Here is an 89,962-nt window from a genome sequence, read left to right as displayed (position 1 = left end):
ACTTTGTATTCGTCGTTGAAAACATTGTATCACAAGGAGTTAATATGACCCTTTTTGTTTATCCTTTTCTTTTACACAATTATATGGACTTAATCGATATCACCGCGCTCCGGTCGATTTCATCCCCTTTCCGGTTGATATCCACGCACTCCGGTTGATACATCCGCGCGCTCCTCTGCTTCTTCGATGGTTGGTCCCTCCAGTCGGTCGGCGCCGGATGCCAGTTTTATCCTTATCAGCAATGATTCTGCACATATAAAAATCCCCGAATAACGGCTTCTGCAGCTCTCATTATTCAGGGATCATCCGTCGATTTGCGAAAAATCCTCCTAAAATCAAAAAGGGGTCACAACACGTTTACACCGATCACATCACTTATTTTTATCTCAATTTCATCTTCCAATGCCAAGCGATTATTAAGCACGTCAATCATTAATAACTTCCCTTCTACTTTTTTATAATCATGATCAGCAAAATAAGTGATTTCTACCGTTAAGTCATTGTGCAGTGCACATTGCAACATGGTATCCATTTCTACCTTTTGCTGTTCATCTAAAATTGGCTTCTCCTTGTATTCATCCTGCCTGAACACCTCTTTCAGCATCTCCACGTGCTCGGGCAGCATCAAAGAAGTCCATTTTTTCGTCCCTCGGTCTTTTAAACTCATTTATGCTCCAACTCCTCTATGGTGTTTTGGCCGTCCCGCAGATAGAATATAATCCCGTTTAAATGTTCTTACCTTTTTGCGCCAATAACAATAAGCAACAATCGAATCTTCATTTATACGTATCACTCGAATGCAACGCTCTGTCAGACGATTACTACGATCCATATAAAAGATCCTAATTTTTTCTTTGCGCTGCAAGGAACGATGAAGGATAAAATGCATTAGCAGGACCACCTTTTCGATCATTTGTTCCCATTATAGAACAAAGAACAAACGTTCGCAAGTGGGAGTGGATGGAAAATCTACAAGGGAGCCTGTCCCCTGTTACAGAGCAAGGGTGTTGCTCGAGTTTGGCTCTTAGTCGCGCGAGTTTTTAATTTATTGCGCGAGCTTCATCCAATATCGCTCGCATTCTATTCCTTATTGCGCGTGTGCAGCACTTTATTGCTCGACTTCCTTGCAAGGTTGCTCGAGTTCATCTTTTATTGTTTATCAAAGTATCCTTTCCCTACTTTCAAACCAAAAACCCGCTTATCCTTCTTCCGATAAGCGGGCTTCCGGTCCATTCTTATTCATTACTCGTTGTATCATTCATGTCATTGGAATGATTTTTATTGGATAATAGCGTTTTTACTTCTGTTAAGGTCTGATACATTTTAAACATGATAATTAAGAGTTCACAATAAATTCGGACAAAAAGTGGGCCAACAACGAGCATAAGCAGCCCCATGAAAATATTTACAGGGTCACCATAATAGGACATGCCTTCTGCAATCGTAAATACGGAACCAATAACGACGAAAGCAACACCAATCCAAAAAACAATTTTAATAATTGTCGGTGTAATCATTTTATCGAATTTGACAAAATTCTTGAATTTTTCTTCCATTACCCTATCCCTCCCAACTAATTGTCTATCACTATCATAAAAAAAGTATCATTGCTTTTTATCCCTTCCGTTCACAAAAGGAAATGTCATATATTATGTATGCTATCGCTCAAAACCTGGCTGTCCTTATTCATTACTCGTTGTATCATTCATGTCATTGGAAAGATTTTTATTGGATAATAGCGTTTTTACTTCTATTAAAGTCTCATACATTTTAAACATGATAATTAAGAGTTCACAATAAATTCGCACCAAAAGCGGACCGAGAACAATCATAACCAACCCTAAAAGGATTTGACTCGGATGGCCGTAATAGGACATTCCTTGTACAATCGAAGCGATCGCACCAATAAGAGACAAAGCAACACCAATCCAAAAAACAATTTTAATAATTGTCGGTGTAATCATTTTGTCAAACTTGATAAATTTCTCCACTTCTTTCCCCCCCATCTACTCCTATAGTAAAAAAGATGTGATATCTTTTTTACACCGCCATTAACAAAATAGGAAAAATATTCCTATAACGGTTTTTATGTATGCTATTTTACGACAAAAACCTCCATCTCGCAATGAGACTTATGTCCTTGTTTTCATGCTTTTAAGCCCCATTTCATTATACGAAAACAACCTGCAAATTATTCTGTTTTTTTTCAAAGAGCAATCCACAGCTTACCCCACCCTCGCCTTCCGTTCACATGTATGGTATTCTTACAATTGAAAATAATATAAACTTTAACCACAAGGTGGCTAAGTATGGCACTAGACTATAATAATTCAATCCCTCTTTATGTCCAATTGAAACAAAGAATTGAACAGAACATTTTAGATGGCAGCTACATCGAAAAGATTCCGAGTGAGCGAGAAATTATGGATGAATTTTATGTAAGCAGGAGCACCGTCAGACAAGCAATAACGGAATTAGTAAGCGAAGGCGTGCTTGATAAAAGACCCGGTAGAGGAACTTTTATTTCGATGAAGCCGATAGAGGATTGGCTTGGAAATTTAAGCAGTACCAGTGAGACGATTCAAAGAATGGGAATGGAACCTGGTGCAAAGCTAATTCAGTCAGAAGTTGTCGAATTGCCCGCGCCTCTTAAAAAAATCACCGGAATAACGAAAGCGTTTCATTTTAAACGAGTTCGCTACGCAGATCAAACACCAATGGGGATTGAAAACCATTATTATCCTATTCATTTAGGGAAAAAGATCCGTACCTATGATTTAAATAAGGTTACATTATATGACTTGCTTGAGCTGCAGCTTGGAATTCATACCTTTGAAGCGGATCAGATCATTAAAGCAGGGAATGCAACGAAGGAAGATGCATCCTTATTAGGTATTTCCCCCGGTGAAAGCATGTTGATCGCTAACCGTAAACTAGTCGATGTCCATGGTAAATTTGTAGAATTTGAACATGCTTTTTACCGGGCAGACATGTATTCATTTAAAATTAAACTATCACGCAAACATAACTAGACCTTTCAAACATCGCGTTTGAAGGTCTTTTTTATGGCTAAAACCCCCACATTCCCCACTGGTACGAACATTATGATCATGTTGTATTGCTAAAGATGCATCCTTTAAAATAAAAAATACCGTTTTATCTGAATAGTCCGTTTTTGTAATAAATGGAGTCTTCACGAGATGTTATGTCGAATCCGTTTGGAAAGGTGTGAAACAATTGAATTGGTATATTGCTTGGATCGTCGTATTTTTAGTCGCTATTTTAGGTGTTGGTCTGTATTATTCCCGGAAGATAGAGACGGCAGATGATTATACGATGGCTAATTTCAGTCTGGGGTTCTTTCCTATTTGCGGAAGTATTATTGCAACTGCACTAGGTTCTGCGGCAGTTATTGGTGCTTCCGGTAAGGGATTTCATATCGGCATATCCTGGATGATAACAAGTGTTCCCACTGTTTTTTTCTCCATCCTCGTTGCTGTACTTCTTGGGGCCACGATACGAAAGCTTAAATTGTACACATTGCCGGATTTATTTGTCCGCCGGTTTGGAAAAGCAGCTGGAATTATACCGTCACTTATTATTAGTGTCCTTTATATGACACCAACTTTTGGTATGCAAATTGTTGGCATGGGGGCTATTTTAACGACGATTGTCGATATTCCTCTCCCTGCAGCAATGCTGCTTGGCTTTGTCATATCTGTCGCCTTTACGTTATTAGGCGGACTTCCAAGTGTTGCTTGGACGGATGCTGTGCAATCCGTGTTAATTCTTGCAGGGCTCATCATTATGTTTGTGATGGGACTTCGTTATGTTGGTGGCGTAGATACAGTCATCGAAAATACACCAGCAGAATTTTTTCGTCTATCCGCAATGAATACGACAGAAATGCTGAACTACATGCTCATATTTGGACCATTCTACTTAGTATGGCAAACATCATGGCAGCGCATCTCAGCTGCTAAAACAGAAAAAATAGCGGTGCACGCGGTCTCGACAGGATTTATTTTAACACTCCTTGTTGGCGTATTTGCCATTGGCATTGGCATCATCGCACGGCAAGCCATCCCATTAAATACAGACCCGGATCTTGTATATACGGAATTTCTTGAGGCTGTTTTCCCTCCTGCTATTGGCGGATTCTTTATGGTATCCCTTTTTGCTGCTGTATTAACAGGAGCTACGTCATTTTTATTAAGTGGTGCAATGAATATGTCAAAAGATATTTATCAAGGATGGATTGCACCGGACGCAAGCAGTGAAAAAGTATTGAAAGTATCACGACTTTCCGTCGCAGGTATGGCGCTTGGCGGCTTATTAATCGCCCTTCTAATCACAGACGTCATTGCGATCTATTCGATTGCCTTGTCTCTTTCTGCCATAACGATGGTCATGCCCGTTCTTGCAGCTATGTTTTGGAGGAAAGCAACAAAAACAGGTGTTATTTCAAGTGTTATCGGTTCCTTCATTTTAGCTGTGATCTGGAATCTTTTAGGAAAGCCATTTGGAATACATGAAATTCTTCCCGGACTAATCGTTTCCTTTTTAATCCTTGTTATCGTCAGTCTCCGTACGAGCCATTCAGCTGACGAACAAGTGACAGCTTACTACTTTTCCATGAAAGAAGAGAAGGATCCTGTAGACGAAGAAGAAAGCTTATTAAACAACAGAAGGAAGGTTTTATAATGACGAAAATTGATGTATTATTCACCAATGCAAATGTATTAACACTAGACAAAAATAACAGCCGGTCCAGATCTGTGGCAGTTTCAAATGGGAAAATTTTCGGTATATGGAATGAACCGGAACCACCAAGCAATGTTTTACATACCACCGAGCAAACAAAGGTGATTGATTTAAAAGGGGCAACCTTAATGCCCGGTTTCATCGATACGCACAACCATATTTTAATGTACGGACTCCTGCGTGATCAGGTCAATTGTAGCACGCCCCCTAACGAATCCATCGCAAATATCACCGAAGCAATTGGTCAAAAAACAGAAGAAACACCAGCCGGAGAATGGATCCGGGGCTACGGATTTGATGATACCCTGATTGATGAAAAACGGCATATTACACGCGATGACTTAGATGCAGTATCCCCGAATCATCCCGTTATGATCAGTCATATATCCGGTCACTTAGCAGCAGTCAACTCACTTGCTTTACAATATGCCGGGTTAGATGACAAAGCACCTGATCCCGTATCCGGCGGACATTTTGGCAGGGATCAGAAAGGAAGCTTAAATGGCGTGCTTTATGAACCCGGAGCGATGGAACCTGTTTACAATGTACTCCCGCAAAAAACAGTTGAACAAATGACAGCGGATTTGAAAAACGTATCCAACGAATATGTTGCCCAAGGAATCACAACGAATTCAGATGCGAAAGTAAGTAGTCTTGATGAATTAGAAGTACATCTCAGAGCAGCTCAAACCGGTGCTAACCCTATGCGCGCAAGGTTAATGATCAGCAATGACCTGCTAAGGCAAGAAGGTCCTTTCGGCAATTATACCGCCGCACAATTAGATCGTATGATCAGCGAACAATCCAATGGAAATGCCCGCCTTGACAGTGCAAAAATGTTTCAAGATGGCTCCATTCAAGGCTTAACCGGCGCATTAAGAGAACCCTATTATCAGCACCCTGACATTGACGGCGATTTGATCCATGAACAAGAATCTTTTCAAGAAGAAGTGCTCGATTTGCACCGTAGAGGATTTCGCGTCACCACGCACGGAAACGGTGACCGTGCCATTGGTTCCATTCTCGCTGCATATGAATATGCGTTAGAAAAGTTTCCGATGCGTGATCACAGACACCGGATTGAGCATGTCCAAACCGGTCAACCAGAAGACTTGAAGAAAATGGCTAAACTCCAAGTAGCTGGTTCATTTTTCATCAATCACGTCTATTACTGGGGAGACAGACACGAGCAAATTTTCTTAGGACCAGAGCGCGCACGGCGCATCAGCCCTTTAGCAGAAGCTGCTCAGCATAATTTATTATTCACCCTGCACTCCGATTGCCCTGTTACACCAATATCCCCATTATTTTCCGTCTGGTCCGCAGTCAATCGCACAACAAGAAACGGAAAATTACTCGGACCTGAGCAGCGAATTGATGTTGTCACCGCATTAAAAGCAATGACAATCTATGGTGCTGCATTGAACTTTGAAGAAGAACACACCGGCAGTATTGAAATAGGAAAACAAGCTGACTTCACCATACTCGAAGCAGATCCTACAACTGTACATCCGGATGAAATAAAAGACATCACCATCCAAGCAACTTTTATCAACGGCCAGTCCGTTTACGAAAACAAAAACCTTATCACAAGCTAAAAACCGTACCAACGAAGGCAATCTTTTCGATGTGGAAAAGATTGCTCTTTTTGATTGAGCCTATTTCCGATGTACCGGATTAACAGGATCGGTCGATATTTCTACTACTCCGGTTGATACACTCACGTTCCAGGCGATACTTCCACTCCTCCGGTTGATATACTCTCACTCCGGTCGATACTTCCGCTCCTCCGGTTGATACTCTCACGTTCCGGGCGATACTTCCGCTCCTCCGGTTGATACTCTCACGTTCCGGGCGATACTTCCACTTCTCCGGTTGATATACTCACGTTACAGGCGATACTTCCACTTCTCCGGTTGATATTTAAAGAGGGTGGAGAGATGAAAGTCCAAAAAGTAATTGTGGAAGAAAAACCATATCCGTTATACATACTGCTAGATAAAAAATTTAGGGCTTGTCAACTAAAGTGTGTAAGTTGCTCTAAATACTTTAACACACGATCTTTCAAGCGGTCATGAACGAGCAGCTGGTTCATCACCATCTCCCAGTTTTGGATATGGCCACCTTCCCATTCATTTTCGAGTTCTTGCACCCGTAAAAACAATACTTTTAGAAGAGTGTTCTCGTTAGGGTATGTGTTAAAATAAACTTAAGAAGTATAATTACGAGATCGATTTTGAACGATCGGGCCATTCAGTGGTATAAAAGCTATTGTGAAAATGTTTTCTGATCATTTCATTAACGAATTAAACCGCAAGAATCAAAAAGAATTGATCGCCCCTTTTTAGTATGCTGAATACTAAAAAGGGAGTGAAATTATGAACAATAAATCCATTGGATTACTTCAGGGAATTGCATTATATATAGCAGCCATTTTAGGGTCAGGCGTCCTCTTTTTATCAGGTGTAACGGCATCGATGGCGGGTCCAGCATCGATTTTGTCATGGCTTATCGTTATTTTAATTAGTTTTCCACTTGCCTACTCTTTTGCAAGCTTGGCTGGGAAATATCCAGATGTCGGCGGTGCAGCAACTTTTGTTAGAAAATCTTTTGGATATCATCTTGGTAATATTGTTGGATGGTTTTATTTTGTAACCGCAGCTGTTGGACAGACAATTGTATCCATGACTGGTGCTTTTTATGTTGGTGATGCGTTTGAATTATCACCTTTTATAACAACTACAATTGCCGTATTGATTTTGGTGACCGCGGGTGTTTCAAACTATTATGGTGTAAAAGTCAGTGGTAAAGTCGCATTGATTTTAAGTGCTATGCTACTTGTACTTTTACTGTCAGCAGTATTTGTGTCATTACCTAACATACAATGGGGGAATTTTACTCCGCTTATTCCAAATGGATGGTTTTCCATTGGAAGTACTGTAACAGTTATATTTTGGGCATTTTTCGGTTGGGAGGCTATCTGTAATTTAGCCAATAATTTTAGGAAACCGGACAAAGATATTGTCAAAGGGTCTATTATTAGCGCGGTAATAATTGGCGTACTATTTTTGGCATTAAGTTTGGTCACCATTGGTACAGGCACGTATGGTAGTGAGGAAAGCAATCTATCTCCTATCGGAATTATAATGGGGGATGCAGTAGGTGTCGGCGCTAAATATGTAACAGCTATTTTAGCCTTAATCATTTGCACTGGAACTTCGAATGCATTTGTGGCCAGTCTCACGCAATTAGGATATTCATTAAGCAGAGATGGGGCTTTTCCCAAAAACCTTTCAAAGCTACATACAACAACCCAAATTCCGAGAAGGATGGTATTGTTTATAATCTGCTTTTCAGTAGCAGGGGTTTTCATAGTAAATGGTTTATCTTTGGCGTTCGATGATATTTTGTTTATCCCAACGTCCCTCGGAATTTTAGTCTATATAATATCAATGGCAGCAGGGGTGAAGTTGTTTAAGAGGAGCACACTGCCATGGTGGGCATCATTAATCGCTTTTATTTCATGTTTGTTGGTAATTCCTTTTTTCCAGTTATATATATTTGTCCCGATTATTATCATGGTCTTATATGTAATTTATATGGTTTTGGATAAGAACATTTTTGCCTACAAAGAAAAGGTGAAATCTGATGAAGAATAAAGATATCAATAATATTTCTAAAGACATTATGTGGAAAGCAACAGTATTATGTGATTCAGCTTATGATGGGATATTTTTTTATGCGGTAAAAACAACAGGTATTTTTTGCCGACCGTCTTGCAAATCAAGGGTTCCAAATAGTGATAATGTATCCTTTTTTTCTAATGCAACGGAGGCGCAAAAGGCAGGATATCGTCCTTGTAAGAGGTGTCGACCCGATTTGAAATCAGTGACTACTTATGACCCATTCAAATTAGTTGTAAAAGAAACGATGGAGTTCATCGAAGATAATTATGGGCAAACTATACTTTTGGATGAACTAGCAACCGTAGTGGGAATTAGCGGTTTTCATTTAAATCGCCTTTTTAAAGAACGAACCGGGTATACACCACGCTTGCATCTCGAAAAGGTCAGAATTAATAAGGCCAAGGAGCTTCTTTTAACAACCACCTTAAACAGCACTGAAGTTGGTTATCAGATCGGATATCAAAGTATATCCAGCTTTTATAACGCATTCAAACGGAATACTGGACTTTCACCATATCAATTTCGGGTCAACATGACAGCTAACCATCAATAATTTTCCTATTCTGATCAATATTCACTAAAACTAAACCGAAGGAGATACGGATATGATCTTTTATGATGAATGCAATACAATCATCGGTTGTTTGCGATTTGTTTTCAAAGAGGATGGTTTACTCGAACAAGTCTTACTGAACGATGACCGTTGGCATGCTTTGGTTACTAAGCACAAGATAAAACGAAATCACGAGATTGGAAACCCTATTTGTCAACAATTTCAGGAGTATATTCATGGGGATCGCAAACAAATTGATGTCCCGTTTGAACTAACAGGGACACCATTCCAAAAGCAAACATGGGCAGCATTAAGAAGCATTCCCTATGGAGAAATACGATCTTATTCTGAAATAGCTACTTTTATTGGGAAACCTAAAGCGACTCGTGCAGTTGGCCATGCTAACGCTATTAATCCACTGCCTATACTTATTCCTTGTCATCGTGTAATAGGGAAAAATAAAAAACTGACTGGCTATGCCGGGGGAACGGATAAGAAGAAACAGTTACTGTTAATTGAAGGCGTTATGATTTATTAGCAAATAAAAGCTTACTACTATCAATCGCCTGTCTACGGCAATCGGAAGCGATTGTTGCAGATCAAAAGCCTAATTCCTCGATAAAATATAAGAGGATTTAGTTTTTTATTTGTGGTGCATTCTTATTCACTGTAACCAATTGTCATCTAACAATTACATTGTGTATTGATGTAAATGGATTTTTAGTAGTTTACTCTTGATAAAATCCTACTCCCAATCCGGACGATACTTCCACTCCTCCGGTTGATACTCTCACGTTCCGGACGATACTTCCGCTCCTCCGGTTGATATACTCACGTTACGGACGATATTTCCGCCCCTCCGGTTGATACTCTCACGTTCCGGACGATACTTCCACTCCTCCGGTTGATATACTCACGTTCCGGACGATATTTCCGCCCCTCCGGTTGATTCCCTCCCACTCCAGGCGATATTCGCACATTTCCAGTTGATACACACAGCCACACAGCCCCTCGGTCCCACGAACGCTGCACGTCTACTTTCCTCCATCCAATCCTTTCCTAAATCAATTATCTTACAATTCCGTCATGTACTTTACTTCAATTTTGACAGCATGTATTATATAATTATAAATTATTATTTTTTTAAAAACATATGTTATAGGTTATTGGTTATTCTAATAGTATATAGTAGATGGAGGAGAAAACGATGATTAAGGTAATCACCTATGGAACATTTGATCTAATTCATAGTGGGCATATTAATTTGCTGCGCCGTGCCAAAGAAATGGGCGATTACTTAATCGTTGGGCTATCTACGGATAAATTTAATACATTAAAAAACAAAAGAGCCTATCATACATTCGAAAATCGCAAAATAATTCTTGAATCGATTCGCTACGTTGATCAAGTGATTCCTGAGGTAACATGGGACCAAAAAATGGATGATGTCATCAAACATCACATCGATATCTTCGTCATGGGAGATGACTGGAAAGGGAAATTTGACTTTTTAAAAGATTATTGTGAAGTTATTTATTTACCAAGAACCATTGGTGTATCCACGACAAAGATTAAACAGGATCTGCACCGAGTCAGGGATCGCTAAAATCAGCGACAATTTTCACCACGGTTTTCTTTTTCCACGATGAGAATCTGCACGAGTTCAGGTAATTTCTACTAAATCACAGATAGTATTTTCCACTTCACAAAAATTATTCCTGCATTTTTTTCCTTAGATTACAATAATTACTTACAAAATTGTAATAATTTTTTAATGTACTTATCACGCAGTTCATAGTAAAATGAAAGATGGTCGTAATATTTTTCGGGTGTACTGTTTAATATTCGACTTTATTCCCAATGCAAGTTCGACAAATTTTTTTTGGATTCATATAGATTAAGGAATCAACTAATTTTAAGGAGTTTTAAGTATGAAAAGGAACGACAATCCTCAAACTCGGGTGACGCGAAATAAACCGAAAAAGAAATTACGTAAAGGGCGAGTTTTTACCTTGATTTTGATTTTAGCCTTTCTTTCCGTTGCGAGCTATGCAACTTATCTTTACGTCAAAGCAGATTCTGCTCTCTCCGGTTCCTATGAAGACAATGGAAGAGAAAAATCTGATCTTCGGGAAACAATCGTCGATCCAAAATTCGATAACGTCTCCATTCTCCTCATGGGAGTGGATGAAAATAAGAAAAGAGACAATGCTGGCAGTGCACGAACCGATACATTGATGCTGGCCACATTAAATAAAGATGAAAAAAGTGTAAAAATCGTCAGCATACCGCGGGATACATTGGTTTACCTCCCAGAAGTCGGCTATGAGACTAAAATTAACCATGCACATGCCTTCGGTGGCTCAAAGGCAACGATGAACGCTGTTGAAAGTCTGCTCGATGTACCCGTTGACTATTATGTCAAAGTGAATTTCGAAGCTTTTGTTGAAGTGGTGGACTCATTAAACGGAATTGAAGTCGAAGTTCCGTACGAATTCAAAGAATCGAATTCCAAAGACAAGCGAGACTCCATTCACCTGAAGAAAGGGTTGCAAACACTGAACGGTGAAGAAGCACTCGCATTAGCCCGAACCAGAAAGTTAGACAATGATATTGAACGTGGAAAGCGTCAGCAAGACATTGTCAAGGCTGCTATTAAGAAAGCAACATCCATCAGTTCCGTACTAAAATACGATAATATGATCGATGCGGTTGGGGACAATATGAAAACGAATCTGACTTTTGATGAAATGAAAAGCCTTGTCGCCTATGGTACAAGCAAGGATGACTTAGATATCGAAACATTGCAGCTGGAGGGCACGGATTACCAGCCTTCAGGTACCTATTACTGGAAAGTGGATGACGCTGCACTTGCGGAAACACAAAGCAAATTAAAACAACATCTCGAACTAGAAGATACAAATCCGAACACAGAAGATCCTAATCAAAGTCCAGAGCAAGACCCGAACCAGGATCCAAATCAATATCCGGAACAAAACCCAGAGCAAGACCCATACCAGGACCCTAATCAAAACCAGGATCCAGAACAATCCAATGAACGGCCATACAATGAATATCCGGATCCGCCAGCAAATGATTCACTCGATGAAGAATATCAATACTAAAACAAAAAAAGGTTGCTAATCTATGAAACTAAGATTAGCAACTTTTTCTTTTTCTATTTATTCTACTTTCCTATTATCTCCTGTCATTCTGCGGATTCCATTTAACAGGGGCTTACGATTATAGGTAGTAATTCCGGCAATTTCTGCGATAAGCTGAATACCTAATATAATCACGCCAAGTAAAAACAGGGACGTTAGTAGTCTAGCACTGTTAAATACAATCGCCATTCCGCCAAAGAATATACTAAACACATAGATAATTAAGACAGATGCGCGATGAGAATACCCCATGTTGATCAACTGATAGTGAATGTGTTTCTTATCTGGTGTTGCAATTCCTTGATTATTAATTGCCCGTCGAATAATGGCAAAAATCGTATCAAAAATCGGAATCGCGATCACAATGAGCGGTACGAGAAAACTAAAGAAAGCAACGTTCTTAAATAAACCCAGCATAGAAACAATCGCGATCGAATACCCTAGAAAAAGCGCCCCGGTATCTCCCATAAAAATCTTGGAAGGATAAAAATTGTGATACAGGAAACCAAAGCAACTTCCTACTAGAATAACACATAAATACACGACGAGTAATCGATGATCGATGAACCCCATCACGAGAATACTCGTTAGACCAATTGCAGAAACACCTGCTGCCAGGCCATCTAAACCATCGATGAGATTAATCGCATTAGCAGCGGCAACAATCCAAAAGATCGTCATCGCAATGCCAAAATAGCCCAAATGCACGGTTCCTAAAAACGGAAGCGTCAGCTTTTCAATAATGAGTCCCGAAGAAACGACAACTATTGCAGCTGCAGTTTGGCCAGCGAGTTTGTAGATCGCTTTAAACTCAAATATGTCATCCAGCATTCCGGTAATAAGCATGATACACGCACCTAGAACGATGGCATTTAATTGTGGATGCATTGGCTGCAGGTAAAGAAATCCCGCTACGACACCAATAAAAATGGCCAGTCCACCCATACTCGGTTTCAAACCTTTATGCATTTTTCGATTATTCGGTTTATCAACGACATTCCATTTTTTTGCTAATTTAATGATAACTGGAGTAACAAGTAATGTTGTTGCACAAGAAATGATAAATGCGATGACCAACTCACTTATATTCCACATATATACACCTCTAGCTAACGTAACTGTATCGTATTTTAATGGTTCTACTCTATTCTATCAATTTCTATGCTAAAAGTATATCATTCTATGAATAATATCCTGTCTTTGTCTTTCACGTGAAAAAACGCTCCGGCTCCCCATCAACAGGGGATAGATCCGGGTTTCCCTATTGATTATTTTTTATAGATTGGTACTTCTAAATATAATATATATGAGTCCAGTTGTCGATAAATGTTGTATAATCGCTTAATTTGTCCGAAAAACCAATCTTTATCAATCGTGTTTTGGGACTTCGCATTTTCTTTTCCAATTACATTCGCAAGGTTCCAGCGCATGGAATATAAAGTACGCTGCCCATTTACAAAATACATTCCCTTTATATATGGTGCTCCACCTATAATGGATTTTTCCAGCGTATCCCAGCCTTCATCAAATGCCTTCTTAGCTCTGCAGGATAATGAATGATCCGATTCGTCCGTGATCCCGTAAATATTATAAACCCACTTCTTTGTTTTCGCTGTTTCCCCTGGAACCGTTACTTTGATGCCGTCCTTGTCTTTTTCAACATACGTGATATGCCCAGATCGATCAACCGGTATTCCATATGCTGCTCCAGCTGATCCTCTTTCTACTTCTAACGTTGCATGGGAGACTAATAGAATTTCATTAATGCCATGTTCTCGTCCAGCATCAATAAAAGCTTGCTCCTTATCTTTTAGGATATCAAATCCTTTTAAATAATTATGCAGTACCTCATTCGTAACGACCCTTGGTCTGGATAAATCGAGTAATTGAAATTTATCCTTGTCATCTTTCAATAAATTAGCAGGGTCAAAATAAGTTTCTACGTCTTTATAATCCCGAATAGCAATGATTTTCTCCTTCAATTGAGCAGTGCTTTCATCTTTCATATGCATTTTTATTGCTTCTTCAAACGTTACATTGTAATGCTGATAGGTCAATTTTTCTTGGTATCTGGCAATTTGGTCTAGTTTCTTAAACGTATATTTATCCGCGATGCCACTTACAGGTAAACCATAATCCCTTTGAAATTGTTCAAGCTTCCGTTGTGTCAGGCTGCCAAATTTATTGGTAATTGGCAGTCTTCCATACCCAAGCGATACCAAATTTTCCTTCAAATACTTCACGTCTTCATGCCGTCCACCATTTTGCAGCGGACTGAGCAATATTTCATCCATTTTATACAGCGTGTCTGCATTTACCTGACCTGTTACAGAAAGTTCATAGAATGCCTGGAACTCTTTGATGCGGTCAATGGTATACGCTCCCAGTTTACTTGATATTTCGATGCCGCCGAAGCCAATTTGATTTAAGGCATTTTTAAGACGTTTAATCCCTGGATGTTTATCCTCTGCATAGTTAATAGCAGCAGCAAGAGCCTCATATAACTTAAATCGTGTGACATCATCCATGATTCCACTGATTGGCAGTCCATGTTTTCGCTGAAATTTTTTCACTTTTCGTTTCATGCGACCCCCAAATTTGTTCGATATACTGACCTTGCCAAATCCTAAGTTATTTAAATGCTCTTTTAGGATAGGAAGATCCCTGTGCCGTTTTCCTTCACGCAGTGGACTATTCAGTATTTCATCAATCTTTTTTAGTGTGTCGACATTCACCTGTCCTGTTACTGGCAGCTCATAAAATGACTGAAATTCTTTTATGCGATCTACTGCATAGGGCCCTAATTTATCAGAAACCATAATTCCACTAAATCCAATTCGATTTAAATCTTTTTTTAACTTTTTAATACTTGCAAGTTTGATTTCCGGATCATTAATCATGACATGAAATATTTTATTTATCTTGATGACTGTCGAATTATCGATGATTCCGGTGATAGGTAAGCCTTGATCTTTTTGAAATTCCTTTACCCGCTCTTTTGTAAGTGGACCAAAGTTCGGTGTGATTGCGATCGTTCCATATCCTATCCAATTCAGCATTATTTTTAATGGAATCAAGTTATCGTGCTGTTCATGAGGCTGAATCGGACTTGCCAAAAGTCCATCTACCTTTATTTTCTTGTCGTTTATCTTCGCGATATAACTTTCCTCTTTTTGTTGTTCCCCTGCATGATTCTCAACGTCCGCATCTAATTCTGCGGTATGACTTGAATTTGCTAGCTTAGGTTCCAACAGATTCTACCCCCTCATGACATATCATTGTCGTTTTCACTTTGTTTTTTACAAGAAATCAATAAAGTATTTCCTTAGTCTTACATGCAACATCGATCCAATTAAAAACAAAATCAACGTAACCATCCAAAAATAGGCCGTCACACCTGGCTCCTCTATAAAATGCCAACCGACTCCGAAAAATCCAGCCCGGTACCCATCAATTAAATACGTTAATGGATTAAGTCTGACAATTGCTGTAATGATTGCAGTTGCGATGGACCCATCCTGTTTAATATTGGAAACATCCCATAAAATTGGGGATATATAGATTCCAATCCGCATCGTTGACGTTAAGAGCTTATGAACATCCCGAACCAATGCAGATAAAGTCGATAAGATTAATGCAAGTGCATAGGTGAAAATATACGTAGCAATTGCAAAATACGGGATTTGCAAATAATAGATATTAATCGGATAGCCTCCGAATTGTAAAATAACAATAATAATGGCGACTAATCCGGCGTGTACCATAAATCGTGCGCAAATCACATAATTTGGTATAATACTCATCGGAAAATTCATTTTCGAAACGATCTTTAAACGGGAAAAAATCGACTTAGACCCATTTGTTGTGGATTGGCTAAAGAACAGCCATACCATATATCCTGCCATAAGCCAGTATAAAAATGGAACCACCATATCCCCAACTGGGACGTCTGCTCTTTGCCTGATACCAACCCCGAATACAAGCCAATAAATCATGATAAGTATCGCTGGTGTGATAAGCTCCCAGGCCATCCCTAAGTAATTATTTTTATTGGCACTTTTCATTTCAAATAAGGCCATTTTACGTATTAAATACATATTGTTTATCTGTTCTTGAATTACCTTAATGACTGATTTCATTGTATTTCCTCACATATCTCATCTCTTTACAATCACTAGATCTTCAACCTGATCATTGCGCAAAGAAAATAGAAAGTCATAGACAGAACCATGGTATAAAAGATTATTTTTATCCTCTAGATGTGGTTCGCCGAGTTGTTCCGTAACATCCTCTTTTAGCACCGTATGGTGAACAGGGATGGAGATTTCTTGCTTGTCTTCGTCACTTCCGGAAAATACCTCTTCCGGCTCATTTCCTTCTGAGATTTCTTCTAATACAGGATGTGAACCGATTGTGGCTTGCATTTGACCCGCAATCGCTGCATCATCAGATTCCCCAGAAATCTCTTCCAGCAGATCACTGCTAATCCAACCTTCTTTATCAGCATGTACTCCGGCAATTTTCAACCAGTGAATCGCTTCTCCTTCATCTTCTTCCTTATTTTCTATTTGATAGATTTCACCGAAATTCGCAAAAGCACTTGCTTCACTATCAAGGTCCGGTTCCGTACGAATATGTGCACTGGAAACGGTCACATATTGAATTTCTTGCTCATTCTCTTCCCGTTCTTCCTCCGCTTCAGGCGCAGCTGTTTCCTTTTGCACAGGCTCTGGCTCTGGCTCTTCCTCTATCACTGCCTCTGATTGTGCAGCTTCCTCTTGGAAAAATCCTTCCCAAGGTTTAGCAAGATAGATCGCGGTACCTACTGCCACAAAAAGGAGCAGGAGCAACGTAATAAACACATTGGAAGAGAGAAATGAAAATTTCCTTTTATAATTATCGGCTCTTGAAGCTTTATTACGGGGGAGCAGTAACACTGGATCGCGTATTGCATCCTTCTCGTCCTTATTCTCTTCTTGCTCCAGCTTGCTTCGTTTCTCCATCACACGTTGTCTAAAATTCCTCTTTTCCTCATCGGATAGAGCTTTAAATTGTTTTAGGAATTTGCGATACTGAGGTAAAACTTCAATTCTTTTTCCATATGCCCTTACTTCCCCAGCTTCGAGCCATAAGACTTTATTACAAAATTTCCTTACTTGCTGGAGGGAATGACTGACAAAGAAAATCGTTTTCCCCTTCTCCTTAAATTCATTCATTTTGTCATAGCACTTCTGCTTAAACGTCTGGTCTCCAACAGATAAAGCCTCATCAATAACAAGTACGTCTGGGTCGATATTGACAGATATAGCAAAACCTAAACGCGATTTCATCCCGCTGGAATAATTTTTAACAGGCTGATCAATGAAATTGCCAATATCCGCAAATTCAATCACTTGAGGCATCAGCGCTTCAATTTCTTTCTTTGTAAAGCCGAGCATCAAACATTTATATTCAATATTATCGCGACCCGTTAATTCCTTATCTAGTCCGGAAGCAATGGCTATAATGGAAACCTGACCGTTGACAGTAATCTCACCCGTCGTTGGTGGTGCGACACCGGAAATCAGATTGGATAACGTGGATTTCCCTGCCCCATTAACTCCCACCACACCAATGACATCACCCGGATCAGCGGTAAAAGATATATGTTTAACTGCATAAAAATCCTCTCCATATCGGTTAGGTGCGAACACACCCTTTAATCGATCGGAGGAATCCTTATACATTTTATATTTCTTTGTTACATTATGAAAAACTACAGAATGATTCATCATTTATCTCCATCTATTAAAAAACAATTTCATCAAAATATTAAACGATAATTCTATCTATATTACTATAACAAATTTATAGAGTAGAATCGACAAGAAATTATAAAATCTACGGATGCACAAACAAGTCTAGCCCCTATAGGAACTAGACTTGCCTTCTATAAATATCGAACAATGTTAAATTTTAGTAATGGATTATCCAGCTTGTTGTACATATTCTTAATTTGGGTCACTTGCTTGACAGCCCATCCAATATCTGTCGCATATTGCGGATATCCTGGATTTGCTGGATTCCAGCGCATTTTATAGAGCGTATTTTGATAATATTGATTGTGAAGATAGCTGCTGCCAATGAATTTGGCACCGCCTCTTATCGCTGCCTCAGGGGAGAACCACCCTTCCTTGTAGGCAGTAAACGCTCCTAATCGTTTTGGATCACTGTCAGCTGCGCCAATACCAAACATATTGTACGTTGTCTTTATGCTGGTTAGGCGATGTTTATTGCTTGAATTAACTAATTCGAGATGACCAGAATTATTTTTTCCTACCTTTATTCCATTTGCTAGATTCGAAGATCCATTTCCTGTCTCAAGAAGCGCATGGGAAATAAGATAGATTTCATTGACAGAATGACGGTTACCTCCATCGATAAATGCTTGTCCTAAACCTTGGAGGACACCTTTTCCTCGCAATACATTATTTAAGGAACGCGCTGAAACATGCGCACTCTCCGTTAAATCTAAATGTTGAAAGGTGTCATTATTCGTTGGATCCAAATAAAACTTAACATCTGCACGTGTCGGATTTCTCCACGTATTATAGCTGATTTTATGCCACTGACTTCCCTTATTTATAATATGAACGACCGACCCTTTAGGTAACGTTCCGTAAATATGGCTACCAGTGCTGGAAGAAGCACGAACATTCAAGTTTGCTGTTGTTCTGGCAACACCATTGCTGATAGTGACATAGTTAGCTGAAATATAAGCTGGCTTGTTTCTATATTGATCTGTTTGCTGCAATTGATTCATTTGAATATCCAGTGCACGCTCCAGCGAAATATCGTATTTAGAATACGTAACTTTCTCTCGCGTTTCCATGGCCTTATCAATTGCTGCAAGTGTTTCTTCATCTGCAACCCCAGTTACAGGAAGATCATAATCCCGTTGAAATTGCTTTATGCGTTTTTCGGTAAATGATCCATAGTAATTCGTTACCTTAATACCGCCATAACCGATTTGATTCAATTTCTTTTTAAGCGAGATTGTGTCTTTATGGCGTTTTCCCTTGCTCAATGGATTTGGCAAAAGACTCTCGATCTTAGATAACGTGGCTTTATTCGCTGCTCCAGTTACCGTTAAACCGTAGTACTTCTGGAACTGCTTGATTCGTTTTTCCGTGAAAGACCCATAATAGTTCGTTTTCCTAATACCACCATAACCAATTTTATCTAAGTCTTTCTTTAAGCCGATTGTGTCTTTATGACGCTTCCCTTTGCTCAACGGGTTTGGTAATAGACTTTTGATCTTGGATAACGTGGCTTTGTTCGCCGCTCCAGTTACTGTTAAACCGTAATACTTCTGGAATTGCTTGATTCGTTTTTCCGTAAATGATCCATAATAATTCGTTTTCCTAATACCACCATAACCGATTTTATCTAAGTCTTTCTTTAAGCCGATCGTATCCTTATGACGCTTCCCTTTGCTTAATGGATTTGGCAAAAGGCTCTTGATTTTCGATAACGTGGCTTTGTTCGCCGCTCCAGTTACTGTTAAACCGTAATATTTCTGGAACTGCTTTACGCGTTTTTCGGTGAAAGAACCGTAATAGTTCGTTTTCCTAATACCACCATAACCAATTTTATCTAAGTCTTTCTTTAGACCGATCGTATCCTTATGACGCTTCCCTTTACTTAATGGGTTTGGTAATAGACTTTTGATCTTGGATAACGTCGCTTTGTTCGCCGCTCCAGTTACTGTTAAACCGTAGTACTTTTGGAACTGCTTGATTCGTTTTTCCGTGAAAGACCCATAATAGTTCGTTTTCCTAATACCACCATAACCAATTTTATCTAAGTCTTTCTTTAAGCCGATTGTGTCTTTATGACGCTTCCCTTTGCTTAATGGGTTCGGCAAAAGGCTCTTGATCTTAGATAACGTCGCTTTGTTCGCCGCTCCAGTTACTGTTAAGCCATAGTACTTCTGGAACTGCTTGATTCGTTTTTCCGTGAAAGAACCGTAATAGTTCGTTTTCCTAATACCACCATAACCAATTTTATCTAAGTCTTTCTTTAAGCCGATCGTATCCTTATGACGCTTCCCTTTGCTCAATGGATTTGGCAAAAGGCTCTCGATCTTAGATAACGTGGCTTTATTTGCTGCTCCAGTTACTGTTAAACCGTAGTACTTTTGGAACTGCTTGATTCGTTTTTCCGTGAAAGACCCATAATAATTCGTTTTCCTAATACCACCATAACCGATTTTATCTAAGTCTTTCTTTAGATCAATAACCCTTGAATCCCTTACTCCCTTTTTTAAAACAGAAGATTTGGGACTACTACGTGCAAAAAACTGTATTCTGTCTTTCTTTACGGATTCCTCAGAACTTTTCAATGAATTTTCCTGATCCGCTTCAGATGCTTCAGGATTCTCTTCTTCGTCTGATTTCTTATCTTGTGATGAATTTAGTTGTTCCTTTTCATCTGTTTCCTGATCTTCCGACTTATTGGAACCCTCGTCCGTTTCTGAATCCACATCTTCATCCAATACGGGCTCCTCATTCTTATCTAATTCCTCTTCCCCATCCAATATTGGCTCCTCAGAAGCTTCAGAGTTTTCCTCTTGATCCAATTCGCCTTCTTCTGAGGTGTTAGACTGCTCTTCTTTGTCTAATTCCTCAGCCGTTTGAGTGTCTCCTTCTTCTTCCGACACTTCAGATTCACTTTCGGATAATTTATCCTCTTCTGATGCTTCCGGTTCATCCTCAGGGGACTCACTCTCTTCCGATGTTTCAGATCCATCCTCAGATGACTCAGATTCTCCTAGATTTTCAGGACTTTCTTCAGAAACTTCCTCATCATCTATTTCAATTTCATCTGGGGAATCAATGTTTTCTTCAGGTACTTCACCGGCTTCCGAATCAGATTCCTCTTTTTCTTCACTTTCTTCGGATTCCTCTGTGTCGGCTTCTTGTCGAAGAACAGATAGCATCTCTTCTATTTTCACCAATGTTTCTTCATCAGCGGTGCCTGTCTCAGTCAAACCATGATCTGCTTGAAATTGTGTAACAGCAAGCTCTGTCTCGTTATCATAAGTTGGAGATGGATCTTCCGAGAAGTGTCCGTAGTCTAAATTTGTTAAATCTTTTTTTAGCTGAACTATATGATCCCCGTGATCGCCAATGTGGTATTTAAGTTGTTGTTCATTTTCATCTGACACGGCATCTTGTTGGTCCTCTCCATCTTCCTCCTTCCCTTCGTTCTTTGCATCCTCATTCTTCATAATATCTGATTCTTCATTTTCAATTTCTATTGGGGCGTCTTCTTCTATGTATGCATTTTCTGCTGCTAGTACAGATGAACTTATATAAAAAAAGGAAAAGAATACTGCCAATAGAATCAAAGACTTTCTTACCATTTCTTTACTACCATCTCCTTTATTCCCTCTATAATTCTATTCTATTATCGGTTACTTATGTACTGATTTCAATAGATTTTGTCACATTTGGGATATATATCTAAAAAATTTATAATGAATAAAACTTTACAAAATTGAAAGGATACAGATTATACGTTTGAATAGTATAAACGGTTTAAATAAGCAGCAAGATTTAACGCTGATACTATAGATTAGAAGACGATTAAGTTGAAAGAAGATGAAAATAGCATTAAAAGTATGGGAACAATATTTCACTTGTGTTCGAACCTTTTGGATAGAGAAAAACACCCTTTATCATAGGCTAGGGCTATGATAATATAAAAAAGAAGATGCTAGACGCTCATTTAGATAATAATTTCATTCGTTCGATTACAGAAAAATTGTGTTTATGAGTTCAGAATAAAATCCGTGCTAACTATAGCTATTCGGAGGAAGGGAAACCCAAAAAAGGAAGGTATGCCATAGCCTTCCTATGTTTCCTATTCTTTAAATATATTGATATTTTAGTCTATATTAGATTTTTCATTATATATTTGTAATATTCCGCCCTTAGCATGGCAACTTCTGACTTAAGGGATGCAGTTGCCGGTCCATCATTCACTTCAAATAAGTATAATTTTCCGCTTTTATCAATACCTATATCCATCCCCAATGACATGATATGTGTACCTCTTAATTCTTCTACCATATAAGGTAAAGTTACTGCTAATTTGTTTAAATTATCATTTATTTTTTCCCAATCATCACCAAAGTTCGCTTTTAAAAAAGGTTTAGGGTCGCTTATTCCTCCACCCTGATTTACGTTTGAAATCACTTTTTGTCCAATACCGATTCTTATATAGTTTTTTGCACTCTCCCATTTCCCTTTTCCGTTTTTTTCAACATGTATTCTACAGTCGAATGGATCCCCTTGCAATGTTCTAGAAGATATATATTTTTGTAATATATACCTTTTGTCTATTATATTTTCTTTAGAGAAATTTTTAAATTCCTCAAGAGATAGTGCTTTCTTTTCTGTCTGATGACCAAGTATATAATTTTCCTTTTCCTGATTTAATATATAGACACCCCTTCCGCGTATTCCACTCGACGGTTTCAAAACAATAGTTGAATGTTTATCTAAAAACTCTTGGACATCGTTAAAATTTTGGACTCTACGCGTAGGTATTACAAGATGTGCAAATTCATTCTCACCTAATAATTTTTCTTGTAACTTTTCTTTACTAAGAACATTTGAACGATTATCAGATAAAAACGTTTTATTTCTCAAAAATCGCATGATTTCTCTATTTTTTCTTTTAAAGCAGTAAGGTGCTATATCAATAAATGGGGGTATGTCAACCTTTACAGTTACCCAAGTACTGTTTATATACATTTTTCCTTCAACCCTACCTGATTCAATATCTACATCACGTGGACGTAGATATATAAGATCCATTCCTTGATATTTGCATAACATGGCCGTCAACTTAGCCAAAGCAGTCGGGTTTTTAAAGTTTGTCATGAAGCCAATTATCATATTAATTATCCCTCTATATTATTTAGGTTTCGTATTTATAAGCAACAATATGCTTTACTGTTACGGAAGGCCGTATACTGTCTAATAATTATGATTCCTTGCTTTCAAATTCTTAAATATACTCTAACTTACTCTTATCTTAATTTTTTACTTTTGTTTTCCCTTTTAATAAACCTCCTATTACACGCACAGGTTCTGTAACGCGCCAACTAGTACTATTTCTGATAGATGAAAGTTTATCCTTATAGGAATCTCTTTCCATCCTTAGCTCTTCTTGCATTTTTTTAGCATTTTCAAGCTTTGTTTGTGTCTCCTTAAGCTCTGTTAGTAATTCATTAATATATTTCTTGTCAACTTCTTTCTTTTTCTTCGTTATATTATCTTTTATCTCAAAGCCCATTTTAATTTCTTTTGTCCAATCAGAAGATTTTACATCAGAAACTTTGGATTTTTTGGAACCTTTTTTGCATACTCTCTTAAACTTATCCACTTTTTCCTTTTCATGACTTGCAACGACGACTACTACGTTACCATTTTTTAAATTTTTAGTATACCCATGAAGCTCTCGTTTAGTAGCCTGTCGTCTAATCCAATTACGATATCCTACGTTTTGAACTTCTCCTGTTACAATATATTTTTTAGCATAGAGAGGGGGCTGAGGTAATGATTTTACTTCTACATAATTTGTATAATTCTGTTTTAAAGTATTAACGATATCAACAAAATCAAAATACATGTTTGTATGGTTTGAAGACTTCCCCTTTGTTTCTGGAAAGTAAAAGTCCATTAAAAACGATGCTATACTTCTCGGTTGACCTTCAGTAGGGAACATATGCATGGAAATATTTGCAGATGCGTTAACCTCTAATACAACAGCCTCTTCACCATCGAACAGCATATCAATACTTCCATGTATAATATTTGGGAGAGCATTGAGTGTATCAATAGCTAATTGCTTAACATGTTCAGGGACCGTATCTGTAATATCATATAAATCAACACCTTGAGTTAAAGTACTCTTATTCTTTACCATTATCGTTTTTCCATTTTCTAAAATACTGCTCAATTTATAATTGTTTTTCCGTAGAACATCTTTTAGTTCTTTATCAATTTTAATTGGCCTAGCGGCAAGATAAGGATTATCTTTTCGTGATTCATTTTTTTCGTTAATTAATTTTTCAATTGAACTTTCTCCATCACCTGTTACTTTTGGAGGCTCTCTTCTAAGAGCAGCAACAGCAACATTATTCACTACATACACACGGATATCTGCTCCTTCAAAATATCTTTCTAAAATAACATTTGAGTATCCTAACTGTCCTCTCACATACTTAAGGGCATCAGTTAACTCTGAATCATTCTTTAGGTTAAGCATAACCCCTTTACTCAGGGAGCCATACGTAGGTTTTATAATGACAGGATAACCTATTTCACGGGCCAATTTAATAATGTCTACATCGGAATGAGTTTTATCAAATTCTTTACTTGGTAAAATATTAACATTACCTTTTTCTAGATAATCCTTCGTCTTTTGTTTACTTTGAGCTATCCTTACCGCCTCATTCGATACCATGTCCCCTCTTGATTGATTAAAATAGTGTATTTTATCTTTCGACTGTAAGGAGTAATTTCTACCCATTAATTTTTTACCTTGTGTGTGTATGTCAGAATACTGATTAATATCACTATAATACTTTAATGTTAAACCTCTCCGCCATCCTTCAAGTCCAATTAAAAATGTACATAAGTTAAAACCTTTAATACCTTCTACCATCTTCGGAGTTAATGTATTTGGAAATTGTGATGTCATAGTAACACGCTCTTTCTTTTTATGAGGTTTTATACAGTTTTTCCTCCATAAAATATTTATAGTACTCTGTTCTTAACATTGCTGCTTGCGCTCTAAGCGGTTTGGTTGTCGGGGCGCTATTTGTTTCAAAAAGGTAAAGGCTTCCATCCTTTTCAATACCTACATCCATACCCAAAGACATAATATGAGTACCCCTTAACTGTTCTATTTTTTTTGGTAATGTTACTGCTAATTTATTGAGATTTTCAAATATTTTTTCCCAATCATCTCCAAAATTTGCTTTTAGAAACGGTTTAGGATCACTAATTCCCCCGCCCTGATTTACGTTCGACACTACTTTTTGGCCTATTCCAATTCGAATAAAATTACGTGCACTAACCCATTCCCCTTTACCATTTTTTTCAGCATGTACCCTGCAATCAAACGGGTCACCTTGATTCGTTCTGGAAGTGACATATTTTTGCAATATATATCGTTTATCCTTAATAAATTGGTCAAAAAAGGAAATTAATTCTTGATAGGATAGATTTTTCTCCTCTTTTTGGTGACCAAGAATATAGCTGTCGTTATCTTCCTTTGTTAAAATATAAACTCCCTTACCACGTTCTCCACCCATTGGTTTTATAACAATTATGGAATATTTATTTAAAAACTTTTCGACGCTACTGAAACTATTCTCGGTTTTAATCGTTGGAATTACGAGATGTGCAAATTCATCGTCTTTCTGCAGTGATTTTTGTAGGTTTTCTTTACTAATGTAATTCTTACCTTTATCAGATAAAAATGTATTATTTCTCAAATATCTTATAATTGGTTTATTTTTTGCCTTGAAACAGTAAGGCGAGATATCAACATACTTTGGAATACCTGTTTCAACACTAATCCATTTGCTATTAATATACATTTTTCCTTTGACCATATGTTTTTCTATATTTACATCCCCAGGTCGTATATAAATAAGGTCCATTCCCTGGCTCTTACATAACATAGCTGTAAGTTTAGCCATTTCAGTTGGATTTCTGAAATTTCTCATAAAACCTATAATCATTTTTTCTTCCTTTCCTTAAAAAATACTATTTTTCAGTCTTTCATTATGTTATCCTTATGTGCTGCAGTATATTTTCTTTTAGACAATATTACGTATAGTTCTTGTATATTCTACAATATTCTCAATCCTTTTGTCGATATATCCCGATAAAAAAAGATGAGATTACATTAAGTAACCCATCTTATTTTTCCCTTTTATTATCTATAACCATTTCAAATCCAATTTTTAACGGATTATCTATCTTCCATTGTTGCTGCAATACATCGTCAACTCTAGATTTCTTTGATCCTTTGTAGCAGAGCTCCACAAATTCATCAACATCTTTCTGGTTTGTACTAGCAACAACTATTTCTACTTTATTATCCTCCAACTTCTGGGAATATCCACTTAAATTCCTTTTAAGTGCTTGTCTTCGTATCCAATTCATATAACCTACATTTTGGACTTTACCAGAGGCCGTATACTTTTTAGCATATATATATCCTGATGGTGATTTTGGAACTTCTATTACTTCTGCCGCCCATGTTTTAAGAGGTCCAATGATACTATTAAAATCAAAATAGAAATAACTTCTTTTGATCCTAACTGTTTCAGGAAAATAATAATCAATCATTGCCTCAGGGATATCCCTCGGCTTGCCGCTCAATGGGAACATATGAAATGCAATCTCTGCAGTGGCATTAGCTTCTAAAACAACACCCTTCTTTTTCGAAGTTGGATCAACGATAATATCCACGCCTGCATGTGGTATAGAAGGAAGTGCCTTCAAAGCATCAACAGCAAGTTGCTTTATTTCATCTGATAATTGATCAGTTGCATCTATCGGATCTCCACCTGATGACAAATTACTCTTTTCACGCAAAAACACTTGGTCATCTTTTGGCGGAATACTATCTTTATCATAACCTGCTTTTTTTAACATATGAAGCACTTCATAATCAACTTTAATTGGTTTTGGAGCTAAGTAAGGATTCTTTCTTCTTTCTTTGTTTTTCTGTTTAATTAATGAGGTAATCGAGCTTTCCCCATCACCGATTACATTTGCAGGTATTCTATTAGTTGCTCCTACTACTTTATCGCCAACCACATAAATACGATACTCATTTCCATGGTAATGCTTTTCTACCGCAAATTCAGTATATTTAAACCTTGAGCGATAATCTGTTATAGCATTTCTCAATTCATCTTTGTTTTGTATATTTGTATAAACTCCCTTGCCCATGCTACCTTTTATAGGTTTTATTACAACAGGGAAACCAACGTCTGATGCATAACGAATAACATTTTCATCATCTACATTAAAAACTTTACCCATAGGTGTAGGGATTCCTTTTTTTTCCAAAATATCTTTTGTTTTTTCTTTATCCTGACAAATCCTTACAGTCTTATTGGCTACTTTATCGCCTCTAGATCTAAAAAAATAATGAACTTGGGAATCCGAGCTTAGCGAAAAGAATTTTCCCTGTGTACTACTGTTTAATCTATCAAGCTTGCATACTTCAGTTTCATCTTTATACCATTTAAGTTCTAAACCTCTACGCCAACCTTCTAATGCTATTAAATAAGCATCTAATTTAAATCCAGTTATATCGGATACAACTTTTTTTGTGAGATGAGGAAACAGTTTTACATTTGTTTGATTCATACTAATTCTCCTTTTTTAGTATAAGGGGGGAAACTTTATTTTATTAACGCTTTATAAATGTACTAAACTTACGCATAGGCTCTGTAATTCTCCAACTCCTACTTTTTTTTATAGCTTCGAACCTCTTCTTATAAAAATCTCTTTCTTTTTTTACCTTTTTGAGATCAATTTTAGTCATTTTTAATTCGTCTGAACCATTATATCGTTTTTTTACTGATGAGGTTTTTTTTTTGCTCTTTGACTTAGATGAAGGGTTCTTCATTCTAACTGGAAAATACCCGTCAACTGAAACGTTTGGTGTATTGTCTTCATTTGCAGGCCGAACCTTATTTTTATTAGACACTGTATTTTTAACTGGCTTGTTTGCAACCGTATTTGTTTTTGTGACAGAGGCCTTAGTAGGTTCATCGTCTAGAATTTCAAACCCTACTTTAACAGGTGATTTACGACTTTTTTCAACTACATTTGTGACTTTAGCTCTTTTAGAAGATTTTTTGGTTATAAAATTTCGGAACTTCTCGATTGATTTTTTAGAACCTGCAACAACAACCACACTTTTGTCATTTTCTAAATGTTTGATATACCCATTTAATTTTAAAGATCTTGCTTGTTTACGAACCCATTTTTCATAATTAACGCCTTTGATGTTTCCTGATACAATAAAACGAGTTGCAGTTAAAGTCCCAGATGGAATATCTGGTATTGTTATTTCTTTTGCATATCCGGATTGAAAAGCATCGAATACACTTTTAAAATCGAAATAAAATTTTGGTTGGTTATCATCATTATTTGTAACCGTTTCTGGAAAATAATAATCTATAATAGCCTTTGGAATATCACGCGCTTTTCCCTTCCATGGATACAGATGTGCTGTAATATGTGGCCTAGAATTCACTTCTAGAATAACTCCAGTGTTCTCCTCTTTATTAACCATAATATCAACACCACATTGAACTAATCCAGGAATTGCATTTGAAGCTTTGATTGCAATATTTTTGATTTCATCGGTTAATTCATCTGTAACATCAACAGAATCTCCACCCGCAGAAACATTATTTTTTGTTTTTAAAAATACCTGCTCACCATTTCTCGGTATACTCTCTAAAGTATAGCCTTTTGATCGAAGGATACTGTGTAGTTCTTTATCTACTTTTATTATACGCTTATGAAGCGCAGGCGTACTATTTCTCTCTTGATTCTTTTTTTTCATTAAATATCTAATAGAATTTTTCCCATCCCCAATTATATTAGCTGGGATCTTTTTAAATCCCCCTATAACCTTATCGTCTATTACATATAAGCGATAATCTTCACCCGTGAAATGTTTTTCTACAATTAACTTAGAATAATTCAAGTCATATTTTACATATGACAAAGCCTCTTTAAACTCTTCCTCATTTTTTATGTTAGCTATAACTCCATTACCACCAGTCCCATCAGATGGCTTAAGTACCACTGGGTACCCTAATCTTTTGGAATACTGAATAATTGATTCATCAGAGCTTTCCTCCCCAAATGTTTCTCCTTTTGGAGTAGGTACCCCTGCATCTAAAAGGGCCTTTTTCGTCAAATCTTTATTAACACATATTTTTATTGCTTTCCTCGGAACTATATCTCCTCTGGTGACAGAAAATTTACGTTCTTTTCCTTTATATGTTAGAGAATAATCAATTTCAGATCTCCTTTGATTATTATTAATAAACTTTAATGTTAAGCCCCTTCTCCAACCTTCTAGAGCAATACTATACATACTCACTGTATAGCCAAATGCTTCTGGTGGCACAGAATTTTTAAGACTTGGGAGCCAATTATCCTTAAATTCTTGCATGATAAACACCCTTTTCACTTTTTATTTAATAAAAGCCTTAATAATTAAGATATATCCAAATTGGGAATCCATTTTCGCATATGACTTATCATTCGATTATAAACTTCTTTGGAATCAAAATTGCCCATATGTGTCTTTATTATCTTCTGATTCTTTACAACATCTTCCAACAGATGTAACTTATATGTTCCTTTTTCTGTACTATCCACATACGTTAACTTAAATGTTGGATTATCAATTTTTAATAAAGAGTTTTTCTCCGGTGATGGTTTTTCAATATCAATCGTCATATGTGCACCTATTTGTCGATAAATTCCCTTTTGCCCAGAAAAGAAATTGCCTAGGGAATATATACAAAAAGTATCTTTACCTCTTGAATTAAGTATATACGCTGGTGGCTGTAGTACATGAGGATGGTGTCCCAAAATCACATCAGCACCTGCATCTGATAAAGTGTTTGAGATCTCTAACTGATCCGATGTAGGAAGCATTTGATATTCTTTACCATAATGAATAGACAAAATAATAACATCTGCTAGATCTCGACTTTTAATTTTTTGTATTCTTTTTCTAATTTTTCCAACCTTAGCACCTTCAAAACTATCTACAAGGTATTCTTTACCTTTAGGTATCTTTACACCAGCCATTCTTTTTGTATAAGATAAGAAACAAATTCTTAATCCATTTTTGTGAAATATCCGTAGTGTCTCCTGATCTTCTTTTGAGTTATAAGCACCTACATACGGAATACCTATTTTATTCCAATTTTCAATTGATCTTAATATCCCTTCTTCTCCTTTATCCAGTACATGATTATTTGCTATTGTAGCAATATCAACATTAAATTCCTTGAGTGTTTTCGTGATTTCTACTGGACTATTAAAATGAGGAAAATCGGATAATCCGAGTTCTACTCCACCTATAAGAGATTCCTGGTTAACAACTGTTAAATGATCTTTATTAAATAGTGGCTTTGCTTCAGCCATTAATTCTGAAAAATCGTATCCACCATCATCGGTTTTTGCTTTATTATATAATCGGGTGTGCAACAAGATATCACCGGTTGCAGCCAAAGTTACTTTTCTGCTCTTATTTTCTACCATTTTTTATCTCCTTATCTATGTATAAAAACCTACGACACTTAGGTCATAAGTTACTTATTTTTCGCTACCTTATTCTTCCGTCTAACCTCAAACCCTATACAAACCTGGTTTTCCCAGAGATATTCCTGGACATCTTCCACTTTCGCTCTAGCAGGTCCTTTATAACAAACTTCTTTAAAGTTATCCACCGCTTCTTTATCTTCACTACCAACGACAACAACAACTTTTCCGTTTTTTAGGTTACGCGTATACCCATTTAGATGATGCTTTAAAGCCTGTCGTCTCACCCAATTTCGATAGCCTACTTTTTGAACCTTTCCTGATATCACATATCGTTTCGCATATAATTTGCCTTTTGGAGCATCAGGGATAACGGCTTCTTGCACAATTTTACTAACGAATAGTTCTCTTATTTTTTTATAGTCAAAGAAAATTTGTGTACGATCTTGTGCCATGCCTTTCGTTTCCGGAAAATAGTAGTCAATGATTCCTTCGGGGACATTACGGGATTCTCCGTGTAATGGGAAGACATGCATTCCTATGTCAGCAGTTGCATTTATTTCAATAACCGTTGGATGATTATTCGAAACGATAACATCCACACCTGCGTGCTCCAAACCAGGGATTGCTTTAACTGCCTGAATGGCGATGTTTTTCACCTCTGGCGATATCTCATCCGTTACGTCTATTGGTTCTCCACCGGCAGCGATATTACTTTGGCCCTTCAAATATACAAGTTCATTCAATTCTGGGATGCCTTGCAGGATATGGCCTTGTTTTTTAATAGATTGAAACAAGTCTTGATCAAACGCGATGGTTTTCTTTGAAAGATATGGGTTTTCTTTTCTTTGATTATTCTTTTCTTCCACTAGTTTTTCAATCGAACTTTCCCCGTCGCCTACGACAAATGCTGGCAATCGTTTTGTTGCCGCAAGTACCTTATCGCCCGCAACATAGATACGATAATCAACGCCATCTACAAAACGTTCAACCAGGACATCCGGATAGCTTAATTCACTACGGACATAACGAATGCTGTCTTTTAGTTCTGTTTCATTTTGAATATTGGTGACAACACCTTTGCCGAGACTTCCACATATCGGCTTGATGACGAGTGGAAAGCCGAGGTCCATCCCATACTTCAAAATGGCTTCATCATTATCTTCTTCTGTAAAACCTTTACTTTCAGGTGTGTTTACATTCGATTGATGAAGATATTTTTTCGTCTCTTCTTTACTTGTCGTAAGACTCACTGCTTCGTTCATTACTTTTTCTCCTCGTGAACGGTAGAAAAAGTGTTTTTTATCATCTGATTGCAGTGAAAAAGTTTTCCCAAGTGGTTGAGATCCAATAATTTTAAGATCGGTAACCACTTCAGGATCAAAATACCACTTCAATGTCAGGCCGCGTCTCCATCCCTCTAAGGCTATTAGGTAAGCATCGATATTAAACCCTTTGACACCAGTCATCATTTGTTTGGATAGCCAGTTCGGATAAACATATGTCATTCCTTTCCCCTCCTTCAAACATGGTCCGATCGATTTATGATACAAGTTATTACGCCTTCGATCCCTTTAATTTCTTAACAAAATCTCCTACTTTCCGGAGTGGTGCTGTATATTTCCATGAGTTGCTTTGTTTAATATATCTGTTTTCTTTTTCCGTTTGATACACATCTTTATGCATATCGCGAAGATCCCGGTTCATCTTCTTTAACGTCGTTTCAACGGACCTGAGGTTATTTGCTTTAAATCGTTCATTGATTTCAAAGCCTATTTTAACCGGATCGTCGTACTTTTCTTCCCTGATCTTTTTCACTTTAGCTTTGTCGGAACTGCTGATTAATTGTTTAAATTCAGCTAGAGCTCCTTTATCTGTACCTGCTACGACAATTTCAATTTCTCCGTGGATTAATTTCTTGATATACCCGTGTAAGTTTCTATTCATCGCTTCTTCCTTCAGCCACTGATGATAGCTGCCTCGCTGGACCGTTCCGGACACAATGAATTTTTTCGCATATAATTCCCCGAGTGGTGCCGGGCTTACTTCCACTTCAATGGTTGATCTGTTTTCAAGTGGTTCGAGCACCGTGCTTAAATCGAAATAAATTTGCGAATTGGTTGTGTCGATTCCTTTGGTCTCAGGGAAATAATAATCGATAATCGCTGCCGGAATATTACGTGCCTTCCCTCTTAACGGATATAATGCGCCACCTATTTGGGCGGTTGGGTTTAATTCGATGACGACAGCCGGGTGTCTATTTACATTTCCCTCATTAATGATGATATCCACACCGCCATGCGCAAGCCCTGGAACAGCTTTTAAGGCATGAATGGCTATCTGTTTAATTTCGTCGGACAGTTCGTCTGTCACATCAATCGGGTCTCCGCCAGATGACACATTTGTTTTTTGTCTTAAATAGATCTTTTCGCCCTTTTCTGGAATACTTTCCATCGTATAACCAGCGGATTGGATAAAGTCTAGAATTTCGACGTCCTTTTCAATCAGACAGCTGTACAGTCTTGCATTTTTTCTTCGTTCTTTGTTTTTTAAATCAATTAATTCTTCAATTGTGTGCTCTCCGTCTCCAGTGATATTAGCTGGTACACGGTTATAGGCTGCAATGACTTGATCCTCAATCACATATACACGGTATTCTTGACCCGCTACGTATTGTTCGACAATCACTTCTTCATATTCTAGTTCTTGGCGGACATAGGAAAGTGCTTCTATAAATTCCTGCTCATCCTGAATATTGGTGACAACGCCATTACCGAGACTTCCGTTTGTTGGTTTGAGCACGAGCGGGTAGCCAAGTGTTCTGCTGTATTCAATGATTTCTTCGTCTGATGCATCCGGCTCAAATCCTTTCCCTTGTGGTACTGGGACACCGGCTTTATCTAAATAAATTTTTGTGTCGTCTTTCTCTGAGCCTATTTCTACCCCTTCATTTGTCACCTTATCTCCTCGGGTCCGGAAGAAATAATGGGTTCTTTTATCCGAACTGAGCGAATATAATCTACCAGGAGGGTTCACACCAAATACAATCATATCTTGAAAGTGTTCTGAATCCTTCGTATACCATTTTAATTTTAATCCCCTGCGCCAACCTTCAAGAGCTACGGAATATGCACATAGTCTTGTTTTTCTCGCATCCCTTACGATCTCATTTGGAAGTTGGGGGAGTGAAATTCCCGATTCCTCTTTCATTTTACTTGCTTCCTCCTACTGATTTATTCGTTTCATTTTCTTGACAATCTGCCCTACCATCCGGACTGGTAATGTAACTTTCCATGATAAGCTATTATAATATCTTTTATGCTCTTTTTCTGCTTTTCTTAGCTGAAGTTCGGTCACTTCATAGTCTTGTCTAATTTTCTTTAAATCCTCTATTTGTGTTTTCAGGTCGGCTTTTACTTCAAAGCCTATTTTAATCGGTGCGTCCCAGCTTTCTACATGAACTTCATGCACATCGGATCGCTCCGGGTCTTCCCATAATGCGTTTTGAAAATCATCGACCATTTCGGGGTCTGTACCTGCGACAACAACTTCAATATCACCATTGTTCAGGTTGAGTACGAGTCCGCTCAAAAACCGTTCAAATGCTTGTTTCCTCAACCCTCGGTGATAACCAATATCCTGAACATCTCCACTGACTGTATATTTTTTTGCATATAACTTCCCTTGTGGATACGGTGTCACCGTTGAAGTGTTGGCAGATTTTGTTAGTAACGGATACAAAACATCGGTAAAGTCAAAGTATAGTTTGGTTTGCTCTTTGTTGACTGGTTTTGTTTCTGGAAAATAATAATCAATAATTGCTGCAGGGACATCATTCGCCTTCCCTTGCACTGGATACAGCAATCCGCCAATTTGAGCTGTTGGATTAAGTTCCAAAATAGTCGCCGCTTCTTCCACTGGTTTCTGATCATCGATAATTAGGTCTACTGCACCGTGCTCCAGGCCGGGAATGGTGTGCAGTGCGCGTACAGCTGCCTCTTCTACTTCTTTCGGCAATGCACCCGTTACACTGACCGGGTCTCCCCCTGTTGATATATTACTGATTTCCGTAAGAAATAGTTGTTCCCCTTCCTCCAGGACACTGTCTAGTGTGTATCCTTTCGTGCCTATAAAGTCGATCATCGCTGGATCCACTTTGATCGGACAGCTGACAAGGCGTGGGTTGGACTCTTTTTCCTTATTTTTTTCCACAATCAGCTGACGTACCGGGGTTTCTCCGTCCCCAACTACATGAGCAGGAACTCTGTTCATTGCTGCAACTACGTTATCTCCAACGACATACAGCCGGTATTCTTTTCCGGGAATATACTGTTCGGTGATAATTCCCCTGTATCCCTGTGTTTCCCGGATGTAAGTAAGCTGATGGACGAGTTCTTCTTCGGTTGTAATATTTGTGACGACACCTCTGCCGAAGCTTCCGTCTGTAGGTTTGATGACAACAGGATATCCAAGCTCATTTGCATAAGCAATGATCTCCTCATCGCTGGCACTCTCCGGGAACTCTTTTCCTATCGGTGTTGGGATGTTTGCTTCCATTAATTTTTGTTTTGTAATTTCTTTGTCCATCCCCATTTCAACTGCTTCATTCGTGACCTTATCTCCTCTGGTTCGGAAGAAATAATGGGTTTTTTCAGAAGAGCTGAGTGAAAATAATTTGCCTGGCTTATCGACAAACCATGTTTTCATCTCCTTAAACTTCTCTGAATCCTTTACATGCCACTTTAATGTTAATCCTCTTCTCCATCCTTCTAAAGCTACTACATAAGCATCAAGTTCCGGACCCCGTGCATCAGCGACAATCTCGCTGGAAAGATGTGGAAGCCACTTGGCACTTTGTTGTTCCTGTCCAACCATCTGTTCCTTACCTCCTGTATTTCCTCTAACCTTTTTTATCGTTATTTTTCTGGATTTCCTTTATCTTAGAGCTTTGATCGCCAGCGATGATATACATCGAATGGCTTCCCGTTTATCAAGTCTTCCGCCAGACGTCCTTCAGCATCTAAATGATAGTCTCCCATCCATTGATCCGTTTCTTTATCAAATTCATCGTAGTTGCCAGGCTTTGGTGTAAATTCGCCAAAAACCATCCCCTGGTCTGTTTTTAAGAAATCAATTCGAATAAACGGTATAGGTAGCTGTGCACTTAACTTTTCTACTGTTTGGATCTCTTCTTCTGTAACTCCGCTGCCTTGAAATAAATCTTCCTCATACTTTCCCGTACTTATTCGATCGCCGCCCGGCGTCCACCAGCAATACTTTATTTCTGGAAAACGAGTGATTTCCAGGATGAGTGCTACTTTCCCGTAAAAGCAATAAAACTTCAAATCGACTGCTGGTGTTTGCTCTTGTTTATTTTTAACGATGAATTCCTCGATCATCCACAGATCGCTTGCAACCCAGCCGGAAGCTAAATCTTCTTCCATTCTCTTTTCTAATGCTTCCCAGCTTGTGAGCAGCTTTGCTTGTTTGACGTCTTGTATTTTATTTTCATGATATACGAGATAAACACCGCGTGAACCTGCACCATCTACTGGTTTAATAACGATGGCTTCCTCTTTTGGGATTTCTTTCATGGTATAAGGCTTTCCCTTTATCCATGGTCTTCGTATACCGAATGCATCGACTAATTGATAAGCTTGCCGTTTGTTATCGAGTAAGTTTTCTGGTGTTTTTCCGTTCATCAACTGCCTTATTCTAGCCCGTGCTGTTAAACTGGCTCGAAAAGACGACGCAGCTTGCAATGCTAAGGTATGGTCGGTTTCTGCAAATCGTACGATGAATTCCGGAATATCTTCTTTTTTAAATCCTTTTAAAAGATTTTCGTAGACAATTTGTTGAACGTCTGCAAGGTCCTTGCGATAGTGCCTGCCTAGTTTTTTTAGGGCTTCATTATAGTTATTCGTTACACTTTCTTTTCTTTGGACCAGGTTTTGAATATATGAAATCGTGTCTCCATCTTCCTTGACTTGTTTTGTCCGCTGATGAAGATGGCTTGCATTTACTTTATCCGTTTCCATTTCTAAATGGTCGATGTGTTCTTGTTTGGTTTTTAATGCGTCGCGCATATGCTCAAGGTCTTTCTTTAAGTCTTGATTGTATGCTTTTAATGCGTTATTTTCTTCCAGGATGCTCTTCGCTTTTGCACCTTGAAAAAGCTTTCCGAATAATCCACGCACTTTTCGAGCTGGGGAAAATACTTTCCACGTTCTGCTTTCTTTTATATGCTTATTTTCCTTTTGCAATTTCTTTGTCGCTTTCTTTGTTTTCATGAGCGCTGCTTCTTTTTCCAGCAACCTTTCTTTCAAAGCTTCTTCTCTTGTTTGCTCGGGCTTCCTATCTTGACTCGGTGTCTGATTCGATGAGGTGCTCAGGTCGTCTGAATGTTGGTTATGCTTATTATGCTCTACTTCATCGATCGTCATCACCTCATTAACCCTTTATTTGTATTTACAAAACATTCTTCTAATCTTGAGGCATGTTTGGTATAGCCGAACTGTTTTTCAACATAATTTGTCGCTTTCTCAACTTGCGTAGCATATGCTTCCTTATCATTTATCAGTTCATGGATTCTATCCTGTACTTCCTCTGGTCGGGCGTAAATGGCAGCCTCTTTGAATAAATCCTTATAGTTTGGGGGGATGATAACAGGTACTCCTGCAGCCATCGCCTCAAAGATTACCCGTCCAAATGCTTCCACCCACTTCGGATGGGTATAATAGACAAACACATCCAGATCAGCGAGAAAATCTTTCGGATGAACTTCTCCGAATTCCTGAACGTACCAATTTTTTGGGAGTTTTCCCAGTAGTTTTTCAGGCGTTTTTGCACCACCTAAGACATGGATTTCATAGGCTTTTTTATCCGGGTAAATCATTTTTAATTCTCGCGGATCATCTGGCCATTTTACATACTGATCTCGTGAATGGCGACCAATTTTAATCCGCTTGTTATGCGGTTGCTCCTTCCGTTGCCATTCATCCACATCAATGATATTGACCCAGTCTTCACTGGCTAAACGGATGGATTTTAAATCTTTTTCATGATGCGCATGTAATGTATCACGAATCAACGGCCCGATTGGGTACCATTTTCCTTTTTTTCCAACATATTGTTCTAAATGCTTCACGCATGTTGGGATGGAGTAAAGTGTTTTTCCATTTTTACTATACTCTCGCTTTGGCGGCTGATTGACAATGACCCGAACGTGATTGGCTTGGATATCCGGGATATACTTTTGCCATGCTTGAAGAACAGGTGGATGCCTTACGATTAGTACATCACAGCTTACCTTCTCTCCGTAAACAAGCATTTGGACGTCATCGCCATTAATAAGCTCGCGTACGCTCGGATTAATTTCTTTAATGGAATTTAAATCATAACGGGCCATTTGAATAAGGCCTGTCCTAAGTCCCATCTTTTGTTGTGCTTTTATTTCTTCGATATTGGACATGTTTGTACCGCCTAAGAGACGGAATTCAGAAGCAATAATCACATCGAAATGCCTTCTTGCGTTCTTCTTGACTTCTCGACTAGGAAGCATTGGCTCTGGAACGGGGTACGGTCTTTTTTCTTGCGGAAAGCCGTAGTATAAAGACGTTGCTTTTTGGTGATAATTCGAGTAACTTTCCAAATACTCTTTTCTTGCCCCCATAAAGAATCCGTGATAACCAAATACTTCACTTCCAGTTAAAGAAGAACTGGATTGTCTTTGAAAAGAAAACGGTCCTGTTTTCAAATCGACAACCGCTTCTTTTCCAAACACGATTTTGAGTCGCTTCTTAAATTCTCCGTCCGCTCCAAAACGGACACTATCCCAGAAGCCGAGTTCCCTCATTACAGGTTCCCTGCGAAACATTAAGGAAGACATATTAGCAAAAATATATTCTCCCGGTTTTCCGCGTCTGAAAAACTTAAGGCTTTCTGTTGCTCTTGCTTGCTGGGTTGTATTTGCGATAACAGATGGATTTTCGATAAAGTGTTTGACCTGTTCCTCCATTTTTTGAGGATGTGACCAATCATCGGCATCATTGATGGTGACAAAATCCCCTGTAGCGATTTTCAAAGCCTCATTCCGGGCTGTGTATGCCCCGCTGTTCGTTTTGGTTGAAATGATTTGAACACGGGGGTCGATCTTGCTATATTCCTTAACGATATTTATCGTGTTATCTGTGCTTTGATCATCCGCAACAATGATTTCTAAGTTTGTCCATGTTTGAACGAGCAAAGAATCTAATGTTGTGCGTATACCGTCTTCGGCGTTATATGCTGGTACAATGATCGTTACTTTTTCCTTCGTATTATCAATAAGCTCAACGTTTTTCTGGTTTTTTGTGCGTAAACGGTCGTAACATGTTTTCCCGATCACTGCATGTCTGTCTAACTCCTGGATACCATAAAGTTTCAGTGCTTTATTCATCCACTTCACGCGCTCCGTAAATGACGTTTCCAGATTGGCTCGAGCCAAATAAAGATCTGCATGCTTTTGAGAGGCCAAAGCATGTGAAATGACATCTTTCGCCTCTGTTACCCTACCTATTATATCATAGCTTTCTGCTTTTAAGATTGCCAATCTACGTAAAAAATCCCTGTTTTTTACTCTTTTTTCTGCTTGGGAAAGAAAGGTCAGACATTTTTCTGCCCCTTCTTTGTTGTACTGATTGGCGTACATAAGCGCTAGTTCCCAAGCTGCGTATCTTCTTGTATATGGATTATCGGATGTCTTGCTTTCTTTTGTAAGTTCCGCTAACGCTTTTTCTGTAAAACCGAGGTCATAAAGATTGTATTTCAGCTTTTTTATTTTATTTTTTGCTTTTCTCTTTCTTAATGAACGGTCGAAGATTTCCCTTCTGTCACGCTTTCCTAACATATACTTCATATACAATTGTAGCATTCGCTTGATTTTATTCATCGATGTTACAATTCTCCATATACTGCCTTGTTTAATCGCATCGTACTGACTAGAAAGCTGAACATGCTCTAGCTTCACATGTTCATATTGCTCTCTGGCTGTCTTTAATTCTCTGTCAGCCGCCTCCACTTGCTGCTTTAAGTTTTGATTCATTGCTTGTTTTGCTTCACGGGCATGACGATCGTTTTCTTTATTCCTCATGTGAGCACTCCTCTAATCTAGAAGCATGTTTTAGGTAGCCAAAGTGTTTCTCAACATAATCTTGGGCTTTTTCGACCTGTTCACTGTAGGCATTGTCATCGTTCATCAGTACATCTATTTTCTCTTTTACTTCATGTGGCTTTGCGTAAATCGCTGCATCCTCAAATAAGGTTTTGTAATTTGGCGGGATAATGACTGGTACCCCTGCAGCCATCGCTTCAAAGATTACGCGTCCAAATGCCTCTACCCACTCCGGATGGGTATAATAAACAAACACGTCCAGATCAGCAAGAAAGTCTTTCGGATGCACTTCTCCAAATGCTTTTACATGCCAGTTCGCGGGAAGTTCTCCTAGTACTTTTTCTGGAGCCTTACCGCCGCCGAGAACGTGAATCTCGTACTTTTCATCATCCGGATAAATAGCTTTCAATGTGTTTGGATCATTTGGCCATTTTACATATTGATCCCGGGAGTGACGACCGATATGAATACGCTGATGTTTCGGCCGCCTCTTGCGGCGCCACTCGGAGACATCAATAATATTCACCCAGTCTTCATCAGCTAGATGAATTGACGCGAGTTCCGCTTCGTGATGTTCGTGCAACGTATCCCGAATTTGCGGACCAATTGGGTGCCACGTTCCTTTTTTACCTGTATATGATTCTAATTGGTGCACGCAGTGATCCAAGTGATACAGTGTTTCTCCCTGCTCACTGTATTCTCGTTTTGGTGGTTGGTTAATAATTACGCGTACATCTTTTGCTTCGATGTCCGGGATATATTTTTGCCATGCTTCAAGGATTGGCGGATGTCTTACAATCAGGACATCACAGCTTACCTTTTCGCCGTAAACAATGGTTTGAATCGCATCCCCGTCAATGAAATCGCGTACGTTTGGATTCATTTCCGTGACCGAATTTAAATCATACCGGTACATTGGAACGAGGCCTGTTTTCAGTCCGAGTTTCTTTTGCGCTTTTATTTCCTCGATATTCGACATATTCGTACCACCTAAAAGACGGAATTCGGACGCAATAATGACATCAAAATGCCTTCTTACGTCTTTTTTCGTCTTCTGTGGCAGCATTGGATCCGGGACTGGAAACGGTCTTTCCTCCTGTGGAAATTCATAATATAAATTTGTCGGGTGTGTACGATGATAATGCTCATGTGCTTCTGCATATTCTTTTCGTGCTCCCATAAAATATCCCGGGAATCCGAATGCAGCATTTCCTGTTAATGAATCCTCGGATTGTCTCTGGAAAGACAATGGTGCTGTTGGTAAGTTCGCAACTGCCTTTTCACCAAAAACAAGTTTCACCCGTTTTACAAACTCCGAATCACCCGCAAAGCGCACACTATCCCAGTACCCGAGTTTCTCCATCACAGGTTTACGCCGGAACATAAACGATGACATATTTGGAAAAATATAAATGCCTGGTTTTCCTCTGCGGAAGAAATTCATCTGTTCCGTTGCACGCGCCTGATTGGAGAAATTTCCAATCATCTTCGGATTTTGAATCAAATGCTCTACCTGTGTTTTAATTTTCTCAGGATGGGACCAATCATCCGCATCATTAATCGTTACAAAATCGCCTGTAGCTTGTGTAAGGGCTACGTTACGGGCAGTATAGGCTCCGCTGTTTTGTTTGGTTGATAATACCTGAACACGGCTATCCTTCTGCGTAAAGCTTTTGATGATTTCTTTCGTATTGTCGGTACTGCAATCGTCGACTACAAGGATTTCAAGGTTTGTCCATGTCTGACTTAGCATGGATTCGATCGCAGTATGGATAGACGTTTCAGAATTATAGGCTGGGATAATCACCGACACTTTCGGTGCATCATCTAAATTATTATAAAGCAGTCCATCCATTTGTGTCTCTATCCGGTCATAGGCTGATAGCACCCCGTCCGCTTTAGCAATCGTAATAGGCGCCGTCGAATAAAATTCGTACACCTGATTGATCCGTTTCTTGCGCTCATCAAGCGAAGTGGCAAGATTTGCTTGCGCCAAATAAAGATCTGGATGCGCCTTGAGAGACAGGGCATGCGTTAGGACCCGCTTTGCTTCCTCCGCTTCCCCTAACATTTTGTAGCTTTCTGCTTTTAGTACCGCTGCCCGGCGTAATTCATCTTCATCTTTTACACTTTTGGTCGCTTGCTCGATATACGTCAGACAGTTTCTTGCACCGTCTTTACTGTACTGATCAGCATAATAAAGTGCCAATTCCCACGCAGCACGGCGCTTTAAATAAAGATCTTCGTCCTGATTGCAACATTCCTTTAATTCCGCCAATCCGCGCTGAACAATCCCGAGCTCATAAATCCGAAATTTGATGCGTTCTACTTTTTTCATCTGTGCACGTTTTTTACCAGGCTTAATGATTCTTTTCAGTGTTTCTTTTTGCTTTTTGGTAAACATACCTGCAATGACTTCTTTTTGTTTCGTACTGAGAAAGGTATATAAAAACCAGTCCATCGATCCGACAATCGTTTTCTTTATGAATCGCAACATAGCTATTCCTCCACCATAACACTTTGCTTCCTACTGCTTACTCAACTTGCGTCTTTTTACTTTTGTTTCCTTGATATCTTCCCGGTAAGCCTTCACAGCATCTTTCGGCTCTCCGTCATACATGATTTGCCCTTGCTTCATCCAAATAGCTCTGGTACATAACTGTTCAACAAACGTCAAACTATGGGTGACGATAATCACTGCCTTTGCTCGTTCCATCATATCTTGTATTTTTTCGCTCGCCTTTTGCCTAAAAGCCATGTCTCCTGTGGATAAGGCTTCATCAATAATGAAAATATCCGGCTGCAATATTGCCGCAATACTAAAGCCCAGACGCGAACGCATTCCGCTTGAATATTCTTTCACCGGCCTGTCAATTGCTTTTTCAAGGCCAGAAAACTCGACGATTTTAGGATAAAATTCTTTTATTCGCTTTTTCGGAATCCCAAGTAGCATTCCATTTAGAAAGATATTATCTGTTCCGGTTAGTTGGCTGTTAAACCCTGTTCCATAGCCTAAAAGCGCAGTTGTCTCGCCGTCCAGATAAATCGATCCCTCATCCGGCTGGAGGATATTGGTCAGCACTTTACAAAGGGTACTCTTACCAGCGCCATTATGACCAATAATACCAACGACTTCGCCTTCCTTGATTTCAAAGTTGACATTTTTTAAAGCCCAAAAGGGTTTCTTTTTTAATTCAAAGGAAATCCCTAAGTTTTCGGCTTTCACAATGGAATTGTCTTTGATTGTTGTTTCTGTTTTTTCTAATTGCAAGTTTCGTTTTCTTCTTGGTGGTCGTGGTGGTACGGTTGCTTTATATTTTTCAATAATTTCAGCAGGATCTCCAGCGTCCCGGACAACTCCGCCATCTAGCCACATTAATCGATCACAATTTCGCTGTGCATAGCGGAGACTGTGAGTGACGATGATCACCATTTTCGCTTTCTTCACTAATTCTTTCATTTTATTCGCAGCTTTTTTACTAAATTTCGCATCTCCTGTATTTAATGCCTCATCCAAAATTAATATTTCAGGCTCTAGATGAGCTGCAACACTAAAGCCAAGTCTTGCTTTCATTCCACTGGAGTAATATTTCATCGGTTGATCCATGAAGTTTCCAAGCTCTGAAAATTCATGGATTTCCTGAATATAATGATCGATTGTATCTCTACTGATGCCAAGCATCATTCCATTTAAATAGACGTTCTCTCGTCCTGTCAGTTCCTTTTTAAAGCCCATGCCGAACGAAAACAGTGCAGAAACCTTGCCATCCACATAAATTTCGCCCTTATCCGGCTCAAGAATGCCGGAGATAATTTTACAAAGCGTTGTTTTCCCAGCACCGTTTGAGCCAATAATGCCTAGAATCTCACCCTTATAACCAGTGAAATTAATATTTGTCAGGGGCCAGACCATTTTCTTGCCTTCCTTGTCTCTGCCCTCTTTTAAATAACGAAGAACTTTTGATTTATAATCATCCTTTTGACTGTTAGGAAAAAAGGACACACCAATGTTCTTCGCCTCGATAACAATTTCTTTTTCCTGGTTTTCTGTTTGCTTTTGTTGATTTTCTTTTAACAACATACATAAAACCTCTTTTTATAATGCTTTTATTATTTTGTGCTCGTTACGGCTGTAGTGATAAAGCATATATCCTCCAAGAACGATGGAAACAATACCGATAATCGAAAGTCCCAGAAAATCCGGGCTCTGGTGATACATAATGATATCACGGTATGAATTAATGATAATCGCAATTGGGTTGATATCAACGATCCAGCTGTACTCATCAGGCAATCTTCCGCCTTCCCAGATAATCGGAGAAGCATAGAAGAAAACACGTACCGTATGTGTCAGCACGTTATCAATGTCGCGAACAAATACCGTAATATAACCTAAAAACAAACTAACCGTTATTAAAAACAATAATTGCACTACTATTATTATTGGTAAATAAACAATTTGCCATCCTGGCATGACTTGGAAAGCAATCAGGAATATGCCAACGACAACTAACCCAAAAATAAAATTAAACAGTTGGGTAAAGGTAAAAGAAAGTGGGAAAATCGATTTCGGCAAATTCACCTGATTAATAATGGAACTATATTTTGTTATCGACTTTGCTGATGTATTAATGGTTGTATTAATCCAGCGCCATGGAACCAAACCGATGACTAGAAAAACAGCAAAGTCTTCCCCGCCACGGCCAAGCACAATTCCAACAAGAAAATAATAAACAACGACATTCAAAAGCGGATCGAGCAGCCACCAAAAATAACCCAAATAGCTATTTCGGTTTTCTGCCTTTAGTCCAGATTTCACAAGATAGATCAACAAATCTTTTCGTTTCAGTATTTCTGATAAATATTTTCGCATAACTTCTCATGACACCGCCTAATTCTGTTTAAAATGAGTAAGTATACATGGATTCATGACTCATTTTCTGCGATTAAATCTTCTTTTTATATAATGAAAAGCATAATTTAAAATATACCATGCACTTTTGATAGCACTTTGTTCTTCAACGGTCCGATATACACGCCAGTTCTGTTTCACCATTTTCAATTTGTTGCTGGAAATGGAGTTTTGAACCAAGCGATATTTGGACAATACTTCCGGTAAACCATACGCAATAAATCCATTTTTTGTGAGTGTTAACCACAAGACATAGTCCTGCCGTGAACGGATATGAATCATTTTTACTTTACCCGTTTTTTTCGTATCTAGCATGACGGTTAAACACCCAATTACACAATGTTTCATTAAACCGACATAATCAATCGTCTCAGGTGCTTTAATGACGGAGTTTACCTCTGTCCCGTCTTCAAGCATCCGTACATATTCGGTAAACGAAAATGCAATATCTTTCTCCAGCATGAAATCAAGCTGCTTCTCAAGCTTCGTCTCAAGCCATACATCATCACTGTCTAAAAATGCGATAAAACGCCCCTTTGCCGCTTCAATTGCTGTATTACGCGCAACTCCCGAGCCTGCATTTTCCTTCAGTTTGATCAAGGTGATCCTTGCATCTTCTTTTTGATAGGACGCTACGATTTCGGTTGTCCTATCCGTCGAACAATCATCAACGATAATCATTTCCCAGTTCGTATAGGTCTGATTTTGTACAGACTCAATGGTCTCATGTATAAACTGCTGTGAGTTATAAGCAGGCGTAATAACCGAAATGAGGGGGCCTGCAGTTTTATTGCTTTGCATCCATTACCACCACGATTTTCTTATTGTTTAAGTAATGCCCCGTACCAATTAATTAATTTCTCTTCTTCTTTTTGCCAGTTCAGCTGCCGGACAACTGCCTTCTTGCCATTCATCCCCATCTGCCTTGCTTCTTCCGGGTGTTTTCTTAAATAATCAATCGCTTCTTTTATTTCTTCCTCATTGTAAGGATCAACCGCAATTCCGCATTGATACTTGTCCATGAACTTTTTCCACACCGGAAAATTCGAGCATAGGATAGGTAGTCCAGCACTCATATACTCAAAAAACTTCGTGAGTTCTTTTTTCTTGTAATGCTGTGTAGGCGGAAATAGCGCAATCCCAGCTAACCATTTCCGACTAATATATTTGTCGTCAATTTCCTCTCGTTCGATAAATTGATCGATTCCTTCAATCATAAGCTGTTCTTTCTTTTCACCGGCTTCTGCGTACATCTTTTCCGCAATGCTACTTGGACATTTGCCGATAAAATGAACCGAAACACTTGGATCGATGTTGGGAATTTGCGCGTGAATATATGCGCCTCTTTCCATCGACACGTTCCCAGTATAAAGAATTTTATTTTCCGCCGGCTGATCATCGATTTGATGATTCACTAATTTATCATTCAGTGCAGGGTAATTCAAAATGCAAATACCGGATGGATATTTTTCTTGATAATATTTTTCCGCCAAGCAAAGTGCCATGTTTTTGGAAAGGATCTTTTCAACGAATCCATACACCGCACCAACCGCTTTTCGGATAGGCTTTGGAAAATATTCCTTCTGGTACATTGCCGTTACATAATCTTCATGCACATCATAAATTACAACATTATTTTTCTTTTTTAAGAGACGTCCCACCGGGAGTAACTCCGGGTCATGAATATGATAGCAATCCGCCTTTAAGCTTTTTGCCTTCAAATAAGCTTCCAGCGTGGAAAATACCATTCTCGCCAATCGGTTCTTTCTTTTTTTGATTGGCACCATTGTTACATCGGTATCTTTCTGGATCTCCTGTTTATCCATCGATGCAATCAGCGACACATCATAACCGCCTTTTTGCAAGGATGTACATTCTTTATGAAAAATTCGTGTATCATATGGGTGGTGCACGGTTGTCATATGCACAACTTTTGCTGTTTTTCTCACTTCCACCCTGCCTCCTCTATCTTACACTATCTCGCCATCGTTTCTGTAAATAAGGCCCCATACTCGTCAGCGATTTGACGTGCATCAAAATCTTCGACTCGCTTGTAGCCCGCTTCCTTGACGCGGTCCAATTTTTCCTTATCATAGGTCAGGACTTCTTGCATGTTGTTTGCAATAGCATTCACATCGCCAACCGGAGCAAGCAATCCATACTTCCCGTCGTCTAGCACCTCTGCAGGACCAGATGCACAATCCGTCGAAACAACCGGAGCCCCGGTCGCAAGCGCCTCTGCAAGCACATGGCCAAACCCTTCATGAATCGATGTTAAAACAAACAAATCGGCATGTTTAAAATAAACATATGGATTATTTTGAAACCCGATAAAATGTACTTTATCTTGGATGCCTAATCTTTCCGTTTGCTTGATTAACGTATCCTTTAAAGGACCTTCCCCTAAAATCACTAACTTGCTGTTTATTTGCTTATGCACCTTCGCAAATGCGTCGATGAGTGTTTGATGATCTTTTTGTTTCACGAGCCTGCCAGCTGTAATAATCACCTTCTCCTCCCCATGAAAAATAGGAAGATGTTCCTCAGCCAGCACCCCTTCATTCATATGTTTACGTATATTTTTTAAATCTACGGGATTATAAATAACTTTAATATTTTCAGATTTTACTTTATACCTTTGAATCAGATTTTGTTTCACTCCTTCAGATAAAGAAACAACCTGACTCGCCCATTTATACATCATTCCATAGCCGCGTAATTTTAAGTCGGTCAAAAAGCCCCCGCTCAAATTATCCGCTTCCCTTACTATGTTCTTCGCACGGGTAAACGAAAGTAAATTTGCCAAAATAGCAATCGTATTATAATTCGGGATCGTACTGAATACAAGATCGACCTTTAACTCTCTAATCAGTTTAGCTAAAGGGAAAATCGCATTCCTTAAACGCTTTTCATTTATTTTAATAAAGGTAACATCAGACTTCACATTCGCCTCATAGTCACTATTATAATCCAACGTGACTAAAACAGGTTCAAATTTACTTCGATCCAAGTTGTTTATAATATTCAGAAGTGTTCTGGCCGCACCGCCAGCACCCATTTGATAAATGAAAAACAACACTTTTTTTCTTTTCACAATAACTCAGCCTTCCCTTTACACTGAAAAACTTTAAAGCTAAAAATCCACACGAATACTCACCGAATTATACCATAGCCTGCCTAATAAATAAATTGTCGAAATTAAACAAAAGAAGGAACTTTTTCTTTCAGGAGGGAAAATCATGTTGGAAGGTTCTAAGGGAAGCTGTCTTGCCGTTGTTCGAGCTCGGTGGCTTATAGGTTAATTTATCGCTCGAGTGCGTGGCGCTGTCGCTCGAGTTTGTGAGCTTGTTGCGCGAGTTTAACTCTTTATTGCTCGAGTGCGTGGGTTTGCTGCGCGACTTTTGTTGGTTATTGCGCCAGTTCCTGACGCTGTCGCTCGAGTTTCAATAGTTACGCATGATTGCTTGCGCCAAGTCACCCCCATCACATCTCCAAAACAAAAGGGATTTGGCCGTATTCATCCCAAATCCCTTTCCGTTCATCTCCCTCTTTATTTCTTCGCTAAGGAGGCTAATGTTTTTTCCATATAGGCCTTAATATCGTCATGCAGATCCTCCCGATTTAATGCGAAATCGATGGTTGCTTGAACAAAGCCTAATTTATCTCCAATATCGTACCGCTCTCCAACGAAATTATAAGCGAGTACTTGCTCTTGTTCATTTAATTTTTCAATGGCATCCGTTAATTGGATTTCGTCGCCTTTGCCTGGCTCCAGAGTTTCCAAGATATCGAAAATTTCCGGTGAAAGCACGTACCGTCCCATGATCGCTAAGTTGGATGGTGCTTTTTCGACATCTGGCTTTTCCACTAATGATTCGATTGCGCGTATGGATGGTCCGTAGCCATTTGTTGCTTTCGGTTTGATAATCCCGTATTTGGAAACGTCCTCCATCGGTACGTCATGTACCCCTACCACAGAAGACTGATATTCATCATATACGTTAATCAATTGCTTCAGGCAAGGCTCTTCTGCCTCCACAATGTCGTCACCTAATAGAACAGCAAATGGTTCATTTCCGACAAAACGATTCGCACAATAAATTGCATGTCCAAGGCCTTTAGGCTCTTTTTGCCTAATATAGTGGATATTTGCCATTTTTGAAATGGATTGAACCATTTCAAGCATCTCTACCTTCCCTTTGTGGGCAAGGGTTTCCTCCAGTTCATACGACACGTCGAAGTGGTCTTCTACCGCTCTTTTTCCTCGTCCGGAAACAATAATAATATCTTCTATCCCGGAGTTAATCGCTTCTTCTACAATATATTGAATGGTTGGTTTATCGACAATTGGCAGCATTTCCTTCGGTTGTGCTTTTGTTGCAGGTAAAAAACGGGTACCTAAGCCAGCTGCTGGTATGATCGCCTTTTTTACTCTCATTCTCTTAACTCCTTTGTATAGCGAAAATGTTTTTATACATTACTAATGTAAGTTTAGCATAACGCTTTGCCTTCCTACAATTTTAATAGCAAAATGCGCGTACGTCCATGAAAATGGATCTTTATTTTTACTGTGAAAAGCTACTTATCTTCTGAGACAATCTTCTCTTTTCCTAAAATTAAATAATTGAGTTCTTTCTTCGGGATTCGATTAAATTCCGTCCGTTTTGCCAGGTAAAAGACAAATCCGAGTAACATCCATGCAATAAGTGCAATTCGAGATTCCATTCCGAGAAAAGCTGGTGAACCAGGGATCAGCAATAGTCCGATAAAGATAATACTTGCTAATGCCCCAAAACCTGCTACCGCCTTTTTAAAAGGGGAAACAGTATGGATGGCAGGGTCAAAATCTCCCTTCATCGAAACTTTAAATAATGTAAAAGCAGTATAGCATGTATAAAAATATGCAATGGACACACCGATGGAAGACATGTCCACCACCCATAGCAATGCTTCACGGCCAAACCAAGGTGCAAACATGGCGATAACCGATGTAAAAATAATCCCGATGTACGGTGTTTTATATTTCGGATGCAGCTTTGAAAATGCTTCTGGTAAAATTTTTGCACGAGACATCGCAAACAATAGACGGCTCGAAGAAATAATGAAGCCATTTAATCCAGTAAAAATACCCATAGACAAAGCAACAGCTAAGATCAGGAGGCCGATTGGACCTAGTAACTCGCCAATAGCAGCACCTGTCCCCCAAACGTGATCCTTTGCGATCAGTCCTTGCCATGGTTCAATCATTGCTGTCGTCATAATCATCAGACTATATAATACAGCCGCAAAAAAGATGGCTAAAATAATGAGTGTAAATGCCTTGCTGGAAGGGAATTTAAATTCCTCAGCAGCTTGCGGAATATTATCAAAGCCGACAAACGCCCATGGAGCAATAGCGACGATCGATATAATCGCTGCAAGCGCTGTTTTATCCGGCGGAAATAATGGCTTTACGTTAGAAAGCCCGGATCCTGGCTGCACGCCTACCATGAAAGCTAGACCAATAACACTAAGAATCATGACACCACAAAAAATAAACTGTATTCTACCGGATAAACCTGTCCCTCTTATATTGGAATACCCGAAGATCACAAGTAATACAGTTGCAATAATAATTTCCATTCCGTAAACATCCCACCCGGCAATTTGGTAGAGATGAAATGTTTCAATCACCTTGGGAAAAATAAATTTGAACATTAATGAAAACGCGGAGGCGTTTAGCGCAACAATACATATGTAACCTAATGTTAAAAACCACCCACAAATAAATGCGTGTGTGCGCCCTAAACTAACAAACGAATAGGCAAATTCTCCGCCTGATACAGGAAAGCTTTTGATGAGGAAGCCATAACTTACAGCAATTAACATCATTAATAAAGCGCCAATGCCAAATCCAATGATTACACCGAGTGGACCGGCAGAACCCATCCATGTTGTGGGTTGAACGAATGCACCCCAGCCTATCGACGATCCTAAAGCAATCGCCCATATCCAGTGTGCCTTAAAAGACTTCTTCAGGGTTGTTCTCTCTTTCATGCTGGAACTCCTTTGTGTTTATTATATATTCTTACCATTTTATATCAAAAGGTGGTTTTACAGCAAATATAAAATTTACAGCATTTCGCAGATTTTTCTATTATACATGGTATTTTATACTTGTTATAGATCATATCTGAAGGATTTTCACTATTTTGGTATTTGATCATTTGCGCATAATGGTATAAATGATTATTTCGCCCCATTTGATCGCAAAGCAACATAACAAGGTTCGTGATCCGCAAATAGAAAAAACCCATTTTGAAAAAAATGGTTCAAAATGGGTTTTTCCATATAAAAGGACTTTTTATAAAGGAAGGTTTATACAAGTCGCATCTAGATGCAGTACCTAAAGATGATGCTTTTTTCGCTTTTCTTTTTCCGCAAAACGTTTCATTCTTTCCCCTATTTCATCTCGTACACGCTGGAATACTTCCCAATTTTCTTCCTCTGTTCCTTCTGCCTTTGCAGGATCATCAAATCCCCAGTGTTCACGCTTGACATGAGGTGGTGTCATCGGGCATTTATCTTCCGCATCCCCACAAAGCGTAATAACCATCGTTGCATGATTCAAAACTCCCGTGTCGATGATTTCTGATTTTTGATTGGAGATATCCATCCCTACTTCCTTCATTGCCTTAACAGCATTCGGATTCAAACCATGGGCTTCTACTCCCGCGCTTTTAACGTCCCAATTGTCCTTAAGATAATGTTTTGCCCAGCCTTCCGCCATTTGACTGCGACAGGAATTCCCTGTACATAGGAAATAGATTAATTTTTTTGTCATCCTTGGCCTCCTTCATATATCCCTAAAAAAATGCTTATAAAATCACTAATGTCAAAAACAGTCCGCATAAGGTGATAAACAGAATTGGAATTGTTAAAACGATCCCTGTTTTAAAATAGGTTCCCCATGAAATTTTTACCCCTTTTTGCGATAAAACATGAAGCCATACCAATGTCGCGAGTGAACCAATTGGTGTGATTTTTGGTCCTAAATCGGATCCAACCACATTAGCGTAGATCAGTGCCTCTTTCATTACACCGGATGTACTTGTTTCGGCAATTGCAAGCGCATCAATCATTACTGTCGGCATATTGTTCATAATGGAAGATAAAAATGCTGCAATAAAGCCCATCGCAATCGTAGCGACGAATAATCCTTGTTCTGCTGTTGTTTCAATAATAGTAGCTAACGCATTTGTAAGCCCGGCATTCCCTAGTCCATATACCACGACATACATTCCGATGGAGAAAAATACGATATCCCAAGGTGCCCCTTTTAGGACCTTTTTCGTATCAACCGCTTCACTGTTTCTTGCCATAAGGATGAAGAAAATAGCGATGATGCCTGCAACAATTGAAACAGGAAGTGTAATAAACTCACTCACAAAATAACCAATGAGTAATAATCCAAGCACATACCATGAGACATGAAACATTTTATGGTCTTTTATTGCAGAACTAGGCTCACTTAATTTAGAGACATCATAAGATCTCGGAATACTTTTTCGAAAGTAAAATAATAATATAGATATCGTCGCCATTAGTGAAAACAGGTTCGGAATAATCATTCTAGAAGCATATTCTACAAATCCAATACCAAAGAAATCGGCCGAAACAATATTAACTAAGTTACTTACGATAAATGGCAAAGATGTTGTATCCGCAATAAATCCACTCGCCATAATAAACGGAAAAACCATTTTTTCTTTGAAATTTAAATTACGAACCATCGCTAGCACAATAGGTGTCAGTATTAAAGCTGCACCATCATTCGCAAAAAAGGCAGCGACCATTGCACCTAATATACTTATGTAGACAAACATCTTTATTCCATTGCCTTTTGCGACTCGAGCCATATGAAGTGCTGCCCATTCAAATAGTCCAATTTCATCCAATATTAATGAGATTAAAATAATCGCAACAAAAGCAAGCGTTGCATTCCAAACAATTTCTGTTACAGCTATTACATCATGAAACCCAACAACACCTACGATTAAAGCAATGATTGCACCGCCGATTGCAGACCATCCAATGGATAACCCTTTTGGCTGCCAAATAACGAAAACAAGTGTTGCTAAAAAGATTAAAATTGCTAGTATGAGCGTTGATGTCACTATATCCCCCCTTCCATTAACAGCAAATAATGCGCGTACCTCTTTCCTCTAATTCTTTTAATTTCTGATCTTGACTCGGTAATTGGTCAAGAATTTGCTGAACAAATGGATAATAATCATTGTCTTTATTAATCGAGTAAAAGATCCACTGCCCTTTCCGTTCCTCTTCCACCAGTCCAACGTCCCTCAACTTTCTAAGATGTTGGCTAATGGACGGTTGACTCACTTTAAAAATCTCAACAAATTCGCAAACACAACAATCGTGTTTATCCAGTATTTTTACCATGGTTAAACGCGTTTTATCACCTAACAACTTTAAAATCATTGCTGCCTTTTCCATTTCAACGGTTGTTTGAAGCATATTGGTTTCACCCCCTCTTTCATTTCTATATCATTATATAATTAATTGCTTATATAGTGCAAATTTGTATCTCCATTTTGTGTTCCTTCAAAGCACCGATAGTAAAAATAATAATACTTATTATTAGTAGTAGGAAAACAGGAAGTTCCCCATTTTATTAAGGTAGATTGAGTTGCCACGAAACGCCAAAGCGGTCATTGAGCCAACCAAATTTTTTACTAAAACCATACTCATCTAAAGGCATAAGTGCTTGTCCATCCTCAAGGAGCTTCTCATAAAGATTCACAATTTCTTTTTCCGAATTACATGTAAGAAAGATCGAGAACGAAGGTGTAAACGAGAACGGATGTTTTATATTGCTGTCAATACACATAAATTCTTGCCCCTTTAAGGTGAAAACAGCCTGCATGACAGTTCCATCTTCCCCAGCTTCATTCGCTCCATATCGAACAATTTTTGTAATGTGTGAATCCTCCATGAGGGACGTGTAAAAATTCATAGCTTCTTCTGCATTTCCATCCTGAAACATTAAGAATGGCGTGACCTTTTTCATTATAAATCCACTCCTTCTCCTACCTTTTTTCTAACAGTATAAATCATTTCGTAATAGAATATCCATTTTTCTTCTAACCCGCGGCGATTATTGAATAAGAACAAGCGATGCTAGGCTAGGATCATGCGTACAGCTCTGATACGGTATGTAGGGCCGGCAATTATCCTTCCATAAAATTTTTTGTATCTTGGACTTCCTCCTATTCATATAGTAGTAAAGTGACCATCTAAAAATGTAAGGAGGAATTTTTCCATGGAAGAAGAATTCAACATTGAAGCGAAACAATCGGCTAATAGAGAAGATCAAAAACCGGTAACACCGGATTATGGTGCTGGTCCTTCAAACGTACCATATTATATCCCTACTCCTGCTTATGCGCCGCACCCAATGTATGCCCAGCCTGATTATCGTCATTGTGGCATGATGTATGGTTATCAAAATAACTATCCTCAAACATGGAATAATCAAAGTTTCCATATGCAATCAGATAACAAGAGCGCGGTGCACCAGCGTTACATGTATGATTTATGCAAAAGGTACAAATATCATTTCATCCAATGTGAAGGTATGGATGGTCAAATGTATGATGGCATTATTGACGGTGTATCGGACGAAGATGTCTATCTACTTATGCCTGTAGGAGATATGGATAGAGAGAATCAAGGGGATAGGCCACGTCAGTTTGATTATGGCTATAATTACGGTTATGGAGGATACGGTTATCCAAGAAGGTTCCGCCGCTTCAGACGCAGACGTTTTCCATTTTTCTCCTTAAGACGGCTCTTCTTCCCGTATTTCTATTAACCTCTTTAGGGTATCAGCAATCGAAAGGAATCACTCCCCCCTTCTTCTTAAAATCTAGATTCACCGCCGTTTTTACGAGATTCAGGCATGTCAAACAGGCGCAATCCTTATCACAGGAATGCGCCTGTTTCTGTATGCTCAATCATAAAGTCATGCCTTCCTTTCGATTTATTTCCATCCCTTCGTCATGCGTCCATTCGAAATCAGCTTTTTAACATATGCTATATTGTGAGGATCTCATTCATTAAACAACACGACACATCTCCAGCTGTTGTCTAAAAACAGTTGACTGTTTGCATTTAACGTGGGAGAAAACACTAGTCATTCCATCCTCATAAATATCACCTGTAAGAAAGGAGAGTATATATGTCTAATTATGGTGGATACGGATATGGCGGAGGATTTGCGTTGATCGTCGTTTTGTTTATCCTTCTTATTATCGTAGGTACCCGTTTTACTGGATATTAAACTAGGACAGGGGCTCAGTCCCTCCTAGTGAAGGAAAGGTGTACAACAATGTCAGCTAAATATTTATATCATCATGCTTGTAAGTACTACAGAAAACCAGTGGAAGTCAAAGATTACGATGGTAAATGTTATCGCGGCGTTCTTACGGATGTTACACCTAGGGGAATTTACGTTTCTTCAGGTAGAGGAGGATCCTTTTTTCCTTTCTTTGCAATCACTTCCTTAGTATTGTTAACATCTTTATTCTTTTTCTAAATATAGACAAGTATCCTAATAATAGGTTGACTGCCAACTCGGTAGTTAACCTGCTTTTTAAAGGGGGATCTCTTTTCTAGATTGTATGGATTAGGTGCCTAATTATCTTTAACCCTAAAACAAAGGGAAAATAAAAATAAGCCGAATTTCACCCCTAACCTGATGAAATTCAGCTTTTTATTATCAAAAAGGTCCCTAACGTTTTGAATCCGTGTCTTTTTGGTGGTAACGCTTAACTTATAGCGTCTAACCTTTAATTTTTTGGTTCCTTAATAACCGTGTCCAAATGCTCCAGCGCCTACAATAATTAACAGAATGAATAATACGACGATTAACACAAAGCTACCACCATGGCCGTATCCGCCATAGCCACCATGGCCACAACCATAACCATATCCACGGGACATAAAGGATCCCTCCCTCTATAGTTTTAATCGCTACCTAAACGTTCGTAAAACCCCGTTTAACTCCTCTGCGGGGGATTACGAACGCAACAATACTTCATTAACCTTTTTTGACAGATAACCTTTTTAGCAGATAATCCCTCAAATTAATGTTAATTATTTTGAATCAAGTCTTTTAATATCCGTATCCGCCGTAACCCCCAAAAGAGGCACCGACAATGATCAACAGTACAAACAGCACAACGATTAGCGCAAAGCCACCACCATATCCATATCCTCCATATCCATGTTCATCTGACATTCGAATTCCTCCTTTATGATTTTCATCACTAATAACCTATGACAAATGGTTTCACTTTGACTGGGTATACGCTTATTATTTCTTTAAAAGAATGTTAAATCGTTTATAAAAAAGTTCGATGAAAAGCATCTCACACCCCTGCTTTTAGGGAGTAAGAAAAATACTTCTACAACAGGATTTTCTTTCATCCTCAAACACCTTCATTATAGAAATGCTCCTTTTACTTATTTCTAAATCAAACGTTTGTAATGAACCCTAGATGAAAAATTTTTTTACCTATTGTATTCAAAAACCTAGACGTAAACGCCTATACATCGATAATTCATGAAGAATAGGATACTAATATCTGCATATGTTAGGGGGATAAAAATATCTGAAGACAATCAAAAGAAACGAATTAAGCCACGCTTAATTCGGCAATTCCTTTTATTTTAGGTGGCTCCATTTTCACATGCGAAATACAATTTATTCCATTCTATTTCGTTTGAGGATCTTGTTGTAATAATCGCTCTTAACATTTGCGTTTCCCACCGAAGTTTATTTACCAATGAGTTAGACAATCATAACAAGGGAGTGTGATTTATGCATTTTCAAAAGAAACCCAGCCAAAACGACGACAGGCCTATGGGGCATCCATTCGATATGATGTTCGGTATTCGCCCCCCCTCTTCTCAACAACCGCCTCCTACAAATCAAACTACGCAGTCCGACCTTTTAAACCAAATGATGTCGGAATTCAAAACACCAGAAGGCGACTGGGACATGGATAAACTATTTTCAACTGCAGAAAAAACGCGGGAATTAGCTGGACAATTGAAACAAATGGGTAGTGGTGTATTTTCATTATTGAAAAACAAATAATATCTAAGGATGTTTGCTTCCCTAATAAAAGGCAGCGATGATGACATCAATGGTTCAAAAACGAGGGTTGTCCCTATATAGTTTGGGGCGATCCTTTTCTTATACAACGGTATGTATCATCATGCATCCATTTTAGTCATGAAAGGAGATGGATGTAAGCCTTCTAACGCTTGCTCAGTCCATTCCAACTTCATTTATAATTCTCCCTGGTTTTAAGTAATTAGGCTTTCCAATGTTGGTTTATGAAATAAGTTTTAATCCGATGGCTGAACATAATACCAAAATTATAAAGACTATTCTTTTCCAATCCTTTGATTCTCCAAAAACAATCATCCCAATTAAGGCACTTCCTACAACACCAATCCCTGTCCAAATTGCATAACCTGTTCCCATAGGAATAAATTGCAATGAATAACTTAAAAATGCAAGACTTGAGCCAAATCCTAAAATTAATAAAATAACTGTTTGCCAATTTCGTTTTACAGACAATTGATTAATCATTGCAACACCAAATATCTCGAGTATACCTGCTAAAATTAAAGTAAACCAAGCCATCAAGATTCAACTCCTTTCTTAACCTTGTCACTTTTATTTTCTGTAACTAATTTCAAACCAATAACTCCTGATAAAAGTACTGCTATTAGGAAAATTTTCCCCCATCTGAATGGTTCACCAAAGAAAAGTATTTCTGCAACAACAGTACCTCCTGTACCTATACCCACAAAAATAGCGTAAACAGTTCCAGCAGGAAGTACTTGTGCTGCTGATATCATTAAATAATTGCTTACTATAATCAGAATAACCGTACCAGTCCATGTCCATAAATCATGTGAATGAGTTAATCCAATCACCCAAAAAATTTCTAAAAAGGCAGCAACAAATACTTTAATCCAGTTTATATTCATCCAAATTACCTCCCATTTTAGATAAAATAAAAAGCCCAAGAGAAACTGTTTAACAGTTATCTCCCAGGCTTTTATCCTTCCGTGACACAGCATGACTGTGAGTTTTCTCTCGGACCAGACCAACAACATGGTTACGGAACCCTAGAAAACATTTTATTTATGCAATTGTTTATCGTTAAACATACATTTTAAACGAATTCAAAAAAGCATTTTCAGCAATTAGGCACGATTGTGGAATTATCACACGCTCACTCATTAACTTAATTGTATCAAACTTTTTCATAAATGATCAAACTTTTTTCAAATCCACGAAACATGATGAACTTTCCATGTCCCTTACTCCACTGTCACACTCTTCGCTAAATTCCTTGGTTTATCCACATCACAGCCACGATGTAATGCTGCATAATATGCCAGTAACTGTAAAGGGACAACCGTCACAAGTGGTGTCAATAATGCATGCACGTGTGGTAAAACAAAGGTATCATTTTCTTGCTCAAGCCCTTTCATACTAATGACCATTGCATTTGCTCCCCGAGCCACTACCTCTTGCACATTGCTGCGAATGGCGTAGTTGACATTGGCCTGTGTTGCTAGTGCGATCACCGGTGTTCCTTCTTCAATGAGCGCAATCGTTCCATGCTTTAACTCCCCGCCTGCAAAACCTTCCGCTTGAATGTAGGAGATTTCTTTCAGTTTTAATGCTCCCTCTAGGCATACATAATAGTCACTGCTGCGGCCAATGAAGAAAGCATGACGTGCTTTTTCCAGATGGTTTACAACAAGATCTTCCATTGCTTCTTTTTGATCTGTTAACATCTCCATCGCATTCGCAGCAATTGCCAGCTCCTGCATCGGATCAAAATCCAATGTAATACCTTTTGCTTGTGCAGCGTCTACTGCCAAAATCGCTAGAACAGCTATTTGCGCAGTGTATGCTTTTGTTGATGCGACAGCAATTTCTGGCCCTGCATATAGATGCAATGTGTAATCTGCTTCACGAGAAAGGGTGGACCCTGGCACATTTGTAATCGTCAGTGCTGGATATCCCATTGCTTTTATTTTAACTAATACGGCACGGCTATCAGCTGTTTCTCCGCTCTGGGAAATAAAGACAAATAACGGTTTTGCCGATAAGAGCGGCATGTTGTATGAAAACTCACTTGCGACATGGACTTCAACTGGGATTGCTGCCAGTTTTTCAATGACCTGCTTTCCCGTCCATCCTGCGTGGTAACTTGTGCCACACGCAATTATATAAATGCGATCGCATGCTTTTATTGCTTCACGTACATTTCGATCCAGCTTCAACTCATTATTTTCGTTTTGATACGCTTTAATGATTTTTCGCATAACAATGGGCTGTTCGTCAATCTCTTTCAACATAAAGTGCGGATATGTTCCTTTTTCAATATCCCATGCATCCAATTCAGCTGTATATGGTTTGCGATGAACAGCAGTGCCATCAAGCTTCTGAATCTTAACATTGTTTCTATTTACCAGAACAATTTCCTGGTCTAAAATCTCCAAATATTGATCCGTTACATTTAATGTTGCCATTGCATCACTTGCTACAACATGAAAGTCGTTTCCAATACCCACTAATAATGGACTTTTGTTTTTTGCAACATAAAGTGTCTCCTGGTCTTCTGCATCCATCATACCAATTGCATAGGAACCTTTTAAAAGCCTCACTACTTGGCGAAAAACCTCAGCAGTATCCTGGTATTGCGCACAAAGCCTTTCCATGAGCTGAACAATCACTTCTGTATCTGTTTCACTATTAAACGTTACATCGCTGAGATATTCCTTTTTTAATTCTTGATGGTTTTCAATAACCCCGTTATGAACAAGTGTAAATCTGCGAGACGCGCTTTGGTGCGGATGTGCATTCTCTTCGCTCGGTATGCCATGTGTCGCCCAGCGGGTATGGCCGATTCCCATTGTTGCATGAATCGAGCTATCCACTCGATCCCGGAGTGCTTTGACGCGACCTTTCACCTTGAAAAGACGCATTCCATTATTATTTTGCATCGCGATCCCAGCTGAGTCATAACCGCGATATTCTAATTTTTCAAGACCATTTAATAATAATTCCTTCGTATCATTTTGTCCGATATAACCAACAATTCCACACATATCGTCGTTTCCTCCTTATTAAAGGGGCAACAAACGTCCTTTACAAGGGAATTTTTTCTCCTATTTGCAAGACTCCCAGATGCAAAGGTCTACTTACGCTTCATCTGACCTCTTCCATCTCATCTCTGTTTCGGGGCGTGTTGCCCCTTTCTCGTGATCGTTTATTTTTCATCCTGCTTATCCTTTTGTACAACAAGTTACCTCATTGGTTTCAGAACAACGCATAACGATTGGGATGTGCAATCGGGAGGAATCCGCCGAAAAAACTCGATTAGCCTCCACCTCGTCAACTATTTTCCTGACCGGTCTGAAAATAGTTCTGGCGCTTTTCTTGTCTCTTAACAACGATCCACCTTTCCATTATAATTAACCCTCTTCACATGACAAATGTAAGAAGATGCAGTTCATTTTAACCAACAAGCATTCGTTTTGTCAATTTTTTTCAGAGGGAGTATGAATTAGTATATGAAAGCAAGCAAAGTTTTTTGCTATGTTAACATCTTTTCATTTTAAACGCATGAACATCATCCTTGAAAAGGAGCGTATGACTCATGTAGACTGTAACTATCCACAGTAAGAACGGACGATGAAAAGTATGCGTCCACGGGCAGTTGATTAAACACCCCCTTTCCTATATGAATCGGATATTCAGAAAATTATTTTAATAAAATTGAGGTGGACGTGTTGTGAGTAATAAACAAAAACCAAAAGCGGTTATTGTTATTTTTGGAGTTACAGGGGACTTAGCTAAACGCAAACTGTTCCCATCCATTTACAGGCTCCGTCAAAATGGAAACATTGGCGAGGAATTTGCAGTGATTGGTGTCGGGCGAAGACCATGGGATAACGATACATTGCGGGACCATGTAGAAAAATCAATTGAAAACAGCTTTGGCATGCGAGAAAATCTAAAGAACTTTACTTCTCATTTTTATTACCACCCTTTTGATGTGCAAGAAGCATCCACTTATCAAACCTTAGGTACGTTAATCAATGAGTTGGACGCGGAATATCAAACGGATGGTAATAAAATCTTTTATTTAGCAATGGCACCTGAATATTTTGGCACGGTAGCCAATCAAATAAAAGAAAATGGACTAAAGGAGGGCACCGGCTGGTCTCGCCTTGTGATTGAAAAACCATTCGGCCATGATTTAGAATCTGCAAAAAAATTAAACAATAAGATTCGCGCAGCTTTTGAGGAAAACCAAATTTACCGGATCGACCATTACTTGGGAAAAGAAATGGTACAAAATATTGAAGTAATCCGTTTTGCTAATGGACTTTTTGAACACTTATGGAATAACCGCTTTATCGAAAATATTCAAATCACATCCAGTGAATCACTTGGTGTTGAAGAACGAGCCCGCTACTATGATCACTCTGGAGCAACCCGGGATATGGTACAAAACCACATGCTTCAGATGGTTTCCTTGCTCGCGATGGAGCCGCCAATTAAATTAACGACAGAAGAAATTCGCTCAGAGAAAATCAAAGTACTTCGTGCACTACGCCCCGTTGAAAAAGACCAAGTGGATGAAAACTTTGTGCGCGGACAGTATGGAGAAGGCTCTATCCTCGATGAAAAGGTACCGGCATATCAACACGAGGCAGAGGAACTAGCCGCTTCCAATACCGAGACCTTTGTAGCTGGAAGGGTTATGATCGATAATTATCGCTGGGCAGGGGTTCCATTCTATATTCGTACAGGAAAGCGGATGACAGATAAATCAACCAAAATCGTTGTGGAATTTAAAGATATCCCAATGAATTTATATTATGAAAATAAAACGGATAAACACCCAAACTTACTGGTCATTAATATTCAGCCAGATGAAGGGGTAACTCTCCACCTTAATGCTAAAAGGGGAGGAACCGGAGCATTTGCAGAGCCTATCAAGCTCGCATATAAAAACACTGGAATTGATGGAGTTAATACACCGGAAGCATATGAAAAACTGCTTCTGGACTGCATGCTTGGTGACGGAACGAACTTTACCCACTGGGATGAAGTGGCACTCTCCTGGCAATATGTCGATGCCTTACTTGACGTTTGGGAAAATAAAACAGCTCATTTCCCGAATTATGAATCAGGATCCATGGGGCCAAAAGAAGCAGAGGAACTCCTTGAAAAAGATGGCTTTCACTGGTGGCCGATTTTAGATGAATAATGGATGATGGTAAAGGAAGCAAAAAGGCATTTTTGCTTCCTTTTTTATATGCTGCTTTTTTCGAATTCAGCGGTGCGGAGTTACTTTATTTATTCAGCGCTTCTGGAATTTTATCAGCGCATTTCCCGATTATTCAGCCCTTCACACATGTTGATCAGTGCTCGCTGCACCTAAAGAGTCGCTTCTTTTCTTATTTTATATTATTTTTCCCTGTCCTTGCATATAATCAGTAGCGCGAAACAGTTTACAACAAGGAATAATCAGGAACAGATAGATAAGTTGATCATGATTACAGGGAGTGAATGTTCATGAAGGTGCTTGTGACCGAGTTGATGTGGGATGATGGGATGAAAGAGCTCAAGCGAAGTGGCTGCTCTGTAGACTACGATATGGAACTGGGGCGAAAAAGAAAGGAATTGCTTGCATTGGCACCAGCGTATGATGCACTCATTGTCAGGAATGAAACAAAAGTCGATGCTGAATTGCTTGACGTGGCAAAAAACGCCAAAGTTATTGGGCGACTTGGTGTCGGACTGGATAACATCGATCTAGGTGCAGCATCATCCAGAAACATACCGGTGATTACGGCTAAACATGCAAACGCTACGTCTGTTGCGGAATATGTGATGGCGTCCATGCTGGATGCGTATAGACCGCTCCATCATGCAGATGCTGATGTACGACGTGGTAATTGGAATCGGAAATTTTTTACTGGTAATGAATTAAACGGGAAAACACTTGGCCTCGTCGGAATGGGCGAAATTGCCCACCGTGTCGCGAGAAGAGCAAATGCTTTTGGAATGGAGACAATCGGTTATGATCCGTTCGTTACACCGTTCGACCATATCCTGGCAGAAACCGGAGTTCGATCAGTAAACACGCTGGATGAACTGCTAGTTGCATCCGACTTTGTATCGGTTCATGTCCCGCTGACAAAAGAAACCCGGCATATGATCAACAAAAAGAATTTTCCGCATATGAAACCTCATGCCTATGTGATTAATGCGGCAAGAGGTGGAATCATACACGAAGGGGATCTCATCGAGGCTGTACAATCAGGGGAAATCGCTGGAGCATACCTTGATGTGCTGGAAGCAGAGCCAATTCCGAAAGATTCACCGCTCACACAGATTGCATCTATCCGTCTTACCCCGCATATTGCCGGCGCCACGAATGCCGCGCAGTCCCGGACAGCCATGCTGATTGCTGAGGAAGTGATGAAAGTACTTAACGGCGGTCAGTCGCTTTGTGCGGTGGTTTGATTTAGAGGCGTTTTTAGGATAGGAAAGAACAGCAGACATAAAAACTTCCGCACCCCGTATAAAAGGACTGCGGAAGTTTTATTTTCCAGTATTCAGTGCTTCACACTAAAACAGCACAAAAAAGAGCAGAACATATTTATTCTGCTCCCTCTCCCTATTCATTTATCCATTCGGTGTGGAAGGTACCTTCTTTGTCGATGCGCTTGTAGGTGTGCGCGCCAAAGTAGTCGCGCTGTGCCTGCAAGAGATTTGCCGGTAATTTTTCGGAACGGTAACTATCATAATACGATAAAGCTGCCATAAATCCTGGTACAGCAATGCCATTTTCAATCGCAAGGGCAATCACTTTACGCAGTGACTTTTGATAACCCTCCGCAATTTCTTTAAAATACGGATCCAGCAATAAATTGGCTAGGTTCGCATCCCGGTCGTAAGCTTCTTTAATTTTTTGCAGGAATGCCGCACGGATAATACAGCCCCCGCGGAATATCATCGCAATTTTTCCGTAATCCAAATTCCAATCATATTCCTCCGAAGCAGCTCTCATTTGCGTGAATCCTTGTGCATACGAAACGATTTTACTCATATAAAGCGCCTCGCGGATTGCTTCTATCAGTTCAGCCTTATCGCCCGCATATGGCTGAACTTCCGGTCCTGACAGCACCTTACTTGCATGGACACGCTCGTCCTTCATCGCGGAGATAAAACGGGCAAACACTGATTCAGTGATAATTGGCAGTGGCGTTCCTAAATCGAGTGCGCTCTGGCTCGTCCATTTTCCAGTTCCTTTTTGTGCCGCTGTATCCAAAATCATTTCAACAAGCGGTTTTCCTGTTTCTTCATCTATTTTGGTGAAAATATCAGCGGTAATTTCGATCAAGTAACTATCTAATTCCCCTTTATTCCACGCTGTAAATACCTCATGCAGCTCATTGGCCTCTAATCCTAGCACATGTTTCATAATAAAATATGCCTCTGAAATGAGCTGCATATCGCCATATTCAATTCCGTTATGCACCATCTTCACGTAATGGCCGGCACCGTCCGGACCAATGTAAGTTGTACAAGCTTCCCCGTCCACTTTAGCAGAAATAGCTTCTAAAATCGGCTTCACAAGGTCATATGCCTCTTTTTGCCCACCAGGCATAATGGATGGCCCTTTTAACGCTCCTTCTTCTCCGCCGGAAACACCTGTACCGATGAAGTGGATGCCGTGTGCTTGTAGTTCTTCGCTTCGGCGCTGTGTATCTTTAAAATAAGTATTTCCGCCGTCGATTAAAATATCCCCTTGATCAAGATGCGGCAGCAGCGACTGAATCGTAGCGTCTGTTCCGCTACCCGCTTTTACCATCAGCAAGATTTTGCGGGGCTTTTCCAACGATTCGACAAATTCTTCGATACTATATTGAGGGGTCACTTGCTTCCCCGTAGCTTCTTTCATCATGTTTTCCGTTTTTTCTGGTGATCGATTGTACACAGAAACAGAGTAACCTCGTGATTCAATATTAAAGGCTAAATTTTTCCCCATGACTGCAAGCCCAATCACACCGATTTGTTGTTTTGACATAACTTCTTTCCTTTCGTATTCCAACGTAAAAGCATCCTATTAAAGTTAAAAATACCATAGATAGGCTTCATGATGCAAACAAAGCCTTCATCAATTAACGGAATTTAGACTACTTTCTGATTTCCATATTTAGTAAACAGAAAAGGGACTCCTATTTTTTAGAAAAATCCCCTTCTTAGCCTTTTTCTTTTTTCATGAATGGTTTTGTAATTTTATCTAAAATGGGACGCTTTCCACCTAATACAAGCCCTGCCATTTCAGCAAAAAGATGCAGGAGGAAAAGAATAAAAAATGTGATAATAAGCGAGGTCGTAATCGATGCATTTTGAAAGAGTATTGCCAGAACCCCGAAAATAGCACTGAACGTATAAATAATCAAGACCGTTTTCCGGTGACTGTATCCTTTTGCGATCAGTTGATAGTGAATATGTTTATTATCCGGCATCATGATACTCTCTTTATTATACGCCCTGCGAACAATAGCAAAAACTGTATCGAAAATCGGCACCGCTAAAACAATGACAGGAATGATAAAACTAAACAGCGCTATATTTTTAAAAAGGCCCAGCATGGAAACAACAGCGATCATGTAGCCAAGAAAATTGGACCCCGTATCCCCCATATAAATTTTGGCCGGATGAAAATTATGATATAAAAATCCAAGATTGGAACCAATGAGTACGATACACAGGTAAGCTGCCATCAGCTGCTCATCAATGAGTGCCATAACAAACATACTGCTAAACGCAATCGTTGTAACACCCGTGGCAAGACCATCCAAACCATCAATCAGGTTAATCGCGTTCGTAATCCCGACAACCCATAAAACGGTGATGAGTACACTAAAAAAACCGAGATCAACTACACCGAGGAAAGGAAGTGTGATACGTTCAATAATCAGTCCAGATGAGACAAGAAAAGAGGCCGCTACAAGTTGACCTGTGAGCTTGGCAACAGGACGTAAACTGAATCTGTCGTCCAGCGCTCCGGTTAATATAATGACAATCCCGCCAAGTAAAATTTCCGGTAAATGTTCATGATGCGGCTGCAAATAAAGTGCACCTAAAAAAGCACCGATGAAAATAGCAAGTCCACCTAGTCTGGGAGTAACTTCTTTATGTATTTTACGGTGGTTGGGCAGATCAACCGCCCCAACCTTAATGGCTAGCTTATTTACTGGATAAGTAACTAAAAAAGCGGATACGAGGGCAATAAAAAATGCGATGGCTAAATCAGCATAATTAAACATAATATTCTCCTTGCTCTAGATGTTGCACCATCTCATTCCTGGTGTCACCGTCCTGTTGTCGGATTTCTTAAATTATAGCTTATTTATGTCAAAAAAGGCAAATAATAGTCGGTTGATATACTGCCTATCCGGTTGATTTCCATTCTCTCCGGACGATATGCTGTCCCCCCGGTTGATTCCTCATCCTCTCCGGACGATATGCTGTCTCTCCGGTTGATTCCTCTCCCTCTCCGGTTGATATTTCCTCTCTCCGGGTGATTCCTCTCCCCCTCCGGACGATATGCTGTCTCTCCGGTTGATTCCTCTCCCTCTCCGGTTGATATGCTGTCCCTCCGGTTGATTCCTCTCCCCCTCCGGGTGATACTCCACCCCCTCCGGTTGATTCCCCACTCTCTCCGGGTGATACTCCGCCGCCCAGACTGCTCCATGCAATTTCCTAGCATGTTTCCTTCAAATTGGACATACGTATTATTGGACAGAAGTAATTCTCAACGAAGGGGGAAGGAAAATGCAATTTTATTATGGGAGTCAAATGCCACTGAGGATTTTAGATGAAACGGAATTTTGGAAGGAGCAGGAAGCGGAGCATACCATTGTCATGAGGGAGCTGATGACAGATCTAGAAAAACATTATATAGATGGGCTAAATCGCTGGGAGGAAGTGCTTGAATCGACACATCAGCAGGTGCGGCGTTTTATTACATCCCTTAAGCGCAGTAACTATCACATTTCTCCTCCTCTCTATCAGCAGGTGATGGAACTCGTTACATTTTGTTTGCAGGAAAGTGTTGCATTTACCCAGTTTTGCAGACAGATTAAAACGGAGAGCCAAGCAGCAAAAGGAAATCATACGGCCAAAGTAGTGATTGATCACATTATTGATGAATCGGAATATTTCATGGGAATCGCACAGACGATTTTATATGAAAAGCTTTAAACTGATATTGGTGAGGCGTTACTTCTGTAGTGACGCTGTTATTTTTTTTAAAAAAGGTGAAAAGGACTGCCTTATGCTTTAACTTCCACTATAGCATTCCTTTTGTAATAAGCTGACTGTTTTTAAAATAAGGACCGAGGAAACGGCACGGCTAGATCAACACCGCACTCCCCCTATGAGACATACGCAAAAAAGCCGCCTCTGATGAGACAGCCTCAAACACTACATCGTCTTCACAACGTTGCTATCTGGCTTTAGTGCCGTGAAAAACAGCACAATTGCTGTGATGATATGCATAATCATGCCAAGGATCGGAACCCATCCGACACAAGATGTAATAATGCCTAAAATACTTCCGCCATTAGCTCCCCCGTCCTTTGAAGTAAGCAGGAGTGTGATAATATGCAGGATTAACATGACAAATAGTGGTATCCAGCCTTGACTAATAATAAACAGTCCGCCGAAAAATGGAATGCCTAAAAATGCCTCGGCACCCCCAGTGACCCATTTCATCACTTTTGAAGGTGACATCGGAACCCTCCTCCCTTTGACGTTCGTGCGTATTTATTTAAAGTGTTAGTTAAACATGATGATTCCATTCAAATTTACGCGCTAATTAAGCACCTTGATATAGCAAAGACTACCCACTTGGGTAGTCTTTCTTTTATTCTACTGTTTTCTTTTTCTTTCGTCTAGTCATTTTTTTGGTTAAATCATCAAACAACGTATAGACGACTGGAATAAGCAGCAATGTAAAGATACTGGATATTGTCAGTCCGAATATGATCGTAATCGCGAGTGGCTGCTGCATTTCAGCACCTTCACCTAGTGCCAAACCAAGCGGCACCATTGCTAATACGGTTGTTAATGTTGTCATTAATATCGGACGTAACCTGTTTGGTCCTGCTTTTAGGATTGCCTCGTACGTATTCATTCCCCGTCTCTTTAGAATATTAATATAATCGACGAGTACGATCGAGTTATTAACGACGATCCCCGCGAGCATAATAATTCCGATGAAGGCTGGTATGCTCAGCGGTAAGTCGGTAACGAACAAGCCAACCATGACACCGACTACCGTTGCAGGCATTGAGAACATAATGATGAATGGGAATAAGAAGTTCTCAAATTGAATGGCCATCACAGCGTATACGAGGAAAATCGAGAACACCAACGCTAAGGCTAAGTCCGTGAATGATTCTGTCATATCCTCTGCTTGCCCGCCTATTTGATAGCTGTATCCTTCTGGAAAATTCATTTGATCCAGTTCGGCCTCGACATCCCCTACAACACTCATCAAATCACGGTCGACGATATCGCTCGTCACGTTCATCTGCGGCTGCTGATTTTCCCGCAGTAATGTAACAGGACCTTGGATCTCTTTTAAATTCGCAATTTCTCTTAAAGGGATGCTTGCTCCAGATTGCGATTGAATGTTCATCCCTTCTAAATCATTGATACTGCTTCGTTCACCTTCCGGATAAAGAAGTGTTACATCCATCTCTTCCCCTTCTTCGCGATACTGTGTTGCCAGCTGACCGGTGAATTGAAGCTGAATTTGATTTGTAATTTGTTCTTCCGTTAAACCATATTCTGCTGCTTTGTCCTCATCAATTTCAATTGTCATTTGCGGAACACCTTCAGATGCCGCTGACTCAGGATTATAAACACCTTTTACTTTGGAAATGTTTGTGACAATTTGATCGGCAAGTTCGGTTAATACCTTATGATCCGTTCCTTTCAGCTGAATTTGGATGGGATCGCCCATTTCCATCCCGCTATCCATGGAACTAACCGTGATTTCAGCCCCTGGAATGGTCTGAAGGTCTTTATCCATCTCCTGCACAATTTCTTTTGTTGTTTTTTCTCTGTCTGAGGATGGGATAAGCTGCATCGTAAATGTTGCCTGATTCACGCTCGATCCCATTCCAAGATCATCCGTACCTACACTGGCAAAACTCATTTCAGTTGTTTCATCATATTTAGTTAATTTCTTATTTACCTTTTCGGTAATAGCTTCTGTATGTTCTAATGAGCTACCTGGTGCTGTTTCAACCCTAATTTCAATTTGCCCCTGGTCCGAAGCAGGAATAAATTCTGCACCGATAAATGGCGTTAATGCCAAGCTGGCGACAATTGCTATCAGTGTTCCACCTACCGTTGTTTTGCGGTGTTTCAGCACCCATTTTAAGACACGCTGATAGCCATTATTAACACGCCCAAGAAAACGGTCAAACCAATATCTTCTTCCCTGGTCTTTATCGATGACTTTCCGAAGCAGCTTCGATGAAAGCATCGGCACTAATGTTACCGCAACAACCAAGGATGTAATCAGTGAAAAGGAAACAGCCAGTGCAAGTGGTGTAAATAAATCCGACGCTATACCTTCCACGTAGATAATTGGTAAAAACACAACTAATGTTGTTGTCGTTGACGCAATAACAGCTGGTGCCAGTTCCGAAGCACCTTTTGTAGCTGATTCAAATAAGCTGTAGCCGCGTTGCCTGTAGGAATAGACATTTTCTAAAATAACAATCGAGCTGTCGACCATCATCCCTAGCCCCAAGGCCAATCCACCGAGCGTTAAGACGTTCAGTGTCTCGCCTGTAAAGTACATTAATGCAAAGGTAGCGATAATTGCAATTGGAATCGATAATCCAATAACAACCGTTGCACGTATACTCTTTAAGAATAGAAGCAATACAAAGACGGAAATAATGCCACCGATTAAAATGTTCTTCACAACGGAATCAATTGACATTTGAATGAATTCCGATGTATCGATGACGACATCTAAACTTACATCATCTGGCAGTTCTTTATTTAAATCTTCCATGCCGCTTCGGATATTCTTTGCAACGTCAACCGTATTGCCGTCTGTTTTTTTCATAATGGACAAGACCATTGATGATTTTCCATTCACAAGTACTTCGGATGATTTTTCTTTAAAAGTATCTTTTACTTCGGCAACATCTTCCACATGAATGGTTGACTCGGATTCTGTCTGAATAATCGTACGCTCAATATCTTCTAATGATTCAAATTCACCTGTCACTCTTAATTGAAGGTCCTGATTTCCTTTGTCAATTTGTCCGACGGATACAGATTTATTCGAACTGTTCAATGATTCGACGAGTGCTTGTGGGGAGACACCATACTGCTGTAGTTTTGCTTGGTCGAGAATTAATTGAATTTCTCGTTCTTTTGCTCCTTCAACTGTAACGGAAGCTACTCCTCCTTGCCGTTCAAAATAAGGAACAATTTGCTCATCCGCAATTTTTGTTAATGCTTCAGGCTCTTTTCCTGTCAGACCAATCCACATGACTGGCATTTGCTCCGGGCTAAATCGCATAATATTTGGATCCCCAGCCCGTTCTGGTAAAGCGCCTTTTATTTGATCTACTTTTTCTCTGACATCCAGTAGTGCTTGATCAAGATCAGTTCCATTTTTAAACATCATCAATACCAAGGACGCGCCTGATTGTGACTGTGATTGAACAGTCTCAATGCCTTCAACTGAACTGACCGAGGATTCAATTGGCCGGCTGATTAAGTTTTCAACTTCTTCCGGTGCTGCATCTTCATAGTTTGTAGCGACAACAGCAACTGGCAGATCAATCTTTGGGAAAAGATCAATAACCAGACTGCGGACAGATACAACGCCAAGTGCAATGACGGCAAGAACGATCATGATCACACCAACTGGTCGTTTAACTGATGTATTTACTAACTTCACCGCTTATTCCCCGCTTTCTTTCACAACGTTTACCTGATCGCCATCTGAAAGTGTTAGCTGGCCAGTTGTCACAACTTGATCGCCATCTTCTACTTTCCCTTCAATTGCTGTTTTATCTGATTGCGTTTCTTTTATGTTAACTTCCATTTTAACTGCTTTATCTTTTTTTATGACATAAATAAATGTTTCATCACTTGTTTCGACAATCGCTTCTGTCGGCAGAATGATTGCATCTTTGACACGTTTTTCTGGAATATGCACCTCAGCCACCGATCCAGGTAAAATGTCTAGATCTTCCTCTTCTAGTTCTGCTGCGACCGTATACATTCCCGTTTCATCCGGCATCGAATCAATAGATAGCACTTCTGCTTTGTATTTCTCACCATCAATCTCTGTGTTAAGCTTATCTTCTTTTTCTAGCAATTTTTGCATATCCGCAGTAACAGAAAAATTAATTTTCATCGTATCTGTATCAATGATGACAGCTAACGGCTCTTCATTTGAAACAATTTCCCCTTCACTAGCGTTTAAATTAGCCACTTTGCCCGATTCTTGTGCCTTGATTGTTTGACTTCCAGCAGGTGACTGAATCGTAGCGATTTTTTCATCTTTATCCACGTTATCCCCATTCTTTGCTTCTAAAGAATCTAGTTCACCAGGATTCTCGACCATGATCGGGGTCGAACTTCCAGGTTGGATACGCCCGTATACGGATTCTTCCATCGTAAGATCGCCTTTTTCCGCTTCAATCGTTTCAACCGATGTAACCCTATCCTCCTCTTTCGTCTTCGCTTCTTCCTCATTACATGCCGCTAAACTACTTACCAATAAAATGGCGACCATCCCCAGCAGTATTTTTTTCATTTGTTGCTCTCCTCTCAAATCAATTTTTTCATCGAATTAATCCAATAATTCTACGTTTAATCGTCTTGCTATCTCCTGACATTCATCTTTTAATCCATCTATCCGCACGAAATGGGCAAGCAGACCTTGGATTATGATTGTCTGTGGCTCTTCTTTACGCATTTCTTTTCGCAGTTCATCCCGCACTTCGTAAAGTTTTTCTACTTCCTCTCCTTGATGATATAAGTGATCTATCTTCGCTTCTAGATGAAATAAAACATCCTCTAACTCACTTTCAAGCAGAGACACCTCATATTTATATGGCAGCATTTCCTCTGTTATGAGTGCATCCTCTTTTCCTCTCATCATCCCGTAGACAATATCGTCCAGACGCTTCATCAAGAAACTCCCGATTCGCTCGGCACTTATGTCTATATGATCAATAACAATACATTTAAAATAACTGTGCATCAAACCTTCTAACTGAATAATGCTATCGACTAAGTAAGGTTTCATGTGCTCTCCGTAAATCGCATAAATACTTTGCTTCAGCCAATGAAAACTTCTTATATTTGTCTGTTTGATAAGATCGTCGGCACTTTTTCCCATCGAAATGTCTTCACGTAAATGCATGATGATAAAACCTTTATATTTAAATATGTATTCGGTTAATACCGTCATTTGTTTCGCTAATCTTTGTCTAGGAGGGATGTTTTCCAACCCTACCGCTTCCATTCGTTCAAATATTTGCTTCTGGAAATGCTCGATGGCAGATGCAATAAATGTTTCCTTTGAATGAAAGTAAAGGTAAAATCCTCCCTTCGATATACCTGCATCCGTTGCAATTTCCTGGATAGACGTTTGATGGTAGCCTTTCGTAGCGAATAATTTCACGCCCGATTCAATTAACTTTCGCTTTTTTTCATTCATTTTACCACCTGTTTTTAGCGTTCGTGACTGACCGGTCAGTCACTCCCCTCTATAAAATTAATAATCACTTACTTTTATCCTTCTATATCATACACGGATAGAACCCTATGTTGCAAGCAATATACTGTGATATTTCTGTGAATAAAAAGTCGTACGCCTGAGGTGACTGTATGAAAAAATTAATGATGACCGAATATCCAAGCTAGGCCAACCATAGGCATCAATTTGTGAATGCTTACCGAAATTAAAAACAGAAAAACCGTTTCCCAGTGGAACAGGAAACGGTAAACATTAACGGTATGTTTTATTAGTTTTCATTTACTCGACAAGATTGTCATCTTTATTGTCCTTATTGTCCGTGTCTTCATTCTCTAAATTATTCTCGCTGTCGGAATCTCTTTCCATCATGTTATCGTCTCTTTCCTGATCCATGTCATCATCTTGATCCGTACCTTGATCATTATCGTTCAAATTCGTATTATCGTCTTCTTGATCAAGTGGTGTCTCTTGATCCTCTTCCACCGGACCATTTTCATCATCTACTGGATCATTTTCATCACCCGCTGTACCACAGGCTGTCATTAAGGTTAAAGCAAACAGCGGAGTTCCCAGTCTTAATAACCACTTTTTACTCACGTTTATCCCTCCCTTCTTATGTATTCTCGCCCTTAGGTTTACCCATTTAAAAAAGGAAATACATGCAAATTTTCATTTCCGCATGAAATCGTTTCGTGTGATGCAGATGGGAGGAACTAGAAATACATACCAAAAAAGGGAATCGAAGTCTAATCTTATTCCCGTACAGGCCCTTCCCAGTTATGTTAAAATTATTTTAACAATCTACTTAGAAAAGGTGATGGAAAATGGATCATCCAATTAAGCTAACAGCATTATCATCCAAAGGAGGATGCGGCTGTAAAATAGGGCCTCAAGACCTCAAGGAAGTATTACATACATTGCCGCCTGCTGCCCTAAACCCAGATTTACTTGTTGGACTTGATACGAGTGATGACGCTGGCGTGTACCGATTAAATGCGAATACCGCTCTCGTTCAGACGGTAGACTTTTTCACGCCGATCGTTAATCATCCGTACGATTTCGGGCAAGTAGCAGCAGCAAATGCCATAAGTGATGTCTACGCAATGGGCGGAAAGCCAATTACTGCGCTGAATATCGTTGCTTTCCCCATCTCCACGCTTGATAAACAAATCCTTGCTGACATCCTTCGTGGTGCTGGCGATAAATTGAAAGAAGCGAATGTAACGCTTGTCGGCGGTCATTCGATTGACGATCAAGAGCCAAAATTCGGACTTGCCGTCACAGGTGTTGTTCACCCGGATAAAGTAAAAACAAATGCAGGTGCCAAGCCTGGAGATAAATTGATATTGACAAAGCCAATCGGGGTCGGGATTTTAACTTCCTCGCTTAAAAAAGATTTGCTTGCTGAGGACGAAATCAAACGTGTTACAAATGTGATGACAACCTTAAACAAAACAGCCTCTGAAACCATGGAGAGCTATAATGTCCATGCTTCCACAGATGTAACTGGTTTCGGCCTGCTTGGTCATGCATCTGAAATGGCTGCTGGCAGTGATGTTGGATTAACCATTTATCACAAACAAGTACCAATCTTGCCACGTGTCAAGGAACTGGCAACATCCGGAGCTGTACCTGGCGGATCAAAAAATAACTTTGCTCATTTAAAAGACATCGTTACCTATCCAGCGAACATGGATCAAGTCGATAAATGGATTTTATGTGATGCAGTTACATCTGGTGGTCTCCTTATCGCTGTTCACGAAGATGATGCAGAACCAATGCTTTCGGACTTACAAGATAAAGGGGTGGAGGCAAGGATGATCGGAGAAATTACAGCTGAATATCAAGGTAAAATTATCGTTGAATAGTTGAAGAGGTGTTTGAAAATGTTCGAAAATATTGCGCTACAAGATTTATTCGATCTTCAGGCAAAAGAAAAACATACACTGATTGATGTACGCTCACCAAAAGAATTCCAAGAGACAACTATCCCTGGTAGCATAAACATTCCTATCTTCACAAATGAAGAAAGGGCTGAGGTTGGAACGCTCTATAAAAAGGTCAGCAAAGAGGCTGCAAAAAAACGGGGGCTGGAAATATTCTCCAAAAAACTGCCTGATTTTATCGATTCATTTAAACAAATTGATACATCGATGACCGTTTTCTGCTGGCGCGGAGGCATGCGAAGTAAAACCGCTGCAACGGTGCTTGATCTCATGGGAATACACGTCAATCGTTTAGAAGGCGGAATACGTTCTTACCGAAAATGGGTCATCCACGTATTAGGCAAGCAAGATTTCCGTCCCGAACTTTTCGTCCTTAATGGATATACAGGAACCGGAAAAACAGCTTTATTAAAAAAGCTAAAACAAAATGGATATCCAGTCATGGACCTTGAAGGGATGGCCGGACATCGTGGATCTATTTTTGGCCATATTGGACGCGAGCCTAGTAATCAGAAAAACTTTGACTCAGCACTGGTCCAGACTATTCTCCGCTATCAGGATGAACCTTTTGTGTTAACGGAGGGGGAAAGTAAACGGATTGGAAAAGTACTTCTCCCTGACTTTCTTTATCAGAAAAAAGAAGCTGGATTCCAGATTTTTATTAACCTTCCATTGAATGAAAGAATTAAAATTATTTTAGATGATTACCAGCCCTGGAGTGATCCCGAAACATTCCTTGAGGCTTTTCGTATTATTAAAAAACATATTCACACACCTGTGGCCAAACAAATCGATAAAGATTTACAAAACGAAAACTACCCCAATGCCATTGGATTGTTATTAAAATATTATTATGATCCGAGATATGAATATGCTATTGGAAATTATCCGGATGACAAAAAATGGCTGATCGATGTCAACCATATCGATGAAGCATATGAAAAGATACTCCAGCGCGTAAAATATCCTGTATCCACTTCCTAAATTGAAAAAAGAAATGTGCCTAAACGTAGGAGGCTTGGATGAAATCCAGGCCTCCTACGTTTATTCCTAATACATCTCACTTGAGATTGATTTTCGATTGTAAGTGTTCTGCCCTCGCTTGGTCAGTTATCGGCTTTATAAAGGATGGAAACGGTGCGGCTTAGCTCAAAAGGCTGTATTCCTTTTTGATAACTACTGAATTGCAAACATTATTTCAGCTTCACACGCTTTTTCGCCATCAACCGTAGCAATTCCTCTTCCTTTTCCGATGCTTCCTTTAACTCTTGTAATTTCAACTTCTAGCTGTAGCTGGTCACCGGGTTTGACTTGGCGTTTAAAACGACATTTATCCACGCCGGCTAAAAATCCAATCTTTCCTTGATTTTGCTCCATATGTAACACAGCAATAGCACCTGTTTGCGCAAGCGCTTCAAGAATTAATACCCCAGGCATTACGGGATACTCGGGAAAATGGCCCTGGAAAAACGGCTCATTTGCTGTAACGTTTTTTAAACCGACGACACGTTTCCCTTCCTCCATCTCTGTTACCTTATCAACTAATAAAAATGGATAGCGATGGGGAATCGTAGCTTTTATTTCTTGACTGTCCATAAATTTTCTCTCCTTTTCCCAGATGGATATAAACATGCTCCTCCCATTATAGCAAATGGAAGTTTCATTTTAAGCAAAATAAGGTAATCGAACTTTAGACCGCTTTTTCACCATGTATGCAACGTAAAAAGCGAGGAAATAATAGAATACACGAATGCTAAGGATCTTTACTTATGAAAAGGAGGATCAGCATGCTCTGGACGATCTTTATCATCCTATTAATTTTGTGGGTGTTCGGTTTCCTCTTTAAAATTGCTGGAGGTCTTATTCATCTTTTACTAGTCATTGCACTGATCATTTTCATTATCCGTTTTACCCACGAAAGAGATCCATAAACTTCTCTATGATGGATTTTAAAAAAGACGCTCCCATAAAAGGAATCGCCTTTTTTACTTTGCTTTTTTTACAATATCAACGATATGCTGCCATGTTTCCTTTTTTAAGATATCAAGCGGAGCACCATCACCAATAACTCCATAGCCAATCATTAGGCCTGCAGCAAGGGCTATTGCACATAGAACGAGAACAATAATAATCCGCAGCCAAATCGGCAGTATTCGGCGCTTCAGCAGCCTTGCTTGCTTTCTTTCTTGCTTTCTTTCTTGCTTACGCTTCTGCTTTTGCTGCTTGCGCGTCACTACCTCTGCATTTTCTTCTGTGCTAGTCTGCTGGTTATTGTTTACAGCCTCTTCACGCTGCATTTTTGGTTCTTCATGTTCTTCTTTTGACCGCTCTTTTGTGGCAGTTTGTTCAGATTGGTTAGACATGGTTTGTTTCTCCTTAATTCCCAAAGAATTCTCTCTATCTTAACTGGTTAATTAATCCTGACATTTGATCACTCATGGAAATTGTTCTTGCATTCAATTGATAAGAACGTTGCGCCATAAGCAAATCGGACATTTGCTTTGACATATCAACATTGGAATTTTCTAATGCATTGCTTTTTAAAACAGACACATTTGCCTCTTGAGGCGATATGATTTCATCGATGTTATCCTGATTTTGCCCAGCTGCCAGACGAAAGGTATTGCCTCCAGCAGCTTCCAGCAATTGAGGGCGAGCTGCTTCTACAACAGCGATGCGTCCGACTTGTTCTGTTTGATTTCCCCGTTTTAGAATAATGTCCCCAGTTGATTGAATCGTTATCGCATCAAATTCCTTATCAAATACAATTGGTCCATTTTCCCCAAGTACCGGATCTCCTGTTTTCGTTGTCAGCATAACATCCTGATTATGATTAACAGGATTCAAATAAAAAGCGCCATCACGGGTAAATCTTGTTTCAGATGTCCCATTTTCATTCACTTGAATGGGAAACAAATGATTCGCTTTCAGTAGAGCAGTATCTAGGACTCGATCCGTTTCCATAATAGACCCAGGCGTATTATTATTATTGATCGCGCCAAGTTTTGCGCCTGAACCTATTCGCAGGCCTTCTTGTGTCAGACGTCCTTCACGATTGGCCGGGGCAGTCATATGATCGATTTGCTGAAACAGCAAAGAGGAAAAATTTGCATCACGGCTTTTATAGCCGGTCGTTTCACTATTCGCCAAATTATTTCCGATGATATCGATTTTTTTCTGTAGCTGATTCATTGTCACTGCTGCTCGAAACATTCCTATCAAAATCCCCCTTAGCCTAAGCGCCCAATTTCACTTACTGCTTTTCCCATATTTTCATCGTATGCTTTTAATACACGTTGATTTGTTTCAAACATTCGGTAGGATTCCATCATTTGGGTCATTGCTTGTAGCTCATCCACATTCGAACGTTCAAGTACTCCCTGCCGCACACGAAATCTAGCCTCAGCAGGAACTTCCCCAGCATCTCCACGAAATAGATTATTTCCTTCTTTAGTAAGCTCATTTACGTCCGGCACGTAGGCAATTCCAAGCCTTTGTCCATCAGCCTCAAGCTCTCCATCCGCTGCAACAGTAAAATCCGACCCATTCGTTTGAATGCGATTCAGAGATTCGTCTAATACATCATACCCTTCGTTCGTAACAAGGAAACCTTGTGCATCAACAGTAAAATTCCCATTTCTTGTATAACGCTGTTCTCCCGCCTCATTTTGTACAGTGAAAAAAAGACTGCCCGTTTCGTCCGGTACATCACTTTGAATAATTGCCAGATCTGTTGCTGTTTGTGTCTCCTTCAAATCACCTTGATGATGATTTGGAACCATTTCCTGTACATAAACACCGGTATGTAAAGAACCGATTGGCTTTTGCTGACGCAGCTTCGCACTATTTTTTGCCGGGATATTTTTACTTCCCATTTGCTGCATGAATAGCTCAGGAAAAGCACGTGATGAGGATTGATCCGCCTTAAAACCAGGTGTATTTGCATTGGCAATATTATTCGATAATGCCTCCTGATGCCGTTGCTGCGTGATCATTCCACTTGCAGCTGTATAAAAACCTCTTAACATCCATTTATCCCCCTTCATAGGTAAAGGCTACGATCCCCTATTCCAAGGGTTTTCGCCCGCCTATAAGGTTACATAATTCTTTTTCGTTCAATTTTATCAATGTTTTCTAACATAATACCAGTTCCTGTAGCAACACAATTCATTGGCTCTTCCGCTATAAATACTGGGACTTTTAATTCTTCATTCAATAATTGATCGATTCCGTGAATCAATGCGCCACCGCCTGTGAGAATAACACCTCGGTCAATAATGTCCGCAGATAATTCTGGTGGTGTTTTTTCCAGCACCGATCTTGCAGCCTGTGTAATTAAGGATGCTGATTCATGCAACGCTTCTTCAATTTCAGCAGAATACACAGTAATCGTACGCGGCAATCCGCTTACCATATCACGCCCGCGAATTTCAAGACTTTCATCCCGCGCCCCCTTGAATACCGTCGCTACATTCTTTTTAATTTCTTCAGCAGTTCGCTCACCGATTAATAATTTATATTGCTTCTTAATGTACTGCATGATCTCGATATCAAATTTATCCCCGGCCATTTTGATGGATTCCGCTGTCACGATATCCCCCATCGACAATACCGCTACATCTGTTGTTCCTCCACCAATATCAATGACCATATTCCCGCTCGGCTGGAAAATTTCCATGCCAGCTCCAATTGCAGCCACTTTCGGCTCTTCTTCCAAATACACTTTTTTCCCGCCTGATTTCTCAGCCGCTTCCTTAATCGCCTTTTGCTCCACCATTGTAATATTTGTTGGGCAACAAATCAGCATTCTTGGCTTTGAAAGAAATCCGCGAACATTGATTTTATTTATAAAATGCTTTAACATTGCTTCTGTTATATCAAAGTCAGCAATCACTCCATCCTTAAGGGGACGGATCGCTTCAATATTTCCTGGTGTACGCCCAACCATGCGCCATGCCGACTCGCCCACTTCAAGCACTTTTCCAGTAACGCGATCCATGGCGACAACAGCTGGCTCATTTAAAACAATTCCTTTGCCTTTAACATGAATTAAAACGTTGGCAGTCCCAAGGTCAATTCCAATATCTCTCGAAAACATCGTTCAAGGTCCTCCTTGCTCCAATTGCTATCTCGCATCTATAAAAGAACAAAATGCTACTAACATAATATTTTACCACAAAAATCTACAATTAACTGTAAAAAAGGTAAAATCTAAATGTAATTTTTAAGGAAAACAATCCAAACAGACCAGCACGATAAAACATGTGTTATTCTAGTCAGATTCAAAGGGTTATGATCCGCCGGTTGATTCACGCGCGAGTCCGGACGATATTTCAATTCCTAAGTTCATACGATACTTAACTGCAGTCATTTTCTAAATATTTTGTCGCAACATCGTTAGAAATAAGGTATAATATTCTTTAAAAATAAAGGTGTGATTATTTTGATTGTAAAACAAAGGAAAAAGCCGCACATTATTTTGGCATATGAAGCTCTATTTAGGAGACTAAAAGAGAGATACAGGCAAAATGAAGTGATAAACGAATCCTACCAGAAGTTTAATGCGGGATACCGCGGCGAAAAAAATGTGGACTACCAAATCTCCCTCTACCCTCACGAAAATTTTTTTATCTTTCATGATCTACGTTTAGGAATCCATTCTCACTACTTCCAGCTGGATACATTAATTCTCACAAGAAATTTTATTTGTATTTTAGAAATTAAAAATCTAAAAGGGAAACTAAATTATGATACTGAGCAGCAACAATTAACACAGGAAACTGATGGTAAAATCATTAGATATAAAGATCCCATTCAACAGGTTGAACTACAAAAGAGGAATTTGGAATTCTGGTTACATCGAAACCGTTATTTTAATCTTCCTATTGAAACGCTTGTTATCATGAGTAACCCTTCTACCATCATAACGAACATTCATAAAGATCCTACATTTTTTAATAAATGGATACACGCGGAAAGCATACATTTTTTCTTAGATAATTTAGAGTCTAAGTATACAAATGTAGTTTTGAATAAAGATCAGCTAAAAAAGTTAAACCATCTGCTTTTAAAAGGAAACACGCCACTCACTCCTAATTTATTTGAAAAATATAATATTTCCAACCGACATCTCATTGATGGCATCCCATGTCCGCAGTGCAATTATTATCCAATGGTGCGCCAGTATAAAAAATGGTCGTGTCCGAAGTGTGCCAATCAGGATTCTAAGGCTCATGAACGAGCCATTTTAGATTATTTCCTTCTGTATAAGGATACTATCACAAATAAAGAGTGCCGAAACTTACTTCAATTGGCATCCCCCCGAAGCGCATATAACATTTTAAAATCAATGGAGCTCAAACAAACCGGCAAGAACAAGGCAAGAAAATACCACGCTCCGATAGACTTTCCAATGGATTCCGTTTTTCCCTTGAAATACAAATCTATACTTGATTACTAGATGAAAACAAAAAGTCATAAAATATGCCATGGGCCAGTTCCCTTTCGCTACACAGAATATGTTTGCTCATTTGACGTTTTCTACTTGATGTTCGCACTTTCTGTTGATTCGGACGCCACTCCAGTCGATTCGCGTGATCCTCCGGTTGATTCACTCGTTCTTCCAGTTGATATTTCCTCAATCCGGTCGATTCCGCGACACTCCGGTTGATATCTCCCCAGTCCGGTTGATTCACTCGACACTCCGGTTGATATCTCCTCTGTCCGGTTGATTCCGCGACACTCCGGTTGATATCTCCTCTGTCCGGTTGATTCACTCGACACTCCGGTTGATATTTCCCCTGTCCGGTTGATTCACTCGACACTCCGGTTGATATTTCCTCTGTCCGGTCGATTCCGCGACACTCCGGTTGATATTTCCCCTGTCCGGTTGATTCACTCGACACTCCGGTTGATATCTCCTCTGTCCGGTCGATTCCGCGACACGCCAGTCGATATCTTCTCAAATCCGGTTGGTCTGCATGCGCTTTTTTCTCCTCACTAGCTGCGACAAGCAATCCTCAGGCTGCGTATGATTGCAAACTTAAAACCCAACCAAATGAGTCGTTGGGTTCTTAAGTTTGTACAACAAGCTATTCACTTTGTGTTCTTGTACACCTCCTCCTCCCTATTATTTAGCCAACTGGATTTGTAGGTTTTTCATCGGGGAAGTCTACTCGATATTTTTTTCTTGTGGCTTCTCCTCCCCGAAGATGTCGAATGGATTTGTGGTAATTCAGTACTTCTTTTACTTGATTCGCTAATTTTGGGTTTATTTCGGGCAATCGTTCTGTTAAATCTTTGTGGACTGTACTTTTGGAGACCCCAAATTCTTTCGCAATCACTCGGACTGTTTTTTTCGTCTCCACGACATAATTTCCTATCCTGATTGTCCTTTCTTTGATGTAATCATGCACACCGTTCGCCTCCCTATGTTGGATATTTCCGAGGTGTGGGTTCTGAGACAAGGTGTAAATTCAATCGTGGCCTGCTTGACTACTAGAAATTTTCAATGTGCCATTTTGTAAACGACCCGTTTAGTAATAATCCTATGTTCCCTTAAAAATAAAGAATATTTCGATATTTTTATATGTATTGGTTGTCACTTAAATACTTCCTTTAAATGCCACACAAGCTCTCACCTCAGACTTTATTGATTGGCTTGGTTTATAACATTTTATTACAGAACAGTGTCGTTTATGCTTAAAATTACATCTTTAAAAAAGAGGACAAGAAGTATTTAACCTACCCCTTGTCTACTGTTAACCGACTCCTACATCTTTTAACGCCCGTAAAGGTAGCCGGCTGAAGAAATAATTACTTTCCTTCTCGATAAAATAATTATAAGATTTATAAAGCATATGTTTATCTTCCGTCGCCACCCCCATATAATAAAGCGTAAATGGATTATCCATGGATAAATTCCTTAATAACTCGACAGCCTTTGAATAATTTCCCTTTGCAATTTCAATATGTGCCTGTTCACTTTTTTCGACAGAGGATATGCCATAGGTCTTTTTGAAATGTGCACATAAAAAAGGAATGTTTTGCTGTTCAATAATATGAATAAGGTTGTGCAATTTATTTTTCTTTGCTATTTTCAGAGCTTTTGTCAGGTGAAACTTCCCTTGCGTAAAATGATCAAAAATATAGGATAAGCCGAGATTATTATGTAGACTAGCAATAATTTTTTCATTGTTGGTTTTCGTTAAAGCGCGGTATGCATACTTTCTCGCGATGATTAATTCATTTCGTATCCAATAATAGATAAATAAACTTTGGTGAAGCCGTAATTTAAAATAAGAAAGGATGAAATCATCCTCGATTGCTTCAAATAAATATGGCTGCTCTACTAAAAAACTTCCAACTTCCTCATAATCACGCAAGGAAAAATAAATATAAATTCTTGTAAATTCCACGAGGCATTTAATTTCAGCCTCATTTGAATGAATATACTGCAGCCTCTCTAGTAAATTTTGTGGGGAATCTTTTTTGAGACAACAATCGACCATAATTTGATAAATAGCACCCCAAGTTTTATTGGATGTGTGCATCGATTCCAGATTTTTTTTGATTAGAAGTTGTAATTCTTCATAGTACCCATTCATGTATAAAAATTCGAGGCCTTTTTTCTGAATAACTTCTGAAGTAGAATTTAAAATATAATCCCGTGTCAAATCCAAAGCAGTCCGATTATCATGTTGATAGGATAAAAAGTACTGAATTTCTCCCAGTGACAGACCAGTGTTATCTTCTATGAAATGAATCGATTTCTGCATTACGTTAAGCTCCTCCCGCATTTATAGAATAGATCATCATATTTATTTCCTGGATTTTTTCGAATATTTTTTCCATTATTATCGTAACACAGATACAACGTAAAATTTAGAAATATCGTTCGACATCTTTTGCAATAGATGGTAAAAATGAATATTAATTCAGTCGTAGCAAATAGTATAGCCCTAGTAGTTTTACTAGGGCCACTGTCACGATTAGGCACTTGCAGATGAAGCGGATGAATCAGTGGTTTCATCTGTTTGTTCCTTATCCTCGACGTCTTGTTCGTCTTCCTGTTTTTCATTTTTTTGTTCATCAACAACTTCTTCGTCTTGCTCTTCATTTCCTTCGTTATCAAGTTCATCTTGTTCAGGATCTACTTCAATATCTTCGGAATCCTCGCCATCTTGTTCTTCTGTTGAATCCGTACCTTCTTCGACTGCATTAGCGTCTTCTTCCGTTGCTTCTGCATCTTCTTTCTCCGTTGCTGACTCATCTTCCTCTTCTTTTGCATCTTCTTTAACTTCTTCTGCTTTGATTCCGTCTAATTTGCTAACAGGCTGATTAAAGTACTCTTCTGGGTTTACTTCAATATCATTTTTTCTTAATTCGAAATGAACATGTGTCCCATTGTCTTTTCCGAACAAGTTCTTCCCAGCTGTACCAAGCTTATCTCCTTGCTCTACTTCCGAATCTGCCTTTACATCTACTTCACCAAGACTTGCATAATAAGTTACTACATCGTCACCGTGATCCAAAACAACTACATTCCCAAGCAGTGGATCCTCTTTTACCTCTGTTACCGTTCCGCTTAATGAAGCGACTACATCAAAAGGCTCATCATCTGCTGCTGCAATGTCAATACCTGTACTTTGATAGTAGCGGTTGTTGTAGAGGACCAATCCATCTTCTTGCTCTTTTTGCTCTGCGTTGTAGTCATAAAATTTAGTTACGATTTCTGCTTGATCCTGGTTTTCTACCGGCATTCCTATCACTTCTTGTTGATCTAAAACTGCTTCTGCGTCTTCGTCAAATTCACTTGATTCGAAATCATCCGTCATTTCGGAATCATTTTGTGCATCTGGGTCTTGATTATTCGTATTTTGGTACCAGACCACAACCGACAATAAGAGCGCAGCAATCGTCAAATATACTGCCGGGAAAAACCACTTCTTACGAAATATACGGCTCCATTTATTTTTTGAAGCACTGTTGTTTTCCTCTTTCATAGATCATCACCTCAACAACCATTCTGATCAGAAAAAGGAAAAACTATACATCGAAAAATAAAAATTTCCGGATTTTATGTGTTTTATTGAAAAAGTAGGGGAAAGTAAGAAATTGACCTAAAAAAATCATCTAACAAGATAACCTTGATCTTATTAGATGATCCGAATTTTTTATTTTGCTACAAGCGTTGGAGCTGTTTCTGTAATCTTATTGATCTCAATATCCTGATAATAGTATTTCACGATATCATCATACTTCTTCCCTTCTTTTGCCATTCCGTTTGCCCCGTACTGACTCATCCCAACACCATGGCCAAATCCTTTCGTTGTAAAAATAAGATGGTTATTTTTTTGCTCTATGGAAAAATCACTCGATCTTAAATTTAGTTTCTCCCGTACATCTCTTCCCGAAAACGTTTGATCTGCAAGTTTTAGTTCTTCCACCCGATTACTCTCCGTTCGATTTAACTCTGTAGGTACTTTTGTGTTCTTTGGCAGCTGTATATTCAATGCTTCTTCTACCTCATTGATGGGAAATATTTGTTGTTCTAGAAATTTCGGTGAGTTCTTATCCCAACCGCTTTTTACACTTCTGAGGTAGGGAAGTTCATTATCCCAGTAATCCTCCGAATTCTCTGTATATCCATTACTTGTGGAGAAAAATGCCGGAGTAATAGGGGAATTGTCATATGTTAATATTTCACCTTTTGTAGCTGCTACAGCTTTCTTTACTTTATCCATTTTTTGATTATAGTCTTTTCCCCATTGTTTTTGTAAATCTGCCTCACTTTTATACACCTGATGTTGCACTGTATCTGTTACTTCCGCATCCGGAGTCCCCTGATGCAGGAGGTGATTCACTATAAATGTTCTTGCCGCAAGCGATTGTGCTTTGAGAGCTTCCAGTTCAAATTCAGCTGGCATTTCGGACGCTACAACACCTGCAACATAATCTTCCAGCGAAACATCTTCCACTTTTTCTGTATCTGCTCGTTTGACAGCAACTGTAAATGCAGAGTCTTTTGCAATTTCCGCTGCCGAGTCCGACTCTGCCTCAGGTTGTTTCTTATTCGCTTCATTAGCTGGTTTCGCTGATGACTCATTTGTATGATCATCACCAAAAGGAACGACAACTAAACTTGGGATAACCAAAATAATCATCATTAAACTTGATAAAGCCAGAATGCTAAGAAGTTTCCATGCTGATATTGGTTTTTTAAACTGTTTCCATTTTTTCTGCTTCCAGTATAAACTGGGAATAGGTCGATTAAATTGTTTGGTTGTGTTTTTCTTATGCCTTAACGCATCGATGGCATGTCGTTTCTTGCGCTTCTTTTTTCTCCATGCTTTAGGCATAGCAGTCTTGTAGGTGTATTTGCGATTTTTCATGGCAGTCCTCCTTGCAATCTAATTTCTCTAGCATTCCTACTATTAAATATATACAGGGAGGAAAAACAATAGAACTAAATATAATAATTTCTGACGTTTTATATTAAAAACGAACTTATTTCACTCCCGCACGAATACAGAGTGATTTGCTCGCTGTTTGAATTGTTGCATCTGCGCCTAACGGTACTGAAAAGTGCGGAAAACAATGACCGATTTTAAAGCCATTGACCACTGGACAAGGAAGGTTTCCGAGATAATCCTGAAATACTTGTTTTAATGAGAGGGAAGGCTCTTGTTTTGGTTCGGCTTTTGCAAAATCACCGATTAGAATGCCCGCTGCCTCATCCAGCTTCCCTGCCAGTTTCAATTGGTTAAGCATTGCATCTACACGGTAAGGCTCTTCATTAATATCCTCTAGGATAAGCAACTTGCTCTCTGTATCTATTTCATAAGGGGTTCCTAAGGTACTGACAAGTAATGTTAGGTTACCTCCCGTCAATTTTCCGGAAGCTTCCCCAGCGACGATCGTTTGCAGTTTTCCAATTGCATTAGGGTACTGGAGCTTTGTTGGTTCAAATAACTGGCTAAACATACAAGCTGAAAACTTATCAAATCCATTTTTTGCAATATCTGAAGCTAGCATTGGGCCATGAAATGTTACAAGATCAGTCTTTTTTTGAATGGCTGTATGTAAATAGGTAATATCACTATAACCCCAAATAATTTTAGGATTATCTTTTATTAAATCATAGTCCACTTGCTCGACAATTCGCCCTGTCCCATATCCGCCACGGGCAAAAAAAATTGCTTTAATCCATGGGTTAACGATCATTTGATGAAAGTCATCAAGCCTTTCCTTATCCGTTCCACCTAAGTAACCATAGCCACAGTCTATGTGTTTGCCTAATTCTACACGGAGGCCCATTTTTTCAAAAAAAGGAACAGCCTTATACACCATCTCCAAGCTAGCAGAACTTGCCGGGGCAATGACACCTATCGTATCTCCTTTACATAAACGTTCCGGTCGAATCATGCATCATTCTCCTTTACAAAAGGCAAAGATTACCTTCTATCCATAGTTATGTATCTATGTCTGCAGATATGTACTGCCTATTTTAGACAAAAGAAAAAACAGATGAATGCCTATTTCATCTGTTTCTTTCTATTTCGGTCTATGACGTTTTTAAGATAACTCTGCGATCACTTTGTGAACGTTGTAATGCTTATTTTTCAGTTTTTCAACTGGTTTTACTACCTCTCCATTTTCGTCAACACGCTCAACATCTGCACCCAATGATGCTAGTTTTCCGGCAAAATCAACATATCCGCGATCCAGATGTTTTAATTGTGTCACACGTGTTGTCCCTTCTGCACGCAGTCCTGCCAAAATTAATGCTGCTGCAGCTCGAAGGTCTGTGGCAGCTACTTCTGCACCTTGCAGTTCACAAGGTCCTTCAATAATAACACTGCGGCCTTCTATCTTTAATTTTGCATTCATCCGGCGAAATTCCTCAACATGCATAAAACGGTTCTCAAATACTGTTTCCGTAATCACACTTGTTCCATGTGCGCATAACATTAAAGACATCATTTGTGATTGCATATCTGTCGGAAATCCTGGATGAGGCAACGTCTTAATATCTGTGGATGCTAATTTTTCAGGTCCAATGACTCGTATTCCGTCATTTTCCTCTTGCACGTTAACGTCCATTTCTTGCAGTTTGGAAATAACAGAGCGTAAATGCTCACTTTCTGCATTTTCTATCAAAACATTTCCACCAGTAATCGCAGCTGCAACCATAAATGTGCCTGCTTCAACTCGGTCAGGAATAATCGCATGTTCAACACCAGTTAACTTTTCGACCCCTTCAATACGGATCGTTTCTGTACCTGCTCCAACAATACGTGCACCCATTTTATTTAAATAATTAGCTAAATCGACAATTTCAGGTTCCTTTGCACAGTTTTCAAGAATTGTTTTTCCTTCTGCTAGAGCAGCAGCCATCATAATATTTTCAGTAGCGCCAACACTTGGCATATCCAAGTAAATTTTTGCTCCCTGCAGACGACCTTGCGTTTTCACTTCAACAAAGCCATTTCCAACATGCACTTCTGCCCCCATCGCTTCAAAGCCTTTTAAATGCAGATCAATTGGACGAGAACCAATTGCACATCCACCGGGCATTGCAACATTGGCATGACCATAACGTGCAAGTAAAGGGCCTAAGACCAATACAGATGCACGCATTTTTCGTACGTACTCAAATGGTGCTTCTGTCTTTAAATCTTTAGAAGCATCAACGGTCACTGTATTATTTTCAAAATGAACATTTGCATTTATATTACGTAAGACTTCATTAATCGTATAAACATCTGCCAAAACAGGAACATCTTTAATAACACTTTTGCCTTCACTAGCTAAGATACTTGCAGCAATGACAGGAAGCACTGCATTCTTAGCACCCTCAACCCTAACGGTGCCTTTGAGTTGTTGCCCGCCTCTTACGATGATTTTTTCCATGTTTTTAAATCTCCTTCAAGTCTAATCTCACTATATTAATATTCATTTATTAGGATAGGTGTGCCAATAGTGATATTAGAATCTCCATTTTGCTTATATTTTATTGCTATTTGTACATTCACAGGTGTGTCCATTACAGTAATTTTTTCTGACCATAATGATGTATACCCGTATATAAATTTTTTATTCACGGATTGATTCATTTTATCGTTTTGTGTCGAAACATATGTAAGACCAAGTTGTTCTACTATATTCGTTAATGTACGATCATTACCTATTATAGCATCTTCTTCAGTCGTCAGACAAGTAAATGTTTTGACGGAATTGGTAAAAAAATGTCTACGGATAAAATCACGCTTTTTTTGATAGTTATCTTCAATGGATTTGTTCCACTTCTCTCCTTTAATAATAGCAGTAAACTCAGCATCAAAACGATGTTCCTTTGGAAGAATACCAATATATATTACGGATAATCCAGCTGTTTTATGTGTGTCTTCTATTATATATTTGATCGCTTTATCATTTTCTTCGGTACGGACCCTATATTGATCCTTCATACCTTCCATAAGCTGGATTAAAGATTCCTGGGTTACCTTCTCTTTTTTCGTTACCTGCCACTCCTTAATTGATAGATCATGATGCATGATCAATGAAGCTAAAGTCTCAAATTCATCTTTGGACAGGTCATTATTGGCAGCAGATACGGTTGGTATAAATAAAAATAGAATAAGAATAAATACAATTTTTCGCATGAAAATTCCCCCTAAATCATACTTAAATCTAGTATGAACTTAAGGGGCTCTTAACATACTCAACAATGATGATATTTTCATAGAATACAAGGTTTGGTAAGTTGGATTAAAATAGATAAAGAAGGTCTTGAGACCATTGTAGAATATCAAGAAAGAATCGACTTACCCCTGTCCCAATTGTAATCGTGATAAAAATCAGCAGAACCCTTGCCTCTGTAACATGTCCTTTGCGAATTAACGGATCAACATTGATCGTTTGTACGACACGCCATGTTAAATAAATAAATATTAAATGGGATATCATACTTGTTATAGCTAACTGTCCGATTGAAAACATGTAAACCACCTTTTTCATATACTGAATGCATTGATGTACATTCTTTACTATAGTTACTTTGCCATTTAAACAAGTGAATGTCAATAAAGGGCTTTCTAAGATTTGCTTTCTCAACAGATCAACAAACCCGTTCATTCGGGAAAATATTTCATATTAGGAACATTTCCCGGGAAATATCGACGCAATCTGATCACAAAAGAATGAGGATTTTTCAGCTTTCTTATCTAAAAATAGAATAAAAAAGAGGCTGGGACATAACTAGCCCCAAATAAACAAAATCGGTTGTGTTTATCAATAAATGATAAACGCAACCGTTTTTTCTTTTGTTTTTATGTGAAAATGTTCCATTTTTATTGTTAATGGCGGTATACTTCCTTAAATTTACCGCCATTAACGCAAATCCCATTTCGTTATGCACCTTAGGTTTTCCTCGTACGGACATACGAGTGAAACCTAAATTAG

The 89,962-nt window shown here is 39.1% G+C and carries 78 protein-coding genes, 2 pseudogenes and 1 riboswitch; of the genes and pseudogenes, 18 read left to right on the top strand and 62 right to left on the bottom strand.

The window, feature by feature from the left end:
- Positions 1 to 99 precede the first annotated feature (99 nt).
- From J2Z81_RS06965 to J2Z81_RS06945, 5 genes are all read right to left on the bottom strand, one after another.
- Complete coding sequence (locus tag J2Z81_RS06965; protein ID WP_226370982.1) at positions 100 to 255, bottom strand: hypothetical protein; 156 nt, start codon at positions 253 to 255, stop codon at positions 100 to 102.
- Between the two features lie 91 nt (positions 256 to 346).
- On the bottom strand, positions 347 to 667 hold the full coding sequence (locus J2Z81_RS06960; RefSeq protein ID WP_051681395.1) for a YolD-like family protein: 321 nt from the start codon (positions 665 to 667) through the stop codon (positions 347 to 349).
- A complete protein-coding gene (locus tag J2Z81_RS06955; RefSeq protein WP_029267491.1) occupies positions 668 to 889 on the bottom strand; it encodes a hypothetical protein in 222 nt (73 codons plus the stop codon).
- 346 nt (positions 890 to 1,235) lie between these two features.
- Positions 1,236 to 1,556, bottom strand: coding sequence for a DUF4282 domain-containing protein (locus J2Z81_RS06950; protein WP_051681394.1), 321 nt, complete (start codon positions 1,554 to 1,556; stop codon positions 1,236 to 1,238).
- A 126-nt stretch (positions 1,557 to 1,682) separates the two neighbouring features.
- Positions 1,683 to 1,991 carry a DUF4282 domain-containing protein gene (locus J2Z81_RS06945; protein ID WP_051681393.1) on the bottom strand — a complete coding sequence of 103 codons (309 nt, stop codon included), beginning with the start codon at positions 1,989 to 1,991 and terminating at the stop codon, positions 1,683 to 1,685.
- A 318-nt stretch (positions 1,992 to 2,309) separates the two neighbouring features.
- Here J2Z81_RS06945 and J2Z81_RS06940 point away from each other — a divergent pair, with 318 nt between their 5' ends.
- The 6 genes from J2Z81_RS06940 (at position 2,310) to J2Z81_RS06915 (ending at position 9,541) form a co-directional block, all read left to right on the top strand.
- Entirely contained in the window at positions 2,310 to 3,032 is a 723-nt protein-coding gene (locus J2Z81_RS06940; RefSeq protein WP_029267485.1) for a GntR family transcriptional regulator, read from the top strand.
- Between the two features lie 205 nt (positions 3,033 to 3,237).
- The gene (locus tag J2Z81_RS06935) at positions 3,238 to 4,704 is read left to right on the top strand and encodes a sodium:solute symporter family protein (RefSeq protein ID WP_226370981.1); all 1,467 of its coding nucleotides are present in this window, start codon (positions 3,238 to 3,240) and stop codon (positions 4,702 to 4,704) included.
- Complete coding sequence (locus J2Z81_RS06930; RefSeq protein ID WP_226370980.1) at positions 4,704 to 6,362, top strand: amidohydrolase; 1,659 nt, start codon at positions 4,704 to 4,706, stop codon at positions 6,360 to 6,362. Before J2Z81_RS06935 ends, J2Z81_RS06930 begins: the two co-directional genes overlap by 1 nt.
- A 780-nt stretch (positions 6,363 to 7,142) precedes the next feature.
- Positions 7,143 to 8,423, top strand: a complete 1,281-nt coding sequence (locus J2Z81_RS06925) for an APC family permease (RefSeq protein WP_226370979.1) — start codon at positions 7,143 to 7,145, stop codon at positions 8,421 to 8,423.
- Positions 8,424 to 8,451: 28 nt separating this feature from the next.
- Positions 8,452 to 9,003 (top strand): bifunctional transcriptional activator/DNA repair enzyme AdaA, encoded by a 552-nt coding sequence (locus J2Z81_RS06920; protein WP_029267478.1) that lies wholly within the window; start codon positions 8,452 to 8,454, stop codon positions 9,001 to 9,003.
- 52 nt (positions 9,004 to 9,055) lie between these two features.
- On the top strand, positions 9,056 to 9,541 hold the full coding sequence (locus J2Z81_RS06915) for a methylated-DNA--[protein]-cysteine S-methyltransferase (protein ID WP_038220957.1): 486 nt from the start codon (positions 9,056 to 9,058) through the stop codon (positions 9,539 to 9,541).
- Positions 9,542 to 9,834: 293 nt separating this feature from the next.
- Here J2Z81_RS06915 and J2Z81_RS06910 read toward each other — a convergent pair whose 3' ends face one another.
- Entirely contained in the window at positions 9,835 to 10,035 is a 201-nt protein-coding gene (locus J2Z81_RS06910) for a hypothetical protein (RefSeq protein WP_226370978.1), read from the bottom strand.
- 175 nt (positions 10,036 to 10,210) lie between these two features.
- Between J2Z81_RS06910 and tagD the strand changes: the two genes are divergently transcribed.
- Entirely contained in the window at positions 10,211 to 10,609 is a 399-nt protein-coding gene (tagD, locus tag J2Z81_RS06905; protein ID WP_029267472.1) for a glycerol-3-phosphate cytidylyltransferase, read from the top strand.
- A 325-nt stretch (positions 10,610 to 10,934) separates the two neighbouring features.
- Positions 10,935 to 12,128 carry an LCP family glycopolymer transferase gene (locus tag J2Z81_RS06900; protein ID WP_084179021.1) on the top strand — a complete coding sequence of 398 codons (1,194 nt, stop codon included), beginning with the start codon at positions 10,935 to 10,937 and terminating at the stop codon, positions 12,126 to 12,128.
- Positions 12,129 to 12,185: 57 nt separating this feature from the next.
- Here J2Z81_RS06900 and J2Z81_RS06895 read toward each other — a convergent pair whose 3' ends face one another.
- The 28 genes from J2Z81_RS06895 to J2Z81_RS06760 form a co-directional block, all read right to left on the bottom strand.
- The gene (locus J2Z81_RS06895; RefSeq protein ID WP_226370977.1) at positions 12,186 to 13,262 is read right to left on the bottom strand and encodes a glycosyltransferase family 4 protein; all 1,077 of its coding nucleotides are present in this window, start codon (positions 13,260 to 13,262) and stop codon (positions 12,186 to 12,188) included.
- Between the two features lie 173 nt (positions 13,263 to 13,435).
- Positions 13,436 to 15,418, bottom strand: a complete 1,983-nt coding sequence (locus J2Z81_RS06890) for a peptidoglycan-binding protein (RefSeq protein WP_029267466.1) — start codon at positions 15,416 to 15,418, stop codon at positions 13,436 to 13,438.
- 48 nt (positions 15,419 to 15,466) lie between these two features.
- Positions 15,467 to 16,306, bottom strand: coding sequence for an ABC transporter permease (locus tag J2Z81_RS06885; RefSeq protein WP_226370976.1), 840 nt, complete (start codon positions 16,304 to 16,306; stop codon positions 15,467 to 15,469).
- Between the two features lie 18 nt (positions 16,307 to 16,324).
- The gene (gene tagH, locus J2Z81_RS06880; protein ID WP_226370975.1) at positions 16,325 to 17,938 is read right to left on the bottom strand and encodes a teichoic acids export ABC transporter ATP-binding subunit TagH; all 1,614 of its coding nucleotides are present in this window, start codon (positions 17,936 to 17,938) and stop codon (positions 16,325 to 16,327) included.
- Positions 17,939 to 18,096: 158 nt separating this feature from the next.
- Positions 18,097 to 21,573 (bottom strand): peptidoglycan-binding protein, encoded by a 3,477-nt coding sequence (locus J2Z81_RS06875; protein ID WP_226370974.1) that lies wholly within the window; start codon positions 21,571 to 21,573, stop codon positions 18,097 to 18,099.
- Positions 21,574 to 22,102: 529 nt separating this feature from the next.
- Entirely contained in the window at positions 22,103 to 23,113 is a 1,011-nt protein-coding gene (locus J2Z81_RS06870) for a YheC/YheD family protein (protein ID WP_226370973.1), read from the bottom strand.
- A 139-nt stretch (positions 23,114 to 23,252) separates the two neighbouring features.
- Positions 23,253 to 24,923, bottom strand: a complete 1,671-nt coding sequence (locus J2Z81_RS06865) for an acylphosphatase (protein WP_226370972.1) — start codon at positions 24,921 to 24,923, stop codon at positions 23,253 to 23,255.
- Between the two features lie 19 nt (positions 24,924 to 24,942).
- On the bottom strand, positions 24,943 to 25,971 hold the full coding sequence (locus J2Z81_RS06860) for a YheC/YheD family protein (RefSeq protein ID WP_226370971.1): 1,029 nt from the start codon (positions 25,969 to 25,971) through the stop codon (positions 24,943 to 24,945).
- A 181-nt stretch (positions 25,972 to 26,152) separates the two neighbouring features.
- Positions 26,153 to 27,616, bottom strand: coding sequence for an acylphosphatase (locus tag J2Z81_RS06855; RefSeq protein ID WP_226370970.1), 1,464 nt, complete (start codon positions 27,614 to 27,616; stop codon positions 26,153 to 26,155).
- Positions 27,617 to 27,659: 43 nt separating this feature from the next.
- Complete coding sequence (locus J2Z81_RS06850) at positions 27,660 to 29,444, bottom strand: acylphosphatase (RefSeq protein ID WP_226370969.1); 1,785 nt, start codon at positions 29,442 to 29,444, stop codon at positions 27,660 to 27,662.
- Between the two features lie 44 nt (positions 29,445 to 29,488).
- Positions 29,489 to 30,547 carry a CapA family protein gene (locus J2Z81_RS06845; RefSeq protein WP_226370968.1) on the bottom strand — a complete coding sequence of 353 codons (1,059 nt, stop codon included), beginning with the start codon at positions 30,545 to 30,547 and terminating at the stop codon, positions 29,489 to 29,491.
- 50 nt (positions 30,548 to 30,597) lie between these two features.
- Positions 30,598 to 32,055 carry an acylphosphatase gene (locus J2Z81_RS06840; RefSeq protein ID WP_029267429.1) on the bottom strand — a complete coding sequence of 486 codons (1,458 nt, stop codon included), beginning with the start codon at positions 32,053 to 32,055 and terminating at the stop codon, positions 30,598 to 30,600.
- Positions 32,056 to 32,104: 49 nt separating this feature from the next.
- Positions 32,105 to 33,757 (bottom strand): acylphosphatase, encoded by a 1,653-nt coding sequence (locus tag J2Z81_RS06835; protein ID WP_029267431.1) that lies wholly within the window; start codon positions 33,755 to 33,757, stop codon positions 32,105 to 32,107.
- Positions 33,758 to 33,772: 15 nt separating this feature from the next.
- Positions 33,773 to 35,422: an acylphosphatase gene (locus tag J2Z81_RS06830; RefSeq protein WP_029267437.1), complete on the bottom strand. Its 1,650-nt coding sequence runs from the start codon at positions 35,420 to 35,422 to the stop codon at positions 33,773 to 33,775.
- Between the two features lie 65 nt (positions 35,423 to 35,487).
- Complete coding sequence (locus J2Z81_RS06825; RefSeq protein WP_226981272.1) at positions 35,488 to 36,990, bottom strand: ATP-grasp fold amidoligase family protein; 1,503 nt, start codon at positions 36,988 to 36,990, stop codon at positions 35,488 to 35,490.
- The gene (locus J2Z81_RS06820; RefSeq protein WP_226981269.1) at positions 36,990 to 39,677 is read right to left on the bottom strand and encodes a glycosyltransferase; all 2,688 of its coding nucleotides are present in this window, start codon (positions 39,675 to 39,677) and stop codon (positions 36,990 to 36,992) included. Before J2Z81_RS06820 ends, J2Z81_RS06825 begins: the two co-directional genes overlap by 1 nt.
- Entirely contained in the window at positions 39,667 to 42,195 is a 2,529-nt protein-coding gene (locus J2Z81_RS06815; protein WP_226370966.1) for a glycosyltransferase, read from the bottom strand. The genes J2Z81_RS06820 and J2Z81_RS06815 overlap by 11 nt, the downstream gene beginning before the upstream one ends.
- A 30-nt stretch (positions 42,196 to 42,225) precedes the next feature.
- On the bottom strand, positions 42,226 to 43,779 hold the full coding sequence (locus J2Z81_RS06810; RefSeq protein WP_029267444.1) for an ABC transporter ATP-binding protein: 1,554 nt from the start codon (positions 43,777 to 43,779) through the stop codon (positions 42,226 to 42,228).
- Positions 43,780 to 43,794: 15 nt separating this feature from the next.
- Positions 43,795 to 44,571: an ABC transporter permease gene (locus J2Z81_RS06805; protein WP_029267446.1), complete on the bottom strand. Its 777-nt coding sequence runs from the start codon at positions 44,569 to 44,571 to the stop codon at positions 43,795 to 43,797.
- A 60-nt stretch (positions 44,572 to 44,631) separates the two neighbouring features.
- On the bottom strand, positions 44,632 to 45,411 hold the full coding sequence (locus J2Z81_RS06800) for a glycosyltransferase family 2 protein (RefSeq protein WP_226370965.1): 780 nt from the start codon (positions 45,409 to 45,411) through the stop codon (positions 44,632 to 44,634).
- 20 nt (positions 45,412 to 45,431) lie between these two features.
- A complete protein-coding gene (locus tag J2Z81_RS06795) occupies positions 45,432 to 46,559 on the bottom strand; it encodes a glycosyltransferase (RefSeq protein ID WP_319023824.1) in 1,128 nt (375 codons plus the stop codon).
- A 26-nt stretch (positions 46,560 to 46,585) separates the two neighbouring features.
- Positions 46,586 to 47,704 (bottom strand): glycosyltransferase, encoded by a 1,119-nt coding sequence (locus tag J2Z81_RS06790; protein ID WP_226370964.1) that lies wholly within the window; start codon positions 47,702 to 47,704, stop codon positions 46,586 to 46,588.
- A 456-nt stretch (positions 47,705 to 48,160) separates the two neighbouring features.
- Positions 48,161 to 49,048 (bottom strand): UTP--glucose-1-phosphate uridylyltransferase GalU, encoded by an 888-nt coding sequence (gene galU, locus J2Z81_RS06785; RefSeq protein ID WP_226370963.1) that lies wholly within the window; start codon positions 49,046 to 49,048, stop codon positions 48,161 to 48,163.
- A gap of 140 nt (positions 49,049 to 49,188) precedes the next feature.
- Positions 49,189 to 50,646, bottom strand: a complete 1,458-nt coding sequence (locus J2Z81_RS06780) for an APC family permease (protein ID WP_226370962.1) — start codon at positions 50,644 to 50,646, stop codon at positions 49,189 to 49,191.
- 349 nt (positions 50,647 to 50,995) lie between these two features.
- Complete coding sequence (gene arsC / locus J2Z81_RS06775; RefSeq protein WP_226370961.1) at positions 50,996 to 51,433, bottom strand: arsenate reductase (thioredoxin); 438 nt, start codon at positions 51,431 to 51,433, stop codon at positions 50,996 to 50,998.
- 34 nt (positions 51,434 to 51,467) lie between these two features.
- A complete protein-coding gene (locus tag J2Z81_RS06770) occupies positions 51,468 to 52,766 on the bottom strand; it encodes an arsenic transporter (protein ID WP_226370960.1) in 1,299 nt (432 codons plus the stop codon).
- 16 nt (positions 52,767 to 52,782) lie between these two features.
- Positions 52,783 to 53,127 carry an ArsR/SmtB family transcription factor gene (locus J2Z81_RS06765; protein ID WP_226370959.1) on the bottom strand — a complete coding sequence of 115 codons (345 nt, stop codon included), beginning with the start codon at positions 53,125 to 53,127 and terminating at the stop codon, positions 52,783 to 52,785.
- 157 nt (positions 53,128 to 53,284) lie between these two features.
- On the bottom strand, positions 53,285 to 53,680 hold the full coding sequence (locus J2Z81_RS06760) for a VOC family protein (protein WP_226370958.1): 396 nt from the start codon (positions 53,678 to 53,680) through the stop codon (positions 53,285 to 53,287).
- A gap of 252 nt (positions 53,681 to 53,932) precedes the next feature.
- Between J2Z81_RS06760 and J2Z81_RS06755 the strand changes: the two genes are divergently transcribed.
- Complete coding sequence (locus J2Z81_RS06755) at positions 53,933 to 54,484, top strand: hypothetical protein (RefSeq protein ID WP_226370957.1); 552 nt, start codon at positions 53,933 to 53,935, stop codon at positions 54,482 to 54,484.
- 366 nt (positions 54,485 to 54,850) lie between these two features.
- Entirely contained in the window at positions 54,851 to 54,952 is a 102-nt protein-coding gene (locus tag J2Z81_RS06750; RefSeq protein WP_084179343.1) for a YjcZ family sporulation protein, read from the top strand.
- A gap of 524 nt (positions 54,953 to 55,476) precedes the next feature.
- Here the strand turns inward: J2Z81_RS06750 and J2Z81_RS06745 are convergent.
- Positions 55,477 to 55,566 (bottom strand): annotated as a pseudogene (locus tag J2Z81_RS06745) (YjcZ family sporulation protein); the annotation flags it as partial.
- Between the two features lie 220 nt (positions 55,567 to 55,786).
- Positions 55,787 to 55,912 carry a YjcZ family sporulation protein gene (locus tag J2Z81_RS06740; protein ID WP_084179337.1) on the bottom strand — a complete coding sequence of 42 codons (126 nt, stop codon included), beginning with the start codon at positions 55,910 to 55,912 and terminating at the stop codon, positions 55,787 to 55,789.
- Between the two features lie 582 nt (positions 55,913 to 56,494).
- On the opposite strand from J2Z81_RS06740, the gene J2Z81_RS06735 reads away from it, so the two are divergent.
- A complete protein-coding gene (locus J2Z81_RS06735) occupies positions 56,495 to 56,773 on the top strand; it encodes a YppG family protein (RefSeq protein ID WP_029271043.1) in 279 nt (92 codons plus the stop codon).
- Between the two features lie 240 nt (positions 56,774 to 57,013).
- On the opposite strand, the gene J2Z81_RS06730 is transcribed toward J2Z81_RS06735, so the two are convergent.
- The 3 genes from J2Z81_RS06730 to glmS all read right to left on the bottom strand — a co-directional run bounded on the left by J2Z81_RS06730 (position 57,014) and on the right by glmS (position 59,817).
- Positions 57,014 to 57,328, bottom strand: coding sequence for a DMT family transporter (locus J2Z81_RS06730; protein ID WP_029271041.1), 315 nt, complete (start codon positions 57,326 to 57,328; stop codon positions 57,014 to 57,016).
- A complete protein-coding gene (locus J2Z81_RS06725) occupies positions 57,328 to 57,678 on the bottom strand; it encodes a DMT family transporter (RefSeq protein WP_029271039.1) in 351 nt (116 codons plus the stop codon). The genes J2Z81_RS06730 and J2Z81_RS06725 overlap by 1 nt, the downstream gene beginning before the upstream one ends.
- Before the next feature lie 58 nt (positions 57,679 to 57,736).
- A riboswitch (guanidine-I (ykkC/yxkD leader) is annotated at positions 57,737 to 57,834 on the bottom strand.
- A gap of 180 nt (positions 57,835 to 58,014) precedes the next feature.
- Positions 58,015 to 59,817, bottom strand: a complete 1,803-nt coding sequence (gene glmS / locus J2Z81_RS06720; protein ID WP_029271038.1) for a glutamine--fructose-6-phosphate transaminase (isomerizing) — start codon at positions 59,815 to 59,817, stop codon at positions 58,015 to 58,017.
- A gap of 686 nt (positions 59,818 to 60,503) precedes the next feature.
- On the opposite strand from glmS, the gene zwf reads away from it, so the two are divergent.
- Both zwf and J2Z81_RS06710 read left to right on the top strand, forming a co-directional pair.
- Complete coding sequence (gene zwf, locus J2Z81_RS06715; protein ID WP_029271035.1) at positions 60,504 to 61,988, top strand: glucose-6-phosphate dehydrogenase; 1,485 nt, start codon at positions 60,504 to 60,506, stop codon at positions 61,986 to 61,988.
- 308 nt (positions 61,989 to 62,296) lie between these two features.
- On the top strand, positions 62,297 to 63,250 hold the full coding sequence (locus tag J2Z81_RS06710; RefSeq protein WP_029271033.1) for a hydroxyacid dehydrogenase: 954 nt from the start codon (positions 62,297 to 62,299) through the stop codon (positions 63,248 to 63,250).
- Positions 63,251 to 63,404: 154 nt separating this feature from the next.
- Here the strand turns inward: J2Z81_RS06710 and gndA are convergent, their stop codons facing one another.
- The 3 genes from gndA to J2Z81_RS06695 form a co-directional block, all read right to left on the bottom strand.
- On the bottom strand, positions 63,405 to 64,817 hold the full coding sequence (gene gndA / locus J2Z81_RS06705) for an NADP-dependent phosphogluconate dehydrogenase (RefSeq protein ID WP_226370983.1): 1,413 nt from the start codon (positions 64,815 to 64,817) through the stop codon (positions 63,405 to 63,407).
- Between the two features lie 175 nt (positions 64,818 to 64,992).
- Entirely contained in the window at positions 64,993 to 66,066 is a 1,074-nt protein-coding gene (locus J2Z81_RS06700) for a glycosyltransferase family 4 protein (RefSeq protein ID WP_029271031.1), read from the bottom strand.
- 83 nt (positions 66,067 to 66,149) lie between these two features.
- On the bottom strand, positions 66,150 to 66,494 hold the full coding sequence (locus tag J2Z81_RS06695; protein WP_226370956.1) for a hypothetical protein: 345 nt from the start codon (positions 66,492 to 66,494) through the stop codon (positions 66,150 to 66,152).
- 80 nt (positions 66,495 to 66,574) lie between these two features.
- On the opposite strand from J2Z81_RS06695, the gene J2Z81_RS06690 reads away from it, so the two are divergent.
- The gene (locus J2Z81_RS06690; RefSeq protein ID WP_029269241.1) at positions 66,575 to 67,003 is read left to right on the top strand and encodes a DUF2935 domain-containing protein; all 429 of its coding nucleotides are present in this window, start codon (positions 66,575 to 66,577) and stop codon (positions 67,001 to 67,003) included.
- 222 nt (positions 67,004 to 67,225) lie between these two features.
- Here J2Z81_RS06690 and J2Z81_RS06685 read toward each other — a convergent pair whose 3' ends face one another.
- The 5 genes from J2Z81_RS06685 to J2Z81_RS06665 form a co-directional block, all read right to left on the bottom strand.
- The gene (locus tag J2Z81_RS06685; RefSeq protein ID WP_029269243.1) at positions 67,226 to 67,534 is read right to left on the bottom strand and encodes a hypothetical protein; all 309 of its coding nucleotides are present in this window, start codon (positions 67,532 to 67,534) and stop codon (positions 67,226 to 67,228) included.
- A 133-nt stretch (positions 67,535 to 67,667) separates the two neighbouring features.
- A complete protein-coding gene (locus tag J2Z81_RS06680; RefSeq protein WP_226370955.1) occupies positions 67,668 to 70,739 on the bottom strand; it encodes an efflux RND transporter permease subunit in 3,072 nt (1,023 codons plus the stop codon).
- A gap of 3 nt (positions 70,740 to 70,742) precedes the next feature.
- Positions 70,743 to 71,603: an efflux RND transporter periplasmic adaptor subunit gene (locus tag J2Z81_RS06675; RefSeq protein ID WP_029269247.1), complete on the bottom strand. Its 861-nt coding sequence runs from the start codon at positions 71,601 to 71,603 to the stop codon at positions 70,743 to 70,745.
- A gap of 36 nt (positions 71,604 to 71,639) precedes the next feature.
- A complete protein-coding gene (locus J2Z81_RS06670; protein ID WP_029269249.1) occupies positions 71,640 to 72,512 on the bottom strand; it encodes a TetR/AcrR family transcriptional regulator in 873 nt (290 codons plus the stop codon).
- Between the two features lie 318 nt (positions 72,513 to 72,830).
- Positions 72,831 to 73,148, bottom strand: coding sequence for a hypothetical protein (locus tag J2Z81_RS06665; protein WP_029269252.1), 318 nt, complete (start codon positions 73,146 to 73,148; stop codon positions 72,831 to 72,833).
- A 227-nt stretch (positions 73,149 to 73,375) separates the two neighbouring features.
- Here J2Z81_RS06665 and selD point away from each other — a divergent pair, with 227 nt between their 5' ends.
- Positions 73,376 to 74,419 (top strand): selenide, water dikinase SelD, encoded by a 1,044-nt coding sequence (selD, locus tag J2Z81_RS06660; protein WP_226370954.1) that lies wholly within the window; start codon positions 73,376 to 73,378, stop codon positions 74,417 to 74,419.
- An 18-nt stretch (positions 74,420 to 74,437) separates the two neighbouring features.
- Positions 74,438 to 75,481 (top strand): tRNA 2-selenouridine(34) synthase MnmH, encoded by a 1,044-nt coding sequence (mnmH, locus tag J2Z81_RS06655; RefSeq protein ID WP_226370953.1) that lies wholly within the window; start codon positions 74,438 to 74,440, stop codon positions 75,479 to 75,481.
- A gap of 192 nt (positions 75,482 to 75,673) precedes the next feature.
- Here the strand turns inward: mnmH and fabZ are convergent, their stop codons facing one another.
- Positions 75,674 to 76,093, bottom strand: coding sequence for a 3-hydroxyacyl-ACP dehydratase FabZ (gene fabZ, locus J2Z81_RS06650; protein WP_226370952.1), 420 nt, complete (start codon positions 76,091 to 76,093; stop codon positions 75,674 to 75,676).
- Positions 76,094 to 76,284: 191 nt separating this feature from the next.
- Between fabZ and J2Z81_RS06645 the strand changes: the two genes are divergently transcribed.
- Positions 76,285 to 76,428: a lmo0937 family membrane protein gene (locus J2Z81_RS06645; protein WP_156947720.1), complete on the top strand. Its 144-nt coding sequence runs from the start codon at positions 76,285 to 76,287 to the stop codon at positions 76,426 to 76,428.
- Positions 76,429 to 76,482: 54 nt separating this feature from the next.
- Here the strand turns inward: J2Z81_RS06645 and J2Z81_RS06640 are convergent, their stop codons facing one another.
- From J2Z81_RS06640 to mreB, 4 genes are all read right to left on the bottom strand, one after another.
- The gene (locus tag J2Z81_RS06640; protein WP_226374380.1) at positions 76,483 to 76,860 is read right to left on the bottom strand and encodes a DNA-directed RNA polymerase subunit beta; all 378 of its coding nucleotides are present in this window, start codon (positions 76,858 to 76,860) and stop codon (positions 76,483 to 76,485) included.
- Positions 76,861 to 76,894: 34 nt separating this feature from the next.
- Positions 76,895 to 77,710, bottom strand: coding sequence for a flagellar hook-basal body protein (locus tag J2Z81_RS06635; RefSeq protein WP_226370951.1), 816 nt, complete (start codon positions 77,708 to 77,710; stop codon positions 76,895 to 76,897).
- Between the two features lie 17 nt (positions 77,711 to 77,727).
- On the bottom strand, positions 77,728 to 78,525 hold the full coding sequence (locus J2Z81_RS06630; RefSeq protein ID WP_226370950.1) for a flagellar hook-basal body protein: 798 nt from the start codon (positions 78,523 to 78,525) through the stop codon (positions 77,728 to 77,730).
- Positions 78,526 to 78,593: 68 nt separating this feature from the next.
- Positions 78,594 to 79,595, bottom strand: a complete 1,002-nt coding sequence (mreB, locus tag J2Z81_RS06625; protein ID WP_029269266.1) for a rod shape-determining protein — start codon at positions 79,593 to 79,595, stop codon at positions 78,594 to 78,596.
- Positions 79,596 to 79,940: 345 nt separating this feature from the next.
- Between mreB and J2Z81_RS06620 the strand changes: the two genes are divergently transcribed.
- The gene (locus J2Z81_RS06620) at positions 79,941 to 80,957 is read left to right on the top strand and encodes a nuclease-related domain-containing protein (protein ID WP_029269268.1); all 1,017 of its coding nucleotides are present in this window, start codon (positions 79,941 to 79,943) and stop codon (positions 80,955 to 80,957) included.
- Here J2Z81_RS06620 and J2Z81_RS06615 read toward each other — a convergent pair.
- From J2Z81_RS06615 to J2Z81_RS06570, 10 genes and pseudogenes are all read right to left on the bottom strand, one after another.
- Positions 80,941 to 81,513, bottom strand: a complete 573-nt coding sequence (locus J2Z81_RS06615) for a hypothetical protein (RefSeq protein WP_226370949.1) — start codon at positions 81,511 to 81,513, stop codon at positions 80,941 to 80,943. The two genes, J2Z81_RS06620 and J2Z81_RS06615, sit on opposite strands and share 17 nt — an antisense overlap.
- 117 nt (positions 81,514 to 81,630) lie before the next feature.
- Positions 81,631 to 81,912, bottom strand: coding sequence for a sporulation transcriptional regulator SpoIIID (gene spoIIID / locus J2Z81_RS06610; RefSeq protein ID WP_029269273.1), 282 nt, complete (start codon positions 81,910 to 81,912; stop codon positions 81,631 to 81,633).
- Between the two features lie 345 nt (positions 81,913 to 82,257).
- Positions 82,258 to 83,274: an AimR family lysis-lysogeny pheromone receptor gene (locus tag J2Z81_RS06605; RefSeq protein ID WP_051681460.1), complete on the bottom strand. Its 1,017-nt coding sequence runs from the start codon at positions 83,272 to 83,274 to the stop codon at positions 82,258 to 82,260.
- Between the two features lie 213 nt (positions 83,275 to 83,487).
- Positions 83,488 to 84,501, bottom strand: a complete 1,014-nt coding sequence (locus J2Z81_RS06600) for a peptidoglycan DD-metalloendopeptidase family protein (protein ID WP_226370948.1) — start codon at positions 84,499 to 84,501, stop codon at positions 83,488 to 83,490.
- A gap of 171 nt (positions 84,502 to 84,672) precedes the next feature.
- Positions 84,673 to 85,890: a stage II sporulation protein D gene (gene spoIID, locus J2Z81_RS06595; RefSeq protein ID WP_029269278.1), complete on the bottom strand. Its 1,218-nt coding sequence runs from the start codon at positions 85,888 to 85,890 to the stop codon at positions 84,673 to 84,675.
- Positions 85,891 to 86,005: 115 nt separating this feature from the next.
- Positions 86,006 to 86,923, bottom strand: a complete 918-nt coding sequence (locus J2Z81_RS06590; protein ID WP_226370947.1) for a S66 peptidase family protein — start codon at positions 86,921 to 86,923, stop codon at positions 86,006 to 86,008.
- 150 nt (positions 86,924 to 87,073) lie between these two features.
- Entirely contained in the window at positions 87,074 to 88,411 is a 1,338-nt protein-coding gene (murA, locus tag J2Z81_RS06585) for a UDP-N-acetylglucosamine 1-carboxyvinyltransferase (RefSeq protein ID WP_029269283.1), read from the bottom strand.
- 35 nt (positions 88,412 to 88,446) lie between these two features.
- Positions 88,447 to 89,163, bottom strand: a complete 717-nt coding sequence (locus J2Z81_RS06580; RefSeq protein ID WP_226370946.1) for a YwmB family TATA-box binding protein — start codon at positions 89,161 to 89,163, stop codon at positions 88,447 to 88,449.
- A gap of 106 nt (positions 89,164 to 89,269) precedes the next feature.
- Positions 89,270 to 89,500 (bottom strand): DUF1146 family protein, encoded by a 231-nt coding sequence (locus J2Z81_RS06575; protein WP_029269287.1) that lies wholly within the window; start codon positions 89,498 to 89,500, stop codon positions 89,270 to 89,272.
- A 220-nt stretch (positions 89,501 to 89,720) separates the two neighbouring features.
- A pseudogene (locus J2Z81_RS06570) lies at positions 89,721 to 89,962 on the bottom strand (IS5/IS1182 family transposase); the annotation flags it as partial.

This window comes from Virgibacillus alimentarius, assembly GCF_017874635.1.
GTDB lineage: Bacteria > Bacillota > Bacilli > Bacillales > Amphibacillaceae > Virgibacillus_B > Virgibacillus_B alimentarius.
The sequence above is the reverse complement of the archived record's forward strand: the minus strand, read 5'-3'. Positions and strand labels throughout refer to the sequence as shown.

Excerpts from the sequence above, each read along its gene's own strand:
- J2Z81_RS06820 (WP_226981269.1), bottom strand. The coding sequence starts at position 39,677 with ATGAGGAATAAAGAAAACGATCGTCATGCCCGTGAAGCAAAACAAGCA.
- spoIID (WP_029269278.1), bottom strand. The coding sequence starts at position 85,890 with ATGAAAAATCGCAAATACACCTACAAGACTGCTATGCCTAAAGCATGG.
- J2Z81_RS06805 (WP_029267446.1), bottom strand. The coding sequence starts at position 44,571 with ATGCGAAAATATTTATCAGAAATACTGAAACGAAAAGATTTGTTGATC.
- mreB (WP_029269266.1), bottom strand. The coding sequence starts at position 79,595 with ATGTTTTCGAGAGATATTGGAATTGACCTTGGGACTGCCAACGTTTTA.
- mnmH (WP_226370953.1), top strand. The coding sequence starts at position 74,438 with ATGTTCGAAAATATTGCGCTACAAGATTTATTCGATCTTCAGGCAAAA.
- J2Z81_RS06675 (WP_029269247.1), bottom strand. The coding sequence starts at position 71,603 with ATGAAAAAAATACTGCTGGGGATGGTCGCCATTTTATTGGTAAGTAGT.
- J2Z81_RS06645 (WP_156947720.1), top strand. The coding sequence starts at position 76,285 with ATGCTCTGGACGATCTTTATCATCCTATTAATTTTGTGGGTGTTCGGT.
- J2Z81_RS06810 (WP_029267444.1), bottom strand. The coding sequence starts at position 43,779 with ATGTTGTTAAAAGAAAATCAACAAAAGCAAACAGAAAACCAGGAAAAA.
- J2Z81_RS06825 (WP_226981272.1), bottom strand. The coding sequence starts at position 36,990 with ATGACGATCGATGAAGTAGAGCATAATAAGCATAACCAACATTCAGAC.
- J2Z81_RS06835 (WP_029267431.1), bottom strand. The coding sequence starts at position 33,757 with ATGAAAGAGGAATCGGGAATTTCACTCCCCCAACTTCCAAATGAGATC.
- J2Z81_RS06685 (WP_029269243.1), bottom strand. The coding sequence starts at position 67,534 with ATGTCACCTTCAAAAGTGATGAAATGGGTCACTGGGGGTGCCGAGGCA.
- murA (WP_029269283.1), bottom strand. The coding sequence starts at position 88,411 with ATGGAAAAAATCATCGTAAGAGGCGGGCAACAACTCAAAGGCACCGTT.
- J2Z81_RS06730 (WP_029271041.1), bottom strand. The coding sequence starts at position 57,328 with ATGGCTTGGTTTACTTTAATTTTAGCAGGTATACTCGAGATATTTGGT.
- J2Z81_RS06950 (WP_051681394.1), bottom strand. The coding sequence starts at position 1,556 with ATGGAAGAAAAATTCAAGAATTTTGTCAAATTCGATAAAATGATTACA.
- J2Z81_RS06800 (WP_226370965.1), bottom strand. The coding sequence starts at position 45,411 with ATGCAAAGCAATAAAACTGCAGGCCCCCTCATTTCGGTTATTACGCCT.
- J2Z81_RS06870 (WP_226370973.1), bottom strand. The coding sequence starts at position 23,113 with ATGATAATTGGCTTCATGACAAACTTTAAAAACCCGACTGCTTTGGCT.
- J2Z81_RS06670 (WP_029269249.1), bottom strand. The coding sequence starts at position 72,512 with ATGAATGAAAAAAAGCGAAAGTTAATTGAATCGGGCGTGAAATTATTC.
- J2Z81_RS06940 (WP_029267485.1), top strand. The coding sequence starts at position 2,310 with ATGGCACTAGACTATAATAATTCAATCCCTCTTTATGTCCAATTGAAA.
- J2Z81_RS06690 (WP_029269241.1), top strand. The coding sequence starts at position 66,575 with ATGCAATTTTATTATGGGAGTCAAATGCCACTGAGGATTTTAGATGAA.
- J2Z81_RS06900 (WP_084179021.1), top strand. The coding sequence starts at position 10,935 with ATGAAAAGGAACGACAATCCTCAAACTCGGGTGACGCGAAATAAACCG.
- J2Z81_RS06640 (WP_226374380.1), bottom strand. The coding sequence starts at position 76,860 with ATGTCTAACCAATCTGAACAAACTGCCACAAAAGAGCGGTCAAAAGAA.
- J2Z81_RS06845 (WP_226370968.1), bottom strand. The coding sequence starts at position 30,547 with ATGGTAGAAAATAAGAGCAGAAAAGTAACTTTGGCTGCAACCGGTGAT.
- J2Z81_RS06850 (WP_226370969.1), bottom strand. The coding sequence starts at position 29,444 with ATGCAAGAATTTAAGGATAATTGGCTCCCAAGTCTTAAAAATTCTGTG.
- J2Z81_RS06725 (WP_029271039.1), bottom strand. The coding sequence starts at position 57,678 with ATGAATATAAACTGGATTAAAGTATTTGTTGCTGCCTTTTTAGAAATT.
- J2Z81_RS06700 (WP_029271031.1), bottom strand. The coding sequence starts at position 66,066 with ATGTTTAATTATGCTGATTTAGCCATCGCATTTTTTATTGCCCTCGTA.
- J2Z81_RS06915 (WP_038220957.1), top strand. The coding sequence starts at position 9,056 with ATGATCTTTTATGATGAATGCAATACAATCATCGGTTGTTTGCGATTT.
- J2Z81_RS06755 (WP_226370957.1), top strand. The coding sequence starts at position 53,933 with ATGGAAGAAGAATTCAACATTGAAGCGAAACAATCGGCTAATAGAGAA.
- J2Z81_RS06575 (WP_029269287.1), bottom strand. The coding sequence starts at position 89,500 with ATGTTTTCAATCGGACAGTTAGCTATAACAAGTATGATATCCCATTTA.
- J2Z81_RS06780 (WP_226370962.1), bottom strand. The coding sequence starts at position 50,646 with ATGAAAGAGAGAACAACCCTGAAGAAGTCTTTTAAGGCACACTGGATA.
- J2Z81_RS06885 (WP_226370976.1), bottom strand. The coding sequence starts at position 16,306 with ATGAAATCAGTCATTAAGGTAATTCAAGAACAGATAAACAATATGTAT.
- J2Z81_RS06750 (WP_084179343.1), top strand. The coding sequence starts at position 54,851 with ATGTCTAATTATGGTGGATACGGATATGGCGGAGGATTTGCGTTGATC.
- J2Z81_RS06635 (WP_226370951.1), bottom strand. The coding sequence starts at position 77,710 with ATGTTTCGAGCAGCAGTGACAATGAATCAGCTACAGAAAAAAATCGAT.
- J2Z81_RS06815 (WP_226370966.1), bottom strand. The coding sequence starts at position 42,195 with ATGTTGCGATTCATAAAGAAAACGATTGTCGGATCGATGGACTGGTTT.
- J2Z81_RS06930 (WP_226370980.1), top strand. The coding sequence starts at position 4,704 with ATGACGAAAATTGATGTATTATTCACCAATGCAAATGTATTAACACTA.
- galU (WP_226370963.1), bottom strand. The coding sequence starts at position 49,048 with ATGAGAGTAAAAAAGGCGATCATACCAGCAGCTGGCTTAGGTACCCGT.
- J2Z81_RS06965 (WP_226370982.1), bottom strand. The coding sequence starts at position 255 with ATGTGCAGAATCATTGCTGATAAGGATAAAACTGGCATCCGGCGCCGA.
- arsC (WP_226370961.1), bottom strand. The coding sequence starts at position 51,433 with ATGACAAAAAAATTAATCTATTTCCTATGTACAGGGAATTCCTGTCGC.
- J2Z81_RS06695 (WP_226370956.1), bottom strand. The coding sequence starts at position 66,494 with ATGGAGCAGTCTGGGCGGCGGAGTATCACCCGGAGAGAGTGGGGAATC.
- J2Z81_RS06710 (WP_029271033.1), top strand. The coding sequence starts at position 62,297 with ATGAAGGTGCTTGTGACCGAGTTGATGTGGGATGATGGGATGAAAGAG.
- J2Z81_RS06895 (WP_226370977.1), bottom strand. The coding sequence starts at position 13,262 with ATGTGGAATATAAGTGAGTTGGTCATCGCATTTATCATTTCTTGTGCA.
- J2Z81_RS06865 (WP_226370972.1), bottom strand. The coding sequence starts at position 24,923 with ATGACATCACAATTTCCAAATACATTAACTCCGAAGATGGTAGAAGGT.
- J2Z81_RS06590 (WP_226370947.1), bottom strand. The coding sequence starts at position 86,923 with ATGATTCGACCGGAACGTTTATGTAAAGGAGATACGATAGGTGTCATT.
- selD (WP_226370954.1), top strand. The coding sequence starts at position 73,376 with ATGGATCATCCAATTAAGCTAACAGCATTATCATCCAAAGGAGGATGC.
- glmS (WP_029271038.1), bottom strand. The coding sequence starts at position 59,817 with ATGTGTGGAATTGTTGGTTATATCGGACAAAATGATACGAAGGAATTA.
- J2Z81_RS06840 (WP_029267429.1), bottom strand. The coding sequence starts at position 32,055 with ATGACATATGTTTATCCGAACTGGCTATCCAAACAAATGATGACTGGT.
- J2Z81_RS06860 (WP_226370971.1), bottom strand. The coding sequence starts at position 25,971 with ATGATTATAGGTTTTATGAGAAATTTCAGAAATCCAACTGAAATGGCT.
- J2Z81_RS06855 (WP_226370970.1), bottom strand. The coding sequence starts at position 27,616 with ATGAATCAAACAAATGTAAAACTGTTTCCTCATCTCACAAAAAAAGTT.
- fabZ (WP_226370952.1), bottom strand. The coding sequence starts at position 76,093 with ATGGACAGTCAAGAAATAAAAGCTACGATTCCCCATCGCTATCCATTT.
- J2Z81_RS06605 (WP_051681460.1), bottom strand. The coding sequence starts at position 83,274 with ATGCAGAAATCGATTCATTTCATAGAAGATAACACTGGTCTGTCACTG.
- J2Z81_RS06875 (WP_226370974.1), bottom strand. The coding sequence starts at position 21,573 with ATGGTAAGAAAGTCTTTGATTCTATTGGCAGTATTCTTTTCCTTTTTT.
- J2Z81_RS06765 (WP_226370959.1), bottom strand. The coding sequence starts at position 53,127 with ATGCTTCAAACAACCGTTGAAATGGAAAAGGCAGCAATGATTTTAAAG.
- J2Z81_RS06580 (WP_226370946.1), bottom strand. The coding sequence starts at position 89,163 with ATGCGAAAAATTGTATTTATTCTTATTCTATTTTTATTTATACCAACC.
- tagD (WP_029267472.1), top strand. The coding sequence starts at position 10,211 with ATGATTAAGGTAATCACCTATGGAACATTTGATCTAATTCATAGTGGG.
- J2Z81_RS06955 (WP_029267491.1), bottom strand. The coding sequence starts at position 889 with ATGCATTTTATCCTTCATCGTTCCTTGCAGCGCAAAGAAAAAATTAGG.
- J2Z81_RS06925 (WP_226370979.1), top strand. The coding sequence starts at position 7,143 with ATGAACAATAAATCCATTGGATTACTTCAGGGAATTGCATTATATATA.
- J2Z81_RS06760 (WP_226370958.1), bottom strand. The coding sequence starts at position 53,680 with ATGAAAAAGGTCACGCCATTCTTAATGTTTCAGGATGGAAATGCAGAA.
- J2Z81_RS06600 (WP_226370948.1), bottom strand. The coding sequence starts at position 84,501 with ATGAAAGAGGAAAACAACAGTGCTTCAAAAAATAAATGGAGCCGTATA.
- J2Z81_RS06960 (WP_051681395.1), bottom strand. The coding sequence starts at position 667 with ATGAGTTTAAAAGACCGAGGGACGAAAAAATGGACTTCTTTGATGCTG.
- J2Z81_RS06830 (WP_029267437.1), bottom strand. The coding sequence starts at position 35,422 with ATGGTTGGACAGGAACAACAAAGTGCCAAGTGGCTTCCACATCTTTCC.
- J2Z81_RS06920 (WP_029267478.1), top strand. The coding sequence starts at position 8,452 with ATGTGGAAAGCAACAGTATTATGTGATTCAGCTTATGATGGGATATTT.
- J2Z81_RS06630 (WP_226370950.1), bottom strand. The coding sequence starts at position 78,525 with ATGTTAAGAGGTTTTTATACAGCTGCAAGTGGAATGATCACGCAGCAA.
- J2Z81_RS06740 (WP_084179337.1), bottom strand. The coding sequence starts at position 55,912 with ATGTCAGATGAACATGGATATGGAGGATATGGATATGGTGGTGGCTTT.
- gndA (WP_226370983.1), bottom strand. The coding sequence starts at position 64,817 with ATGTCAAAACAACAAATCGGTGTGATTGGGCTTGCAGTCATGGGGAAA.
- J2Z81_RS06735 (WP_029271043.1), top strand. The coding sequence starts at position 56,495 with ATGCATTTTCAAAAGAAACCCAGCCAAAACGACGACAGGCCTATGGGG.
- tagH (WP_226370975.1), bottom strand. The coding sequence starts at position 17,938 with ATGAATCATTCTGTAGTTTTTCATAATGTAACAAAGAAATATAAAATG.